The organism is Rossellomorea aquimaris (assembly GCF_001877785.1).
GTDB lineage: Bacteria > Bacillota > Bacilli > Bacillales > Bacillaceae_B > Rossellomorea > Rossellomorea aquimaris_A.
In genome coordinates this window covers 228603-329251 of the sequence record NZ_MINN01000128.1, presented here as the reverse complement: position 1 = coordinate 329251, position 100649 = coordinate 228603, and the positions used below count along the sequence as shown (strand labels likewise).

The window sequence follows — 100649 nt, the reverse complement described above, 5'->3', positions numbered from 1 at the left end:
TGAAAGCCACCTTTCAACAGTTCCTCATGCGAGGAACTGAGTTATCCGGTATTAGCCCCGGTTTCCCGGAGTTATCCCAGTCTTACAGGCAGGTTACCCACGTGTTACTCACCCGTCCGCCGCTGATCTCAGGGAGCAAGCTCCCATCAATCCGCTCGACTTGCATGTATTAGGCACGCCGCCAGCGTTCGTCCTGAGCCAGGATCAAACTCTCCGATAAAAGTTTGAATAGCTCTTTTTGCAACGATTCAATCGTTGCGGTAAATCTAGAATTAACGTTGACGTAATTGTCTTGTTTTGTTCAGTTTTCAAGGTTCAATTTTTTGCCTGCTTCGTTTGAAGCGACTTTTTAATCTTATCAAGTTATCAACCTGATGTCAACAACTTTTTTATTTTTTCATGTCGCCACTGACCGGACTCGTTTGTCGTTCAGCAGCGACATGTACTAATATATCAAGGTTCTTTATTGGAGTCAATAAGAAAATGATATTTCGCTATAATTTTTTTGGAGCCCGGTAATAACGGTGGTAAACACCTTTGCCTTTTGTTTCTACATCTACTATTTCAACGAAGCCTTTATCTGTTAAATATTCGATCAGCATACCCAGGTCAACTGAATAATGGCCCGCTTCTTCATGGTTAAGCAATTCCTGAAAGCTCCATTGTTCTTTCTGTTCAAGAATATTAATCAAATGCTCCGCTGCCACCTTGGTTCTCGAGTGGATCAGAAACTCACTGGCCAGGAATAGCAGCTCAAGCCTCTTATCGATTTCTTCTTCACTGGTGACAAGTTCTTCATACAACTTATATATTTCCGGTTCGATCTGCTTCACTTGATTCCATACCGTCACTTCCGGGTGAAATCCGTTTTCGATTACGGCAAGCCTGGCGAGATGGTGAAGGGAATGGACGATATGATTATAGGCGTCCAGATAGTGCTTTGATTCAAAAAACACTTTTCCATCCATATATCTGCGGATCAACTTGGCGAATTCCATACCCATTTTTATTTTTCTTCCGTAAAAAGGGAAATCCCTCAATTCAGTTTTGAGGTTTTGTACATATTCATTCCGGTCAAAAAGAATCTTCCCGTTAAACAGCCAATCGATTACTTTCCTGTTTGACCCGAGAAGGATCCATTCTTTTAACTTTTCCTCTGTAACGGTATGCAAGGCGGCCTTATGTTCCATGTAAGTGTAGTGTTTAACGAATACAGGCACCTCTGATTCTTTTACAATGAGAAATAAAACGATATCGAATGTATCAGTTACAGGACTGGATTTCTTGCTTTGTTCTATTAATAAGACACCCAATGTGTTTGGGTGGCTGGTACGTTCCTGGTATATCGGGCGCAAAATGTCTTCCATTAAAAACTCCTCCACATCAATCTTTGGTTGGTAACTATTTCGACATCGAAACAGGATTTCCTTCTCTTAATATAGTCATTTTTCGACAAATGGTTTTCCTGACCACTCACTCCATCAAATATGGTATAGTATTTTTCTAGGAGGGACAATCATGGCAAAGAATTATTCCAGTAAGATCAATAAAATCCGGACATTTGCATTAAGCTTGATTTTCATCGGATTTATCATTATGTATGTAGGTATTTATTTCAAACAGCATCCATGGGTCATGACCATTTTCATGATGCTCGGTTTCCTTGCAATTATCGGCAGTACAGTGGTTTATTTTTGGATCGGGATGTTATCGACAAAGGCCGTCCAGGTCCAATGCCCGAATTGCGGCAAGGTCACAAAAGTGCTCGGCCGGGTGGACATGTGCATGTACTGCAATGAACCGCTCACTTTGGACCCTAATTTAGAAGGCGAAGAATTTAACGAAGATTATAATAAAAAGAAATAACACCTAAAACAAGGACCTGCCGAATGGAGGTCTTTTTGTTTTGCCCGCTAAAGTAGATAAAATAAAAGAATGGTTCTCATGAGAACCATTCTCTTTAGTGAGTTTCTTTTGTAGAGCATTCCGTACAGGTACCGTAGATTTCCATACGGTGATTGTTGACTTTAAAACCTGTCACATGAGAAGCAAGCTGCTCTACTTCATCCAATCCCGGGTAGTGGAAGTCTACGATCTTACCGCATCCATCACAGATGACATGATAGTGATCTGTTGTGACAAAGTCGAAGCGGCTTGAAGCATCTCCGTATGTCAGTTCTTTCACCAGACCCACTTCCCTGAAGACCCGCAGGTTGTTATATACTGTGGCCACACTCATATTCGGGAATTTCCCTTCGAGTGCCTTATATATGTCATCAGCTGTCGGATGAGCCATTGAATCGATTAGAAACTCTAAAATCGCATGACGTTGAGGCGTGATACGGACTCCGGTTTCCTTCAATGTTGCAATTGCTTCTTTTAATTGTCCTTCTTCTAACATCGCCATGCACCTCTTTTCATAAGAATTATTATTTTATAATCTTTATAAATAGTGTACTAATCAGGACAGCCTTTTGTCAATCTTTCACCTTTTACTGATGTAAATTCTTTTCCTCTTCCCCTAGCTGTTGATTAATGTATCTGGCTGCCACGAATAAGAAATCGGAAAGTCGGTTCAAGTATGACAGCACTAACGGATTCACACCTTCCCCTATTCCGACGGCTTCGCGTTCTGCTCTTCTTACAATGGTGCGGGCTGTGTGCAGTGCCGCTCCTGCAGGATGACCGCCGGGCAGTATGAAGTTTTTCAACGGCGTAAGTGTTCCATCAAGAAAATCAATTTGTTCTTCAAGCTCCTTTATATCTGACTCCTCAAGCTTCCACTTCACTTCTTTCCCTGATGGTGTAGCAAGTTCAGCTCCCACATGAAAGAGGGCCGTCTGGATTTTGTGGAAGAAGCCTTCAAACTTTTCTTTCCCATCAAAGTACTCTGCTTTTAAATAGCTTAACCCGAGCCCGATCATTGAATTCGCTTCATCACAAGTTCCATATGCCTCTACACGCTGGTCTTTCTTTGATACACGCGAACCGTATACAAGTGAAGTTGTTCCCTTATCGCCTGATTTCGTATATATTTTCATCTTAATAACCCCTCTCTGTATCAATCACATTCAGCAGTTCATCACTCTTATTACTATAAGCTTTTAGATTCCTTTTAAAAATATCGAATGCTCTCGGCATATACATCTTTGTGATGCTCGATAGATGCGGTGTCACCGAAATGCCTTCTTCCTCCCAGAATGGATGATCTGCAGGCAGCGGCTCCTGCTCGAATACATCAAGGAAGATGTGGCCGATTTTCTTTGTTTTCACTGCATCGAGCAGCACGGATTCTTCAACCAGGTCACCCCTGCCGATATTGATGAACACCGCTGTATCCCTCATCTCATCAAAATGCTCCGATTTAAGAATATACTTTGTATCGTCCGTGCTCGGAAGTACCGCTACCAGATAGTCTGCGTGCGGAAGAAATTCTTTATAAGTCCTGAGTGTAAACATCTGATCAAAGTGTTCCACCATTTTACCGGTTGAATTCACCCCGGCTGTCTTCATGTTGAAGGCTTTTGCCAGTCTGGCGATTTCACTGCCGATTGCGCCTGCCCCCAAAACAAGCAGAGAGGCCCCGTTCAGTTCGGATGCAGGAAGCCGTCTGCTCCATATTCCCTCTTCCTCTTGCTTGAGTACAGACCCCAGCTGTTTGGCATGCTGAAGCATCAATCCTAATGTAAATTCAGCCATCGGTACCTTATGTATACCCCTTGCGTTTGTTAGCATGATGCCTTTTTTCCTGATTGCTTCAAAAGGCATTTTCTCCAGTCCCGCAGAAGTCACCATGATCCACTTCAGCCTCCGTGCCCGTTCTATATGCCGGTCGGTCAAATCCTCCCCCATCGTGACGATGATCTCCGCGTCCGGCAGTGCTTCTTCAGCTTCGCCGATCTTTTTAAAAAAAGTAAATTCAACATCAGGGAAGTGCTTCCGCAAATCGTTTACGAACTCTTCCTTCGGCTGAAACATAACTGTCACTTTCATCCTTTAACCTCCCATCCCTGTTGTAAAATAGTTTATCATAATTCGCAATCTTCAATAAAAGAAAAGCGCAGACGCTTTGTTAAGCCCCGACAAGCATTGAAGATAGATGTCATTGGTTGTACAGAAACACCTCGAATGGCCAGGCGCTGGAGCTGGCCTTTCTTACAATAAAAAAAGAGGACCGATCATAATCGGTCCTTACACGGATGAGACTGACTTATTTGAGGAGGTTGCCCTAATCTTACTATATGTCCCTTTCATTCAAGTGAATGGACAAAAGCCTCATCCTTTATAAAATAGGCTTAAAATTAGGCTTATGAAAGATTTTCTTCTATATATTTAAGCGCTTCCTCGACATGCCCCTTCACCCTGACTTTTCTCCATTCTTTTGCCAGGTTTCCTTTTTTATCGATAATGAAAGTGGAACGCTCGATCCCCATATATTCTTTACCGAAGTTTTTCTTCAGCTTCCAAACGCCGTATTCCTCAGCTGTTTTATGATCTTCATCCACCAGCAATAAAAATGGCAGACCATGTTTCTCAACGAACTTTTCATGCTTCTCAACCGGGTCCGGACTTACGCCGAGTATCACCGCATCGAGTTTATCAAAATTTTCATGCTGATCCCTGAAGTCACACGCTTCCGTGGTACACCCCGGGGTCATATCCTTTGGGTAAAAATAAAGCACTACATTTTTACCCCTGTAATCAGAGAGCTTCACTTTTTCACCATTACTTGCCGTCAATTCAAATTGGGGTGCTTTCTGTCCTGTTTCAACCGTCATTTCCTGATCCCTCCATTATTCTTGATTCTAACGTTAGCGTACCCAATGGGAGGGAAAAACTCAAATCATAAGGAATCACTTTTCATAATTCATAAATGATTTTACAACGAACGCAGCCGGAATCGTAAATCCGAGCCATGATTCAATTAGTGCGATACCCCTGCCGATGCCGACAGGGGTCACATCCCCGTAACCTACTGAAAATAAGGTAATTCCGCTGAAGTACATTGTCGTAAAGAAGTGATCAAAGAAGTCCCCTGAAACAGGCCGTCCATTTTCCACAAGGATTTGCACCCCTTCCAGTTCCAGCAGGGTAAACAGGAGTCCAAACCCGAGCATAATGGTCACATAGCACATGCCCAGAAAGAAAAAATGATGAAAGGATACATAGTGGACCTTCCACCTGGAAGGATAGAATAACGCTCTTAAACTCATGATCATACAGATCAGAATCATGAAAGCTATCAAATAGATCATCAAGATTCCCACTTTCAAAGCTTGTCTCTGTATATGTACGCTTTTGACATTGAATTCATTCCGGCTTCTTCTTTCCGGACTCCAAATCCAATTTGCTAAAAAGCTTCCGCCCATACTACAATAGAAAAGATAAGTTGACAGGAATAATCCAGGAGGTAATCCAATGAATTTTACTCAATCAGAAGCATTACATAAAGAAGCGCTCCAGCATATCGTAGGAGGGGTGAACAGCCCATCCCGCTCTTATAAGGCAGTGGGCGGAGGCTCCCCTGTTGCCATGGAAAGAGGAAAAGGCGCTAATTTCTGGGACGTGGACGGAAATAAATACATCGATTATCTTGCCGCATACGGGCCCATTATCACAGGGCATGCGCACCCACATATTACTGAAGCAATCAAGACAGCTGCAGAAAATGGGGTGCTCTACGGGACGCCTACTCGCCACGAAGTGAAGTTTGCGAAGATGATCAAAGAAGCGATGCCTTATATGGATAAGGTGCGTTTCGTCAACTCAGGTACAGAGGCTGTGATGACGACCATCCGTGTGGCCCGCGCGTATACGGGAAAAGATAAAATCATCAAATTCGCCGGCTGCTATCACGGTCATTCCGACCTGGTGCTGGTTGCAGCGGGTTCAGGCCCTTCAACGCTTGGGACTCCAGATTCTGCGGGGGTGCCTAAGAGCATCGCACAGGAAGTCATTACGGTCCCTTTCAATGATATTGAGCCGTTCAGGGAAGCCATGGAAAAATGGGGAGATCAAATAGCGGGGGTACTCGTTGAGCCGATCGTCGGGAATTTCGGCATTGTCGAACCGAAAGAAGGCTTCCTCGAACAGGTTAACGAAATCGCACACGACGCCGGCAGTCTCGTCATTTATGATGAAGTCATCACTGCATTCCGTTTTATGTACGGCGGCGCCCAGGATATGCTTAAGGTCCAGCCTGATCTTACGGCGCTTGGAAAAATCATCGGAGGAGGCCTGCCGATCGGTGCTTACGGCGGCAAGCTCGAAATCATGGAACAGGTAGCACCGCTGGGACCTGCATACCAGGCTGGTACGATGGCAGGAAATCCTGCTTCCATCCTATCAGGGATCGCCTGCCTTGAGGTCCTTAAACAAGATGGCGTTTATGAGAAGCTCGATGCACTTGGCGCGAAGCTAGAAGAAGGTATACTTGCCGCAGCTGAAAAACATAATACACCGATTTCAGTCAACCGACTGAAAGGTGCACTCACTCTTTATTTCACAAATGAAAAAGTTGAAAACTACGAGCAGGCCGAAGCCACAGACGGAGAAATGTTCGCCAAATTCTTCAAGCTCATGCTGAACCAGGGCATCAACCTCGCCCCATCCAAATACGAAGCCTGGTTCCTCACAACAGAGCACACCGAAGAAGATATAAAAGTAACATTAGAAGCAGTCGACAAAGCATTCTCACAACTATAGTATACTATTAAAAGGTCCCCCCTCCATATTTGGAGCGGGGGATTTTTAGTATATTAATTGAGATTTATTAAATATATTACTGCTGCCTTTTAATAATGAGAATGGATTGTAGCGGAATTTGACTCCTGCGGGTGATAGAGGAAGTGGTGGGACATGGCCAGCTCCGGCGGCTATAGCCCCTCGAGGTCATAAGCTTAAGAAGGCAAAGGATGCCTTCCCGGCCATTAAGCTTATACTTGTCGCGACAGGGCAAACCGCCTCCGTTTTTCTAACCCGCAGACGGAATGTTGGGGAGGATCAACTTGGTTTCGGTGCTGCGAGTTCGATAGTTTTTGGATAATCTTTTAATTCTGTCCGGTAATCTTTAAAAACCCGACTCATTCTTTCGTTTTCGGGCAGAAATCTTCGAAATCCGATCATTAATCTTCGAGTTTTACGAATAATTCCGTCACTTACCAATAATATCCCCAAATCCCGCAATCCCCCCTCCTCCTTACTTCCCTCGGAAAGCAAATGTCTGCAGCGGAAAGGAACGGTCTGCGTCTATTTTCACATCTTAATTATTTTCCTTCCATAGAAACTTACTATGTAAACCCTACCATTCCTCACACACTAATCATCCCGTTTAAACCCTGTCGAATAAGGTAATGAAATTGTATAAAACTATTTTCAATTGCCTATTGCTATTGCTTGAAAATGCCTGTATAGTACAGTATTGTTTATCAAAAGTCACTCAAGAAAGGACCTGTTTGCATGAAACTTGGTGCCCGCATCCTTAAAACGGGAATCGCGATCGTCATTGCATTGCTTGTTTCACAGATGTTAGGCATTCCATCTCCAGTATTCGCAGGGATTGCAGCAATATTTGCTGTTCAGCCGACCATATACCGCTCTTATTTAACTATTATCGAACAAATCCAGGCAAACCTGATTGGAGCCGGAATAGCCGTCATATTCGTTCTTTTATTCGGAAGCAATCCGCTTGTAGTCGGATTCGCTGCTATTGTAGCCATTGCCATCATACTTAAACTTAAACTGGAAAAAACGATCGGTCTAGCCTTGGTGACGATGATTGCCATCATGGAAGTCACCGATCAGGCATTCATCCAGTTTGCACTTATACGTTTTTCAACGATCATGATCGGGGTTTTCTCCTCGTTCCTCGTGAATCTGGTGTTCATCCCGCCTAAATACGAAACTAAGCTGTATCACAGAATTGCGGATTCAAGTGAAGAGATTTTGAAATGGATCAGATTGAGCATGAGGCATGCGACTGAATTCCATTTGCTCAAAAAAGACCTTGAACGGATGAAAGAAAAATTGATCAAGGTCGACCAGCTATATCTTCTTTATAAGGAAGAAAGGGATTATTTCAAGAAGAACACGATCTCTAAAAGCCGTAAGCTCGTTATATACAGGCAGATGATCTCGACGGCGAACAGAAGCTTCGATATCCTGAAGCGGATAAACCGCTATGAAAATGAAATCCTGCAATTGCCCGAGGAACTTAAGAACAGCATCAAAGGACAGCTCGACTGCCTCCTGACTTATCATGAACAGCTGCTGCTGAAATTCATCGGCAAGATGCATCCCCATACAGATTCTGAAGCCTATCAGGATGTATGTCTGCACCGAAAAGAGCTGCTGAAAAGGATGCTCACAGAAATTCAGAACAACAGTGAAAATGAAAATGTCCAGAACTTCCATATGCTTCATATCTTCTCGGCCATATTTCTTTATGATGAGCATCTTGAGCATCTCGAAAAGCTGATCACAAGCTTTCAGTCTTATCATACGGATGAAAACGAAGTGGAAATCCGTGAAGAAGAAGAATAAAAAAAGATCGTCCATCCCCACCGGGAGCGGACGATCTTTTTTATTAGTTCTTCATCTTCGGATCGAGTGCGTCACGCAGCCCGTCTCCCATCAGGTTGAAACCGAGCACCGTCAGCATAATGGCCAGGCCCGGGAAAATCATGGTCCACGGAGCCTGGAGCATGAACATGCGGGCATCCGCAAGCATTTTGCCCCATTCCGGAGTCGGTGCCTGCGCACCGAGACCAAGGAAGCCAAGAGCGGCAGCTTCAATGATGGCAGTGGCGATTGCCAGCGTACCCTGGACAATGATCGGAGCCATACTGTTAGGCAGCACATGGCTGAAAAGGATACGGCTGTCCTTCATACCGATGGCTTTGGCAGCCATCACGTATTCTTCCTGTTTTACACTCAGCACCCTTGAACGGATCAATCGCCCAAAGTTAGGGATATTGATAATCGCGATGGCGATAAGCGCATTTCGAAGAGAAGGCCCAAGAGCTGCAACTACTGCGATGGCAAGCAGGATGCTTGGGAACGCAAGCATGATATCGAAGATCCGGGAGATGATCGTATCCACCCATCTTCCGTAATAACCTGCGACGATCCCGAGCAGACTTCCGACTACCGCAGATCCAATAACCGCGAAGAAACCGACCGTTAATGAAATTCTCGCCCCATGGATGATCCTTGACAGGATATCCCGTCCGAAGTCGTCCGTTCCCAGCCAGTTCTCTGAAGAAGGGGCCTGCAGCCTTTTGGATAAATCCTGTTCATTGATTCCCTGCGGGGCAATGGCAGGGGCTGCGATGGCGAGTATGACGAAAAACAGTACGATACAAAACCCTGCCAGGGCAATTTTATTTTTTACAAAGCTCTTCCATGCCTCTTTCCAAGGAGACACCGTTGCCTCCTGGAGAGAAGGGTTCATCTCTTTTTGCGGTTCTGCTATTTCTGACATGAGAGTTCACCTCTTTCTTCTGTCGATGTTAGTTGTATTTGATACGCGGATCTACGGCCGCATACAATAAATCTACGATTAAGTTGATTGTTACGAAGATGGTGGCGACCACGAGAATGCCGGATTGGATCACCGGATAATCACGGTATCCGATCGCTTCATAAATATAGCGTCCGATGCCCGGCCATCCGAATATGGTCTCAGTCAGTATGGCACCGCCAAGCAGCAGTCCCATCTGCAGTCCAATGACAGTCAACACCGGGATGATGGCATTCTTCAGCGAGTGCTTGTACACAACCCAGAACATTTTCAATCCTTTTGCACGTGCTGTACGGATATAATCAGAACGCATGACTTCAAGCATGCTTGAACGTGTCATCCGCGCGATGATCGCCATTGGAATGGTGGCCAATGCGACTCCCGGAAGGATGAGATGCTTGATTACTTCTCCCATCTGCTTGAAATCACCCTGGATGAGGGTGTCAATCAGATAAAGGTTCGTAATCGAGTCAATAGGGTTCCGTATGTTTTCCCTGCCGGTTGTCGGAAGCCAGTCCAGCTGAATTCCGAATATCCACTGCTCCATCAAACCAAGCCAGAAAATAGGCAGGGATACTCCAATCAGGGCCAGGATCATAGCCGTATAGTCAAACCATGAATTCTGGAACCATGCACTGATGATCCCTGCATTCACCCCGATCACTACAGCAATGATGATCGCCACAAGGGCAAGTTCGAAAGTCGCAGCCAGATACGGCCAGATTTCCGAGGAAACTTCCACCTTGGTTCTGAGTGATTCCCCAAGGTCGCCTGTCAGCAGCCCCCCGAGGTAGTTGAAATACTGTACATACCATGGATTATCGAGTCCAAGCTGCAGCCTCAGTGCTTCTACCGCTTCCTTTGTGGCCTGCTGCCCTAGGATGACCTGCGCTGGATCCCCCGGTATCGCACGGATGATTAAAAATACTATCAGGGTCATCCCGAGTAAAACGGGAATCAATTGAAGCAGTCTTCGTATGGTGTATTGAAACATCTTGTTCACCTCTCTGAATGGAGATTCTATAATACTGTGAAGTTCGTTCATTTAATCTTGCCGGGCTCTGCCGTACTATGTATAAACGGGGGAGATGATATCTCCCCCGTCCTCCGATACTGATTATTGTTCGATATCAACTGCGCCTAACCAGTCGGAACCAGTCGGATGCGGCTTGAAGTTTTTGATTGCTGCACTTCCTGCAAGTAATGGCGTTGAGTGAGCAAGAGGTACCCACGGAGCATCTTCGTGAATGATTTCCTGGGCCTTTTTATAAAGCTCTTCACGTTTTGCCTGGTCGACTTCTGTCTGAGCATCGATCAGGATTTTATGAAGTTCATCGTTGCTGTAGTAAGAGTAGTTGTTGCTTCCGATATTGTCTTTATCAAGTAATACATAAAGGAAGTTATCAGCATCTCCATTGTCACCAGTCCAGCCTAGTAAGAATGCATCCGCTTCACCTTTGCTTGCTTTATCAAGGTATGTTGCCCACTCATAAGACACGATGTTGGCTTTAACTCCAACTTCAGCCAAGTCGGCTTGGATTGCTTCTGCTACTTTCTGTCCATCCGGCATATATGGACGAGGTACCGGCATTGCCCACAGGTCCATTTCAAACCCATCTTTCAATCCCGCTTCAGCAAGGAGTTCTTTTGCTTTTTCAGGGTTGTATTCATAACCTTCAATGTCATCATTGTAGCCTGCGATTACCGGAGGCATAGGGTTTTTCGCAACATCCGCTTTTCCTTCGAAGAAGGCATCAACGATCTCCTGCTTGTTGATCGCGTAGTTGATTGCCTGACGTACTTTAGGATCATCAAATGGCTCACGGGTGGATGTCAGACCTAAGTATCCAACATTCATTGATGGACGTTCGAATAGCTGTAATTGGTCATTGCCTTCTACCTGAGAGGCATCACTTGGATTCACACCATCTGCAAGGTCGATCTCACCTGAAATCAATGCATTCAGACGAGCCGAGTTTTCGGGAATTGATTTGAATACCACTTGATCTAGCTTAGGAAGATCTTTGTTCCAGTAGTCTTCATTCTTTTCAAGGACGATCTTGTCGTTTCGTTTCCACTCAACAAATTTGAATGGGCCTGTACCTGCGTCTGTCGGCGCTTCGCCAAGTTTGTCACCCAATTCATCAATCGCTTTAGGACTGACGATAGCGAATGGACTCATAGCGATATTCTTTAAGAATGGAGCCTGAGGACGCTTGAGAACGAATTCAACCGTCTTATCGTCTACAGCCTTCACTTCTTTGATTACATGTCCTTCATCATCTTTGAACCCTCCGAACATTGAGCTGTAATATGGGAATGTATCAGCGTTCCCATTCATCCAGCGCTCAAAGTTCTTCACTACTGCATCTGCATTAAAGTCGGTTCCGTCCTGGAACTTGACCCCTTCACGAAGTGTGAATGTATAAGTCAACCCATCGTCAGATACCTTCCATTCTTCTGCAAGACCAGGATTTGGTTCAGTATCCTGCTCACCGAATTTCACTAACGTTTCAAAAATATTCTTCGTTACTTTGAATGACTCTCCGTCTGTTACAGTACCCGGGTCAAGAGCTACTGAGTCTCCCCCGCGTCCGAAGATCAATACTTTCGGATCTCCGCTATCTTTACTGTCGCTGCCTTCTCCTGAAGAATCTTCAGAACCTCCGCATCCGTATAGTACGGATGATAGGACCAGAATAAGCAGCAATAAAACTGACCAGCCTTTTTTCTTCAATGAAATCCCCTCCTGAATAATGTTTATATACTTATGTGGCTTGCCGCCTAATAAAGATGGCAAGCTACATAATGCCCTGGTTGGTGTTCCTTGAATTCCGGCACCTTCTCTTTACATACTTCCGTTGCGAAAGGGCAGCGGGTATGGAAGGTGCATCCGCTAGGCGGATTGGAAGGACTCGGGATATCCCCCTGCAAAAGCTGTGTTTCCCTCTTGAAGTCCGGATCTGGTATCGGGACCGCCGAGAGAAGAGCCTGGGTGTAAGGATGCAGAGGCTTTTCATATAAGTTCTCACTATCACTGAGCTCTACCATTTTTCCTAAATACATGACTCCCACTCTATCACTTATATGCCTGACCACACCCAGATCATGCGCAATGAAGATATAGGTGAGTTCAAACTCTTTTTGCAAATCCTGCATCAGATTTAAAACCTGGGACTGGATCGAAACGTCTAATGCAGAGACAGGTTCATCCGCAATGATCAGCTTGGGCTTCGTCATGAGCGCACGGGCAATCCCGATCCGCTGTCTCTGCCCGCCGCTGAATTGGTGCGGATAACGTTTTGCGTGATAACTGCTCAGTCCGACGATATTCAAGAGCTCATGCACTCTTTCTTTTCTTTCCTTGGCAGATCCGATTCCGTGCACTTTAAGAGGCTCTTCCAAAATCTTTTCAACCGTATGTCTCGGATTCAAGGAAGCATACGGGTCCTGAAAGACCATTTGAATTTCCCTTCTGATCTTTCTCATCTCGGAGTTTGATAGAGTCGTAAGTTCCCTGTCTTCGAAAGTGACCTTGCCCTCGGACGGGTCGATCAGTCTCATCAGCATCCTGCCGGTGGTGGACTTACCGCATCCGCTTTCACCGACGATCCCGAGCGTCTCCCCTTTGTTTACGGTAAAAGACACACCGTCTACTGCTTTGACGGAGCTGACAGGCCGTCCAAGAATCCCGCCTGTTATCGGGAAATGTTTTTTAAGATTCTCAACCTTTAGCAATGGTTCCGTCATAAACTCCCTCCTCTGTTTCATCGAACAGGAAGCACCTTGTGCAATGTCCTGGTGTCGTTTCATATAGTTCCGGCGTCTCTACAAGACAGCGGTCGAATGCATAGTCGCAGCGCGCAGCAAATCGGCATCCCCGCTTGATCGAACCTGGCTTCGGAACATTCCCCTGGATCGAATGGAGCCGCTGCTGTTTCACCCGCATATCGGGTACGGACTGGATGAGCCCCTTTGTATAAGGATGCTGTGGATTTTTGAAGATTTCTTCCACCGTTCCTTCTTCAACCACTTTGCCTGAGTACATGACGACGATTCTTTCACACGTCTCTGCCACTACTCCCAGGTCATGGGTGATCAGCAGCACTGCCGTATTCAATTCCTTGTTCAGCCTCTTCATCAGCTTAAGGATCTGTGCCTGTATGGTCACATCAAGGGCAGTGGTAGGCTCATCGGCGATCAGCACTTTTGGATCGCAGATCATCGCCATGGCGATCATTACCCTTTGCCTCATTCCGCCGGATAACTGATGCGGATATTCCTTGATCAGTTCATCGGCACGCGGGAGACCGACCATTTTCATGATTTCGATTGCCTTTTCCCTCGCCGCTTTCTTTGTCGCTTTAGTATGTATGCGTATTGCTTCAGTCAATTGATCTCCTATTGTAAAAACAGGGTTCAGAGATGTCATCGGTTCCTGGAAGATCATCGCGATGTCATTCCCCCGGATATCCCTCATCCGTTTTTCAGATGCTTTTGTCAGATCTTCATCCCCGTAAAGGATCTTGCCGCCTGTAATTTTCCCCGGCGGACTGGGTACGAGTCCCATGATTGAAAGGGATGTGACACTTTTACCGCATCCGCTTTCTCCGACCACCCCCAGGATTTCACCTTCATTTACATGAAAACTAACGCCATCGACTGCAGGAACTTCTCCGTCATCGGTAAAAAAGGAGGTCCTTAGATCTTCTACAGTTAGTAAAGGACGTGCTTGATTCATTCAAATCCTCCCCTTGAAACAATTCTCTCTTTTCTCAATTGTGATACTTTTCTAAATTTTTATATGTTTCTTATTATACAAGATGTTACAAATGTTGCAATCTATTTTCAGAATTTTCTTCTATCCTGATTTATTCGTCTAAGTTTCCTAATCCATTTCAATATATGTCCAAAAACCCGATTCATTCCTCCCATAGTTTTTAGCAGAGTAAAGAAGATGGCGGTTCATTTATAGGAGATAATTGGCATTTCCATAGTAAGAATCGTGACTTTTTTCCCAACACAAAAAGCCCGCCCTTCACTGTATATTCCACAGTGAAGGACGGGCCTTCGATCATTGATCTAATTGTTGAACCTGGAACAGCTTATAATAATGTCCCTGTCTTTCCATCAGTTCCTGATGAGATCCCATCTCGGCGATTTCTCCATATTCCATATGGATGATCCTGTCGGCATGGGTGATGGTGGATAAACGATGCGCCACAATGAACGTGGTGCGATCTTTAGCCAGTTCTTCCAAGGCTTCCTGGATCAGGTGCTCACTCTCAAGATCGAGGGCAGATGTCGCTTCATCAAGGATAAGGATCGGAGGATTTTTCAAGAAAACCCTTGCGATGGCGACTCTCTGCTTCTGCCCGCCGGAAAGCTTCACTCCCCTTTCCCCCACTCGTGTCTCATACCCCTGAGGCAGTTTCATGATGAAATCATGTGCATTAGCCGCCTTTGCCGCCTTGATGACATCATCATCACTTGCTTCCGGGTTCCCAAACTTAATATTCATTTTCACAGATTCACTGAAAAGGATATTATCCTGAAGGACCATACCGATCTTATCCCTGAGTGACCTGACCTCAAACCTTTTGATATCAGTACCGTCCAGCCGGATTTCCCCTTTGGTCACATCGTAGAAGCGCGGGATCAAACTGACAAGGGAGGATTTCCCCCCTCCACTCATCCCGACAAGTGCTACGGTTTCCCCTGAGTGGATATCCAGGTTGAGGTTCCTCAGCACCTCTTCCTCCTCCGGGTCATATTGGAAAGATACATTCCTGAACTGAATATTCCCTTCTACATTCCGGCAAGGAATCGCTCCAGGCTCATCGTCCACATCATACTTTTCATCCATGAATTCAAATACCCTGTCCATGGATGCAATTGATTGTGTCAAAGTCGTCGATGAATTCACCAGCCTTCTCAGCGGATTATATAACCGATCGATGTAAGCAATGAAGGCAGCCATTGTCCCAATGGTCAAATCACCTTCGATTACCTGCAGACCAGCGTATCCGATGATGATCAGCGGAGAAATATCCGTAATGGTATTCACTACCGCAAAGGCTTTAGCATTCCAGCTTGTCTGTTTTAACGCTTTTGACAGGAAATTGCTGTTCTGTCCTTCGAATTGCTTCTGTTCGTAATCCTCCACTGCAAAGCTCTTGATAACGGACATCCCCTGTACCCGTTCATGCAAATGACTTTGCACCTCTGCAAGGGCCTGGGAGCGCTCCCTAGTCAGTCCGCGCAGCCTTCCGAAGAAATAACGCACTGAAAATGCGTAAAAAGGAAAGGCAATCAATGAAACCAGGGTCAATGTCACGTCCATAGTGAACATGATGGCAAGTGCAATAATGATGGTCGCTGCATCCAGCCAAAGATTCATCAATCCCGTAATGACAAAATTCTTTGTCTGCTCGACATCATTGATCACTCTTGATATCACTTCGCCCGCACGCGTATTGGAATAATATTTGAAGCTCAATTTCTGAATGTGCGAGAACAGTGTATCCCTTAAATCAAAAAGAATTTTATTTCCTGTCCATTGCGCAAAATATTGCCTGTAGTACTCGACCGGCGGCCTGACGATAAGGAACAGGCCAAGCATAACGCCCATGACCGTCAGTAGAGTACTTGTTTTTTCCTGAGTCGTTAAGGATCCATTGCCTACGATATCATCAATGACGTATTTAATGAGGATCGGGATCAAGAGTGGAATAGCGAACTTTATGATACCTATGATAAGTGTACCTATGATCTGCCAGCGGTATGGCTTAACAAATTGCAGGTAACGTTTGATACTATCCAAGTCAATGCTCCTTTCTGGATATATGCCTGTGTTTCGTTCTCTGAATTAAAGCCCAATGAAAAAGGGATGACCCGTAAGGAACACTACTTTCCTTTTCTCCAGTTGCCTGTGCAGGAAGAGAAAAGGAGGCTCCTTGCCGGGTCAGCCCTTCGTAAACTATACTGTTGTTCAGGTTGGTTACCCCCTATGTGTCAAATAGCGTTCATACCAGATGTCGATAAAGTCAGGTGCAAAAGGACCTTTCCTCTGCCGTATCCACCGTACAAGCTTGTCTACATTCCTCTTCAGGATGTGATCGATCACATCCGGGTAACCGTACAATTTTCGATGAGCCTCGTATTCATCCTCATCAAGCAACGTATATGTCATATCCGGAAACACTTTGATATCCAGATCATAATCAATGTACTTGATTGCTTCATGGTCGTATACGAATGGTGAACTTAAATTACAATAATAATAAATCCCGTCCTCACGGATCATACAAATAATGTTAAACCATAGTTCAGAATGAAAATAACAGATCGCCGGTTCACGCGTCATCCATGTTCTGCCGTCGGATTCCGTAACGAGTGTCCGGTCGTTTCCACCGATGATGATGTTATTCGTGCCTTTTAGTACTGTCGTCTCGTTCCATATCCGGTGAATGTTTCCATCGTGCTTATAACTATGTATTTGTACAGATCGCCCTTCTGTGGGAACAGCCATTGTATCCCCTTCTTTCCTAACAAATTCCATGTATATACGTGTCTATTCTATTATTATAACGTTTCCCAGTTAAATTTAAAACAAAAGGGCTGTCTTTAAAGAAATTCTCCTTTAAAGATGGCCCGTTTCAAGAAACTTGTATCAATTTTGTTTTGGTGAGTACAAGTACAATAATGATTATCCTTCTGTACACCGCAGTTGATTTCCGTGCAAGACTTCGCTTTCCGCGGGCGGTTGGTGAGCCTCCTCGTCGCGATGCTCCTGCGGGGTCTCACCTAACACGCTTTTCCCGCAGTAGTCTACGTCTTGCACTCCAATCAACTGCTGGAGAGCAGCCCCGGCCATTTATCCTCATAATTATAATAAAATTTTTGAAATTAATTATGTCGTGACTTCATTATATTCTTCCTGATATGAGCGGATGACGTCGTCGGTTTGTTCCTGGAAGATGCGGTGGATTTCTTTGAGTTCTCTCTTCTTTTGGAAGATCTCGGTTTTCAGTGATTGTACCTTTGTTAGTTCCTGCAATTCGATCAGATCATTTTCAAGTTTCTGGAACCTTTCTATTTCTGCCTGAAGAAACAACAGCTTATCCATTGTCGCCAACTGTTCGGATACTAATTGATTAAACCTTTGCTGCATCAACCTACCAATCCCTCCTAAAACAAGCTCTACTAAACATTCTCCCCCGCTCCGCCAATTCCTTTGACTACATCTGTCATAATCGCACCTCTTTTGTCGACTGCTTTGACACAAGGAAGAACTGGCCTTCAGCAACTAAAGCCGTCCCATCTATGTATAAAACGCAAAAAAGCACCCGCTGGGACAGCGGGTGCAGTCTGATCAAAGCCGATTAGCGTTGTTGACCAGAGTTTTGACCTTTTTTAGCTTGAGATTGAGCGTTTTGTTGACGCACCTCTTGAGCGTTTGTTTCAGAAGCGAACTCAGTACCGTATTGTTGCTGAGCAGCTCCAGCTTGAGCGTTTTGTTGTTTCACGTGTTGAACGCTAGTACCAGATTGAGTTTTGTTTGGTTGTTTTGCCATTGTAATCACCTCCACGCTAATTAAGATAACCAGGCGTGAGGGAGACTATCCAAAAAATATGCGGAAAAACATTCCATCGACCGACCTTTAAACAAGCAGTGAACGGCCCCCATCCACGATGATCGTTTGCCCCCTGATCATCGATGAATCATCTGAAACGAGGAATAGAACGGACTTCACAAGATCCTCGATTTCCACCATCCGTCCGGCAGGTGTATTTTTACGTGCATCCTCAAGGAGCTCTTCACGATTAGGGAAATGTTTGAGTGCATCCGTATCAATCGCCCCTCCGGAAACAGCATTGACGATGATGTTCTTTGGAGCAAGCTCTACAGCCAGGTAACGTGTCAGTGCTTCGACCGCTGCTTTCGAGACACCCACCGTCGTGTAATTATCAAGATAACGGATTGATCCCAATGAGCTGATGCTGACGATTTTCCCGCCTTTATCCATCAATTTCGCTGCTTCCTGGGCACAGAACAATAGAGCCTTGCTGTTGATGTTCATCGTCCAGTCCCAATGTGACTCTTCAAGCTCCATTACAGGTCTGAGGACTCCTGAGGCCGCGTTGCTGACCAGGACATCGAGACGCCCGAACTCTTCTTTGATCTGTTCGAACATCGCTTTGATTTTATCTACATCTCCGACATTCGCACGGACTACAAACGCTTTCTGTCCTAATTTCTCCACTTCTTCTGCTGTTTCCAGCGCTCCCTTTTTACTGCGTGCATAGTTTACGACGATATCGTATCCCTGCTGTGCCAGTTGAATGGCTATTTCTCTGCCGAGTCCCCTGCTGCTCCCTGTTACCAATGCTACTTTTTCACTCACTATAATCATCCTTTCAAATCATTTTCCATATGAAGCAAATGTTTTTTAAAGCATAATCAGCCTCCATTTATTGAAAACTAAGAGGGTTAACAAAAGAAAGGGAGGTCTGATCGTATGTATGTCGGACGGGATATGACGGAGCTGTCCATGCTCCCTAAAAGTGAATGGAAGAAAAGCGAACTTGCCTACTTCCATCACTCACTACAACAAATAGTACCCTATTTGAACACCGAAGGACAATCCATTCACCGGGAAATCGTTGAAGAGATTGAAAACAGGGGTGGGTTGAACCGCGGCGAAGCAGACTATACGCATGGAACGAAAACGATTTACGACTGAAGATTAAAACGGCCCGTCCCCCGATGCGCTTAGCATGCAGGACGGGCCATGGGTTTAATTTTTCAATAGTTGCGTTTCTTTCCATATTTTTTGATGAGAAACCGGGAATGCGTATTTTTCAAGTTCCTGTTCAGTTACGGCTATCAGCTCAGTCCCATTTAGTGCACTGCTTTCCACACTGCCTGCATATACTTCAATATCCCATATAATATGTGAAAATACATGCTGTATCTTGGTCGTGACGCCTGCTTTCAATGAAGCATCCACTTTATAATCAGCTTCCAGCCTTTCTTCAAGCTGTTTCCTGCCGCTCCTTGAAGTGCTCACCTCGAAATTCGGGAATTCCCAAAGGTTTGCAAGCAGGCCTGTTCCCGGTCGTTTATGGATGACAATCCGGTCATCTTCAGTGAAAATCACTGCGGCGGCCATATTAAGTTTGCGTGCGGCTTTCTTTTTTGATTTGACCGGAAGTTCTTCCTGCACACCCTCATCGAACGCACGGCAATGTTCACGTACCGGACACAGCAGGCAAGAAGGTGATGTCGGTGTACATATCAATGCTCCCAGTTCCATCAAAGCCTGGTTGAAATAAGAGGGATTTTCTTTTGAAATAAGGGCTCTTACGGCTTCTTCGAAGACTTTTCTTGATGATGGTTTTGCGATATCAAGCCAGATTGAAAGGATTCTTGAAAACACCCGCATGACGTTCCCGTCCACTGCAGGCTCCGGCTTGCCATATGCTATGCTGAGGATGGCTCCTGCCGTATAAGGACCGACTCCTTTCAATGAAGAGATCTCTTTAGGTGTATCCGGAACGATCCCTCCATATTGTTCATGCACTTCCTTCACAGCTGTTTGCAAATTCCTGACCCGTGAATAATACCCGAGTCCTTCCCACGCCTTCAGTACCTCATCTTCTTCTGCAAGGGCAAGCGCATCCAATGTAGGAAATTTTTCAAGAAATCGGTTAAAGTAGGGAATGACAGTATCCACTCTGGTCTGCTGAAGCATGATTTCCGACACCCACACTTTATATGGATCACGATCCTTTCTCCACGGCAGATCGCGCTGTTCTCTTGAAAACCAGGAGATTAAATCTTTTTGAAAATCCTCACGTTTAATGGTCTCTAAGTATGTTAACGGTTGTTCTTTCAATTTGTACCTCCAAAGATGTTAGATGTTACGGTGAATAGGGAATAAATAAATGTATTATGAACTTTTTTTCAGCCCGATGCATTTCATTTCTTTCAACCCGCCGCTGATGCAGTCATCCAGTAACCCAAATAATAAATGACCCCTGGACGTGCGCAAACGTCTGAGCGCATGAAAGTGTGCCTCTGTCGGTACAGTGAAAGTCTCAATGTATCGATAAGCGTCCGCATCTGATTTTTCCCAGCGGATATCCATTGCATCATACTGCGGCAGGGACTTCAGGATCTTTCTCATGATCTGCAGGTATTGTTGATGGAGATTTTGCTTGATTTCATATTCAAGATAAATTTGTAATGATTTTTTCATTTGAAATAAACTCCTTTTAACCATATCATGAAGGGCAGCGAAAACAAACGAATTCAGTCAAGGGAGGACTTTTTTTGGATACAGGTACTCATATCGTTATGGGGTTTGCCCTTGGAGGGTTGGCCACGCTTGACCCGGCAGTTGCCGAAAGCAGTGCCACTTCTGCGAGCGTCCTTATAGCTGCGGTCGTTGGTTCTCAGATCCCTGACATCGATACTGTGTTGAAACTGCGGAACAATGCCGTCTATATCCGGCATCACCGAGGAATCACACATAGTATCCCGGCTGTATTATTGTGGCCCCTCCTTATCGTCGGATGCATCTACCCTTTTTTTCCTGAAGCAAATCTGCTTCATTTATGGATTTGGACGTTTATTGCCGTTTTCCTGCATGTATTTGTCGACATATTCAACGCATACGGCACACAGGCCCTGAGGCCGATTTCCTCGAAATGGGTCGCTTTAGGTGTGATCAACACTTTTGACCTTCCAATTTTCATCATCCATGTCTTCGGACTTGGCCTTTGGGGGCTTGGTTTTCCGCCTGGAAGGACATTCCTTGTGATGTATATTGTCATTTTCGCCTATTATGTCCTCAGGTTCCAGGTTCAAAAAGCCGTTAAAAATGCTGTGAAAAGAAGAATACCCGAAGCCGAAAAGATCATCGTCTCCCCTACCATCCGCTTCTTCCAATGGAGGCTTGCGGTTGTGACGAAGGAAAAATATTATGTGGCGAGGGCCTTCAGGCGATCGATTACGATTTTTGACGAATTTAAGCGGATCCCTGTTCCGGATCTGCCGGTCATCACGGCTGCAAAAAAGGATAAAAACCTGGCAGCATTCTTGTCCTTCTCCCCTGTTTACCGGTGGGAAGTGGATGAATACGACGATCATTATGAAGTGCGCTTCATCGATCTCCGTTATCGCAATAACGGGCATTATCCGTTCGTAGCACTTGTACAGCTCGACAAAGACATGAATGTCGTCAGCTCTTATACCGGCTGGGTCTTCAGCGAGGAAAAACTCCGTAAGAAAGTCGACATCGACATATTGATTGATTAACACACCAAGGGACGTGCCTTATACAAAAAGGTACGCCCCTAAATCTCTAATGGATCATATCGCCGTCTTTGCCGGAATCATCAAGCAAGTGTTTATATTTCGGGTTCCTGGCAGCGAATTCATGAATACGGGCACCGTAGTTCGTAATCCATTGGCGTACCACCTTTTCCGTCATTTCTTTTCCTTGATATTCATAGCCTGCTTTGGCATAAGTCGTTTCAAAATCCTCCCATACAAGTTCAACCCAGGTTCTTGCCTTCTCATATGAAAGCTCCTTATTTTTTTCAAGTAACAATTCAGTGAGTTCGTGGAATGTAGACTCCATTTCATCTCCTCCTTTTCCATTAGTTTTTATGATAATGTACAGCGTTCAAACCATACTATTAGTACGTGGCCAAGCTTAGTGGAAGCCTTTGCTTTTTCACGGTGTGAAAGTATAAAACCTTTTAGGAGGCAGATTATGCGTAATAAAACAACAGGGTTCCCGAACATGAACAATAATAAGTTCGAAGGGGAGCCGAGAGCGAAAGCTGAGTATGCATCCAAAAGGGCCAATGGCACCATCAATACCCATCCTCAAGAACGCATGGCGTCTTCAGGAAAAAGAAAGCAAGACTCAATCTAACGAAGTTCACTTTTTTAGGGGGTAGTTACGATGGGAAACATGAAAAATAATTTCAACCGAAATAAGTACAGCAGTCCGTTTAACAAGGCATTCTATAATCCGAAGCATGCCCACTCGCAGGCAAATGGACAAACCACACAAACCCAGAACATGATTATTCTGGAAGCTGAAACACGTAAGCGTTCATAACCTGTCAAGACCCGTCACTCATCGCTTCAAGCGGCGGGGAACGGGTCTTGATTTTTTTATTTTTTGTCAGATTTCAGCAGGGAAATCGGCAGTGCCTCTTCCTTTCCATCTCCGCCCAAACGGTACCCCCATGCAAATACTCCGTTCAGATAGTCTATCTTAAAGAATACACCGGGATCCCCTTCAATTGGATAAATGCCGCCGGGTTCATAGTCTTCAGGATTCTTCAGATATGCTTGCGCCATGAGCGCTTTGCGTTCAAGTACTGCGAATTCATTGACGATTCCCAGCTGCTCTGCTTTTCTTGCTTTTTCTTTCAGGTTTGCGATTTCCTGCTGCAGTTCATGCTGCGACATTTCGCTGTATCTTCTTTCTTGCTGTTCCATGTTCTCATCACCTCTACTACTGATTAGTATAGATAAAATGATACAATAAGGAAAGTGGATAGGCTGAGTTGTTTAATCACGCAGGTAAATAGCCATCATAAGATTTCATCAATAAATCAGAATCAGAAAGGACGATCCATCATGAAAAAAGCGATCATTACAGGGGGCGGCACCGGTCTTGGGAAAGAACTGGGAAAGCTGCTGTCAAAGGACTATCATATCGTTCTGCTCGGGCGTACGAAAGAAAATCTTGAAGAAGCTGCCGGAGAAATAAGAAGGGCTGGCGGCGAAGTCTCCTATGCGGTTCTTGATGTACGTTCACCACGTGAAATTGAACAGGTTTGCTCCACAGAACTTCTTCAAGACGACCTTGGACTGTTGATACATAATGCAGGAGTCGGCTACTTTGGCCCATTTGCAAACACCGGTGATGATGAACTGGAGGCCATGTTTGAAACCAATGTCCTTGGCCCTATCCGTATAACTAAAGCACTTCTGTCACAATTGGTGGAGGGGGGAACGACTGTTATCAATGTCATCTCCACTGCCGGGCTGAGAGGAAAAAAGAATGAATCGCTTTATGTGGCAAGCAAGTTCGCACTAAGAGGATTTGGGGAGAGCCTTCAAAAGGAATATGAAGATTCGAGGCTGAGGGTCGTCAATGCCTATATGGGCGGGATGAATACCCCTTTCTGGGATGAAAGCGACCATATCAGCGACCGCTCCCGATTGCGCTCTCCGGTTGAAATTGCGGAAATCATCGTAGAAAAATACAAATTGAATGATGAAATCATCATCGAGTCAAAAAAGTGAACGTAAAAAAGTCGAGGGCCCCCTCGACTTTTCTTCCGTTTTTCCGATGCCTCTATTCCTCTTCTTTTAACACTTCCAGAAGGCGTTCTATCTTTTCAATCGCGAATCCTTTCCGGTACAAGGTCTGTTTCATTCTATGTTCATACTCATAGCCCTCATATTTGGATGACAGCCTTCTGTGAGCTTTCTGTCCCTGGTGATAAAGGGCATCCCACTGTTCGTCCGTATCGCGATCTGTATCGATTGTCTCCCAAACGATTTTCATCACTGCGCCGGGATAGCCTTTGCGCTGCAGGTTCTGTTCGATTTTCTGTTTGGCGATCATAAACGAATCTTTCCTGTACTTCTTCATGAGTTTCTCTGAAATGGCTGCTGCTTTGTCCACCTGCATTTCAAACGTAAAAGCATCGAGTGCCTCTTCAATATATGGATCATCGACACCTTTCCGGTATAATTCCCCTCTTATCCAGCCCGGGCCTTTGTCAGAAGTATTGATCTGGGTCCCTGTGAAAGCCTTCGCGAATTCTAAATCATCAATATACTTCATATCCTCTAGTTTATGGATGACTTCCCCGATAATGGCTCCATCTAACTCACTGTCCTTCAAATGATCGCGGATTTCTTTTTCTGTCCTCATTCTGTAGGACAAAAAGTGAATCGCCTTGTTCATTGCTTTTTTCACATCATCTTCATACTGTACTTCAGAAATTTCAAGCTCATCAACTTCCAGCCCTTTTCTCAGGCCGAATTTGGCTAGCACCACTTCATCAACGCTGAACGCATACTTGCCGTCTATAAATAAGTTATATCTTTCATCATTCTTCACTTGCTTCGTGATTTTCGTAATGACACCCATATTTTCCACCTCCTTCTTAATGTAACACATCCGAATATGTTTTTAATTCTGCAAATAGGTAAAATAATAACTATAACTGGAGGGATAATCATGAAAATTGCCATTACCGGAGGAACGGGGTTTGTCGGGCAGGCAGTGACCCGGGAGCTGCTGGACCACGATCATGAAGTTGTCATATTGACAAGGAGCCCTGAAAAATATAAAAAACGACGGGGAGTCACCTATGTGAAATGGCTGACAGACGACTCTCATCCACAGGATGAACTTGAAGGCACGGAAGTTTTCATTAATCTTGCGGGTGAATCGATCAACAGCGGCAGATGGACTGATGAACGGAAGAAGCGGATCATAAACAGCCGTATTACATCGACGCAGGAAGTCATCAATATCATGAAGAATCTGTCTCATCCGCCGGCATGTCTCATCAACGCAAGCGCAATCGGATTCTATCCTTCGTCTAAAGAAAACACATATACGGAAGCGTCTACTGAGAAAGCAGATGATTTCCTAGGAGAAACGGTTCAAATATGGGAAAACGAAGCTGCGAAAGCTGAAAAAGCAGGTTTCAGGGTCGTCTATACCCGATTTGGCATCATTCTCGGCGAAGAAGATGGCGCCCTTCCCCGGATGGCCCTTCCTTATAAATTATTTGCAGGGGGCACGGTTTTACCCGGCGACCAGTGGATGTCCTGGGTTCATATTGACGATGTTGCGAGGGCCATACGCTTTTCAGCAGAACACGGCGAGGTATCAGGCCCGGTAAATGTTACGGCCCCCACGCCGCATAGAATGAAAGAATTCGGGATCACTCTTGGAAGTGTATTAGGCAGACCCCACTGGATACCGGTCCCTCCATTTGCCCTGAAAATTGCAATGGGTGAAATGAGCCAGCTTGTATTGGAAGGTCAGAAAGTGCTGCCGGGCGTCCTTTCAGAGAACGGCTTTCAATTCGAATATCCCGAACTTGAAAGCGCACTTGTGAATATTTATCATTCGAAATAGGTATGCCCCCTTCTCTTCAAGGTAAAAATGATACTAAATCTTGAAAGAAGGGAAGTACATAGAATGGATAATAAACAGAAGAAAGACAAAAACAGGTCGAAACTGTCAAGTATGCAAGAAGTCAATTATTCAAAGGAATTCAAAAGAGCTGACCGTGCAGCGGGATTCAGCCCCAAACGTCATACGTAAGCAAATATTACCTAACTAAAAGTTCCCCTTTTGATAAAAAATAAAGGTACAAGTTCACTTCAACGTGATGCTTGTACTTTTGTTTTTTAACCTGACAAAAAGGGGATGTTTGTATTGGGCAGATCTCGAGGACATAAAAAACACGATAAAAACCAAAACAGCCTTCCACAGACGCCGGCTGCGTTAAAATCAGACGGTGTGGACGAAGAGTTCTCAAGAGAACTTGCCGATCAGGCTGATATGGAAGCACAAGCCCGCGCTAATGCAGCAAACCAGCGTGCACGTGTAAAGAAAAACCAATAGCAGCCCCTCACGGTTAAAATCAGTGGCGTGAGGATTTCAAAAGAAGCCGCCCGGGATTAATTCCGGGCGGCTTCATCCTTTCTATTCAAACGACGACCGCCTTCTTAGGCTGGCCTCCTTTTTTATGGAAGAAGTTCTGTTTCAAATAAGGAATCACCCAATGATCTGCGCCCCAGTAGTATGCTCCTTTTCCTGTAAAGAGCAGGATAACTGCGACAGTCAGAAGAATCGGATTCGTGCTCACTGTACCTGCCATGAGGAAGTTCAGATTCATGAATGCAGCCGCGACCAATGCCGGAATTGTCATCAGCCCGGTAATCAACCCTAAACCTGCAAGAACCTCTCCCCACGGAATAAGGATGTTGAACAACTCAACGTTCGGTACAGCAAATTCTTTGAGAAACTCTGCATACCAGCCCTGCACCGCCGGATTTTCTCCTGCGGCCTTGGCAATCGCCCCCTGCAGGAAGCCGCTTGCGTCAAATCCATCCTGTATCTTATGCCAGCCTGCTTCAAGCCATTTGATACCAAGCCAAATCCTGAACACTGTCCATACAACACTAACTTTTTCATTATGCCACCATTTCATGATGGTTCATCTCCTTGTGGTTTATTGTGAAATGTTTCACAATTACAAGTAAAAAAGAATTCATTTAATCAGCTGATCTTGCGATTTATTTGTGAAATGTTTCACATTTACTTTACACTTATAATATACTCCTTCCACATCCTGTATGCAATAGACATTGGCACAGTTCAAAAAGCTGTCAAAATTCTCACTTAAAAGGGGATGGGACTTTTCCAAATTTGGACATCATGCCTTTTGAAAAGTCCTTCATCTAGAGTAAAATTGACTCTGAAATCAAGTTAAGCTTACACTACCATATTCACAACCTCTTCCACCCACTCTGCCTGCTCATCTAATCCAAGCAATGCAGAGAGGCGGCTATGTACGCTCTTGAATTCCATCGCGATATTCTTCATCACTTCAAGAATTCCCTCTGGATCCCTTCTGGTGTTCCAACCTGCCAGTAGTTCCTGCTCCCTCTGATCTAAGGGAGACCTTTCCCCTTCATACTTCGACCAATCCCCAGGAGCATTCGGCTGTCTGCCGCTTACCATATTCCAGCCGGAGGCAACAGACCATCTCATCATATCCAGTGAGTGCAGGGCATAATAAAGTTCTCCCCTCATCACCCTCCTGTAGACTTCATGCATGTGGGCAAAGAATTTACTTCTCCACGATTCGAATTCTATCAGGGAAGGTTCATAATAAAGGTCTCTTGATTGTTCACTGACTGCAGTGACGATTCCATACGGATCATATTCTATCTGTGTTTCTTCTTTTAGATAGTGGGAAGGCCTCAAATCTTCTTGCTTATAGTAAAAAGCGTCCACCTTCACAAAGCTTTTATAGTGTGCTACCGTATGCATCGCCCATGGAAAATCCTCGTAAAATAAGACATCCCCCCATCGCTCTGCCCGTTCCTTTTTGTTTTTTCTGTATTCTTCATACATTTCATCGTTAACTACAATCCTTAAATCAAGATCGGAATAACGATCGTGATCGCCTCTAGCCATTGATCCGCCGTAGAAAAAGGCGAGTATATGTTTATCTTTTTCCAGGTCTTTTTTTATAGATTCCTTGATTTTGTCCCGTTCGCTGATTAATTTCAAATCTCTTTGTTCGTGATTCGTTTCTACACTCAATTTCTCGCCCCTCTCTTTCACTATATGGAAATTCTCCTCCCTGATCTCCTTTTTTTCAGAAACGAGCACAGCCTGAAATAATTTAAATAAGGATTGGATTTCTTCATCTTGATTGATTAACTGGATGCTTCTCTCGTACTCTTCTTCGTTTCTATAGCGGCTGATTTCCATCCACTTCGAAGGATCTTCCCTGCTTTTAAGATGAAGTGTATGGGAGTCTAAATGGCGGCTGTAGATTCCCCCCGCCTTTCCCTGAATTTCCAAGTACTCTGTTTCTTTATCCGGCTGGATATGATATTCATAGACTTTAATAAACATCTGTATAACTCCATCCTCTCCATACCAACTTACGCTTTTAGATATTAGTACTATCTGAATTTTACCACATATTACCTTCCTCTTTCTTTTCATTTCAGTTATTGTAAGAGTAATTACAATAGACTTGGATTGATATTGAATGATACAGAAAGATTTCGCATGGAGGATAGGACATGAAATCACATAATAAGCTTTGGAGGATGTGGAAGATCATTTCGCTTGCTGTGTCGATTGTCTTCAGGACGTACTGGTATAACCTGAGGGGAAAATCGGAAGCAGAGAAAGACGGATTGTGGGAAAGGATCGGGCATGAGTTTAAAACAACGCTGTTTGAGCTGAACGGGGTTCTGATCAAGGTAGGGCAGCTGATGAGTATACGAGAAGACTTGCTGCCCAAAAGCTTTGTCGATCAAATTAAAGATCTGGTGGACCATGTCCCGCCTTCTCCATGGGAAGAAATAGACAAGGTGCTGGAATCGGAGTGGAAGTCTCCTGTCAAGACGAAGCTGGAAACGATTGATAAGAGCGCAGTAGCTTCAGCTTCAATAGGAGAGGTGTATAAAGCCTGCCTTACAGACGGGACATCGGTGGCAGTTAAAGTTCAGCGTCCTGAAATTCCTTCACTGGTCAAGACCGACTTCAGATCGCTTTCCATTATTCTATGGTTTGTAAGACATTTCGCACCGATCCCAAAAGGATTTATCAATTTTAAGATGCTCTATAAAGAACTGAAACAGGTTATCAAACAAGAGCTTGATTTCTATAAAGAAATGAACACGGCTATTACGTTCAGACAAAGATTCAGTGAACACCCCGGTGTTAAAATCCCTAATGTCTATCCTGAGCTGTGTACAGATAAAGTACTGGTCATGGAATGGGTGGAGGGTGTGCGTCTTAACGACACTGTCCGGATTTCAGGTTTCGGCCTGGAAGGCGAAAAACTAGGTCAGCGTTTATTCCAGCTGTTCCTTCCGCAATGGCTTGAGGCCGGTACATTCCATGCAGACCCTCACGCAGGGAACATATTGATTCAGCCTGATGGAACCTTTGTTTTATTGGACTTCGGAATGGTCGGTGAGATCACGAAGCGCGACTCTGTTCATTTTCAACAACTGCTCGAAGGAATCTTGTTGAAAGACTACCATAAAGCAGCACAAGCTCTTTCACAATTAGGGTTCTTATTACCGGAAGCAGACCTTAAGAGCATTGAAAGACTGCTGGAGGAATTTGTATCGATCGACATGGAACAATTCAAACAGATGGATCTGATTTCTGTAAAAAAAGAGATGAACGATATGATGAAGACCCTGCCCATACAGGTCCCGACCCGCTTCATTTTCCTTGGCCGATCGTTTGCCACGGTAGAAGGGCTTGTTTATACCCTCTGCCCTGAAAAAGAAACACTGGATATCATGAAGCCTGCTTTTCTCAAATGGGTAAAAACCACTGATCGCAGCAAATGGGACCTGCTCCTTAAATGGATAGGATCTCAGCCTTTATTCCAGGGAATCCATAAAGTCCGTCAACTGATTGAAATTCCCGATCGATTGATTATACAAAAGGATGATCAGCAGATAAAGAATTTCCGTTTTACTCTTTACGAAAATCAAAAGAAACATGCTTTTATCCTCTTCGTCACAGGAATGATCTTTTTCAGCTATGGCTTTCAGGCAGATACAGAAATCCTTTGGCAAGGGGGCACAGCAGTTTCAGCAATTGGGCTGGCAGGTTATCTCATTACCGGTATGAAACAGAAAAAGTGGTTGAAGAAAATAAAAAATCGCAGCTGAATCGATAAAAAGCGTTACTTCTCCTGTTGTGAAGTAACGCTTTCTTTATTTGTACGAGCATTCCCAGCTCGTACAGACGATATTTCTGCCATTTTGTTTGGCTTTGTAAAGGGCTTCATCAGCATCGTGAAAAAGGGCCTCTCCTTTCTCTTCCACAGGATTGAACGCTGAAACCCCTATGGATACAGACAATTGGAGTTTCGTCTGATCCGGCAGAAGAAACCCTTGTTTAAATACTGCTTCCCTAACCCTGCCTGCAATTTCTTTTGCATGCTCTACCGTACATTTAGGAAGGAGAAGCGAAAATTCCTCTCCCCCATTCCGGGATAAAATGTCACCCGATCTCGTCAATCTGCTTAATAATTCCGCAAGTTGTTTTAATACTTCATCTCCCGCCTGATGGCCATAAGTATCATTGATCTGCTTGAAATGATCAACATCAATCAGGCATATTGCGCATGTTTCATTTTCCTCGATCGCTTCTTTGACAATGCGGTTATAATGGGCGTCAAACGAGCGGACATTATAGATGCCAGTAAGCGCATCCCGCTGGGCATTTTCTTTATATTGATAATAGCGTTCGCTCGTTTTTCTAATATAATCAACGAAATACAGCGTCAGATACCCCCCGATGAGTGTACTGACAATGTGAAACAAGGCATAATCCAGCACGGTGCTGTAATCATCAACGACGATATAAAGCGCAGCAGAGAAAATCAATTGACTGTAAAGGAGCAGAGCGGTCCACCTTTTCCAAGGTCCGCCTTTCATATACCTCACAATCAAGCCCGCTCCAACTGCAATGGCAGCTATCATATACAGCGCCACATAAGAAGAGAAGTTCACATCAATGAGGAAACGGCCTATGATGATGACGACAGCAGATATGATCGTCGGCAGGAAACCTCCATAAAACGCTACCAGAATGACCGGGATGTGCCTGAGATCAAGGATCGTGATATTGTTGACACCGATGCTGTAGTGCATAAGGATGACACCAAGTAAACCTGCCAGTATGCCATCGACTATTTTTATGTAGAATGGTGAGCTCATGGTCAGCCTGTTTTTTCTGAACAATTGATGCCACACAAAAGTAAACGACATTAAGAGCGAAATATTTATTACTAGATCACTAATCATATCTGGATCTTTCCTCACATTTTTATATAGGTAAATTATACCGCAATACCGTATGAGTTTTCACATTTTATTTAAATTCAACTCTAATTCCGCTTTTGATTTCCGTGCAAGACTACGCTTTCCGGGGGGGGGGGGACCCTTCATAATTCTTCTGCCGTAGTAAAAGGTTGATGTAGATATAGTTCCAAATCTATTTTACCTTTTTCATTTAAGAGTACACCTTCTGATAGAAGGAGGTGTTGTTGGTGATTGTATTGTCCCTCGTCTTTGAAGCCGATTTTTCCTTCGCTGTTGACTACCCGGTGCCAGGGGAGGTCATGTTTGCTGCTCATTGAATGAAGGATTCTTACCACTTGCCTGGCTCCTCTTGGACTTCCTGCGTATGCGGCTATCTGGCCGTAGGTCATGACTTTCCCGAAAGGAATGGATTTAATGATGGCTATGGCTTTTTCTGTGAAACGTTCCAAATGATTTTTACTCCTTCACAATTGATATGTTTAGTCTTCCTGATTATATGCAATAGTAATAGAGGATGAAAGAAAGAGGCAGGTAAAGTCTCTTTCCTACACTATTCTATACTTTTATATTAAACTAAACAGTAGCAAATTTGAGAGGACGTGATAAGTAATGACGATTAAATTAATTGCGCTTGATATGGATGGGACGCTTGTCAATCATGAGGGCGAGGTTTCCCCGGAAAATGAAAAAGCCATACAGAGGGCAAAAGAAAAGGGAATCCATGTGGTTTTGAGTACAGGGCGTTCTCTTCGTAATTGCAGGGATATTTCCGACCACCTTGGCCGTTCTTCCTATTTAATAACGGTGAATGGCGGGGAAATTTACGATCATGAATACAATCTGGTGGACAGTACCCATCTAGATACCGAACTTGTAAAAGCACTGTGGGGATTAAAGGAAAAACATGATGTATACTTCTGGTCATCGACCACACAAGGCATATTCAATACCCACAACCCTTTCGATCAGGAAATAGATGCTTATAATTGGCTGAAGTTCGGCTTCGATATCCAAGACGATGAAGTGCGTAAAGTGGTGATGGATGAATTGTTGAAAAATGAAGCACTCGAAATTACCAATTCCAGTCCGACGAATATTGAAATCAATCCCGCTGGCGTGAATAAAGCGGCTGCACTTGTAAAGGTATGTGAACGGCTGGACTTGTCCATGGAAGAAGTCATGGCGGTCGGTGACAGTATGAATGATATAGCCATGATTCGGGAATCAGGTTTTGGAGTGGCGATGGGAAATGCACAGGATGCAGTGAAGGAAGCCGCCGACTGGGTCACAGGCATCAATACTGATCACGGAGTCGCACAGGCAATCGACAAGGTTCTGGCTGCCGTCGAATTTAAATAACAAGCTCTTTTCTTCAAGCGTGCAAGCTGAAAATAAAAACGTGATCCCTTTGAAAATGGGATCACGCTTTTTTATTTCCAGTTTTACTTAACAGTGATTTCATCATTTTTAAGAGTGACCGTCACTTGTTTTACTTCTTCTTCCTCGAGAAGCAGATCGGCGATTTTATCCTCTACCTGCTCCTGGATTACCCGGCGCAATGGACGGGCTCCAAATTCAGGATGATAGCCCAGTTCGACCAGCTTATCCTTTGCTTCTTTTTCGAAATTTACTGTAATGCTTTGATCATTCAATTCTTGTTGAAGATCTGCTAGCATCAAATCAAGTATTTGAAGAAGCTCTTCTTTATGAAGTGACTGGAATTCAATGATACTGTCAAAACGATTCAGGAATTCCGGCTTGAAGTAAGAACCAAGTGATTGAAGGATATTCGTTTCCTTCACGGCATCCGTGCCGCCGGTTGCAAACCCTACGACAGCTTCCTTGACATTCGTCACACCTGCATTACTTGTCATGATGATGACAGTATCTTTGAAGCTCACGGTTCTTCCCTGGCTGTCTGTCAAACGGCCGTCTTCAAGGATCTGAAGGAACATATGCTGAACATCTGGATGAGCTTTCTCGATTTCGTCCAGCAGAATGATTGAATAAGGGTTCCTTCTTACTTTTTCAGTCAATTGGCCGGATTCTTCATGACCTACATAACCCGGAGGTGAACCGATCAGTTTGGATACGGAGTGTTTCTCCATATATTCACTCATGTCCAGTCGGAGCATACTGTCTTTGGACCCGAATAGTTCCTCAGCCAGCGTCTTCGTCAATTCTGTCTTACCGACGCCAGTCGGTCCCACGAATAAGAATGTACCGATCGGACGGTGCTTCGCCTTTAAGCCTGCCCGGCTGCGGCGGATCGCTTTCGCTACCTTTTTCACTGCCTCTGCCTGCCCGATTACTTTATTTGAAAGGTTCATTTCAAGCTCTTTCAATCGTTTTTTATCATCACTTTGAAGCTTTCCGACTGGAATGCCCGTCTTCGCTTCAATGATTGACTGGATCAAATCTGGTCCTACTGACGCTTTCTCCTTGGCATCACGGTTCCCGAGCTGCTTTTCAATTTCTTGTTCCCGGTCACGCAGTTTTGCTGCTTCTTCGTAACGCTCTTCCTTGGTAGCCTGCTCTTTCATTGCATGGATTTCTTCCAATTTCTGATGAAGTGCAGATGTATCTTTCCCTTCTGACTGAAGGTTCATTTTAGCACCCGCTTCGTCCATCAAGTCGATCGCTTTATCCGGAAGGAAACGATCTTGGATGTAGCGGTGAGACAATTTCACGCATGCCTCAATCGTTTCATCTGAATATTTGACTCCATGATATTCCTCATATTTACTTCGCAGTCCCTTCAGGATGTCGATGGACTGTTCGGGAGTCGGTTCATTTACCATTACAGGCTGGAATCGGCGTTCAAGAGCCGCGTCTTTTTCAATTTGACGGTATTCCTTGAGTGTTGTCGCACCGATTACCTGAAGCTCGCCCCGGGCAAGTGCAGGTTTTAAAATATTGCCTGCATCCATGGAACCTTCCGCAGACCCCGCTCCGACCAGCTGATGGATTTCATCGATGAATAACATGACATTCTTGCGGTTTTGGAGTTCGCTGATGATGGCTTTCAATCGTTCTTCAAACGACCCGCGGACTCCGGTACCGGCAGTCAGTGAAGCTACGTCCATAACATATACTTCTTTGTTTAACAGCTTGGCCGGTACATCCCCGCCAACGATTTTCAATGCCAGCCCTTCTGCGATTGCTGTTTTACCGACACCCGGCTCACCGATGAGTACAGGGTTGTTCTTATTACGGCGGTTCAGGATTTCAATGACACGCTCTACTTCTTTATCCCTTCCGATGACAGGATCGATCAGACCCGCCTTCGCTGCATGGGTTACGTTGCGGCCGAATTGATCAAGAATACCGCCGCCATTACCGCCGGTTTCCGTTTTTAGCTCCTGTTGATTTGATCCGAAAGCGTGCGGCTGGGCTCCCCCCATGCTCATGCCTTTGAACAATTCATCAAACGGAAAACCGCCATGTAAGCCGGAAGGAGTTTTTGATTGCTGTTGTTGGAAGCATTCCATACACATCTGCATTCTTGTCTTATGGTTGTTGACTCTTTTGTACACTTCAACTGTTGCCTGGTTCTGATGACATACTTGACATTTCATACAGTATTACCTCCTATTGGTTTCCTTTTTATATAGTTAACATTTGATTCATTTGGTTGAAGGTCAGGATGTCGTTGCTTGACTTTGACTTTCTTTGACCTTATGACTATATTATAATTTGACCTTTTTTGACTTTCAAGATTTTTGTTTACGGAAATTTTTAGTCGAAACTTTTGATTCTATGTAAAAACATAAAAGCTGGCTTAAAGTTCGGCCAGCTTCCCCCCTGTTTAATACCACAAATCACATTCATCATATTCGTAGTCAACTTTGTACGAATTATTTATGGATGTTTTTTGTTTGGATTTGATGTTTTCATTTTTACTATTTTCTTTACTGTCATTGTTTTGAACCTGAATATTCTTTGATTTATTTTTACGACGTACTGCTGCTCCATCAATCAGTTTCATAAGATCCATGCCCTGGACCAGGTTCAATAGGTTCATCGGGATGAGGTTCCCTGTCCCTCCATTCCCCTGAAGCATAGAGCTGAAGCCATTCATCAGCGACTTCGCGTCAAGTTCTTTACCAGTCGTCAATTGGCTGAGCTGCTGCTTAAAAACATCATTGTTGAGAACGCCGTTCATCAGTTGCTGAAGCGCATCTGTATTAAGTGAATCGCCCTTCAAAAATGCTGCCGCTTTATCTTTCAGTGGCTCCATTCCCTTAAGGTTCTCCGGCATGATGGATTCAAGGTGAGTTTTTAGAGAATCGGAATGATCCTTCAGTTCTTTATTCAGTTCATTCTCTTTAATCGCGGATGTCATCATTTCAAGTGCCGACTCGATGGATAATTGCCCGTCTTCTTTCTTGACTTGTTCCTGAATGAGTTTATAGAGTTCTTCTATCATATTTTTATTATCCATGTATATTCCTCCTTTCTATTACTATGAGTATATAGAAAGCGGCTGTGCAAACCGCTTTCCATCATTCATCTGAAATTAAAATAGTGCGCTGATAGCTAGGATGAGCAGTAGAGCAATCCCGATAATTAATGCTGCGATCGGGGCAACACCTAATGTGATGAGGAAGGCCACTACTAGCAAGACTAGAAGAAGCTTAAAGAAATCAAACTCTTCTGCAGCAGCATGGTGAGCTGGACCTTTTGGCATGAATATCCACCTCCTTGTTCATTTCTTTAATATACTATGGTTGTCCTTGCGTTAGCGTTTGTTATACATAACTAGTATCTATTAAAATGGGTGAATGGATTAGTAGGGTGCCATTGGAATAAATTGAACGGGGAATTAATAGGATTGTGGTAGTTTAAGTTCTAAACCCGTTTTTGATTTCCGTGCAAGACTTCTGTTTCCGCGGGTAGCCCGTGCCTCTCTTATTGGAAGGAATTGTCCAGATGCAGGGCTTATGCCACCCTCCTCCGGGCAAAGCCATTACGCATTTCTTTTAGGAGTCTACGTCTTGCACTCCAATCAACCGCTAGAAAGAGCAAAAACAAATTGTTATTAAACAAATTAAAAACCCGGACTACTTTGCTGATTAAAATGCAAGTAGTCCGGGTTTTACTTATACTAAAACACTTTTGTCCCAGCCTTTATTTCAAATTTTTCTTAATCAGACGATTTCTCGATCCCAGTGACGATGGGCTGCAATCGCTTCAATGAAATCAGAAGTAAATGTGTCCATCCTCTCTCCAGTCACTACTCCTGAACATTGTCCAATGCCGATGTCTTTCAATAAAGTAACCCCTTCATGGGTCGCCCCGATAGGCTTGAAGTGTACAAAGGCTTCTTTTACAAAATAGGAAGTGTCCTGCTTGAACTTCTTATCGAGCTCTTTTCCGCCGGCAACGTAGATACTGTCGAACAGAACGGAGTCGCATGTCAGGAAGGTATGATCCACTTCGAGTTCTTCCCCTTCACCGCTTTTAACCACTCCCAATTTGCTGCTGATGATTTCGGGCTGCAGGCCTTCTTCTTTCAATTCTTTCAGCGCTTTAGTGACTTCACTGCCGCTGAAGCCGCTCGAAACAATGACTCCAACCTTGCGTGTATGAGGTCTCTTAACCGTATTCTCCTGACTCAGCGCAGGAGAAGATTTCGTTACTGTCGAGCCCGGCCCTTCTGGAACCTTGGCTCCGATTGCTTCTGCAAATCCTTTTGCCATCTCAAGACTAACATGTGCGAACATATCGACAACCTGCTGCTGAACGGATTTGCTCATGACTTTACCGAGTTCAAAGCTGAAGGCGTCTATGATGTGTTCTTTCTCGGCTTCACTCATGCTGTTCCAGAACAAGGTTGCCTGGGAGAAATGATCTTTGAAACTTTCACTTCTTCTACGTACTTTGCGGCCTTCCATCTTTTCCTGATAATGGGTATAGCCGCCTTCCTCTTCACTTGCCGGTGCCGGCGTGTTTTGGGCGAGTGAGTTCTTATGGTAGCTCACCTGGCCTTTATTGATCGTATGTCGTGAATAGCCGTCCCGCTGATTATTATGGAAAGGACAGACTGGGCGGTTGATCGGCAGTTCATGGAAGTTCGGTCCGCCAAGACGTATTAGCTGGGTATCTGTATACGAGAACAGACGCCCCTGCAGTAAGGGATCATTTGAAAAATCAATTCCCGGAACGACTGATCCTGGATGGAAAGCTGCCTGCTCCGTTTCTGCAAATACATTATCCACATTTCTGTTCAATGTCATCTTCCCGATGATTTTAACCGGTACTTCTTCTTCCGGCCAAAGCTTCGTCGGATCCAGTACATCGAAGTCGAAATTGAATTCGTCTTCCTCCTTGATCAGCTGCACTCCGAGTTCATATTCAGGATAATCCCCATTCTCAATTGATTCATACAGGTCACGGCGGTGAAAATCGGGATCCTTCCCATTGATTTTTTGTGCTTCATCCCATACGAGTGAATGAGTTCCGAGAACCGGTTTCCAATGGAATTTGACGAAGTGGGCTTTTCCTTCTTCATTTACGAATCGGAAAGTGTGAACCCCGAATCCTTCCATCATGCGAAAGCTGCGGGGAATTGCCCGGTCCGACATGGCCCACATGACCATATGGGCAGACTCCTGATTATTGGCGATAAAGTCCCAGAATGTATCGTGTGCTGTTGCTGCCTGGGGCATTTCATTGTGCGGCTCCGGTTTGACGGCATGGACAAGGTCCGGGAACTTGATCGCATCCTGGATGAAGAAGACAGGAATATTATTTCCCACCAAGTCATAATTCCCTTCTTCCGTATAGAATTTCGTCGCGAATCCGCGGGCATCCCTTACCGTCTCGGCGGATCCCCTGTTTCCTGCTACCGTTGAGAAGCGGACGAATACAGGTGTTTTCCTGGAAGGATCCTGTAAAAATCCAGCTTTCGTATATTCCTTCATTGATTCATAGACTTCGAACTCACCATGCGCTGCGAAGCCCCTTGCATGGACGATCCGCTCTGGAATGCGTTCATGGTCGAAATGAGTCATCTTTTCACGGAAATGGAAATCTTCCATTAACGTAGGACCGCGTTCTCCGGCTTTCAGCGAAAACTCATCCTCTGACACCTTTACTCCCTGATTGGTCGTCAGATGCTTTCCGCTGTCATCGACGCGAAACTCTTCAAGCTGTTCATTTTTACTGTTGCCGTTCACTTTGCTTTTATTCTCGTAACTCATTCCCTCATTCCTCTCTTTAACTATGTAAAATGCTATGGTCATTCTTTACCCCAAGCCTTCCGGTCTAAACATTTTTTGGCATGATTGGTGTGTTATGTTACTGCCTTCTTTTATGATGCAAAAACCGCTTAGGTATCCGCTCCTGTGAATGAATTCATGGTATAATCTAAAAAACAAATATTCCAACAATTAGGAGTGACATTCATGACCCAAGATAATAACTGCCCCTTCTGCCACCCGCATGAAGATCCCGGCCAAAACATCATATTTGAAAATGACACATGCTATTTCCTTCAGCATAATCACCAGCAGGATGTTCTGGAAGGATGCGGCGTCATTGTTCCCAAGAAGCACAAGCAGGATGCTTTCTCCCTGACAAGGGAGGAATGGAATGATACATATGAACTTCTGCAAAAAGCTAAAACGTATCTTGATGAGAGATTTGAAGCAGACGGGTACACCCTCGGATGGAATGCAGGAAAAGTCTCAAATCAATTCATTTTTCACAGCCACTTTCACATCATACCCCGTTACAATGATGAGCCTCTTGCTGGTAAAGGACTCCGATACTGGCTCAAACAGCCTGAAAACAAACGCCCAAACAGATAAAACGAAGGTCCGTCCCTCCTGCATTATGCAGGCCAGGACGAGCCTTCTCTTTTTATCCGGAAACAAAAACTGGAAGAAACACCTTTACAACCGTAACATTGTTCTGCTATAGTTCATATAAAGTAACGTAACAATGTTTTGTTACAAAAGGAATTGAGGTGATTGTTCCTTGGATGACGATCTGATATCGAAAAAAGAAGTGTTGGAACTGACTGGGATTTCTTATGGTCAGCTCTACCGCTGGAAACGGAAACAGGTCATTCCTGAAGAGTGGTTTATTAAGAAATCCAGTTTCACAGGTCAGGAAACTTACTTTCCAAGAGAAAAAATGCTGGCACGGATAAAAAAGGTGAAAGAACTGAAAGATACCCACTCCCTGGATGAACTGTCAGATTTCTTTTCACCAAATGCAGCGAAGATTGAACTATCACTGGATGCATTGAAGCTGCAAAAGATTCTTCGACCAGAAACGATTTCATTCTGCACCCCCCTTGTAAAAGACGGTAATGGATTAGAGTTCCCCGAAATTTTGAATATGTTCATCCTTGAAAAAGTGCAGAGCCGCTTGGATCAAGATGACTTAAAAACCCTCTTTCTTTTTTTGCAGAAAGATTTTGATGCATTTATCAGTCCTTCATTTGAACTCAGGGGACTTAAGAAACAAGAAAACGTCATTTGGCTGTTAGTTCCGCTGCAGGCCGGCATTTTGACAGACCAGTCAGCCGAGACGATCGTGAAGCTTGATTTACTCCAGATGGTTGAAGAATTAAAAATCATTTTAACGAATGAAATAAATTGATAAACAGGAGGAATAAAGTATGAGTACGGTTGAGAAAAAGGAATTGCACGATTTAAAAATCAGCGGATCGGGTTCGTCGGGCGGCGGTAAGTTCAACTCTGTAAGAATCAGCGGAAGCGGAACCATTCAAGGCGATATCGAGTGCAGAGACCTTAAGATATCAGGATCCGGAAAAATAAACGGGCACATCACCTCTGAAGAGTTTAAGTGCAGCGGATCTTCGAAGATCGAGGGAAATATCCAGGCAAGGGATATTTCCATAAGTGGGAGCACGAAAATCGAAGGTTCTGTCACGGCAGCGAAAATGTCAGTGAGCGGATCAAGCGGGATTTCTGAGAATTTAACCTGTAAAGAATTCATTTCGAGCGGTTCAACTAACATAGAAGGTAAGGTCCACGGCGGCGAACTTAGGTCCCACGGTGCGCTGAGAGTGGAGAAAGAATGTGAGGTGGAGAAGTTCACCTCACGGGGCGGTGTGAAAATCAATAGTCTTCTCAGTGCCGATAAAATCGATATTAAAATAAGCCATGAATCGTTCATCAAGGAGATCGGCGGCGAAATCATTGAGGTGAAAAACGAACATACCGCTAAACTGATCAAGCAGGTAGTGAATTTTTTCATGCAGCGTGACGATTACCTTCGATCCGATTTAATAGAAGGAGACGAAATCTACCTAGAAAACACCAGGGCGAAGCTGGTAAGGGGAAAAAATATTGTGATCGGGGAAAACTGTGAAATCGACTCCGTCGAATACTCCGGCACCATTGACATAAAAGACGGCAGCAAAGTCGGCAAGACAATCAAAAACTAATTAAATCCGGTGAAGTTAGAAAGCAAATGCCCTTCCCTTATTGTCAGGGAACGGGCATTTTTTTAATTAAATATGGTTTTGGTAACGCCGGCATTATTAAGAGACGGTTTCACTAACGCGTCTTCCTGATTCACCTTCAGCAGAGTACTCAAACTTTCATCCACACAGGTAGAAATCGAAGACAGATACTGCTGCAGCCGAACAAGATAATCATTCATTTCCCGTTTATCTTTAAGGACATTTGTAATGATCTCCAGCGGATCCTCGCTATTCAGTAAGTAGACCAACTTCTTTTCCTTCAGGAATTCCAGATTGACCTCTTCCTGTCCCGGCAAATAATCATGGATAAAAATCGGTATCCGTTTATTCAGTACTTCCGTTATCGTCACTCCGCCGGGCTTTGTAATGATGGCATCGACTGAATCATAAATGGCATTCAGCTCTTCACGATCCTCGATATACATTAACGGGATGATATTCGGTATTCCCGATAGTTGATCGAATAACTCCCTGTTGTGCCCGCAAAGGACAGTATATTTAAAATGTTCTGTCCCTGAAGGATTCATCATAAATTCATTCAGGACACATAATCCGTTATTCCCGCCTGCAACCAGGAGATGTTTTCTGCCTGATACTGCTGTTTTTGACTTCACTGGCTTCCCATCTTTATAGATATTGGAAACAGGCACACCTGTGTTAAAAATACGGTCTGACGATATTGAATACTGTCCGATCAATTCATCCTTTGCTTCACTGCTTGGCACCATATGATAATCTATATTCTTTTTATCCCACACTCCATTGATGAAGAAATCGGTGTAGACATTCACTGTTTTCGGTACGAAGGAAGGTGATTTTTTCTTCAGCTTCCCAAGAATCCTGGACGGAAATGAATGTGTACAGATGATATGGGATGGGCTTTCTTCTTCCAATAATTTTTTCAGCTTCATTTCGAAATAGATTGAGAACACGGAAAAGCTCTTCAACATACCTGTATATTCTTCGCTCATCATCAACTGCGCATAAAACCTTTTATAACTTTCCGGGAAAGCCTTGATCCACTTCAAATAGAATCCTGAGACTGCATTTTCGAGCCACTGATTTGAGAAAGACAGGAAATCAACTATCTTCACTTCCGCGTCCGGATGTTTATCTTTTATCTTCTGCTGCATGACTTCTGCGACTTTGACATGTCCAGTAGGTACACTGAACATGGATAATAGGATGATTTTCAAATCTTTCCCCTCCCTTTCCTTTTCTTTCTTATATACCGGATTAAAGTTGTCACGATAAAAATGACAAGGAGTCCCACCCCTAAATAAGGAACGTAATTTGGATTAATCGGGAACGTACTTCCGAGCCCCCACCCCAGAAGGATGTATGACATGCTCCAAAGAAGCGATCCCGCCCCGGTGATAACCGAATATTTCAGTATGTTCAGCGAAAATATCCCGGACAAATAAGGAACAGCCTGGCGCAGACCGGGCAAAAAAAAACCGATGATCAGCGTCTTCTGCGAATTCTTAGTGAACTGCTCCTCAAATTTAACTGCCTTATCTTCAGTCAGGCCAACCCATTTCCCATACTTATTGATGATGGGATATCCGACAAATTTCCCTGCATAGTATCCTGCCAGCATTCCGGCAAACGTTCCCAGGAATGCAAACAGGATGCCCCATGACATTGACAGTTGGCCGTGGGCAGCCAAAACCCCGACCAAGAACAGCAGGGATTCTTCTGGAGAAGGAATTCCCACTATGCCAAAGAATAAAAACAGAAAAATAATGAAATAACTGTATTCTTGTATATAATGAATGATTTGTTCACTGCCCATTCCAATACCCCTTCAACTACAATGCATCGTCAAGAGAAATGAACCGGATGTTCCTCTCCAGTGCATCTTCAATAAATGCATCCAAGCATTCTAACATATATTTTGGCGCATCCTCATCGGCACCAAGCGTCGCTCCATTGTCATGAAGCACATACACCGCCCCTTCAGAATCCGCATGGTTCAAGCGGCGGCTCAGATTATCCCTGCACTCCTTCACTTTCCAATCCTTGAAAATATGTGACCAAATGATAATGCGGTATCTTTTGGCGAAAAGCAAAGAAGATACGTTAAGGTGTCCCCAGGGCGGACGATATAGATATGTCTCTTCCCCGGTTATACCTCTTATTACTTCATTTGACTTCTCCAATTGCTTCTTTAACCCCCATGGAGTCAGGAACCAGCTGGAGATATGTCTGTAATGGTGCAGACCCAAAGAATGTCCCTCATCCGCCATCCTTTTGATCAGTCCGGGATTCTGAACTGCATGCTCACCTACAACAAAGAACGTGGCTTTGATCCCATGTTTTTTGAGCATGTCCAGGAGCGCACTCGTATGCGATGGGTGCGGCCCATCATCAAATGTCAGTGCAATCGTCCTGTCACGCGGGACCCTTCTGATGATTTTAAGATTCATCAACCTTATGACTATCGTACTTATTATGGAATAAACAAAAAAAGTAACTATGATAAAAACCAATATCAATAAACCGGTCAATGTATAATTACACTCCCAGTGTCGAATTTAATTACGGAACCGGGCATCCTTTATCTGCCCTTTGTCATCATATAACGCTTTTATGATATTATCAATGTTCCTTACCCTTTTTCCTCAAGAGCCAACCCTGTATTCCAAACGAAAGTTTTGCCAGCTCCAGCGTATTTATCCACTGTTCAAGTATCTTCTGATCCATCCTCTTCCTTAGTTGGAAAAACCACTTCCCTATTCTGAATCTTCTGTTATATTAATAGGTATATAGTACAAACTTATCAACCACGATGGAGGACTTTATGACTCGTCTTACCGATCACTTAATCGTCATCTCTTTTGACTGTTTATCTGCACTGGATTATCCCAAACTTAAGGATCTCCCTCACTTCAAAGAACTGCTTTCCACGGGATCACTGTGTAAAAATGTCGAATCGATTTATCCGACCGTCACCTATCCGTGTCATGCTACGATTGTTACCGGCAATTTTCCGAACCGGCACGGCATCATTAATAATACCTTCATTCAGCCGGGCAGGGTGTCTCCGGACTGGTATTGGCACCGCCGTCATGTAAAGGGAACAACCCTTTATGATGAAGCAAAGAAAGCAGGCTTGAAGACTGCTGCCCTTTTGTGGCCTGTCACTGCAAAAGCGGATATCGATTACAATATGCCCGAGATTTTCGCCAACCGCCCCTGGCATAATCAAATCCTGGTTTCCTTGTTCAACGGAACGCCTTTTTATCAGTTGGATATGAACCGCCGGTTCGGTCATATCAGAAAAGGGCTTAATCAACCTGAACTTGATGATTTTGTCCTCGAATCGACTGTTGCGACCATTAAAGACAAGAAGCCGGATCTGCTTCTTGTCCATTTTACAGACCTTGATACACAGAGGCATTACCATGGATTTTCATCTCAGGAAGCAGATGCCGCCATCCGCCGCCATGATCATCGTCTTGGAAAAATAATCGGTGCACTCAAAGAATCCGGAATCTATCATAACTCTACTGTCATTGCGCTTGGTGATCACAGCGCACTTGATGAAACAAAGGCCATTCAACTAAATAGTTTGTTTAAGGATGAAGGGTTCATCACCCTGGACTCCAAAGGAAGGGTAATCGACTGGAAAGCTTATTGTAAAGGCTGCGACGGTTCTGCCTATGTTTATATAAAAGACCCCTCCATTAAAGACGAGATGAAACATCTACTATATGAACTGCATGGGTCCTCTTCTAATGGGATTCAGCAAATATACACAGGTGAAGAAGCAGGGGCAATGGGCGCCGATCCGTCGTGTGCATTCATGCTGGAAGCTGAGGTCGGCTATTACTTCAAAGATGTTCTGGAAGGAGACTTGATCCATCACATCACGACTGAAGATGTGCAAGAAAAACGGTATACTTGGGGCTCGCATGGCTACTCTCCCAAAAAAGAAAATTATCATACGATTTTTATGGCATGGGGAAAAGGGATTGTTCCTCATAAAGAACTGCCCGGTATGCACCTTGTTGACGAAGGCCCCACATTTGCAAGGCTTTTGGGGCTCGAGCTTGGAAGTACGGACGGGAAAGTACTTCAAGAACTTATAGATGAATAAAGATTAATAAAACGAATATGTTCCCGGGGAGGAATAGTTTATGAAGCGATTTTCCAAGGAAGAAAACAGCTGGATCTTTTATGACTGGGCCAATTCCGCCTATTCAATCATTATTTCAACGGCGGTTTTCCCATTATTCTATAAGGCCGCTGCAACAAATGCCGGCGTGAGCCCTTCAGATTCGACTGCTTATCTGGGTTATACCGTCGCCATCGCCACAATCATTCTCGCCATGCTGAGTCCGATCCTCGGGACGATTGCCGATTACCAGGGGTATAAAAAGAAGTTCTTTACGTTCTTTTTTGCCCTCGGGATCATCTTCACGGCGTCACTTGCCTTTATTCCCAGCGACCAATGGCTTCTGCTTCTCATCTTCTACACCGTTGCAGCGATAGGTTCGGCAGGGTCAAACGTTTTCTACGACGCTTTCCTGACAGATGTAACGACTGAAGAGCGTATGAACAAAATCTCCTCACGTGGGTTCGGTTTCGGTTATATCGGGAGTACCATTCCATTCATCATCAGCATTGCAATCATTGTGCTTTCGCAAAATGGCATCATTCCGCTTTCAACCACCTTTGCCAGTAAAATCGCATTCATTATTACCGCTGTCTGGTGGGGGCTGTTTTCAATCCCCCTTATAAAAAATGTCCATCAGCGTTATTTCATTGAACGTGAACAAAAGCCTGTCTCGAACAGTTTCAGGCGTTTGGGCAAGACATTGAAAGAAATCAGGCAGTACCGCGCCCTGTTCCTGTTTCTTCTTGCCTACTTCTTTTATATCGATGGAGTCGGAACAATCATTACAATGTCAACAGCTTATGGAACCGACCTTGGCATTACGGCGACAAATCTTCTGATCATCCTGTTTGTGACGCAGGTGGTTGCAGGTCCCTTCGCCATTTTATATGGACGCCTTGCAGAACGTTTTACAGGTAAAAAGATGCTTTATGTCGGGATCTGCGTTTATATCATTGTATGCATTTATGCATACTTCCTTGAGACAACCTTGGATTTCTGGATTCTCGCGATGCTTGTTGCTTCTTCACAGGGCGGGATCCAGGCGCTCAGCCGCGCATACTTTGCCAAGTTGATTCCAAAGAAAAATTCCAATGAGTTTTTTGGATTCTATAATATTTTCGGAAAGTTTGCATCCATCCTCGGCCCCCTCCTTGTCGGTATAACCGCACAGGTTACAGGTGATTCAAGCAGCGGTGTGTTCAGCCTTGTCATTCTGTTCATCATCGGTTTGACCATCCTTGCTTTTGTACCGGAACCAAAGGCTGGGGAAGCAGACAAACCGGCGGTATTATAAATAAAAGCACCTACAGTCCCGTTTGTCGGACAGCAGGTGCTTTTCATTTTTTTAAAAAGTATGGGCCATATCTTTTGCTCGCGCAATTCCGTCTGCTTTGATTTCATCTGCTTTGTCAGGCATGGCTGCATGCCCTTCAATGAAGAATCCCTGGAACGACGGTACCCCGAAGAATTGCATGATGATATGCAGGTAGCGGTGACCCATTTCCATGGAGGCAGCGGGACCTTCGGAATAGATACCTCCGCGAGCCTGGATGTGAAGGGCTTTTTTATCGGTCAAAAGCCCGACCGGCCCTTCGGCAGTATATTTGAAGCTTTTCCCTGCAACCGCCACCGAATCGATGTATGCCTTCATGAGCGGAGGGAAGGAGAAATTCCATAGAGGTGTGACAAATACATATTTATCAGCTTTTACAAATTGATCGGAAAGTTCGTTCAAACGCTGGACTTTTTGTTTTTCATCCGGGGACAATTCTTCAAACCCTTTTCCGGACTGCAATTTCCCCCATCCGCTGAAAACATCTGCATCGATATGGGGGATATGCTCCTTGTATAAGTCTATATGTACCACTTCATGATCCGGATTCGCTTCTTTATATGTGTCTATGAATGCTTTTGCTGCCGCCATGCTGTAGGACAAGGTATCATCATGTGGATGAGCGGTGATATACAATACTTTAGTCATATTAACCCTTCCTTATCATCATTTATTTTCGTCTTAATATTTTGTGGATAAATTGATATTCTATTCTATATAAAAAAGATGCTGCCACTTAAGACAGCATCTTTTCTTACTCTTCTTCTGCAGCCGCTCCAAACGGGTTGGCTCCGATGTTTTTTCTCATTTCTTCGGTCAATTCGAATGGTTCGTTTTCTGTTGGTGCGCCGCTGGCCATGTGGCTGCTTCCATCGTAGTGATATGGTTTGTTTTCCATCACTCAACACCTCCGTAAATTGTATGTATAGTGTGTCCCTGCCGATCGATTCCATCCTTCCGTGACATAAGTACCTTCAGTGCCCCGGAATGTTCAAAGAGTAAGTGACTTTATAACTATACTATGGATATAGTTATAATTCATTATTCCTAAAGAAAAATCCTTTAATTTTCTTGGAATATATATTTAGATTGGAAAATCGGGTGGAAATGACCCATAAGTGTAATAAGGAAGTAATCAGGCAGCAAAGAAAATTCGACATTAGCACGATAAACTTAATAGAGGCACAATTACCGGAATAGCGGCACAATTATCCTGATATCGGCACAAGTATTAAAAGTACCGGTCTTCACTGCTAGTTGGAGGTTGATTTTTTTTTATAAAAGGTGAATGGGGTCGATCAAACAAACGAGAAAATTCACTAATTAAAGTTAAAATCTGCTAATGTTGAGCAGCCGTTACTCTGCGAAAGCATCCACCAGTGATATAACCATTATAAATTCACAGACAGCAAAAAGCCCGAACACTCATTTGAATTCTTCTCTAAAAGAGTTCGAAATGATTGTCCGGATTTTCCAAACTGATTTATGCACAGCTCCCTTGATTAACTTTTGAAGCTGATCATCCCTGCTCCATACTCCCCTCAATACTATTGAACAGGACGCGATAATAGTCCATTTACATACATGTCTTGGTTAAAAATGATGGTTATGTTGTTTTTTAGAATAGAACCTTTGCCGTTTACGTTTGGTGATCAGTTCTTCCAGCGTTCCCGCCCCGCAGATGACACCGAGGATAATGAACACCAGGCCAAGTAAATGGTAGGAAGTGATTTTTTCGCCCAAAAACAACGCAGCCCCCACCAAGGAGAAAAAGGTGTTGAGATTAAGGAATATTGACGTCTCGGCCGCACCGAGCTTTCCGATTGAATGATTGTAGAGCATGTGCCCGAGTGCTGTTGCGAGCATCGCGGAAGCCAGGAACAGCACCCAGATCCCAATCGAGGCTTCATCCAGTTGAGAAATTTCCCCCGGCTCTGTTATCAACCCAATGATGAATAAAATCACTGAACCGAATACAAGCATATATCCAGTTAAAAGCCGCGGATCCAATGTCTTGGCAGCCCGGCTGATGATGATGAAGCTGAGTGCCTGTGAAAAAATCGAAATGAATACCATGGCATCCCCGCTGTTCAGATTACCGAGCCCTTCGCCGCCCGACAGCACGATGATCGATACGCCGATCCCGCCAAGGAGGAAGCCAATCACTTTTATGACGGTCGGCCGGTTCCTTAGAATAACCGAAGCCAGGAGTGCCGTCAGCAGCGGCCCCGTTCCCAGAATGAGTCCGCCATTGGTGGAAGTGGTCTGTGTAAGACCAACTGATAGAAAATAATGGTGGCTTACGACATTAAGCAGCCCTCCGCCAATGATGAAGAAGCTCTCCCGTCTGGTCGGTTTTCTTATTTTTTTCATGATCGCCAAGATGATAAATACGGTGACTCCTGCCGTGAAAATCCGCAGGGAAGTAATGGTTACCGGAGAGAATTCCGTCACCAGGGTTTTCAGTGCGGGGACATTGAACCCCCACATCATCATTATGAACACCAACACCAAGTAAGTCTGCCACTTTTTCACTATTCTCAAGACCTTTTCAATAAAATTTTGCAGTGTCAGTCACCGCTGCATTTCATACCATCATAGCACCCCTTATTCTTCTTTACTACGGTGAATCACGAAATTTCTTGAAGATAATTACATATAAACCCTCCTATCCTGTTCTTGCTTCCAGCAGATTAATTGTAAGCAGTATTAATTCCAGGTGCTGCTAATATCTCTGGTAATTATGTGCTATAGTAAAGAGCGAAAGGAGCGATTGACAATGAATAAACAAGAATTACCGCCTAAAACATGCAGCATCGAGCGTCTCGTTACGAACGAGGCAGATGTGGAGCTGGTGCTTCAAGGTAAAAAAACAGCAACGCGCCGCAACGGACGTTATGCCGATGAAGGCGAAATCATGGAGCTTAAAGGGGAAAAATACATAGTGGATAAAGTTTATTCCCAGGCACTTGGTGAATTGACAGACGAACATGCCAAGCAGGAAGGCTTTCAAACCGTGGAAGAATATAAAGAAACCATCCTCTCTTACCACCCCGGTATGCCTTGGCATCCAAAAATGCGTGTATGGGTGCATGAATTCAGTCCTGTGAACAAATAGGCCAGAGAGAATGGACTTAGTGTATCGTATTATCATCTATGTACACGTTCTGAGCGTGGTGGCGTCCATCGGGCCATTTTTTATTTTGCTCCCGATGATCAAAAAGCTTAAGGGCGCATCAGGAGAAGAATTGAATCCATATTTGGACACCTTCCGTTTCACCGTGCGTCTGTCAAAACATGCCGGACATGTGCTCGTCGGTTCGGGCGTCTTATTGGTGCTGATGGGGCCGTGGACATGGGGCACCCCATGGATATTGATGACCCTATTTATCATGTTTTGCTCGCTGTTCTTCCTGGCCAGGGCTTTTTCCCCGACGCTAAAGAGATTTAATGACCCTCGTGAGGAACGCGGACCTTTGACCGCAAAGTTGAAGCGGACCATTTGGACCTACCTCGTCCTCCTTCTTGCCATGCTGTGGTTCATGGTCGTTAAGCCGTCATTATGGTGATTGGCGTTTGAAAAGCTGCAAAAGGCGATGCCGCCCGGGAATCATTCCAGGCGGCCTCGCCTTTATCATTTCTCAATTGTCAGTAACTTCTCACTTTAACCGTCTTTATCTTGAAAATAAAATAATAATACTTATACACTATGATCATGCTCAGGATGACCTTGACGATTAATTTATCCGTCATGAAAAACGTCAGCAAAATCATCACATCGGAAAACACCATGAGAAAGGCCTTTTGACGGAATGTCATCGAACGATTCTGCACAAATCCTTCTAAATGCTTTTTATATACACCCGTCCCTTTGAACCAGACTTCAAAACGCCTCGACCCTTTCACAAAAAAATAAGAAGCCAGTAATAAGAACGGTGTGGTCGGGATGAGCGGCAGCACGACCCCAATGATGCCAAGTCCCATGAAAATAAATCCGAGTGCAATGAAGATGACTTTCTGAATGTCCCTCATACCACCCTCTCCCCTTTCCGAACAAGTTTCTCCTTTTATTGTATGTATCTCAAAGCCCTATCACAAGTGACAATTATTCAACATAATAAAAGGCCCGTCCCCTCTGCGGAAGAACAGTGGTAGACGGACCAAGATTATTCTCCATTTTTGGAATTCAGCATTTTCATGAAATAGGCGGATGGCAGCAGGAGTCCGATCGCTGCCTCGATAAGGGCGAAGAATCGCAGATGCCCAACCGGCAGATAGTCACCATAGCCGACTGATAGAATCGTTACCCCGCTGAAGTATAAATAGTTGGTGAAACGATGCGGGACGGCCTCGCCATCCGGCAGGCTGTATTTCAATACGGTTCCATTTGCCCCCAGACCATAATATAGAACTGCAAAAGCAACCGTGATGCCTGCGAGTACAAAAAACAGTTTATAGAACATCTTCTTACTGAAATAACTGTATTTGAATTCTTTATTCTTAAAGAAATAGAGTAAGTTTATAAATATAAACAGGATGGCTCCCAGTACGAGTATATTGGCCAAAACAAATTGTCCTCCTTAAGTTAATAGTACTACTTGTTTAACCACTTCCCTGCTTACTAAAACACCTTATTTTATACACGATGAAACGGCTGACCTTCTATCTTTCTACTTTTATGTTAAAATGAATAAGTTATGTTTTTTTGATAGATTTCAACTTAAGAGGAGGAACCATGATGGATTTTCTATTTCCACTGGGACTTGCCATATCTTCAGGTGCCATCATTGCGCTGTTGAAGATCATAGCCATCGATATCATCCTGTCGGGGGATAATGCCGTCGTCATCGCGATGGCTACGAGAAGCCTGCCAAAGGAACTTCAGAATAAAGCCATTTTCTGGGGCACTGCAGGTGCGGTGGTACTGCGGATTCTGTTCGCTGCGATTATTGTTTACTTATTAAAAATTCCATATGTCCATTTGATTGGGGGCATTTTGCTTCTGTGGATTGCTTATAAGGTATTGGTAGAGGAAGACGGGGACGCCGATATCAAGGCGCATACGGGACTCAGACAAGCAATCGGGACCATCATCCTGGCCGATGCCGTCATGAGCCTTGATAATGTGATGGCCGTTGCAGGTGCTGCACATGGTCATATCGGCATGATTGCTCTCGGGGTTTTCATTTCGATCCCTATCATGATATTCGGTTCCAAACTGATTGTAAAAGTCCTTGAGAAGTACCGCTGGATCGCCTATATCGGAGCAGGGATCCTCGCGTATACTGCAGGTGAGATGATTGTAAGTGACCATCAATTTATGAATCTTTTGAACTTCCATGAAGGTCCGTTCACCTACCTCATTACCATTGGCCTCACTGCTGCGGTCCTGTTGATCGGTTTCATCGTGAACAAGAGAGCATCAGAAGATAAACAGGAACAGAGAGTACATCAAGTTAATTAAAAAATATTAAAAGATGCCGTCGATTCAGGGACGGCATCTTTTCTTTATGTACTGAGCCCGCTGTTTGGTTATTTCACCATCTTCCGGACCAGTTCTTTATTCCTCTGTTTGAATACCTCATTGTGAGAAGAAACCATCGCCCTTTCTTCCGCTTCAGGCTGGATGAATGTCTTCGCCTTATTAACTGCATTCGCTGCATCCTGGAAAGCACCCGCGATCAAATTGACTTTCCCTTCATGCATCAGGATATCCCCCGCAGCATATAGACCGTCTACCGAAGACTCGCTGACAGAGTTGCCCTCAATATAAAAATCATTTGCCATCTTAATATCCAGGCTGCTGTTCTTCAACAGTGACGAATCGATTTCATATCCATGATTGATGATTACTTCATCGATTTCAAGATACGAAACCCCGCCTGTCAGGTGATTCGTCAGCTGAACCCTTTCGATGCGTTCGTGATCATCCCCGGCCATCAGTTTAGTGATGGAAGTGTTGAAGATACAGGCTGCTGTGCTGTTCATCAATTGGGCACACTGAGCTTCATGACCGTTCAGGGCTTCTTTGCGGTAGGTGACATACACTTTTTTCGCAATCGGCTCCAATTCATTTGCCCAATCGACTGCAGAGTTGCCTCCTCCTGAAATCACCACCGTCTTGTCTTTGAAGCTCTTCAGCGACTTCACTGTATAATGGAGATTGGAAATCTCGAACCGCTCCGCTCCCTCGATATCAAGCTTTTGAGGGTTGATGATGCCGCTTCCCACTGCTACAATCACAGCCCTGGAGAAATGTTTCCTGCCCGATGCCCCCTCCAGAATGAACAGGCCATCCTCACTCTGCATGATGCTCTCAACTTTCTCATTCAGGACGACTTCGGGATCGAAGGTCAATCCCTGCTGCACTAGCTGCTTGATCAATTCAGCTCCAGGTGTAGGGGTCAGTCCCCCTACATCCCAAATCATTTTCTCTGGATATACATGTACCTTTCCGCCCAGCATCGGCTGATACTCAATGATTTTCGTCTTCATTTCCCTAAGCCCGCTGTAAAAAGCAGAGTAAAGTCCAGCCGGACCTCCTCCGATAATCGTAACATCAAATAAATCCTGCTCTTTCATTTCCGTCCACTCCCCGTAATCAATCACTATTGATTATCATTCTCAATTACATACTACCTCTTTTTCTTCTAAGATACAACAATCATTCTATTGACATAAGGAAAAAAGAATTATAGTATGGTAATGTTCGAGAATGAGAATCGTTATCATTCAATCCACTATAAATGGAGGGCTCAACATGGTTCGCCTATATACAAATGAAATCAACATTGGCTATGGTGACCAACTGATTGTCAAGGATCTCAGCGTTCAAATACCTGATAAAAAAGTCACTACAATCATCGGATCAAACGGCTGTGGAAAATCGACTTTATTGAAAGCGATTACCCGCATCATCTCCCATCAATCCGGCAATGTCCTGTTGGATGGCGAAGATATTTCTAAAGGAAATACGAAGGAACTGGCAAAAAAAATGGCGATCCTGCCCCAGACTCCCGAAAGCGCAAGCGGTTTGACGGTCGGCGAATTGGTTTCCTATGGACGCTTCCCTCATCAAAAAGGTATGGGACGCCTGTCCAAAAAAGATTACGAGGTCATCAATTGGGCACTTGATGTAACGGGTATCACGGATTTCAAATACAGACAAGTAGACACTCTATCCGGCGGCCAGCGGCAGCGGGTATGGATTGCGATGGCCCTGGCACAAGAAACGGACATCATCTTTCTTGACGAACCGACTACATATCTGGACATGGCCCACCAGCTCGAAGTACTGGAGCTTCTGCAGAAATTGAATGCCGAACAGGAGCGTACCATCGTCATGGTGCTTCATGACTTGAATCAAGCCGCACGCTTTGCCGACTATATCGTCGCCATGAAAGAAGGAGAAATCGTAAAGGCCGGGGATTGTGAAGAAGTCATCACCCATGAAGTTTTGAAAAAAGTGTTTAATATTGACGCTGCAATCGGCAGAGACCCTCGAACAAATAAGCCAATGTGTATCACATACAACTTACTCAAAGGAGAAGATCGACATGAAAAAATGGATGCTTCCGCTTACGCTGCTGTTGGTGCTATTAGTTAGTGCCTGCGGCAATGGCACATCATCGGAAAAAGAAGAAGGTAAAGATAAAAAAGACAATAAAAACGAAACAATCACATACGAATCAGAAAACGGACCGGTTGAAGTCCCTGCAGATCCGAAGCGTGTCGTCGTCCTTTCCTCTTTTGCAGGAAATGTAATGGCTCTTGATGTGAACCTTGTCGGTGTCGACTCCTGGTCGAAGTTGAACCCGCGCTGGGAAGATGATTTAAAGGATGTTGAAGAAGTCACGGATGAAAGCCTGGAGAAAATCATTGAGCTTAATCCTGATCTTATCATCGGCCTGTCCAATATCAAAAATGTTGATAAACTAAACGAAATCGCCCCTACTGTCACATTTACATATGGAAAAGCAGACTACCTCACACAGCACATCGAAATTGGTAAACTATTAAATAAAGAAAAAGAAGCCAAAGCCTGGGTGGATGACTTCAAGAAGCGTGCCCAAACAGCAGGCGATGACATCAAAGCGAAAATCGGTGAAGATACGACCGTTTCAGTCATTGAAAGCTTCAATAAGCAGCTTTACGTTTACGGGAATAACTGGGGACGCGGTACAGAGATCCTTTATCAGGAAATGGATCTGAAAATGCCTGAAAAAGTAAAAGAAGAAGCGCTGAAGCCGGGATACTTTGCCCTATCAACGGAAGTCCTTCCTGAATTTGCCGGAGATTACGTGATTCTGAGTAAAGACCCGAAAGCGGATAATTCCTTCATGGACACAGAGACTTATAAAAACATCCCTGCCGTGAAGAACAACCATGTATTTGAAGTGAATATGATGGAATTCTATTTCAACGATCCACTTACCCTTGATTATCAGCTCGACTTCTTCAAGGAAAAATTCTTAAGCAATTAATCTTTTCAAAGAGGAATTCTTAACATAAGGATTCCTCTTCCTTTATACTCCAAAAAGAGATGATGATGTATAATGAGCACTTCCAAACAGAGATATATTCCATTTATCACAAAATTAATAGCTTCATTGGTGATCTTTTCAGCCTGTTTCCTCATTTCGGTGGTGTTCGGTGCAGCAGATACTACGATAAAAGACGTTTGGTCTGCCCTCTTTTCTTTCGGCGAAAATGAAAAAAGGACCATCCTTCAGGAAATCCGGTTTCCCCGTGCAGCGGCTGCCATCTTTGTCGGTGCAGCCCTTTCCGTTTCAGGTGCCATCATGCAGGGAATGACACGAAATCCGCTTGCAGACCCGGGTCTATTGGGACTGACAGCCGGGGCGAATGCGGCGCTGGCCGTCACCCTTGCCTTCATGCCTTCTGTTCAATCCTTCGGGATCATGATCGCCTGTTTTATCGGTGCCGGTGCCGGGGCCCTCATGGTGTTCGGGATCAGTTCCTTGAAAAGAGGCGGATTCTCCCCCCTTCGGATTGTATTGGCAGGAGCAGCCGTGTCTGCTTTCTTGTTCGCAATAGCTGAAGGTACCGGCCTGTTCTTCAAGCTTTCAAAAGATGTATCGATGTGGACGGCGGGAGGATTGATCGGAACTACATGGGGACAGCTGCAGATGATTGGCCCGTTCATAGGGGCAGGAATCCTTATTTCAATTATCCTGTCGAGACAGCTTACCATTCTCAGCCTGAATGAAGAAGTTGCCGTGGGATTGGGACAGCGGACCGCTTTTATTAAAACGATCCTTTTTATCGTCATTATTTTATTGGCAGGGGCGGCTGTTGCACTTGTGGGGAACATGGTGTTCATCGGACTGATGGTCCCTCACATCGTACGCGTGATCACGGGTACGGACTACCGGTTCATCATCCCTGTCTCCACCCTGCTCGGAGCATCATTCCTGCTGCTGGCAGATACGCTGGGGCGCACCATTAATGCCCCTTATGAAACCCCTGTGGCTGCGATCGTTGCGATAATGGGACTGCCTTTCTTTCTGTTCATCGTCCATAAAGGAGGGAAAGGTTTCTGATGATACATCCTGATTTAATCAAAAAACAAAGACTGCTCCTTATGATGCTTTCTGTCTTGATACTTTTAACGGCCTTTATCAGTATCGGATTGGGTTATTCATCGGTATCCTATGACCGTCTGCTCCCTACCCTGTTTGGAAATGGAAGCTTCAAAGAAGAATTCATCCTGTTTTCAATCAGGCTGCCAAGGATCATCATTACCGTCCTGGCGGGGATGGCCCTGGCCTTATCCGGTTCGATCCTGCAGGGAATCACCCGTAACGACCTGGCAGACCCGGGCATCATCGGCATCAATTCAGGAGCGGGAGTATCGATTGCTGTATTCTTTCTATTTTTCCCGATCGATGCCGCTTCCTTTGCCTATCTGCTGCCGATTGTTGCTTTTGCGGGAGCCCTGCTCACAGCATGCTTGATCTACTTGTTTTCTTACAGTAAACGAAACGGCATCCAGCCTGTACGCCTTGTGCTGGTCGGCGTCGGTTTCTCGATGGCCTTCTCGGGACTGATGATCATCCTGATTTCAGCCGCTGAGCGTCAGAAAGTCGACTTCATTGCCAAATGGCTTGCAGGAAGCATCTGGGGTACCGACTGGCCGTTTATTTGGGCAATCGTCCCTTGGCTTGTCGTCCTCATCCCGTTGACACTTTATAAATCCCAGATGTTGAATCTGCTCGGGTTGAGTGAACCTGTCTCAATCGGTGTCGGGATCTCCGTAAACCGGGAACGGTTCCTTATGCTGATTGCAGCCGTGGCTTTGGCCGCTTCTGCAGTATCGGTGACCGGCGGAATTGCTTTTATCGGCTTGATGGCCCCGCATATGGCAAAAGCTTTGGTCGGCCCCCGCAGCCAGATGTTCATCCCCGTTGCCATTCTCCTGGGGGGCTGGCTCTTGATGCTTGCCGATACCATCGGCAGGAACATCCTGGAGCCGGACGGTATCCCTGCCGGCATCATGATTGCATTAATTGGAGCGCCTTATTTTATGTATTTATTGTTGAAGAAATAGAATGATTGTTAGTAAGACTTTTCCGCTGGCGGCCGTGCCAGCGTTTTTTTATTTCATGCAATTTCATCTCCCCCCTTGTTCAACAAATTGGACATGAAAACATAGCAGCACAAATATAGTAGTAACAACTACTGAAAGGAGTTGTTAGAATGTTATCTTCAATTGCAGACCGAGTTTCAAGGGTGGTACAGCGTTATCTGCCGGATGCTTTTGTCATTGCAGTCCTCCTTACTTTATTTGTTTTCATCGTTGGATTCGCTATGAATCCCCAGGAACCGATCACTCTTTTTAAATCATTCGGGGACGGTTTTTGGGTATATCTTGCTTTCACTATGCAGATGGTACTCCTGTTATTAACGGGAATGGTCCTGGCAGCTGTCCCTGTAGTCAAGAGGGGACTTGAATCAATCGCCGGCCTCGCCAATACTCCTGCGAAAGCTTATGTACTTACATTTGTTGTCTCAGCTTTAGCTTATTATATTAACTGGGGGCTTGCCGTTGTCGTCGGAGCAATTTTCGTCAGGGAAGTGGGAAAAAGGAACCAGCAGGCACATTTCCCTCTGTTAGTCGCCGCTGCCTACTCTCCAACCGTTCTTTACACTGCGGGCTTATCAAGCTCCATCGGATTGACCGTCGCAACTAAAGACCATTTCCTGGCTGACGTAATGGGAATCATACCTACTTCACAAACCATCTTTCATCCTTCCACCCTTATCATTTTTGCAGTTTTATTCATTACCATGCCTATTGTCATTTGTCTGATGGCACCAAAAAGTAATATAAAACCTTACCAAGTAAAAGAATTCACCTCTCAAAAAGAAGCGCCTTTGCAAAAAGCTGATACACCTGCCTTGAGGTTGGAGCAAACCCCGATATTGGGCATTGTCACCGGTGCGGTCGGGTTGATTTATGTAGTCAATGAATTCATCAATGGAAAAGATTTAGACCTGAATATTATTAATCTATTATTTCTTTCACTCGGTCTCATTATGCATCGTTCTCTCGGCCAGTATGGAAATGCATTTAAGGAAGCAGTGGGTTCAACTTCCCCGATTATTTTGCAGTTCCCTTTCTATGCGGGCATCATAGCCGTGCTGTCTAGTTCAGGACTGGGTCAGGCAATCATCGATGGAATGGCCTCGATTGCTACTAAAGATACCTTCGATGTATTCACCTATTGGTCGGCGGGGATTGTAAACATTCTTGCTCCATCCGGCGGAGGACAATGGGCTCTGCAGGGACCCCTTCAAGTTCCAGCGGGAATAAAACTGGGAGTGGACCCGGCCATGATCGCCATGGCTGTAGGATGGGGCGATGCATGGACCAACCTTATTCAGCCTTTCTGGGCCCTGCCGATCCTGAGCATCGTCGGCCTTCATATCAGACACATCATGGGTTATTGCTTCTTACTTGCGATATGGGTGGGCCTGGTCACAACCATTCTATTATTCTTCTTGTATTAAACAAAAGGCTGCATCCAGAATACCTAACGGGTTCGCATTTCAAATACAAAAACTAAATGAACACACCAATTAGCAGTCCTATTCCTAACTGAATGAGACTGCTTCTTTTTGTTGATATATAGGAGTTGATTAAATTAACGGTAAATCCGCCCTGAATTTCGAGCCCTTTTTAACATGAGGGTCATAAGTTTTTGTCAGCTTAAATACGCATACTAATCGATTTACCAATTGGTGTGCTACAAATGATTTTTCACTAGCGGGGGGTGGGTGTTGAGGTTTGAGAGTCAGAAAAAAAAGAAACTGACATTTTTTCATCCTTCATTGTGAGCATCCACGGATGTTTTAATAAGGGGAGTTTTTGCCGTTATCCTGCAGAATAGTGCTAGGCTCGGGGGATATAAGGGAAGTTTTTCCCGTTAAGGCGAGGTATGATGGCCCACTTTCATGCATTTGGAGTAAATAGGGGGAACTTTTCCCCCTATTTACTCCATATTTCGTGCTTATTCCTCAATAAGAGAAATCTCTTCCCTTATTGAGGAAGTTTATTTTATGTATATTATTGTATACTCTGAATCCCTAACCACTACTTATCTTGTAATAAAAAATGCTTGGAGAATCTGTCTCCAAGCATTTTTCTAATCTGATTTTTTTGCCAAGTGCGAATTACGTGAGGAAAAGCAATGTTAATTCATGTTTTGTCCTTCAAAACAGAATCCCTTACGGAATACCGGTGCCGCCTTTTATTTTATCTGACAGATGCCTGAGGCTCACGGCCTTTGTCTATCCTCTCAGGCTCTTCATCTTTCACTGTCTTCTTACTCCAGTAAGTAGCGATGATCGGCCCGGAAATGTTATGCCAGACTGCAGCTATGACGCTGGGGAGTGCTGCAAGCGGTCCGAAATGGGCGGTGGCAAGCGCCACGCCGAGACCTGAGTTCTGCATCCCCACCTCAATTGAAATGGCACGGCGTTTACTTTCATCCAATTTCATCATGACTCCTGTACCATACCCTAGCGCCAGCCCAAGGATATTATGAAGAATCACGGCTGAGAATACCAGCATTCCCGACGTGGCGATATTCCCAACGTTTGCGGAAACAACGGCCGATACAATGATGATGATCGCTGCCACAGAAATTAACGGAATGACATTCAAGCTTTTTTCCACCGTACCCGGGAAAGTCTTTTTAAGAACCAATCCAAGCGTAATCGGAATGATGATAACCTGCACGATTGACAGGAACATCGCGAAAGGATCGACCGGTAGCCACTGACCTGCCAGTGCCAATAAAATAAGCGGGGTGGCAAGCGGCGCCAGCAATGTGGAGAGAGAAGTCATCGCAACCGACAAGGCCAGATTCCCTTTTGCCAGATACACCATGACATTGGAGGCTGTCCCGCCCGGCACGGATCCCAGCAGCACCAGGCCTGCTGCAAGTTCATTCGGAAGTCCCAGCACATACGCGATCGCGAAAGCACCGAGCGGCATGATGATGAACTGGGCAAGGACCCCGGTGATGACCGGAAGCGGTTTTTGAATGACCAGCTTGAAATCAACAGGCTTTAGTGTCAGTCCCATTCCGAACATGACAACACCGAGAAGGATCGTGATATAGCTTCCCAATGGTAAAAAGGGCTCGGGGATCAAATACGCGACAGCCGCAGCAAGGATGACCCAGACGGCGAAGTACTTTCCAGCAAGGCTGCTGATGGTTTCTAATAGTTTCATTTTTCTTCCCCCTTCACTTTCTGGATCAATTTATTTGGATTTAAGAGTCCCGAGGGATCAAGGGCATCCTTTATGCTCTTCATCACCTGCAGCGACCCTCCATGTTCCTTTTGCTGGTATTTCATTTTGCCGGACCCGACCCCGTGTTCACCCGTGCAGGTCCCGTTTCTCTCAAGGGCATATTCCACAATCAGTTCATTGAACACTTCAGCTTTTTTAACTTCTTCCCTGTCGGTTAAATCGAGCATCACAAGTGCATGATAATTCCCGTCACCGACATGCCCGAGGATTCCCCCGGTCAGTTTCAGCTCATCCAGTTTTTCGCGTGCAGCCCTGATGGCACCGGATAATTCGGATATGGGTACACATACATCGGTGACCATCATTTTCTTCCCGGGATTTCCGTGGATATAAGCATAGGCGAGGTTATGTCTTGCATCCCACAGCCTATTCCGGGCCGCCTGGTCTTCCTCGAAATGAATCTCCTCGCATCCATGATCCGAAACGATGTCCTCCATGAAGGCCACATCCTGTTTCAGCCCTGCTTCATTTCCGTGAAACTCGAGAAACAAGGTCGGCTTCTCTATGTAATCTGTTTCGCTGAACAGATTCACCTGCCTCATCGATGCTTCATCGACAAGCTCCACCCTGGCAACCGGTATCCCTGCCTGCAGAATCGATACAACTGCCTCTACCGCATTATCAATATGCGGGAAAGATGCCCTTGCAGCAAGGATATGTTCAGGTATGCCATATACTTTCAATGTCAATTCTGTAAAGCATCCAAGGGTCCCTTCAGACCCCACAAATAAATGGTTCAGGTTATAGCCTGAGGAGGATTTCTGAGCCAGATTGCCCGTGTGAATGATCTCCCCTGAAGCAAGCACCACTTCCAGGTCTCTGACCTGATCTCTCATCACACCATATTTCACCGATGTCGTCCCGCTCGCATTCGTTGCGGCCATTCCCCCAAGCGTTGCATCCGCCCCGGGATCAACCGAGAAAAACAACCCGTATTTCTTTAATTCTTTATTCAGCTGCGAACGAGTCACGCCAGGCTGGACCTTGACGAGGAAATCCTTTTCCCTTATTTCAAGGATTTTGTTCATTTGTGAAAAATCAATGCTGAGTCCTTTTTCATAAGGGATCACGTGCCCCTCAAGGCTTGTCCCCAACCCGAATGGAATGATGGGAGTATCATAAGACCCTGCCAATTTGACAATCCTGCTTACTTCTTCAGCACTCTCGGGGAACACGACAATATCAGGAGAGAACGGATGATGATAGGATTCATCCTTTCCGTGTTGTTCCAGAACTGTTGCATTTGTAGTCACTTGGTGACGCTCAAGAACTTCTTTCAGCTCTTGAAGCAGCCCTTTTTCTTTTACTGTCATCCAACTCTCCTCCTTAGGCAAAATGTATAATGTAAGCAATTATACATAATTATCTGAATTTTTCAATAGAACTGAAGTCATTTTTATATTTTTCAAAATCATTAACGTTTAGGAAAACCCATAAAGGGAAACAAGACATTAATTCATCTATAAAAGGAGGAACCAAAGTTGAATACAATAAAGATTGAACTGGAATACTCCCCGGAGTCGCTGTCTGCAGATGAAGCAAAAGATCAAATAATGAAATCCCTGGAAGATTCCGGGTTAAAGGTTGTTTCTTTCGATGCAGGCGGGGATACGGATTCGTCTGTTAATAAGATGCATTCTTCCCTGCCGAATCAGCCTGACTTCGCCGAGCCGGATGTCAATTCCACTGGTGCCGGCGGAATGGTATCACCGGACTCGAGCGGGTATCCGAATAAAGATTGAATAAGCAAAGGACAAGGGATACCCTTGTCCTTTTCTCCGTAATTATTGTTTCATCGCTTCGTCGATGAATCCAGTCAGCCTGCGCTTGTATTCTTCTTCCTCATCCAAAAAGCCCTGTGTGTGGCCTGCTCCTGGAATGATCCACAGCTCTTTCATGCCTGCTGCATTCTCATAGAGGCGCTGGGCCATTTCCGAAGGCACCATTTCATCCTTGTCACCATGAATGATAAAGAGCGGCAGGTCATCCTTCTTTTTCTTCACTTGATTCAGTGCCGATGCTTCATCAAATGAGTATCCTGCCTTTCTTTCTGTGACCTTGCTTGTGATGTCAATCAGCGGGAAAGACGGCAGATTGTATAGATGCTTCAGCTGATGGGCCATTTCTTCCTTCACTGATGTGTATCCGCTGTCCGCAATGATTCCCTTTACTTGATCCGGGAGATCTTCACCGCTGGTCATCAGCACGGTCGATGCTCCCATCGAAAAGCCGTGAAGGAAAATGGTCTTTTCATTCTTCTCTTCAATGAGATAGTCAATCCATTTTCTCATATCATTCCTGTCATCCCATCCCATGCCGATATATTCCCCGTCACTCTTTCCATGACCGCGGGCGTCAGGCTTCAATATGTCGTATCCTTTCTCATAGTAATACCTTGTCACTTCCGGAAGCTGTTCATTACTTCCTTTATAGCCGTGGGCCAAAATCACTGTCTTACCGATCGGGGCATCATTTTTCAAGTAAACGGCACTAAGGGTGAGACCATCATCACTTTCTATTTCAACTTCTTCGAAATCCTGACTTTCTGTCCAGCTTGTGAGTTCCTGGAGCCGCGCCTGTTCTTCTTCAAGTGCACTGACAGCTTTGACTGCTTCCTCAGTACCATACAACTTGATTGCTTCATCACTCCGGTTGATAGCGAGGTTATAAAAATAATTCGCAGCACCGAAAAGTACAATCATAGTAATGACGATCAGCCAACAAACAGTATAGCCGATGCGTTTTATCATATTGGATTCTCCTTCAATGCTAAAATGATATACTCTATAAATTCATACCCCCGTATTTTTCGCTGAAAACCTGTCAGTTTGAGGAAATAAAGAGTTTGGGACAAAACCTTAAAGACATGGTCTTAAGGAGAACATTTTAGAGTGAACTCTAAACAACGCTAATGATTTCCGTGCAAGACTTCGCTTTCCGCGGGTAGCCCGTGAGCCTCCCTCGGAACTAAAGCTCCTGCGGGGTCTCACTTGTCTAGCTGCAGGGCTTAGAGGCACATGTCATAAGTCAAACCGTCCAAGAAGGCAAAGAGCGCCTTCCAGGCCGATTCGTCTTATGCCACACGCCTCTGAGCGAAGCCCTTCCGCTTTTCTAATAAGCTACTCTTCCCGCAGGAGTCTTCGTCTTGCACTCCAATCAACCGCTGGAAAAAGCTAAATCCTAAATGGTCATTGAACAAATAAAAAAACGAAACTCATTCGCGACATCGCTAGCAGATTAGTTCGCGTTTCACCTAGACTAAATCGCCTTTGTCCCTGTCTCTTCTGTGCTGCTTAAAGCATTTGTTACTGACCAAGAGCTAAAGGGCTAGTGTTTGATTCGGCAGATGTACTATTTCTACTGTCCAGACTTTAATGGCCGACTTTGCTCTTTTCAGTTTCTTTTTTTGCTCATCTGTGCTGATGTTTGGGTTTGCGAACCAATAATATTTTTGCACCTTAAAGGAGTTTTTTTATACCATGCTAAAAGTTTTTTTGAAACCTTGGCCTGGCCTAGGGTAATAAGAAAAGCGCCAGTTGACTCTTGGCGCTTTTCATGGACACATTATTTTTTCTCTAGTTCTTTTAGTCTCCTTTCAGAGTTTGCCTGCATTCAATCATGCACTGATTGCTGCACCGAGCGAACCGGCAGCAATGGAAAAAGCGAATATCAAACCGGTTTACACGTGTCATTTCTCTTTTTTTAGTCTTTGTTATACTTACTATACTTTAATATCAACCTCTTCTTTCCACCGATCGACGCATGCCTTATTGAGGAATCCTTTTTTCCCGGCATAAATCCTGATCACATCCTTGATTTCTTCTGCTAAGTATTTTTCGCCGCGATTGTTGGCAAGTGAAGGGTAACCGGACCCCCGCTGCAGATAATCGGATGATGCGACGCTGTACCAAATTTCTTCATTCAAGGGCTCGCCCCCGATGAAAATATCACGGATCTTTTTCCCATCATGTATGATTTCGGCCCCCGACACATGCAGCTTTCCGACGAACCTGCCCCTGAAGCCCGGCCCTTTGCCGTCATTCAGGCAAGTACCTGCATCCAGTGATTGTTCAAGAGCCTCCTTCAAATCTTTACCCCGTACCTCGAAAGAAGTCGGATTCAAGGGAGATGGACATACCTCGATCAGTTTCTTATTCGAAACATACTGATAGATCCCTGCATTGACGATCCCGCTGTTCATCAGGCCGATATCGCATTTCAGCATATCCCTGACCCCGTCCGCGATTAAGTTTGTGAGAGGATTTTCTTCAAGTACATCATGCCAAAGAGGTGTTTCAATCCTGTACAGCGGCTCGCTCAATACCTCTATTGCTTTTTCTTTATTTCTCTTTAGAATGGAAAGAATCCCTTCATCGCTCTGCGCTTCTTTTGTCGATGTATTTTGAGAATGCAAGAGTTCCACGCCTCGATCACTGACTTCAATTTCGAGGACGCCGATGTGTTCCCCGTAACAGCCCGCACTGTTCATGATTGTTCCGTTCACCACTTTTGCCTGTGGATAGAGTTTATGATCGTGGGCAGACAATATGACATCGACACCCTCCAATTCTTCAACAAGCTCATCATCCGCAAAGGTCCCCAGGTGATTGAGGAGGATGCATAAATCATAGTCCCCGTCATGCCTTGCCACTTCATTTTTTATTGCATGTTTATAATCGGTCATATGTACTCCCAATCCATCACTGAACACCTCCATGTCAGGGGATGAACCCGTGATGAGGATGCGTAAACCATTTTTCTCGAGAATGGTACTGGATACTACCCCATTGATCTTTGCCCGGCAGCTTTTCAGAAGATTATTACTGATGAAAGGAACCGGACTATTCGATGCCATGTACTCAAGTGTATCGATTCCGTTGAACATCTCATTGTTTCCGATTGTCAACGCGTCATAACCGGCATAGTCCAGGAGCTCAAGTGCAGCCATCCCCCTTGTCCCCTGCAGTTCGATGCTTTTAAAGTCTGCAAAGTCTCCTCCATCGAGGATCAATGTATTGTCGTCCTTGTAGTGCTTGATCAGTGATACAGCTTTAGAGAAAGATTCAAAGTGACTGTGCAGATCATTTGTATGAATGATTTTCAGTTTCATAATTACCCCCGTTTAGATCTTTTTTCAGAAAACTCCCTACCTTTATGGTAATTGAAATAACGAAGGTGTAAAGGATTATTTTGGTAAAACAAAAAGAGCTTCCTCTCAAGCGGACCTTGGAATAAAACTCTTTATGATTCATTCTGCTGTTCGGTCAGTTCTGTGTATACGACTAGTCTTTCCACATAATTGTGGATGTCCCTGTCAAAATAGCCGGTGCAGGTAATGAGATTCAGCATCCGTTTATCGGTTGGTCCGAAGATTTTCCGGAGCGGAGCGTCATCTTTTTGATAGGCTATTTTGTCTTTCACCTTAAACGTCAGCTGCTTCCCGTCTTCATCATACAGATGAATGGTATCCCCTATTTCCAATTCCTTCAATCTGAAAAAGACAGCCGGGGCCTTTTCATTATCCACATGACCTGCCAGAACAGCGTTACCTGCTTCTCCGGGGTGGGCACCCGGTTCAAACCATGCGACATCTTTTCCGTTTTCCGGCAGTTCCATATTCCCTTGTTCATCGAGACCGAAATCTTTCACCGGTGCTTCGAGGTCAATGGCAGGGATGGACAGGGTGGATGGTGTAATACCTGATTCCACATTGGCCGGGGCACTTGGCCGTTCATTGCCGGCTGCGGTCACGGCCTGTTGGACTGGTTGTTCGGCATTTACTGCTGTTTCTTTATTTCCCTTTGACATTTGAGGCTCTTCGGCAGAACAAGCTGCCAGAAGAGCCGTCAAAAGGATGAATAATAGAGGTTTCATTATTTTACAAGCTTCCTGCGTGCAGCGAATACCAGCGCCGCTCCTCCCAAGACTGCAGAGGCAAGAGCAATCGGAAGAGCAGCAGAAGAGGATTCCTCAGCAGTTCCTCCCATTCCTGTTTCAGGCATGCTTCCAGGCATCAGGGTGTAGTCTTTCAGCACAAGGACTTCCAATTGATCAGCTGTATTGATGGCAAATACGCTGTATACCGTATTTTCTTCCAGCATGGTTCCGGAAAGGTCCAGTACCTGTTCACCCTCTGGGGTTCTGATTTCAAGGTCATACGTACCTGGATCAAGTTCCTGGTAATCCGTAATGGCTTTGAACTCAGCACCGCTGAATAATGCGTCCCCGCCGATCGGTCCTACATCAACCACAGGTGCATCAGGTGAAAGGTGGCCAACACGGACTTTCGTCATCCCTTCCGTGACTTCCATTGAGTCTTGTGCAACAACAAGTTCCAGGTTATCCACTGTATTGGCAGCGGCAACTGTGTAAGCCATCCCTTCTTCAACAGTAAGGGACTGGGAAATGACTGGATCTTCGCTGCCCATTGTTCCTGCCGCATAGATCTCTACCTTATGTTCCCCTGCAGGCAGGTTCATGTATTCTGTTGCCGCTTTGAACTCGGCTCCTTCAACAACCGCTTTACCGTCCACATAAACATCTACAGCCGGTGCATCAGGCGAAGCATGGATGATGCGCACCATCGCATCATTCCCGGCAGCGAACGCGCCTCCAGTAAACGTAAGCATGAGAATGGCAGTCACAAAAATCGAGAAAATTTTCTTCATTCATTTCACTCCTTCTGTTTTGTTCAAGTTTTGTATTAAACTTGTAAATATAATGTACAATTATTAAACAGAATGTACAACTATTAAACTGCCAATTCAGCACATTCAGGAGCATCTGCCGGGAGAACCCTTTCATATCAAAGGTTTATCATAAAAACATCGTTTCTAAAGAAATGACAATTCTTTTACATATTTATGGCTGGCTATGTTTCTATAATAAAAAAAGCCCCTCTTCAGTAATCGAAGAGAGACCCTTTACCTTATTTTACTTCCTGTGATTCTTTTTCTGCATTCTGGACTTCTTCCCTGTCATCTTCACCGGTGTCCTGTCCAGCCGCACTCTCTCTTTCCCCTGTCTGGGAAATGACGGGCTGGTATGGTCTTTCAGGTTTTCTGTCCGCATAAGAACGGAGTAATTGACCCACATCGATCCCGGTCATTTCCTTCAAAGGCTCCTGCATATCGAGCATCGTTTTAGTGATGCTCCGGCCGAATGACGGTACTCCCTGCCCGTTTCCGGAATCTATGATTTTAACAGAATCGATGTTGTTTAACGGCTGTGCAATCTTCTCTGCAAAGACTGGCAGCATTTCAATCAGTTTTTCCGTTATGATGACGTCACCGTGTTTTTCCATTGCTTCAGCAAGCAGTTTACGTGATTCTGCTTCTGCCTTACCTCGCTGTCTGATGACATCTGCTTCGGCAGATCCTTCTTCACGGCGGATCTTCGCTTTCGCTTCCCCGTCGATTTCCGCTTTGCGGGCTTCCGCTTCCGCTTTACGGGTCGTTTCATAATATTCGGCGTCGGCTTTAGTCTGGCGGACTTTAGATTCTTCCGCTTCAAGTTTGACCGCTCGCTCGCGCTCAAGGAACTGAAGAGTCAATTCTTCTTCTTTTACCTCTTTGGACAGCTTCGCTTTTTCCAGCTCATAAGATTGTTCTGATTTCGCGCGGGCACGTTCTGTCTCTTCTTTGAATGCCGCATCTTTGATGTCTTTTTCCTTCTTCGATTCAGCGATGGAGATTTGACGCTTATATTCTTCTTCCTTCGCTTCCTGATCGGTCTGGGCGCGGTGAATCCGTGTTTCGCGCTCAGTGTTCGCCTCGGCGATTTCAGCCTGCTTGCGCACTTCCGCAATTCGCGGGCGTCCCAGGTTCTTCAGGTATCCATTTTCTTCATCCGCATCTCGGATATCAGTCAAGCCCAAGGAAGTGATTTTGAAGCCCATCAGGTCCAGCTGCTTCTGTGCGATTTCCGACACATCGGCGTTGAACTTCTCCCGATTGCTGTTGATATCCTCCACGGTCATCTTTGATAAGATGGCACGCAGATTACTTCCTAAAACCTCAATGATTTCATCTTCGATTTCTTTTTGGTCTTTACCAAGGAATTGTTCTGCATAGTTGGCAATTCCATTTAACGTATCGGCAACCTTGACCATCGCGACTGCATCCGCCACGATCGGCACCCCTCCGTTCGTGTACACACGCGGAGTCGACAGTTTCAATTGGAAAGATGTCAGATTAACAGGCGTACTTGTTTGGAATCGTCTCAGACGATATCCTCCCCCCCTGATAATCTTCATGGAACGTCCTTCCTGATCGGTGAAAATATTTGTTTCTTTCTCAGGATCCCCGAGTTTCGGTCCCGTGATGATCAATGCCTGGTTTGACTTGGCCGTGCGGTAACGGAATCGCATCCAGAAATAATACCCGATTCCCACAATGGCCGCTATGATCAATACCGGAATAAGGAACATCAAAATACCAATGACAGTTAATGAACCCATTCTTACCTACCCCCTGTTTATTTTTCTGCGGAAGTTTCCGCGTTTTAATAGGTTATATGACTATCTACGGGACAGCTGCCCGGAAGGTTTCATAAAAATGGGAATTTATCAAATTATCTACTATTTTTCGACGGAATCAGAGATGCAGGTATGACGATTACAATAATTTAAAAAAGTTCACAATTGTCCGTTGGTGAAGGGGATGAAAGATGCCGAAAGTGATACCGGAAACTGAAGAGGAGATAAGATTGATCAACTCAGTTGTTCTAAGGTATATCGGAGGGTCGGCATTTGAATAAATATGGTATAGGTTTGAACAGCTTTTGTTCCTCCCTTTATTAATGGCATAAATAAAACTCTTCAATGAATGCTTTTTCTTTTTGCTCCCTATTTCTTCGACAATAAATAGAAAAGAAACCTTTCCCGAGGTAAGAGAAAGGTTTCAAGATTATTGGATCGGAGCTCCCGGAGGGATATATGCAGGCGGAACTTTCAACCAGCCGCGTTCCTTCATTTTTGTCTTCAGTTCCAAGCCCAATACGGATTTCTCCGACTGGAATCTCATCCACATCAAACCGATGTCATTCCTGATACTTTGACTGTTGTTCGTTGCACACATCACGATGTTGGTGGCAATCTTTGCAGAAATCAGATTGGCGATTTCAGAATCGGTTGCCTTCACTCCCAAGGGGATGCTGTCAGGGTTTGAAACAGGTTTCGATTCAGAAGTATCGGAAAGGGGAATCCCTTCTTTCAGCATGAACTCTTCAATCGTCTGCATCTGGTGCAGGGCGAGCTTTTTTGTATCTTTCAGGATATGTTGCAAATCCTTATCGGTCGTGGTATTCATGGCGGCCTCCAGAATCGGCACTTCTTCTGCTATGGCCGTGTAATAAAGCCAGCAGCCCATGGCTTCCCCGATATGAGGCCGGGGCTTCGGCTCATCATCGAACCGGGTTTTAAGATAATCAAACAATGCTTCCAGCGTATTAGGCACGGGAAATCACCTCATCGGAATAGTTATTATCGATTTTAAGATAACCACAATATGGGAAATTATTCATTTACAAAGATACAAATATCCCTGGGAAAATTCACAGCTCTTCGGATTTCAAATTCCCTTTCACCTTATCTTCATAATAGGTCACCAGCTCCGGATAATCCGCCATTTCATTTTTTCCTTTTTCATTAAGCTGATAGACGCCCCTTTGGACTCGGTCGAACCATTTATAATAATTCTTCTGCAGGATGGAAGGGGTTTTATCGCCTGTCCCGATTTCTTTCAATGCTTTCGGGGACAGCGGTCCGTGTTTATCGAGGCAGCAGGCGATGTGGATGCAGCTCTCTTTATAGGCAGTCATGATTTTTGTCTTGTTGCTGCCGCCGGTATTATAATCAGCGCTCCTGCCTTCGATTTCTTTTATTAGTGCATTCCGTTTCCGCTTGCTGTAGGTCATGACCTTCTTGCGGTCGAACGGCTGTGGATGCGCCGTAAATTCAATCTTCGGCCTTTTCGTCAAGGAAACAGTAATCAAGCCCAATTCCAGCCTTTTTACCAGGTGGCAAATGTCATTCCACCTTTTCGAACGGGTCCGCTTCGGTTTTGGGATAGCAATATAGACAAGCTCAGTCAACCGCTGGCGTTTTGCGGCCTGTATCAATAAATCGACTGTCAAGGAAAGCTTCAACTCTACGATGATGAGTTCTTCCCCTTTTACCGCCGTCAGGTCGCAGTCGTTCACTTCCCCGTTCACTTTATACCCGAGTTTAGTGAAATGCTTCTGGATGGGCTGATAGAGGTCGGCTTCTTTTCTTTTTTTCTCTGTCATATGTAAAACCTTCTTCACGGATAATCTGTTTATTAAAAGTATAGAGCATTTGAGGCGGTTTGTAAGGGGGGAGTTATAGATTAATAGGTGGACGAATTTTGCGGATGGTCCGCCTCTCTTAATTAGAATGATGATTCCCGTCCGGCGTGTTGGTTGTGTCGGTGAGTGAGCAGGCGGTCGGGTCGGGTCGGGCTGGCATTATTTAGAATCATTCTTATAAGATCATATAATTCAAAATAGGATCGTATTTTTTGTCGAATGGATCATAAATCATCAAATAGGATCGTATTTTTCCAAACAGGATCATATTTCCCCAAATCGGAGCATAACGACACGATCAGTGGCCATATTTCTTCGCTAAAAGCCAAAACAGACTTCCCCAAAAGGAAAAGCCTGCTTTTTTCTTCGTTTCGCAATCCATTTCTCACATAAAACTATAGTTTTTCATGCAAAACGACCTTCCTGCATACTAGTCGTTTCACATAGATACTGCAGTCGGAACAGGTCACATCCATAACCGCTAATTCAACCTAATAATAACTTAAACTCTCATTACATCTCGCTCTATTTATTCCGCAGCTTCTCAACCTCATCCGCCACAAATTGAACGGAAGTGCCGATTACGACCTGGATGGAGTTTGTGCCTACGATATTGATTCCCGGTACTCCGGTTGCTTTGATCCGCTGCTGGTCGACCCTATCCATGTCCTTTACTTCGACGCGGAGGCGTGTGACGCAGTTGTCGACGGATGTGACATTTTCATCACCGCCAAGGCCGGCATAGATTTCAGAAGCCATGGCAGAGAAACGGTCACCTCCTGCTACGGGGTTGGTGATCGCACCTTCTTCTGTGTCTTCTTCACGTCCCGGCGTCATCAGATTGAATTTTGCAATCAGGAAACGGAACAGGAAGTAATAAATAAGGGCGAACACGATTCCCTGGACGAGGAGCATATACGGCATATTCGCCAGCGGGAGCCTCGAACTCAGAACAAAGTCAACGAATCCCGCACTGAAACCGAATCCTGCCGTCCATTGGAAGAATGACGCAATGGCAAGCGATAAACCGGTCAATACGGCATGCGCAACGTATAAAGCTGGAGCTACGAACATAAACGCGAATTCAAGAGGTTCTGTTACCCCTGTAAAGAAGGAAGCAAAACCAGCCGCCAGCATAAGGGAGGCAACCTGCTTCTTCTTGGCAGGCTTTGCCGCATGATACATGGCAAGTGCCGCCGCCGGCAAACCGAACATCATGACCGGGAAGAATCCGGCCTGGTACATTCCGGTTACACCCTTCTCGCCCTTGCCGGACCAGAAGTTGCCGATATCGTTGATTCCCGCCACATCGAACCAGAATACCGAATTCAATGCGTGGTGCAGTCCGGTCGGGATCAGCAGTCGGTTGAAGAATCCATAGAGTCCTGCTCCCGTGAAGCTCAAGGCACTGATCTCTTTACCGAATGAAACAAGTGCTGTATAGATGACAGGCCATACGAACAGCATGATACCTGAAACAACAAGCATCGCAACGGCAGACATAATCGGAACCAGCCGCTTCCCGCTGAAGAAGGCAAGTGCATCCGGCAGCTTCACATGACTGAAACGGTTGTACATACCAGCCGCTACGAGCCCTGAAAGAATTCCTACGAATTGATTTCCAATCTTGGCGAATGCAGGATTGACACTTTCCGCATCCATCCCTTCCAGCATCGCAACGGAACCTGGTGAAAGCAGTGTTGTGATGACAAGATAAGCGACCAGCCCGCTTAATGCAGCGGACCCATCTTTAGCTTTCGCCATTCCCAAGGCCACACCCACCGCAAACAATACGGCCATATTATCGATGATCGATGAGCCGGCCTTAATCAGGAAAGCGGCAACCGGACTGTCGGCACCCCAACCTGTCGGGTCGATCCAATATCCGATCCCCATCAGAATTGCTGCTGCCGGAAGAACGGCAACCGGAAGCATCAATGAACGCCCGATTCTTTGTAAATACTTCATCATTTTGTTTTTCCCCCTATCTAGTGAGTTCTCTGTTGATTCTAAAGCCATCCTCCAATTGATAGTCTTGACACCACTTCCTGTCTTTCTGGATGCTGGACGTTTTGTCCGGATTTGGACAATACTCCCCTAGTAGAAACTATTCACTCTTGGACCAGTTTAGAATCATATGTAAAGACGTTTGAAAACCCTTTCATCTATTTTCCCTTTAAAGAACCCGGGAGAAAAGAGACTTATGGCTTAGTAGAATAGTAATAGAAAATTATGGTAGTGACAAGTGTTTTCTGTAAAAAATAAATAAACCTCCAGAATGGTATCCCTGGAGGTCTATTCTAGAATTATATTATGGCAGTTCACTCGTACCCATCAAGAAACGGTCGCATTCACGTGCAGCTCCGCGCCCTTCGTTGATCGCCCAGACGATCAGGCTTTGACCGCGGCGCATGTCTCCTGCTGCAAAAACGCCTTCTACATTGGTTGTGTACTTATCGTACTCGGCATCGACAGTCGTGTTACTTTTTGTTTCGATTTCAAGTTCCTTCAACAGACCCTGCTCAGGACCGCTGAAGCCGATTGCAAGCAGAACAAGATCTGCCGGCCATACTTTTTCCGTGCCCGGAAGCTCTTCTCTGATACGGTTTCCGTTCTCATCAATTTTCAAGGATACGTTCACTGTATGGACTTCTTTGATATGACCGTTTTCATCCCCGACAAATTTCTTCGTCATGACGGCATAGGCACGCGGATCATGACCGAATACTTCTTCCGCTTCCTTCTGTCCATACTCAACACGATGGACAATCGGATATTGCGGCCACGGGTTCCCAACTTCATCGCGGATCGCCCCTTTTTTTGCATAGATATCGAACTGTGTCAGGCTTTTGCAGTTATGTCTGATAGAAGTTGCGAGGCAGTCTGTGCCCGTGTCCCCGCCTCCGATGACAATCACATTTTTCCCTGCTGCAGACAGGTATTCCCCATCAGCAAAATTGGAATCCAGCAGGCTCTTGGTGTTTGCATGAAGGAAGTCCATTGCATAGTGGACGCCCTTTAAATTTCTTCCTTCTACTTCTAAGTTCCGGTGGACTGTGGCCCCTCCGCAAAGGATGACGGCATCGAACTCACTCTTTAATTCAGAAGCGGAAATATCTTTCCCCACTTCTGTATTCGTTACAAATTTGATGCCCTCTTTTTCAAGGATATCCACACGACGCTTCACGACAGAGTATGGAAGCTTCATTTCCGGAATGCCATAAGTCAGTAGACCTCCCACACGGTCATTCCGTTCGAATACGGTTACCAGGTGACCTGCTTTGTTCAGCTGTGCGGCGGCGGCCAATCCTGCAGGACCGGAACCTACCACTGCCACCCTTTTTCCCGTACGGATCTCTGGAGGCTGCGGCACAACCCATCCTTCTTCGAAACCTTTCTCGATGATGGACCTTTCCACCGTGCGGATTGCGACAGGAGGTTCATTGATGCCGAGGACGCATGCCCCTTCGCAGGGAGCCGGGCAGGCAAAGCCCGTGAACTCCGGGAAGTTGTTCATTTCGTGCTCCCTTTTCAATGCTTCCTTCCACTGTCCTTGATACACCAGGTCATTCCATTCTGGAATCAGATGATAAACAGGGCACCCAGTGGTGACACCTGCAAGCTCCATGCCGGACTGACAGGTAGGGACGCCGCAGTCCATGCAGCGTGCCCCCTGCTTCCTGACCTCCTCTTCTGAAAGAGGGAGAGTATAATCATCCCAGTCCTTCGTACGGTCTGCAGGTTTCCTTTCATCCAGCGTTTGTCTCTTGTATTCCATGAAACCAGTCGGTTTTCCCATCCATATCCCCCTCCTATATATCTATTAAAATAAAATTCAACTTTGAGAATTGTCCAGCTCCAGCGCCTAGCCCCTCGAGACGTTTCGGTCCGTCCGATGAAGTCATAGAGCAGACTTCACCGGTCAGCCCTCCAACGCTTGTCGGGGCTGGGCAAGGCGCTTCCGCTTTTCTTTTTGTCCAGCTGCAGTGCCTAGCCCCTCGAGACGTTTCGGTCCGCCTGATGAAGTCATAGAGCAGACTTCACCGGTCAGCCCTCCAACGCTTGTCGGGGCTGGGCAAGGCGCTTCCGCTTTTCTTTTTGTCCAGCTGCAGCGCCTAGCCCCTCGAGACGTTTCGGTCCGCCCGATGAAGTCATAGAGCAGACTTCACCGGTCAGTCCTCCAACGCTTGTCGGGGCTGGGGCAAGGCGCTTCCGCTTTTCTTTTTGTCCAGCTGCAGGGCTTAGAGGCACATGTCATAAGTCAAGTTGGCCAGGAAGGCAAAGAACGCCCTCATGGCCAATCCGCCTTATGCCACCCGCCTCTGTGCAAAGCCCTTCCGCATTTCTTATTTTACTGCCTCTAATTTTTTTGTACTTTCTTCAAATGCAGTCATTTCAGCATCGAATTTCTCCAGGCCGCTGTCTTCCAGCTCTGATATTCTCTCTTTCATCTTCAGATACGATTTCGGTATCACACGTACGAATTTGGATACATAGGCATCCCAATTATCCAGTATTTTCTTTCCATTCGCACTGTTTGTATAATCAACATAGTTCTGGATCATGTCGTATACTTCTTTTGTTTCTTCAGGGTCGAATAACGGCTGCAGGAGGACAAGCTCCTTATTACAGCGGGAACCAAATGAACCGTCCTCATCGAGGATATATGCGGTCCCTCCTGACATACCTGCCGCAAAATTCCGTCCCGTTTTGCCAAGAATGACGACTTTTCCGCCTGTCATGTATTCGCACCCGTGATCCCCGACACCTTCTACCACGACGTTGGCGCCGCTGTTCCTTACACAGAATCGCTCTCCGGCAATTCCGTAGATATAGGCTTCACCGGCAGATGCACCGTAGAATGATACATTCCCGATGATCGTGTTGCGTTCAGGGATAAAAGTTGAAGTCTGATCAGGATGAACAATGATTTTACCGCCGGATAATCCTTTTCCTACGAAGTCATTTGCATCCCCGACAAGTCTCAGCGTCAATCCTTTAGGGATATATGCTCCGAAACTCTGTCCTGCCGAACCTGTAAATTTCAGGCGGATGGTGTCTTCAGGCAGTCCTTCAGCACCGTAGCGCTTCGTTATCTCGCTTCCGAGCATCGTCCCCGTCACCCGGTTGATGTTCCGGATAGCGGTCGAGACTTCAACCGGTTCTTTATCTTCAATCGCTTTCCGGCATCGCGGAATCAGCTCTTGATAATCAAATGTCTTTTCCAGTTCATGATCTTGTTTTCTGACAGCATATCTGCTGACTTTCTCAGGTACATCCGGCTGATACAGGAGAGCTGAGAGGTCAAGTCCTTTTGCTTTCCAGTGGTCGATCGCTTCATTGGCTAGGAGCACATCGGTTCTTCCGATCATTTCATTGATCGTTCTGAAACCAAGCTCCGCCATCAGCTCTCTCGCTTCCTGTGCGACGAATCGCATGAAGTTTGCCACATGCTCCGGGTCCCCCATATATTTCTTGCGAAGCTCAGGATCCTGTGTCGCAATTCCGACTGGACATGTATTCATATGGCACACACGCATCATGACGCAGCCAAGAACGACCAGAGGTGCAGTCGAGAAGCCGAATTCTTCCGCTCCCAACAGGGAAGCTACGACCACGTCACGGCCGGTCATCATTTTCCCGTCGGTTTCAACGACAATCCGATCACGCAGGCGGTTCAGAAGCAGGGTCTGGTGGGCCTCGGCAAGACCGATTTCCCAAGGCAGACCTGTATGCTTTAAGCTCGTTCTCGGAGCGGCGCCTGTTCCTCCGTCGTATCCTGAAATCAGTACGACATCGGCACGGCCTTTTGCCACACCTGCAGCAATGGTTCCTACACCAACGGCCGATACTAGTTTCACGCTGATCCGTGCCTGAGGATTGGCGTTTTTCAAGTTGTGGATCAGTTCGGCAAGATCCTCGATTGAATAGATATCATGGTGAGGCGGCGGAGAAATAAGCTCGACACCCGGCGTGGATCCGCGTACTTCTGCGACCCATGGATATACTTTCTTCCCTGGAAGATGTCCGCCTTCACCAGGCTTCGCTCCCTGTGCCACCTTGATTTGAATTTCATCTGCGTTGACAAGATAATGGCTTGTCACCCCGAAACGACCGGAGGCCACCTGCTTGATGGAGCTGCGTCTGAGGTCGCCATTTTCATCCCGTGTGAAACGGTTTGGATGCTCTCCGCCTTCTCCGGAGTTGCTCCGTCCGCCGATGCGGTTCATTGCGATTGCAAGGGCCTCATGGGCTTCCTGGCTGATCGAACCGAATGACATCGCACCGGTCTTGAATCTCCTGCAGATCTCTTCCACCGATTCGACTTCCTCGATCGGTACCGGCTGTCTCTTCTTAAAGGAAAGAAGGCCCCGGAGTGACTGCAGGTTCTGCTTCTCATCTGTCAGCATAGTCGAATATTTCTTGAACGTTTCATAATTGTTCGTTCTGCATGCATGCTGAAGCGTATGGATTGTAGCTGGGTTATATTGATGATCTTCTCCATTTTTGCGGTATTGGAATTCATCACCGGACTCCAACTTACGATTGTAGTCTTTTCTCTCTACAAATGCCTTGCGGTGTCTCATCAGTACTTCTTTTTCAATGATATCGAGCTTGATTCCGCCCAATCTTGAAGCGGTGCGGGTAAAGTATTTATCAATGACTTCATTATGGATCCCGATTGCTTCAAATATCTGGGCACCGCGGTAACTTTGGATCGTGGAGATGCCCATTTTAGAGAGGACCTTCATGACGCCGTCCGTTGCAGCCTTCACATAAGTTTTGACTGCTTCCCTGTATGTCCTTTGCTGCAGCTCCCCTTTATTAACAAGGTCGCGGAGTGACTCATATGCAAGATATGGAGTGATGGCTTCCGCTCCGTAACCGAGTAAAGTGGCAAAATGATGGACCTCACGCGGCTCACCTGATTCAACCAGCAGACTGACCTTAGTCCGGGAACGTTGACGGATCAGGTGCTGATGCAGACCCGATACGGCAAGCAGAGCCGGTATGGCGGCACGCTCTTTTGACACCCCTCTGTCGGATAAAATCAAAAGGGTTGCTCCGTCTTTGATCGCAAGGTCGGCTCTGGCAAATAGTTTATCCAGAGCACCTTCAAGCTGATCCTCTTCCTCTGTTACGTTAAACAAAGTCGTTAGAGTGACAGTCTTGAAGCCTTCTTCATTTTGGTAGCGAAGTCTTTCAAGTTCTTCCTGTGTAAGGACAGGCGTGTCCAGACGGATATGCCTGCAGCTTTCAGGACCCGGATCGACAAGATTTCCTTCCGCCCCGATCGTCGTACCGACAGATGTGACGATCTGTTCACGTATCGCATCGATCGGCGGATTAGTTACCTGTGCAAACAGCTGCTTGAAATAGTTATAAAGAAGCTGCGGCTTTTTCGACAGCACGGCAAGAGGGGAATCGTAGCCCATTGAACCGACCGGGTCTTTCCCGTCCGTTACCATCGGTTTGATGATTTTATTGATTTCTTCTGTGGTATAACCGAATGCCTGCTGCTGAGCGAGTACTTCTTCAGATGTGAAGATTTCAGAACCATATGGAGCTTCAGGCAAATCTTTCAGTTCTATTTTATAGTTGTTCAGCCAGTGTCTGTAAGGCTGTTCGTTTGCCACTCTGAGCTTGATTTCCTCATCAGGAATCATTCTTCCTTTTTCCAAGTCGACGAGAAGCATTTTTCCCGGCTGAAGACGATCTTTGTAGACGATATCATCAGCAAAGATATCGAGCGCACCGACTTCCGATCCAAGGACAATCATGCCATTCTTCGTTACATAATATCTTGCAGGTCTCAGACCGTTACGGTCAAGGCATGCCCCGATTTGTTTACCGTCCGTAAACACAAGTGCGGCCGGTCCGTCCCACGGCTCCATCAGGCAGCTATGATATTCATAAAAATCCTTTTTCTTTGGATGAATCGTATCATCATTCTCCCAAGGTTCCGGTACCATCATCATCGCCGTATGGGCAAGTGATCTTCCAGACAAATGAAGGAACTCAAATGCATTATCGAACATGGATGAGTCACTGCCAGTCTCATCGATGACCGGAAGGATTTTCTCCAGATCTTCTTCACTGAAAGCAGAAGAATGGCACAGCTGTTCACGTGCTCTCATCCAGTTGACGTTACCTCTTAATGTATTGAATTCTCCATTATGGATGGTATATCGGTTAGGGTGTGATCGCTGCCAGCTTGGAAATGTATTCGTACTGAAGCGGGAATGCACCAGGGCCAGTGCGGATTGGAACTCAGGGTGATTGAGGTCGATGTAAAAGGAATCCAGCTGTTCAGGGATGAGCATCCCTTTGTATACAATGGTTGTGGAAGATAAGCTGCACAAGTATACATCTCTTAATTCCTCAATCTGCGATGTTTCCTTCTCGATTCGTTTTCGGATGACATACAATTTTCTTTCAAAATCCATCCGTGTCTTCATATCATCGGAAGCGCCGATGAACACCTGCCGGATGAACGGCTTTGACTTTGAAGCAACTTTACCAACAAAGGAATCATTGATTGGTACAGGTCTCCATCCGAGTGTCTTCTGTCCTTCTTCTTCGATGATCCGTTCGAATAATTCTTTACTCTGCATCCGTGAATCATACTCTTCAGGGAGGAAGACCATCCCCACTCCGTATTCACCTTCACCAGGCAAATGGATATCTTCTTTTTCACATTGTTTCTTGAAGAATCTGTGTGGAATCTGAGTCAGGATACCTGCTCCGTCACCGGTGCTGGTATCGGCGGATTGCCCTCCCCGGTGTTCAAGATTACAAAGGATATTGATGGCGTTTTGCACGATATTATGAGATTTCCTGCCATCTATATTGGCGATCATCCCAATACCGCAAGCTTCATGTTCATGCGCCGGATCATACAATCCCTGCGCTGAAGGAAGATTATTTTTCATTCACAACGTCCCCCTCTACTGGATTACTATTATTGAAAGATAATATTATCTTTTAATCGAATTTTCTTAATTTTTGTTAGTATATCATGAAATTTAGAAAAAACGAAAAATTTAGTCAATGATTCGAAGCCTTTTAAACACTTAAGTTAAAGAATATTAAGGCGGAAATCACAAGGAGAATTGTCTATTTTACTAAATTTTCAAAAACTTTAAAACCTTGTTATTTCAATAAAGAAATCGTTTACAAAATCTTGGCGCATAAGAATACATAGTTATAAATGTTTTTGAATTTTTATGTGGATTTTTCATTGAAAAAAATTTTTTTGAGGGTGAGATTATACGGGTTGGTTTTACGTATTTTTGTAGTGGTCATAGTTTGGTTCACTCAACTTTATATAACCGGTTTAGCTCTTGAGCAAACCTGGCAAAAAAAATAACCCCGGTTAATTCGAGGTTAGTTTTCTGAAATTGATTTGACTGTGACATTTTCCGGGAAATATTGACTGCTTTTCGACAACACGTTGCAATCAGTTGCTTCCCACCAGTCCTTTTTTCCCAGCCACTATGCCCTTGACTGCTTTAACCGCTTCATCAATTGTATCCACCTTCAGGATGATTTTCTGCTCATCACTGTACTTTTCTGCAGAGTGCTTGTATCTGGGATCATAATAGTAGGTCAGCAGCAATTCCAATACCGTTTCATAGTTTCGTGTTTTCAATTCTTCTTCAATCTGATTGGCGGTCGGGCTGTGGATCCGGCGTTTGATCTGACTGAAAGACTTTACAAATTCTTCGTGATGTTCATGAAGTCTGTATTCCTTCATGATATGCCCGACTCTTTCCTCAATCGGCAGTTCAATGAAGATATGTGTGGCTTGTTCTTTTTTATTCAATATAAAAGAAGGAAGGAGTACTTTCCCAACCCGTTTGCTTTCCGCTTCAAAAAGGACGAGCGGGTGATGTTCTAGCCGCTTCACTTCATTCACTAAAAGAGAATCAAATGTTTTCTGATTGTGGGGAGTCAGTCCAAGCCCGCCGAAAACAGAGCCTCGGTGATTCGCCAGCCTCTCCAGGTCGAGTACCGGAAATCCCTCTTGTGCCAGTCTGTGAAGGATCTCTGTTTTCCCTGTGCCGGTTCCTCCGTTCAGGACAAACGCTTCCTGTGTCAATTCAATCGACTCCAGCTGATCCAAAACCCAATGACGGTATGTACGTATCCCTCCTTTTATCCTGTACGTCTCAATCCCCATCAAATCAAGGAATGTGGCAGCGGATTTGCTTCTCATGCCTCCCCGCCAGCAGTAGACCACTTTCTTCCCGGGGAGTTCTTTGAATTTTTTTATGAAATCAGGAAGCTTTGCGGAGAAAAGTTCAAGTCCTCTGTCTGTTGCCGCCTCTTTGCTCACTTGCTTATAAAGCGTCCCAACTTCCGCTCTTTCCTTGTCATCAAAGACGGGGATATTAAAGCTGCCTGGGATCGTCATTTCTTCATACTCAGAAGGTGAACGGACATCGACCAATACATAGTCATTGGAATGATCAGAAAGCAATTCGTTTATTGAAATCTCTTTAAACAATATGTTTCACCTCTATTTCCTTCATTCATCAGTATGGTCAATATGAAGGAATTTAATATGGCTTTATCTATAATAGTAAACCATTCAGGTGTGATTATCTACGGATACAAAAAACCCTCACTGCATAGAGTGAAGGTTTTCAGATCAAGCAAGGGCATCCGAATCGGCGATGATGGTGACTTTTGGATGTTTTTTCAGGATTGAAGCGGGGAAGTTTTCGGTTACGTCATTTTCGATGAGCTTCTGCATGGCTTCCCGTTTTGATTCTCCTGATACGAGCAGAAGGATTTCTTTGCTTTTCATGATGCTTGAGATGCCCATCGTGATGGCCTGCCGGGGCACTTCCACAAGCGAATCAAAATAGCGGGCATTTGCTTCCCTAGTTGACTCAGTCAGATTCACGATGTGTGTACCTGATTGAAAGGAAGTCCCGGGTTCATTGAAACCGATATGCCCGTTCTCCCCAATGCCGAGGATCTGAAGGTCAATGCCGCCGGCTTCTTCGATCATGTTTTCATAACGGCGGCATTCCTCCGCAGCATCATCTGCCATCCCGGATGGAATATGCGTTTGAGAGAGCGGGATATCAATATGAGAAAAGAGATTCGAACACATATATTGATAATAGCTGTTCGGATCTTCCTTTGTCAGTCCGATATATTCGTCTAGATTGAACGTATTGACGCATTTATAGGAGGTCCCGTTTGTAAAATGATCCTCGATAAGTTCACCATACAGCCCTTTTGGTGTTCCACCTGTGGCAAGTCCAAGCGTCAAACAGCCGGAACTCCTGACTTTTTTGATCACGTGCTGAGCCGCTCTTTCACTCATCTGCTTATAGTCGGATACTTCAATGATTTTCACTTGGTACCGCCTCCCCTCATATAGGCTGTTTTCCCTTTACAGATCGTCATTAAAACGTCCATGTGCTCATCCAGTATCACGAGGTCGGCATCCTTGCCGGCAGCGATGCTTCCTTTCCTGTCGAACACACCCAGCTGTCTGGCGGGATTCTCGGAGGTGATCCTGATGGCTTCCTCCATTGAACATCCAGTGAACTTCTGGATATTTTGAAAGGCAGACTTCATTTCCAGTACACTCCCCGCCAGCGTATCTTCATCTAAAAGTGCCATGCCGTCCTTCACGGTCACCATCTGTCCGCCAAGATCGTATCTTCCGTTCTTCAGGCATTTGGCGCGCATGGAGTCTGTGATAAGTATCATCCGTTCTTCAGTGATTTGCTGAAAGGCGATTTCCACGGCTTCGGGTCTGACGTGGATGCCGTCCGCAATCAGTTCCACCATCAATTCCCTGCGGTTGAAGGCTGCACCTACTATTCCCGGTTCACGGTGATGCAAGCCGGTCATTTGATTGAAAAGATGCGTGACATGACTGACTCCACTTTCGATGGCCCGGCCCATTTCATCATATCCCGCAGCGGAATGGCCTGCTGAAGCGACGACCCCATTTTTCTTTAAATGCCGGATCACTGTATGTTCTTCATCCATTTCGGGGGCAATCGTCACCAGCTTAATGTGATTTCGGGAAGCCTGCTGCCAGCTGTCAAACATCTCGACAGACGGCTTTGCAATATGATGCAGCGGCTGGGCACCTGCTTTCCCGCTGTTAATGAACGGTCCCTCCAGATGGATGCCGAGAATTTCCGCCTTTCCCCTCTCCTGTCCTGCTTCGATATACTCTCCCGTCTTGATCAACGCTTTTTCGATCTTCTCTTTCGACTCTGTCATTGTCGTTGCAAGAAAACTTGTCGTCCCTTCCTGCGGAAGTGCCCTCGTCATCGTTTCAAGCGCTTCTATGCTGGCATCCATCGTGTCCGCACCTTTGACGCCGTGGATATGGACATCGATCATACCCGGGATTACTGAAACATTACCAGGGATTGAGATCTCTCTGTACTCCCCGTTATTTTGTAAACGATCCATCTCTCCGATTTCAGTGATTGTTTCACCTTCTATTTTAATAAATCCATTTTTCATGATGCCATTTTCGGCATATATTCGCAGATTTTTAATAATGCAGTTATCAGGGCTGCTCATATTTCATTCCCCTTCCGAGTAAACTTTATCTGTTGTGAATGTATCATTTCAGGTCATAGTTGTCTATACCAATTTAATTTTAGACTAAAAATAGACATAAAATCCAGGAATATATTCACAGCCCACTTCATACTGGTATAGACATCATATTGATTCAGATGGTAAGATATGTTTGATTATGAACGAAAGTATGAATCAGGATACGTTAAACACTATACTTCTCAGGACGGTGACAATGATATTGGTCAATAAAAAGTCTCCTTTACCTCTGTATTACCAAATTGAAGAACATATAAAAGGGATGATTGACTCCGGTGTCCTCAAACCCGGGGACGTGCTTCCTTCTGAAAGAGAACTTGCTGAACAATTCACTATCAGCCGGATGACCGTCCGCCAGGCGATCACCAACCTAGTCAATAAAAATTTCTTGTACCGGAAAAAAGGGAGCGGTACTTATGTTTCACAGCATAAATTCGAACAATCCCTGCATGGCTTGACCTCATTCAGTGAGGACATGAGAAGACGCGGGCTTGAACCCGGCAATAAATTAATCCATTTTGAACTCTCGAGTCCGACCGATGATCTGGTTCATCATTTCAGCTTGAAGGAAGATGACCTTGTTTATAAAATTAAACGGATCCGTCTTGCAAGCAATGAACCGATGGCCATCGAGACGACCTATATCCCTGTAAAACTGATTCCGGGCCTGAGTCAGGAAATTCTGTCTCACTCCCTATATCAATATGTGGAGGAAGAAATCGGATTAAAGCTCGGCCACGCCTCTCAATCGATCGAGGCTGCAGCTGCGACCGAAGATGACGCCAAACACCTGAAGCTGGAAAAAGGAGAACCGGTTTTATTCATCCAGCGCGAAACATACCTTGAAGGCGGCTCTCCATTTGAACTGGTAAAGTCCACTTACCGGGGGGATAAATACAAATACAAGATGGATATCGAAAGACTGAGATAAAAAAACTCACCAGGGGCTGATAAGCCCGGGGTGAGTTTTTTGTCTATTATTCTTAAAAACTTGTTCTTTTCTTTCGATAAATGGTATAGACATCTATACTAATAGTTGATATGATACTTTGTAAGCGAATTCATTATTAGTTATTACATTTTTATTAAAAAGGGGAGAATTTTATGCGGAAGGAAGAAAGATTGGCCCAGGAAATTACCGGGCTTCTTGGCGGACCTGATAATATCGCCTCATTGGAATCATGTATGACGCGGCTTCGCGTCAAACCGATCGATGAGGGCAGGGTCGACTTAGCAGGCATCAAAAAAATAGACGGGGTGCTTGGGGTAGTCGAAGCAGAAACGATTCAGATCATATTGGGACCGGGAATTGTCACCAAGGTCGCAGCTGAAGTTTCAGCGATGACAGGAAAGTCTGTTTCATCAGTGGACGAGGAAGATGAGGACTTTTCATTCGAAGGACTCGCCGATCGTACAAAAGCAGATTTAAAGAAAAAGAACGCCACGCCATTCAAATTATTTTTACGTAAAATAGCCAGTATCTTTATTCCGCTGATTCCGGCTATCGTTGCTTCCGGGCTGATTGCAGGGCTCACAAACGTCATCGTTCGATCGGGTGTTAATCCTGAATCGACACTGATTGAGATCCTTAACTTGATCGGATGGGGTCTATTTGGTTACCTTGGTGTATTCGTCGGTATTAATACCGCGAAAGAATTTGGTGGTTCTCCTGCCCTTGGCGGTGCAGCCGGCATCCTCATCATCAACCCTGGTCTTGCCAATATCACATTATTTGGGGAAGATCTTGTACCTGGACGCGGCGGTTTAATCGGCGTCATGCTTGCTGCCGTTTTCATCGCATTCCTTGAGAAGAGAATCCGTAAAGTAGTTCCTTCAGCAGTGGATATCATCATTACTCCGACGCTGTCACTACTGATTACCGGATTCGCCACTCTAGTCATCCTCCAGCCTGTCGGAGGTTTCATTTCAGATTTAATCACAAAAGGTTTACTCGGACTGATCGACATGGGCGGTTTCTTTGCGGGACTGATCCTTGCAGGTACATTCCTTCCTCTTGTTGTGACCGGACTTCACCAGGGCTTGACTCCGGTGCATATGGAATTGATCAATACAATCGGAAATGACCCGCTCCTTCCGATCCTTGCCATGGGTGGTGCCGGTCAGGTTGGTGCAGCATTTGCGATTTACTTCAAAACAAAGAACCAGCGATTGAGAAAAGTAATCAAAGGCGGACTTCCAGTTGGAATCCTTGGTATCGGCGAACCGCTGATCTTCGGAGTCACGCTGCCGCTTGGGCGTCCATTCATCACGGCTTGTCTCGGTGCTGCCGTCGGGGGTGCTTTCCAGGCTGTCTTTAAAACGGCAACCATTGCAATCGGTGTATCAGGTATCCCTCTTGCCTTCCTGATGGAAGACGGGCAGATCCTTCTGTATCTTGCAGGTGTCCTGATCGCGTACGTATTCGGATTCCTCTTCACATGGATGTTCGGATTCAAAGATGAAATGGCAAAGGATATTTAAGTAGAATCATACTTTAGTAAAGAAGGAGGGTCTTCCTCCTTCTTTACGTTTTTTCATGTAAGCTCTTTTCGCATACTTTGTTGCTTTACACACAAGAAAATACCGGAACTTGCGTATTTTCTGATCTTTGTCCACCTGTCGTTTAAAGTTGAATTCGAAAAGAGCACGTCCACAAGCAATATTCAGGCTGCTAGCCAATTTACGAAAAGTACCAATCTTTTAGAAAACAGCCTTCATGTAAGGAGTGGAAAACATGCTGGGAATCTCAATTTATCTTAAAGAAGAAAACAGGGAAAAGAATGCGGAATGGATCAGGAAGACCTCCTCTTATGGATTTAAGTCCATCTTTACCTCCCTTCATATTCCTGAAGATAATCCGGAAACCTATAAAGACCTGCTTCAGGAGCTCGGCAGCCTTGCCCGTACATATAATATGGAACTGATGGCCGACGTGTCGCCGAAGTCACTCGGCCATTTGGGGATTGACGGAGATAGAGTCCCGCTGCTTCTCGATTGGGGACTGGCCGGGATCAGGGTTGATTATGGCTTTTCCCCGGATGAAATCGTGAATCTTTCAAAACAGCTGAAGATCGGGATCAATGCGAGCACCGTATCTGATGCTGAACTTGACAGTCTGATTGAAAAAGGATTAAATGTGGAAAACGTCGAGGCCTGGCATAATTTCTATCCCCGTCCCGAAACGGGGCTGGACCTTGATTTTTTAATAGAGCGAAACGTCATGCTGAGTTCCAGGGGTATTACGACGATGGCGTTCATACCGGGCGACGATACGCTTCGCGGCCCGATATTCGAAGGGCTGCCCACACTTGAACAGCACCGGAGGCTCTCCCCCGCTCTTGCAGCGGCACAATTAAAGTACTCGGGTTATACAGATAAAATACTGATCGGGGACCCTTCCTCGAAAGAAGAAACGCTCAAGACACTGAACATCATCGATAAAGGTGTCATCCCTTTAACTGTAGAATTACTTACAGATAAGGATTACTCTCACCTCCTTGAAGGGGTGCATACGAACCGGATGGATCCTGCAAGGGACGTCATAAGGTCAGTGGAATCACGGTCATATGCCGGAAACGGAAAAACCATCGAACCGTGCAGCACGGTTGAGCGCAGAGTGGGAACGGTGACGGTCGATAATGAATTATACGGCAGATATTCCGGTGAACTTCAGATCATGAAACGGGACCTGCCGAAAGATGATAAAGTCAATGTCATCGCAAGGGTCGTGTACGAAGACCTCCCCCTCATCCATGAAATAAAAGCGGGAGGCAAATTTCAATTACTAGCGAGGGATACAAAATGAACTTAACGAAATTGAACACAGAACAGCAAAACCCAAAAACATTGAACATCGATTTGATGGACACTGAAGAAATCGTTACAGTCATCAATCAGGAAGATCTCCTCGTTCCAAACGCGATTGCAAAGGAAATCCCTTCAATCAGCGAAGTAGTGGACAAGATTGTACAAGCCTTCAATAAAGGAGGACGCCTGATCTATACTGGCGCGGGTACGTCCGGCCGCCTGGGGATACTTGACGCCTCAGAATGCCCGCCTACATATGGAACGGATCCCGGGATGGTAATCGGCATCATCGCAGGGGGAAAAGAAGCGACCACTGAAGCGATCGAAGGCGCAGAAGATGACGGCGATCAGGGAAAACAGGATCTTATTGATATCGGCTTGACCGGGAACGATGTCGTAGTCGGGATTGCCGCAAGCGGACGCACCCCTTATACCATCGGTGCTTTGGAATACGCCAACGAAATCGGGGCGGTATCCGTATCGATCGTCTGCAGCAAGGACTCCGAGATGGAGAAAATCTCAGCTTACACGATTGCTCCGATCGTCGGCCCGGAAGTAGTGACCGGATCCACACGCATGAAGGCCGGCACTGCCCAGAAGCTTGTGTTGAATATGCTGACCACTGCCTCCATGATCAAAATCGGAAAAGTCTACGGGAACCTCATGGTCGATGTCCAGATGACCAATGAAAAACTCCGCAAACGTGCAGAAAACATCGTCAAGACCGCAACCGGCGCTTCAGATGAAGAAGCACGTGCTGCCCTTGCCGAACAAAACAACCATACGAAAGCCGCAATCCTGCAGATCATGACGGGGCTTAGAGGCAAAGGGGTACTCGAACTCCTGAAAAAGCATGACGGGCATTTACGCGATGCCGTTGCCGCTTTTCATTCTTCCAAATAATCCATAAGAAACGGGACGGACTTATTTTATAAGGCTCGTCCTTTCTTTCATATCTTTATTAAAGGCGGTATATCCATGATTTCAACTTCATTAAAAAAACAATTCATCGAAGTGGTCGGTGAAGACCACTACAGGGAAAGTTCTGCAGAAAGACTCGTCTATTCCTATGTTGCAACGCCAAATTTCCAATCGATGCCGGATGCCGTCATCGTCCCCCGCACAACACAGGAAGTTTCGGAAATTGTGAAACTATGCAATGAGCATCGCGTGCCGATCGTCCCAAGAGGTTCAGGTACGAACTTATGTGCAGGCACGTGTCCGACAGAAGGCGGTCTCGTTCTTCTGTTCACCCATATGAACAGGATTCTGGAGGTGGATGAAGAGAATCTGACAGTCACCGTGCAGCCGGGAGTGGTTACTCTGGATCTGATCAATGAGGTCGAAGCACGGGGTCTCTTTTATCCCCCGGACCCAAGTTCTATGAAAATATCAACGATAGGCGGCAACATCAATGAAAATTCAGGAGGTCTAAGAGGATTGAAGTATGGCGTCACCCGCGATTATGTCCTTGCTTTGGAAGCGGTCCTTCCTAATGGTGATATCGTGCGGACGGGCGGGAAACTTGCAAAAGACGTTGCCGGATATGATTTGACCCGTCTCTTTGTCGGATCCGAAGGAACTCTGTGTGTCATAACGGAAGCAACGCTGAAACTTGTACCGATGCCGGAAACGAAACAGACGATGCTCGCACTCTATCAAGATATTGAAGCAGCTGCAAAGAGTGTTTCAAACATCATCTCGAACCGGATCATCCCTGCCACCCTCGAATTTCTCGATCAGCCTACATTGGAAGTTGTCGAGGATTTTGCAAATATAGGGCTTCCCACTGACGTGAAGGCAGTACTCCTGATTGAACAGGATGGCCCCCGTGAAGTGGTAGAACGGGATATGAAACGAATGGAAGAGGTGTGCCTGGAGAACCAGGCAGTATCTGTCCAATTGGCAGCGACAGAAGTGGAGGCAGAGGCTCTCCGCACTGCCCGCCGTTCTGCCCTGTCGGCGCTCGCCCGCCTGAAGCCGACGACCATTCTGGAAGATGCAACGGTTCCCCGTTCGGAAATCGCCAAAATGGTTAAAGCGATCAATGAAATCGCCGAACGTCATGATGTGAAAATCTGTACATTCGGCCATGCAGGTGACGGCAACCTCCACCCTACCGTGGCCACCGATGCCAGGGATCATGATGAAGTGGAGCGAGTCGAGGCGGCATTTGAGGAAATCTTTGCCCATGCCATAGAACTCGGCGGCACCATCACCGGCGAACACGGAGTCGGGATGATGAAAGCACCCTATCTGGAGTGGAAGCTTGGACCAGAAGGAATCGGGGCGATGAAAATGATCAAGCAGTCATTCGACCCGAATAATATAATGAACCCGAATAAAGTATTTGCGAAAGAATCAAGAAAACGAGTGGTGATTTCAAGATGACGACAACCAGGGAAAGACAACAGATACAGCAGGAATTCAAGGATCGCATTGATCAGGACGAGCTCCTGAACTGCATGAGATGCGGTTTCTGCCTCCCCTCCTGCCCCACCTATATCGAATCGGGCTTCAAGGAATCCCATTCCCCCCGCGGCCGCATCGCCCTGATGAAGGCAGTGGTCGACGGGGTCATCGAACCGGATGAAGACGTGGAAAGATCACTTGACCTCTGCCTCGGGTGCAGGGCATGCGAGCCGGTCTGCCCCTCAGGCGTGAACTACGGCCATCTTTTAGAGGAAGCACGCGATATCATCAACCAGAACAAAAAGCATTCCCTTCCCGTACGTGTTCTTCGGAAGACGGTTTTCGAAGGGTTATTCCCTCACCCGGGAAGGATGAGGATGGTGACCCACCTTCTTGGAATCTATCAGCGGTCGGGACTGCAGAAGGCCGCCCACGCCACAGGGGTCATGAAGTTGTTCCCTGAAAGCATGGCTGTGATGGAACGGGTCCTCCCAAAGGTTCCAAGATTGAAAGAAATGAAGAACCGGCCGTCTTCCCTGCCGTCAATAGGTGAGAAGAAGAAAAAGGTCGCTTTCTTCTCCGGGTGCTTGATGGATACGATGTTCCTGGAAACAAATAACGCGACGACAAGGCTTCTGCAGCTTGCCGGATGCGAGATCGCCATCCCTGACACTCAGACGTGCTGCGGTGCCCTTCACGGCCACAGCGGCGAGAAAGATGCCGCCAAACAATTAGCAAGAAGGAATATCGAGGCATTTGAAGAAGCCGGCATTGATTATATCATCACCAATGCCGGCGGGTGCGGTGCCTTCCTCGTCGACTATGACCATCTGTTGAAGGACGACCCAGAATGGAAAGACCGAGCCGTACAGTTTAAAAGTAAGATCAAGGACATCTCTTCTATTTTAGTAGAGCTTGAGTTTCATAAAAAAGTGAAACTGCGTTCTGAGGGGGGACGGATCACCTACCAGGATTCCTGCCACCTCCGTAACGTACAGCGGACATTCATGGAGCCCCGCATCCTCCTTCAATCAATAGAAGGGGCCGAATACAAAGAGATGATGCAGGCCGATCACTGCTGCGGTTCTGCCGGTATCTACAATATCGTCGAATCCGAAATGTCCATGAAGATCCTCGATCACAAAATGGAAAACGCAGCTGCCACGGGTGCAGTCACGATCGTCACTGCAAATCCCGGCTGCCTCCTCCAGATGAAGCTCGGGATCGAGCGGGAAGGACTTTCTGAGAAGATGCGGGCTGTTCATATTGTGGATTATTTGTTGGAGTCAGTTGTGGAGTGAGATTTGGTTGGGGGTGCCAGGCACAGATACGGGGTATTGTGCCTGGCTCAACTCAAGCGTTTTGTGCCTGGCTCAAATCAGAGATTTTGTTCCTGGCACAATTCAAGGGTTCTGTACCTGGTACAAACATACCTATGTGGTACCTGGTACGCCCCCACAAACTCACACTGCTTTTTCACCTGCATATTTCTTCGTCGTCATTTCAATCGCTTCACTCATGATACTCACCATCTCCCTAAGTTCCTCTTCATTCGCTGCAAGCGGCGGCATGAAGACGATCGTATCCCCGATCGGGCGAGTCAGCATGCCGAGTTCCCTCATTTTCAGGGTGGTATGATATCCGACTCTGTCTTCCCACTCGAAAGGTTTTTTTGACTCCTTATCAATCACCAATTCGATACCGCAGATCATCCCGAGCTGCCGGATATCCCCTACGTGTGGATGCTGTTTCAACGGCTTCAGCAGATTTTCAATTATTGATATTTTCTCCTGTGTCTTCTCTATCAGATTTTCTCTCTTATAGATTTCAAGATTGGCAAGTGCAGCTGCGCATCCAAGCTGATTTCCTGTGTAGGAATGGCCGTGGAAGAATGTTTTTAAAGAATTATAGTCGTCGTAAAATGCTTCATAGATTTCTTCCGTCGTCAGTGTCGCTGCGATTGGCAGATATCCGCCCGTAATCCCTTTTGCAACCGTCATGATATCAGGCTGGACGCCTTCATGCTCTACGGCGAACATTTTTCCGGTGCGGCCAAACCCTGTCGCCACCTCGTCGACGATCAGAAGGATATTGTATTTCCTGCAAAGATCTTCGACTCCTTTAAAATACCCTTTTGGCATGATATTCATCCCGCCGGCTCCCTGTATCAGCGATTCGACGGTCATTCCGGCAATTTCGTGGTGATATTCTCTGAGGATCTCCTCCAGCTCCTGAAGGCACCGATCGCGGATTTCATCTGCATCATCCAGGTCGGGATGGTGGTAGACATCAGGAAACGGGGCAACCAGGGAATGGAACATGAGAGATTTATAGACGCGGTGAAAGATATCCACTTTCCCCACGCTGATGGCCCCTACCGTATCCCCATGATAGGCATTTTTAAGTGTGATGAATTTCTGCTTCTCTGGCCTTCCGATGTTCTGCCAATATTGATACGCCATTTTAATCGCGATTTCCACCGATGTTGCACCGCTGTCTGAATAGAACACCCGCTTCAGCTTTTCGGGAGAAAGGTCGATCAGCTTTTCTGCCAGCAGGATCGACGGAATATTGGAAGCACCAAGCAATGTCGAGTGGGCGATTTTATCCAGCTGTTCCTTGATGGCATGATTGATTTCTTCATTCCGGTGACCATGGACATTCAGCCATAGAGATGAGTATCCATCGAGATACTCTTTTCCGTGGATATCACGGAGGTATACCCCCTCCCCGCTTTCAATCACCAGTGGATCTGCATCATAGTCCTTCATTTGAGTAAACGGGAGCCAAAGATACTGGCTGCTTTTTTCAATAAGCTTTTCTTGATTCATGCTGCATTGCCTCCTCTAAAATATTCATGTTCCAGTGTTCAAGGATTTCTCCGACGTCCAGTTTTTCTATTTCCCGGCCTGTTATGTATGGAAAGGTGCCTATGATGGGAACACCTGATAATTTCTGAAGCATTCTTCTATTGTCTTCTTCGATCTCCGTCAGCTCATCGGATGTCACCCGGTTGAGGACGATCCCGGCGATTTTGATGTTTCTCTGTTTCAGCGCCATTACCGACAGGACCGTGTGATTGATCGTTCCAAGACCCGCCCTTGCCACCAGGATGACTGGCAGCGACAGTCGGTCGATCAGGTCGATCATCGTTTCTTCCTCATTCAACGGGACGATCAATCCGCCTGCCCCTTCCACAAACACGAGTTCATGAGAGTTTAGTAGTTTCTCTGTTTGATCAACAATCGGCTGAGATTCAATTTTCACGCCTTCCAACGCTGCTGCCAGGTGAGGAGAACTTGGTATTTTCAAAAGATATGTATTGGTTTCAGGTCCAAATTCCCTGCCTGCGAAACGTTCATAAAATACGGTGTCCGGTGCAGTCAGCTTCTCCCCTTCCCATTCAGCTCCGCTTTGGACAGGCTTGTAAGGGAACGTGTCGGATCCCCGCTCAAGATAATGGCGGGTCAACACAGCTGTGATCATTGTCTTGCCAATTTCAGTATCGGTGCCTGTGACAAAAAAACCACCCACTTAATTTCCTCCTTTTTATCTATGTTAACCATATTTACTTTTTAGTTAACATATTTGATAATAAGTATCATATCACATTATGAGGAAGGATAGTATGAAGATGAGTAAAACGAAAGAAATAGTATTATGCGGCCTCTTTGCCGCCCTGATGGCGGTCGGGGCGAATATCTCACCGTTTCTGGTGATCGGCGGGGTCCCCGTCACGCTTCAGTTGATGTTTGCGATTCTTGCCGGAGGGATGCTGGGGAGCAGGACAGGCGCAAAAGCGATGACGGTTTACTTGGCACTCGGCCTGGCCGGGGCTCCTGTTTTTGCCCAGTTTAAAGGTGGTCCTTCCAGTTTATTGAGCCCCACATTCGGATTCGTTCTGTCTTTTATCGCTGTCGCTTTTGCAGTCGGTATGGTGCTGGAAAGAAAGAGGAACATCTTTGGATATACTACAGGGGGGATACTTGCGTTGGTGTTGAATTACATAATCGGTACGAATTTTATGTATGTCGCCCTTTCATTCTGGGCGGAGGCGCCAAGCGGCTTCAGCTATACCGTCGCCTGGGGATGGATGGCGGTCTACCTGCCTTTGGACCTGGGGGTCACAGCTGTATCCATGGTAATCCTGCAGAGATTGTATAAAGCGGTCCCCTCCGTGAATCCACAGTATGTTTCCAAGTAGTACTTTCGATTTTTCGAAAACAGAAAAAAACCAGCAGCTGTTTTTTCAAAATCATCTGCTGGATTCAATATGCGAGCCCATAAACCAAAAAACGCTCATACACATTATGTTCATACTCCCCGGAAAGATTGATTTCATTACGAAGTTCGAACAGTGAATGGTTCTCCAGATAATGAACATAATCGTCCGAGCTGTAGTAGAGGACGATTTCGATGTCACGGGGAGAAAATTCCAATGAGAATAGGATGTTGTTGATGATTTTCATAAAAATCTGCACAGAAAACGGGTTGAAGAAATAGAAGACGTTATCACCCGGGTGGATCTCATACTCTTCGGCCAGGCAGCAATGAAATTCTATCGCACTTCTTCTGCCCTTCTGCTTTCTAAAAAAGTTCTCCCGGTTCTCGATGGCCTCAAGATGAAACTCTTCATTCATCTCGATTCCGATGACGGTCGATCCAAATAAATAATGCGTAAAAAAATTGAGACGGCCCTTGCCACACCCGAAATCCACAACGCGGTCAGTCTTCTTCAACTCGTACACCTGGAACAACTCCTGAAGCGCCCCATATGGAGTGGGTTCATAGCGGTGATAATGAATCGCCCTCGGCATCCCCATCTGATCCTTCCCCGTTTTGATATTCAGCAGTTCGTCAAAATAATTTTCTTTCATATACATCTCCTCGTCATCGTCCGTCCACACCGCGTTAGCGTGGACGGACCTTTACTTTTTAATCGGTTTAAGAATGGTCCGCTGCATCGGGACTCCTCCCATGGAGACGATTCGTTCGATGAATGAATATGGGCGATCGTCTATCTTAAAATGGCCGTTACCTTGATAGTGAACTTCTTTCCCCTGATTTTCAAGTTCCAGCTTGATTGCTTCAATATGTTCCTTCTCCTTGAAGAAACGTTCTTCAAAATCTATTTGGATATATCCTTTCCCATACCCCATCAGCCAATTGAAAAGAGCGAGCATCGCTGCTCCAATCACGAAGATCAGGATGATTCCCATCATAGTATCTCCTCCTAAAATACTTTTGTTTGATAATTTTTCGCAAATTATTTATATAAAATTTTTTTATGCTTATCATCCAGTAGTTGATTGTAGTGCAAGACGAAGACTCCTGCGGGAAGAGTAGCTGATGTGAGACTTGTCTAGCTGCGGGGTTTAGAGGCACATGTCATAAGTCAAATCGGCCAAGAAGGCAAAGAGCGCCTTCGTGGCCGATTCGCCTTATGCCAACCGCCTCTTTTCAAAGCCCCTCCGCTTTTCTTCCCGCAGGCTTGCCGAGGAGGCTCACGGGCTACCCGCGGAAAGCGAAGTCTTGTACGGAAATCAACTGCGGCGTTTAGTAGACCTTTCCTCTTTATACGAAACAAAACGGAAATAGTTTCAAGAGGCAACGTATCCGCCAATCAAATGATGTGAATCCTCAGACAACTTATGCTATTTTAAAGAAGTCAATGAATTCAAGTAAGGAGCGATGTTCAATGAGGGATAAAGAAGCAATCAAACAGGAAATATTGGATGCCTATGAATTCAGGCATGCCACCAAGCAATTCGATCCAGATAAAAAGGTAGCCGATGATGATTTTCAATTCATCATGGAAACCGGCCGGCTTTCTCCAAGTTCTTTCGGTTTTGAGCCATGGAGATTCCTGGTCATCGAGGATGCGGGTCTCCGTGAAAAAATCAAGAACACGGCGTGGGGGGCTTACGGGAAACTGCCGGATGCCAGCCATTTTGTAGTCGTACTGGCCCGTACAAAGCTTGATACGAAGTATGATTCAGAATATCTGCGCAATCATTTCCAAAACACAAAGAGCATGCCTGAAGATCATATGAGCAAATATCTCGAAAAAATCGAGCAGTTCCAGAAAGTTGATTTCGACCTTCTGGACGGAGAGCGCCCGATGCTTGACTGGGCAGGGAAACAGACTTATATCGCCCTGGGGAACATGATGACGGCAGCCGCTCAGATCGGAGTGGACTCATGTCCGATCGAAGGCTTTGATGTTGATAAAATGAATGCGCTGCTCGAAGAAGAAGGATTGCTGGAAGACGGTCACTTCAGCATTTCAGTCATGTGTGCCTTCGGATACCGTGTAAACGATCCGGCACCGAAGACGCGCAGACCATTCGAGGATATTGTGAAATTCATATAAGGCAAAAAGGAATCCAGCTTTCACGGCTGGATTCCTTTTTTGTCTTTTATAAATGTCACTTCACCAAATTCCAAAAAGACGGTTGTTCCCCTGTTCAATTCACTTTTCACCTGAATCTTGCCCCTCATGGAATTGACGATGATACTTGCAGCCATGATGCCGAGACCCGTCCCTTCATCTTTTGTCGTGTAAAATGGTTCACCGAATCGATGAACCTGCTCGGCGGTCATTCCAGATCCTGTATCGGCAATGGAGATGACCAGATTATCAGCCTGTGTCATTCCTATAAGGAGCACACCGCCGGAAGGCATGGACTCGATGGAGTTTTTCATGATATTCATCATGCATTGCTTGAATTTCCGAGTCTGGCCTTCAATGTATATGTCCGGCAATAACTTGTATTTGATGGATACACCGTGATTGGCGGCAATCGGCTTCATCATATGAATTAATCCACTTATCAGTTCCTTTACGTCGATATGCTCTATTTTATCAGGGGTTGTGTTGGCAAATGTTAAATACTCGTCGATCACATGTGACGCCTGATCGATTCCTTCCAACGAAAGATCGAGGAATCTTTGTTGACTGTTTTGATCTTGTTCATTGCGCATCAGCTGGAGAAAGCCTTTTGAGGACGTTAATGGATTACTTACCTCATGAGAAATGGTGGCTGCCAATTGTCCGACTGCCTGCAGTTTTTCCTGCTGTATGAATAAATTTCTAGCTTTCATCACCTTGCGCAGCATTTCAGCTATAAGGATAGCAAAGACCATCGAGGCCAGCGGTATGAGGACGATGCCAATTTGTTCAACCATCACTAATTCTGTACCGTACAAGTAGCCGACTATTATGTTATAGACCGACATCAGTAAACAGAGGCCGGCAGAGTAAATCAATTTATGTTTTTTCTTTGCACGATAAAAACCTTTTGACAGCTTTGCTAAAATTAAAAATGCACTAAAATAATTCAGTGCGACAAGGAGGATCAATTCATCCCCTATAAGGATCAGTCTGATAACAATGATGATGACCATGAGTACAAATGACACCAGTGGTCCGAAATACAGACTCGCCAAGAAGAACGGGACCCGCCTTAAATCGATATAGACTCCGGATGCAAGTTTGGAACCGAACATCACACATAATATAATCGTAACGCTTGAGATGAGGATGACAAATAATCTGGATGGAACTTTCTTTTTGACATCATAATAAACTGCGATGATCAATAGACCTGATAGAATAAAAAAAGAATTCAATAATAAGTTCGTCAATATAGAATCCTGCACATCCTCCACCCCTATTCTTTAATTTAATGTGAGGTTCTCAGATGTGCGATCACAGTGCGATACTTCTGTTTTATCCACCTTTCTTAGCTCGGTGGATGCAGAACTTCCTCCAATCAGTGCACCTTTATCATTAAATAAAGGGTGACAGGACACATCATACGTATATAAACCGTCAGACATTGGAAACTCGATGATTTTCCTGATCGGTCTGCCCTCAGCAATCACTTTCCTTTTCAGTTCCATCAACTGCCTGTTACCCGGATTATCCTCCAAATCCACATCGTTCATTCCGATCACTGAAACGGCATCAAAATTAGGATGGGGATTGAAAATCCAGGTGTATTCCAGGTTAAGATTGAAGTGTGCCACTATCATTGGGGCATCCTGCAAAGCAAAGTAAAAAGGACTGTCCTCCAGTTCAAAGATAGACACATGAAAGTTCAGCAAATCAGCCAGATCTTCTGCCGTTGCCGGACTCGGGATCCTGACACCGCTCTCAATTTTGGAATAATAAGACCTGTCTATGTGAACCAGATTAGCGATTTCTTCTTGACTGTATCCTTTTATTTTTCTTAACTTTTCAAGCCATATTCTTTTCCTTTGACCCATTGGCAACCCTCCCGTCAAAAAACCCTTCTAGTTCTATTATACTGACAACCGAAACAAAATCTATGTGCCTATTTTGGCACGTTTACCAAATTAAGATGAAAGTAACAAAGCTCTTCATAATATAGGAATTATCAGTATGTTATTGGAAGTCGATTTTCTTTTTTTATCCATTATCATCATAAAAAATCCAAATAAAAAAGGTATACCTGAAATACAGGTTTACCTTTTAAACCAGTCCGCTCCCTCATCCATATGAACAAACGGAATATCTGTATCTACCTCACCTGTTATTTTGGTAAGCATTATATCTTCGCCATTCAGCCACTTATCAAAATCAAACACGGCCGGTTCCCGGTCGCCGCCCAGGGCAAACCATGCTTTCATCTCCCTGGGCAGATATGCGGATGTATGAATCGTGCCCGCCCAGCTGCCGTAAAGGTCTGAAAAGACTCCGCGATCACTGCCGTTCATGAGCCGGAAAGCCTCTTCTGCATTTCCAGGCTTCTCCTCTCCCATCACGGCCAGGCGCCTTTTAGAATCGACTAGATGATTCCTGTTTTCTTCTTTCATTATTTCGAAATGGTTGGTACACATAGTAGACTGCCTGACTTCGACGCCGCGCGGAGAGGTCTCAACGATGTAAGTCTGACCGCTCTTATCATACACAACATAACTGAACGAATGCCGATGAGGGATTTCCTTCAGGAGATCCACCGCTTCATCCACTGAAGCCGCCGACTCAAGTATAAGCCTGCCGATCATGCAGCAAATGAACCCGTCGCCGGGATTCTTCCGGTGCATGAAATTATAGCCGACAGCCAAGCCCTTCTCATTCATGCCATCCATCCGTCCCGTCACCCGCTGGCTGGGTCCGATCATGGCATATCCTGTATCCGTCGGCTGGTAAAAAACATAGCGCCCTTCGTATGTCTTTGGATGATAATCATAATTCCTGACCATATAGTCTTGGCCAGTCAGAATCGAACAGCCGGAACGAACGTAATCGACCCTGTAGCCGCCGAACTCCTGAAGGACCTTTTCCGTTGGCCACTCCAGTGCTTCCTCGAGGCCGAGCAGTTCGTCCCAGATGCCGGGGGCAAATCGCGTGATGACTTCCTTTGTTTCATTCACATCGATTGAAAAACGAGGCTTTCTCACCTTCCACTGATTTTCACGGTTTTTGACCGTAATGGAGTCCTTGATGCGTTCTCCCTGCATGTACCCGAAATCATAATGATTTCCCCTGAATTGTATGATGTCGCTATGTATGGTTTTCATTACAGTCCCTCTTTTTAAAGCATTTCCTTTTAGGATAATCGAAAGCATTTGAGAAATAAAGATTGGTGCCTGGCTCAAAGATGTGAGTTGAGCCAGGCACCATGATTATGCTTCCCTCGAAAAAGAATCTTTCGTGAACAGAATGATGCTTAAACAGGTAAGGAAAGCCACTGCAGTCACGAGGATTCCGACGAGGAATCCAAGGGTGGCCATGAATGTGTCGTCTCCGGGAAACTGGGGGACATAAGAGACGATTTGATAATAAAAAAAGACGGCCATACATAAATAGAAGCTGCTGCCGGTCACGGCAATCTTCACGCGTTCCCCCTTTTTCCAGCTGCCTGCTGAAGCGAGCGATTTCCATACAAGGATGCTGACGATGACTGCAAGCATCATGATCACCAAGTGAAAATACGGGATCATTAAGTACGAAAGGCCGATCAAAATCAAGCCAGTCATGCCGAACAAGAATAGATTGATACCGAATAAAAATAATCCCGCGAGCCACGGATTGGCAAACCATGAATATTTCTTCAAAGAGTGAATCCATTTCATTTGATAGCGATTGCCTTTTTTCCCAGCCATCATCCATGCGATGACTCCGAGAATGAGAAGCAAGAGTGTCAGTGTCAATTTTTATATCTCCTTCTTCTGCGTATATTTAGCCGTATACCTTTTTCAGAAAATCCTCTTCACTGATGATTTCTACTTTCTTCCCATCGTTGATCAGCTTTTCGGCTTTCATTATTTTTGAAGACTTTTTACCTTTTATCATGACATCTTCATAGTTTCCAAGGATGATATAATGGGTTTTCGCTGTCACACTGTTCTGCGGCTGTCCTCCACACCCGGCAGCCATCTTTGCTGCTTCTGCTCTTGAAAAATATTTAAGTTCACCGGTAAATACGATGTTTTTTCCGTAAAAATCATGGTTAGGGTCTGCATCTTTTGAGGCTTGAAACTCTCTCATATCGAGTTTTTTCGGGAATTTCTTTACTAGGGAAGAACGATAGGTGCCTTCGGATATTTCTCCGGGTGTGATTCTAGTCTTATTGTAAAGAGAATCAAAGTCTGTAACCTCATACTCTTCTGCCAGCTTCAGCATGATATGCGCACATGCTTCGGCATCATCTGCAGCATGGTGATGATTCTCTAATTCTATTCCAAAGTGGGTACACACTGAAGAAAGCTTGTATGCAGGTAGACCAGTGACCATTTTCCTCGACATCTGATAGGTGCATAGAAATTGATTGTATACCGGCTTTACACCATAGCGGGCAAGATTATCACGAAGGGCATAGCCATCAAAGGATAGATTATGTGCAACCATCAACTTATTTTCTATTTTTTCTTTAATTGAATGATAGAATGCATCAAACGTCTGCGCACCTTCCACATCCTGGGGGGTGATTCCATGGATATTGATATTAAACCCATCAAAACTCTCTTCTGGATCAATTAATTCATAAAGCGAATCCACTATTTTCCCATTTTCCACAAACACCATGCCGACTGAACAGATACTGTGCCTCGAACGATTAGCAGTCTCAAAATCAAAAGCGATAAAATCCCTCATATCAAGCCACCCTTTCTTTTGAAGCGATTTTAGCAGGGATATGTATATACAACAATATTAAGCGTTAGAAATTTATTAAGCTTTCTAATTTTGATTTTACTATAACCCTCTCCCTCTTACCATAAAGCCCACTTCCCATTCAATAAATTGAAGCCCATATTCTTGTAGTTATTGATTTACAAACTAAAACCACTGAATGAGTTACTCTAACAATTTATTCCCCTTAAAAATTTCACAGAAATAAGGGGAGCAATTCCCCTTATTTAAGAAAAAGCACAAAAAACTGTTAAAATAAGCGGAGAAATTTCCCTTATTCTCTTAAAAAAATTCGAAAAAGAATCATTATGCTGGGCTTAAGCGGAAAAATTCCGCTTATTTAGCCTAATTCCAATTCTATGCCACAGCTTAACAGGAAAAATTCCGCTTA

At 45.3% G+C, this 100649-nt stretch carries 97 protein-coding genes, 1 rRNA gene and 1 pseudogene; 35 read left to right on the top strand and 64 right to left on the bottom strand.

Annotated elements, in window-relative coordinates:
* Nucleotides 1-220: ribosomal RNA gene (locus tag BHE18_RS23465) — 16S ribosomal RNA — on the bottom strand; the annotation flags it as partial.
* 274 nt (nucleotides 221-494) lie between these two features.
* Complete coding sequence (locus BHE18_RS20080) at nucleotides 495-1367, bottom strand: nucleotidyltransferase-like protein (RefSeq protein WP_071620265.1); 873 nt, start codon at nucleotides 1365-1367, stop codon at nucleotides 495-497.
* 151 nt (nucleotides 1368-1518) lie between these two features.
* Here BHE18_RS20080 and BHE18_RS20075 point away from each other — a divergent pair, with 151 nt between their 5' ends.
* The gene (locus tag BHE18_RS20075; RefSeq protein ID WP_071620264.1) at nucleotides 1519-1866 is read left to right on the top strand and encodes a YgzB family protein; all 348 of its coding nucleotides are present in this window, start codon (nucleotides 1519-1521) and stop codon (nucleotides 1864-1866) included.
* A 94-nt stretch (nucleotides 1867-1960) separates the two neighbouring features.
* Here the strand turns inward: BHE18_RS20075 and perR are convergent, their stop codons facing one another.
* From perR to BHE18_RS20045, 5 genes are all read right to left on the bottom strand, one after another.
* Nucleotides 1961-2401: a peroxide-responsive transcriptional repressor PerR gene (gene perR, locus BHE18_RS20070; protein ID WP_098151171.1), complete on the bottom strand. Its 441-nt coding sequence runs from the start codon at nucleotides 2399-2401 to the stop codon at nucleotides 1961-1963.
* 91 nt (nucleotides 2402-2492) lie between these two features.
* Entirely contained in the window at nucleotides 2493-3041 is a 549-nt protein-coding gene (locus BHE18_RS20065; RefSeq protein ID WP_071620263.1) for a cob(I)yrinic acid a,c-diamide adenosyltransferase, read from the bottom strand.
* A gap of 1 nt (nucleotide 3042) precedes the next feature.
* Nucleotides 3043-3993 carry a D-2-hydroxyacid dehydrogenase gene (locus BHE18_RS20060; protein WP_071620262.1) on the bottom strand — a complete coding sequence of 317 codons (951 nt, stop codon included), beginning with the start codon at nucleotides 3991-3993 and terminating at the stop codon, nucleotides 3043-3045.
* A gap of 314 nt (nucleotides 3994-4307) precedes the next feature.
* Complete coding sequence (gene bcp / locus BHE18_RS20050; protein WP_071620260.1) at nucleotides 4308-4778, bottom strand: thioredoxin-dependent thiol peroxidase; 471 nt, start codon at nucleotides 4776-4778, stop codon at nucleotides 4308-4310.
* Between the two features lie 75 nt (nucleotides 4779-4853).
* Complete coding sequence (locus tag BHE18_RS20045; RefSeq protein ID WP_071620290.1) at nucleotides 4854-5255, bottom strand: ion channel; 402 nt, start codon at nucleotides 5253-5255, stop codon at nucleotides 4854-4856.
* Nucleotides 5256-5418: 163 nt separating this feature from the next.
* Here BHE18_RS20045 and BHE18_RS20040 point away from each other — a divergent pair, with 163 nt between their 5' ends.
* Both BHE18_RS20040 and BHE18_RS20030 read left to right on the top strand, forming a co-directional pair.
* Nucleotides 5419-6705 carry a glutamate-1-semialdehyde 2,1-aminomutase gene (locus BHE18_RS20040; RefSeq protein ID WP_071620259.1) on the top strand — a complete coding sequence of 429 codons (1287 nt, stop codon included), beginning with the start codon at nucleotides 5419-5421 and terminating at the stop codon, nucleotides 6703-6705.
* A gap of 753 nt (nucleotides 6706-7458) precedes the next feature.
* On the top strand, nucleotides 7459-8541 hold the full coding sequence (locus tag BHE18_RS20030; RefSeq protein WP_071620257.1) for an FUSC family protein: 1083 nt from the start codon (nucleotides 7459-7461) through the stop codon (nucleotides 8539-8541).
* 43 nt (nucleotides 8542-8584) lie between these two features.
* On the opposite strand, the gene BHE18_RS20025 is transcribed toward BHE18_RS20030, so the two are convergent.
* The 11 genes and pseudogenes from BHE18_RS20025 to fabL all read right to left on the bottom strand — a co-directional run bounded on the left by BHE18_RS20025 (nucleotide 8585) and on the right by fabL (nucleotide 18927).
* A complete protein-coding gene (locus BHE18_RS20025) occupies nucleotides 8585-9451 on the bottom strand; it encodes an ABC transporter permease (RefSeq protein WP_440480403.1) in 867 nt (288 codons plus the stop codon).
* 58 nt (nucleotides 9452-9509) lie between these two features.
* Nucleotides 9510-10514 carry an ABC transporter permease gene (locus tag BHE18_RS20020; RefSeq protein ID WP_071620255.1) on the bottom strand — a complete coding sequence of 335 codons (1005 nt, stop codon included), beginning with the start codon at nucleotides 10512-10514 and terminating at the stop codon, nucleotides 9510-9512.
* Nucleotides 10515-10637: 123 nt separating this feature from the next.
* Nucleotides 10638-12257: an ABC transporter substrate-binding protein gene (locus BHE18_RS20015; RefSeq protein ID WP_071620254.1), complete on the bottom strand. Its 1620-nt coding sequence runs from the start codon at nucleotides 12255-12257 to the stop codon at nucleotides 10638-10640.
* 47 nt (nucleotides 12258-12304) lie between these two features.
* Nucleotides 12305-13270 (bottom strand): ABC transporter ATP-binding protein, encoded by a 966-nt coding sequence (locus tag BHE18_RS20010; RefSeq protein ID WP_071620253.1) that lies wholly within the window; start codon nucleotides 13268-13270, stop codon nucleotides 12305-12307.
* Nucleotides 13245-14261 (bottom strand): ABC transporter ATP-binding protein, encoded by a 1017-nt coding sequence (locus tag BHE18_RS20005; protein WP_071620252.1) that lies wholly within the window; start codon nucleotides 14259-14261, stop codon nucleotides 13245-13247. The genes BHE18_RS20010 and BHE18_RS20005 overlap by 26 nt, the downstream gene beginning before the upstream one ends.
* 333 nt (nucleotides 14262-14594) lie before the next feature.
* Entirely contained in the window at nucleotides 14595-16343 is a 1749-nt protein-coding gene (locus BHE18_RS20000) for an ABC transporter ATP-binding protein (RefSeq protein ID WP_071620251.1), read from the bottom strand.
* 177 nt (nucleotides 16344-16520) lie between these two features.
* Entirely contained in the window at nucleotides 16521-17051 is a 531-nt protein-coding gene (gene ntdP, locus BHE18_RS19995) for a nucleoside tri-diphosphate phosphatase (RefSeq protein ID WP_032086309.1), read from the bottom strand.
* Between the two features lie 127 nt (nucleotides 17052-17178).
* A pseudogene (locus BHE18_RS23890) lies at nucleotides 17179-17372 on the bottom strand (hypothetical protein).
* Between the two features lie 60 nt (nucleotides 17373-17432).
* The gene (locus BHE18_RS19985) at nucleotides 17433-17693 is read right to left on the bottom strand and encodes a YgaB family protein (protein WP_071620289.1); all 261 of its coding nucleotides are present in this window, start codon (nucleotides 17691-17693) and stop codon (nucleotides 17433-17435) included.
* Nucleotides 17694-17904: 211 nt separating this feature from the next.
* Nucleotides 17905-18096 (bottom strand): gamma-type small acid-soluble spore protein, encoded by a 192-nt coding sequence (locus tag BHE18_RS19980; protein ID WP_032086307.1) that lies wholly within the window; start codon nucleotides 18094-18096, stop codon nucleotides 17905-17907.
* Nucleotides 18097-18183: 87 nt separating this feature from the next.
* Nucleotides 18184-18927, bottom strand: coding sequence for an enoyl-[acyl-carrier-protein] reductase FabL (gene fabL, locus BHE18_RS19975; RefSeq protein WP_071620250.1), 744 nt, complete (start codon nucleotides 18925-18927; stop codon nucleotides 18184-18186).
* A gap of 114 nt (nucleotides 18928-19041) precedes the next feature.
* On the opposite strand from fabL, the gene BHE18_RS19970 reads away from it, so the two are divergent.
* On the top strand, nucleotides 19042-19266 hold the full coding sequence (locus tag BHE18_RS19970; RefSeq protein WP_032086305.1) for a hypothetical protein: 225 nt from the start codon (nucleotides 19042-19044) through the stop codon (nucleotides 19264-19266).
* 54 nt (nucleotides 19267-19320) lie between these two features.
* On the opposite strand, the gene mutY is transcribed toward BHE18_RS19970, so the two are convergent.
* Both mutY and BHE18_RS19960 read right to left on the bottom strand, forming a co-directional pair.
* Complete coding sequence (gene mutY / locus BHE18_RS19965) at nucleotides 19321-20421, bottom strand: A/G-specific adenine glycosylase (RefSeq protein WP_083573904.1); 1101 nt, start codon at nucleotides 20419-20421, stop codon at nucleotides 19321-19323.
* Between the two features lie 54 nt (nucleotides 20422-20475).
* Nucleotides 20476-20784 (bottom strand): hypothetical protein, encoded by a 309-nt coding sequence (locus tag BHE18_RS19960; protein ID WP_071620249.1) that lies wholly within the window; start codon nucleotides 20782-20784, stop codon nucleotides 20476-20478.
* A gap of 74 nt (nucleotides 20785-20858) precedes the next feature.
* Between BHE18_RS19960 and BHE18_RS19955 the strand changes: the two genes are divergently transcribed.
* Nucleotides 20859-21845, top strand: coding sequence for a metal-dependent hydrolase (locus BHE18_RS19955; protein WP_071620248.1), 987 nt, complete (start codon nucleotides 20859-20861; stop codon nucleotides 21843-21845).
* 46 nt (nucleotides 21846-21891) lie between these two features.
* Here BHE18_RS19955 and BHE18_RS19950 read toward each other — a convergent pair whose 3' ends face one another.
* Nucleotides 21892-22170 (bottom strand): YfhJ family protein, encoded by a 279-nt coding sequence (locus BHE18_RS19950; protein ID WP_071620247.1) that lies wholly within the window; start codon nucleotides 22168-22170, stop codon nucleotides 21892-21894.
* Nucleotides 22171-22305: 135 nt separating this feature from the next.
* Here BHE18_RS19950 and BHE18_RS19945 point away from each other — a divergent pair, with 135 nt between their 5' ends.
* The gene (locus BHE18_RS19945) at nucleotides 22306-22470 is read left to right on the top strand and encodes a small, acid-soluble spore protein K (RefSeq protein WP_032086301.1); all 165 of its coding nucleotides are present in this window, start codon (nucleotides 22306-22308) and stop codon (nucleotides 22468-22470) included.
* A gap of 30 nt (nucleotides 22471-22500) precedes the next feature.
* Nucleotides 22501-22659, top strand: coding sequence for a YpzG family protein (locus BHE18_RS19940; protein ID WP_071620246.1), 159 nt, complete (start codon nucleotides 22501-22503; stop codon nucleotides 22657-22659).
* Between the two features lie 56 nt (nucleotides 22660-22715).
* Here the strand turns inward: BHE18_RS19940 and BHE18_RS19935 are convergent, their stop codons facing one another.
* Nucleotides 22716-23045 (bottom strand): YfhH family protein, encoded by a 330-nt coding sequence (locus tag BHE18_RS19935; protein WP_071620245.1) that lies wholly within the window; start codon nucleotides 23043-23045, stop codon nucleotides 22716-22718.
* 141 nt (nucleotides 23046-23186) lie between these two features.
* Between BHE18_RS19935 and BHE18_RS19930 the strand changes: the two genes are divergently transcribed.
* The gene (locus tag BHE18_RS19930) at nucleotides 23187-23858 is read left to right on the top strand and encodes an SDR family NAD(P)-dependent oxidoreductase (RefSeq protein WP_071620244.1); all 672 of its coding nucleotides are present in this window, start codon (nucleotides 23187-23189) and stop codon (nucleotides 23856-23858) included.
* Between the two features lie 52 nt (nucleotides 23859-23910).
* Here the strand turns inward: BHE18_RS19930 and recX are convergent, their stop codons facing one another.
* Nucleotides 23911-24714, bottom strand: coding sequence for a recombination regulator RecX (recX, locus tag BHE18_RS19925; protein ID WP_071620243.1), 804 nt, complete (start codon nucleotides 24712-24714; stop codon nucleotides 23911-23913).
* A 90-nt stretch (nucleotides 24715-24804) separates the two neighbouring features.
* On the opposite strand from recX, the gene BHE18_RS19920 reads away from it, so the two are divergent.
* The 3 genes from BHE18_RS19920 (at nucleotide 24805) to BHE18_RS19910 (ending at nucleotide 26208) form a co-directional block, all read left to right on the top strand.
* Nucleotides 24805-25716, top strand: coding sequence for a TIGR01777 family oxidoreductase (locus tag BHE18_RS19920; protein ID WP_071620242.1), 912 nt, complete (start codon nucleotides 24805-24807; stop codon nucleotides 25714-25716).
* Nucleotides 25717-25779: 63 nt separating this feature from the next.
* Nucleotides 25780-25905 (top strand): YfhE family protein, encoded by a 126-nt coding sequence (locus tag BHE18_RS19915; RefSeq protein ID WP_071620241.1) that lies wholly within the window; start codon nucleotides 25780-25782, stop codon nucleotides 25903-25905.
* A 114-nt stretch (nucleotides 25906-26019) separates the two neighbouring features.
* Nucleotides 26020-26208 (top strand): YfhD family protein, encoded by a 189-nt coding sequence (locus BHE18_RS19910; RefSeq protein WP_032086296.1) that lies wholly within the window; start codon nucleotides 26020-26022, stop codon nucleotides 26206-26208.
* A gap of 85 nt (nucleotides 26209-26293) precedes the next feature.
* Here BHE18_RS19910 and BHE18_RS19905 read toward each other — a convergent pair whose 3' ends face one another.
* Both BHE18_RS19905 and BHE18_RS19900 read right to left on the bottom strand, forming a co-directional pair.
* Nucleotides 26294-26797, bottom strand: a complete 504-nt coding sequence (locus BHE18_RS19905; protein WP_071620240.1) for a DoxX family protein — start codon at nucleotides 26795-26797, stop codon at nucleotides 26294-26296.
* Nucleotides 26798-27081: 284 nt separating this feature from the next.
* Complete coding sequence (locus BHE18_RS19900; protein ID WP_235860387.1) at nucleotides 27082-28236, bottom strand: nucleotidyltransferase domain-containing protein; 1155 nt, start codon at nucleotides 28234-28236, stop codon at nucleotides 27082-27084.
* Between the two features lie 173 nt (nucleotides 28237-28409).
* On the opposite strand from BHE18_RS19900, the gene BHE18_RS19895 reads away from it, so the two are divergent.
* On the top strand, nucleotides 28410-30026 hold the full coding sequence (locus tag BHE18_RS19895) for an ABC1 kinase family protein (protein WP_071620239.1): 1617 nt from the start codon (nucleotides 28410-28412) through the stop codon (nucleotides 30024-30026).
* Between the two features lie 45 nt (nucleotides 30027-30071).
* Here BHE18_RS19895 and BHE18_RS19890 read toward each other — a convergent pair whose 3' ends face one another.
* Entirely contained in the window at nucleotides 30072-31079 is a 1008-nt protein-coding gene (locus BHE18_RS19890) for a GGDEF domain-containing protein (RefSeq protein ID WP_171910758.1), read from the bottom strand.
* Nucleotides 31080-31306: 227 nt separating this feature from the next.
* Nucleotides 31307-31633, bottom strand: coding sequence for an MGMT family protein (locus BHE18_RS19885; RefSeq protein WP_071620237.1), 327 nt, complete (start codon nucleotides 31631-31633; stop codon nucleotides 31307-31309).
* Between the two features lie 160 nt (nucleotides 31634-31793).
* Here BHE18_RS19885 and BHE18_RS19880 point away from each other — a divergent pair, with 160 nt between their 5' ends.
* Entirely contained in the window at nucleotides 31794-32543 is a 750-nt protein-coding gene (locus BHE18_RS19880) for a Cof-type HAD-IIB family hydrolase (protein WP_071620236.1), read from the top strand.
* Between the two features lie 83 nt (nucleotides 32544-32626).
* Here the strand turns inward: BHE18_RS19880 and BHE18_RS19875 are convergent, their stop codons facing one another.
* The 4 genes from BHE18_RS19875 to BHE18_RS19865 all read right to left on the bottom strand — a co-directional run bounded on the left by BHE18_RS19875 (nucleotide 32627) and on the right by BHE18_RS19865 (nucleotide 38389).
* Complete coding sequence (locus tag BHE18_RS19875) at nucleotides 32627-34762, bottom strand: ATP-dependent Clp protease ATP-binding subunit (protein ID WP_071620235.1); 2136 nt, start codon at nucleotides 34760-34762, stop codon at nucleotides 32627-32629.
* A gap of 230 nt (nucleotides 34763-34992) precedes the next feature.
* Nucleotides 34993-35628, bottom strand: coding sequence for a hypothetical protein (locus BHE18_RS19870; RefSeq protein ID WP_071620234.1), 636 nt, complete (start codon nucleotides 35626-35628; stop codon nucleotides 34993-34995).
* A 75-nt stretch (nucleotides 35629-35703) separates the two neighbouring features.
* Nucleotides 35704-35874 carry a hypothetical protein gene (locus tag BHE18_RS23350; RefSeq protein WP_171910757.1) on the bottom strand — a complete coding sequence of 57 codons (171 nt, stop codon included), beginning with the start codon at nucleotides 35872-35874 and terminating at the stop codon, nucleotides 35704-35706.
* Between the two features lie 460 nt (nucleotides 35875-36334).
* Nucleotides 36335-38389, bottom strand: a complete 2055-nt coding sequence (locus tag BHE18_RS19865; protein WP_071620233.1) for a catalase — start codon at nucleotides 38387-38389, stop codon at nucleotides 36335-36337.
* Nucleotides 38390-38593: 204 nt separating this feature from the next.
* Between BHE18_RS19865 and BHE18_RS19860 the strand changes: the two genes are divergently transcribed.
* From BHE18_RS19860 to BHE18_RS19850, 3 genes are all read left to right on the top strand, one after another.
* Nucleotides 38594-38998 (top strand): HIT family protein, encoded by a 405-nt coding sequence (locus tag BHE18_RS19860; RefSeq protein ID WP_071620232.1) that lies wholly within the window; start codon nucleotides 38594-38596, stop codon nucleotides 38996-38998.
* Nucleotides 38999-39167: 169 nt separating this feature from the next.
* Entirely contained in the window at nucleotides 39168-39797 is a 630-nt protein-coding gene (locus BHE18_RS19855; RefSeq protein ID WP_071620231.1) for a DUF4004 family protein, read from the top strand.
* A 19-nt stretch (nucleotides 39798-39816) separates the two neighbouring features.
* Nucleotides 39817-40608, top strand: a complete 792-nt coding sequence (locus tag BHE18_RS19850; RefSeq protein ID WP_071620230.1) for a polymer-forming cytoskeletal protein — start codon at nucleotides 39817-39819, stop codon at nucleotides 40606-40608.
* A gap of 62 nt (nucleotides 40609-40670) precedes the next feature.
* Here BHE18_RS19850 and BHE18_RS19845 read toward each other — a convergent pair whose 3' ends face one another.
* From BHE18_RS19845 to BHE18_RS19835, 3 genes are read right to left on the bottom strand one after another with little or no spacing between them, the layout of a single operon-like run.
* The gene (locus tag BHE18_RS19845; protein ID WP_071620229.1) at nucleotides 40671-41843 is read right to left on the bottom strand and encodes an MGDG synthase family glycosyltransferase; all 1173 of its coding nucleotides are present in this window, start codon (nucleotides 41841-41843) and stop codon (nucleotides 40671-40673) included.
* Nucleotides 41840-42442, bottom strand: coding sequence for a DedA family protein (locus BHE18_RS19840; RefSeq protein ID WP_071620228.1), 603 nt, complete (start codon nucleotides 42440-42442; stop codon nucleotides 41840-41842). Before BHE18_RS19840 ends, BHE18_RS19845 begins: the two co-directional genes overlap by 4 nt.
* Nucleotides 42443-42458: 16 nt before the next feature.
* Nucleotides 42459-43076, bottom strand: a complete 618-nt coding sequence (locus BHE18_RS19835) for a polysaccharide deacetylase family protein (RefSeq protein WP_141771943.1) — start codon at nucleotides 43074-43076, stop codon at nucleotides 42459-42461.
* 374 nt (nucleotides 43077-43450) lie between these two features.
* Here BHE18_RS19835 and BHE18_RS19830 point away from each other — a divergent pair, with 374 nt between their 5' ends.
* Nucleotides 43451-44749, top strand: a complete 1299-nt coding sequence (locus BHE18_RS19830; RefSeq protein ID WP_071620227.1) for an alkaline phosphatase family protein — start codon at nucleotides 43451-43453, stop codon at nucleotides 44747-44749.
* A 40-nt stretch (nucleotides 44750-44789) separates the two neighbouring features.
* Nucleotides 44790-46064: an MFS transporter gene (locus tag BHE18_RS19825; RefSeq protein WP_071620226.1), complete on the top strand. Its 1275-nt coding sequence runs from the start codon at nucleotides 44790-44792 to the stop codon at nucleotides 46062-46064.
* A gap of 51 nt (nucleotides 46065-46115) precedes the next feature.
* Here BHE18_RS19825 and BHE18_RS19820 read toward each other — a convergent pair whose 3' ends face one another.
* The 3 genes from BHE18_RS19820 to BHE18_RS19815 form a co-directional block, all read right to left on the bottom strand.
* Nucleotides 46116-46751: an FMN-dependent NADH-azoreductase gene (locus BHE18_RS19820; RefSeq protein ID WP_071620225.1), complete on the bottom strand. Its 636-nt coding sequence runs from the start codon at nucleotides 46749-46751 to the stop codon at nucleotides 46116-46118.
* Between the two features lie 106 nt (nucleotides 46752-46857).
* Nucleotides 46858-47001, bottom strand: coding sequence for a hypothetical protein (locus BHE18_RS23345; RefSeq protein ID WP_171910756.1), 144 nt, complete (start codon nucleotides 46999-47001; stop codon nucleotides 46858-46860).
* A 695-nt stretch (nucleotides 47002-47696) separates the two neighbouring features.
* The gene (locus tag BHE18_RS19815) at nucleotides 47697-48614 is read right to left on the bottom strand and encodes a DMT family transporter (RefSeq protein WP_268876474.1); all 918 of its coding nucleotides are present in this window, start codon (nucleotides 48612-48614) and stop codon (nucleotides 47697-47699) included.
* A 268-nt stretch (nucleotides 48615-48882) separates the two neighbouring features.
* On the opposite strand from BHE18_RS19815, the gene BHE18_RS19810 reads away from it, so the two are divergent.
* A complete protein-coding gene (locus tag BHE18_RS19810) occupies nucleotides 48883-49221 on the top strand; it encodes an ASCH domain-containing protein (protein WP_071620223.1) in 339 nt (112 codons plus the stop codon).
* A gap of 10 nt (nucleotides 49222-49231) precedes the next feature.
* The gene (locus tag BHE18_RS19805; protein ID WP_071620222.1) at nucleotides 49232-49672 is read left to right on the top strand and encodes a hypothetical protein; all 441 of its coding nucleotides are present in this window, start codon (nucleotides 49232-49234) and stop codon (nucleotides 49670-49672) included.
* 79 nt (nucleotides 49673-49751) lie between these two features.
* On the opposite strand, the gene BHE18_RS19800 is transcribed toward BHE18_RS19805, so the two are convergent.
* The gene (locus BHE18_RS19800) at nucleotides 49752-50135 is read right to left on the bottom strand and encodes a YbaN family protein (RefSeq protein ID WP_071620221.1); all 384 of its coding nucleotides are present in this window, start codon (nucleotides 50133-50135) and stop codon (nucleotides 49752-49754) included.
* A 134-nt stretch (nucleotides 50136-50269) separates the two neighbouring features.
* Nucleotides 50270-50668 (bottom strand): potassium channel family protein, encoded by a 399-nt coding sequence (locus BHE18_RS19795; RefSeq protein ID WP_071620220.1) that lies wholly within the window; start codon nucleotides 50666-50668, stop codon nucleotides 50270-50272.
* A gap of 173 nt (nucleotides 50669-50841) precedes the next feature.
* Between BHE18_RS19795 and BHE18_RS19790 the strand changes: the two genes are divergently transcribed.
* The gene (locus tag BHE18_RS19790; protein WP_071620219.1) at nucleotides 50842-51567 is read left to right on the top strand and encodes a TerC family protein; all 726 of its coding nucleotides are present in this window, start codon (nucleotides 50842-50844) and stop codon (nucleotides 51565-51567) included.
* Nucleotides 51568-51635: 68 nt separating this feature from the next.
* Here the strand turns inward: BHE18_RS19790 and BHE18_RS19785 are convergent, their stop codons facing one another.
* Entirely contained in the window at nucleotides 51636-52685 is a 1050-nt protein-coding gene (locus BHE18_RS19785) for an NAD(P)/FAD-dependent oxidoreductase (RefSeq protein ID WP_071620218.1), read from the bottom strand.
* 178 nt (nucleotides 52686-52863) lie between these two features.
* Between BHE18_RS19785 and BHE18_RS19780 the strand changes: the two genes are divergently transcribed.
* The 5 genes from BHE18_RS19780 to BHE18_RS19760 all read left to right on the top strand — a co-directional run bounded on the left by BHE18_RS19780 (nucleotide 52864) and on the right by BHE18_RS19760 (nucleotide 58136).
* Nucleotides 52864-53709, top strand: coding sequence for an ABC transporter ATP-binding protein (locus tag BHE18_RS19780; protein WP_071620217.1), 846 nt, complete (start codon nucleotides 52864-52866; stop codon nucleotides 53707-53709).
* Nucleotides 53660-54586 (top strand): iron-hydroxamate ABC transporter substrate-binding protein, encoded by a 927-nt coding sequence (locus tag BHE18_RS19775; protein ID WP_071620216.1) that lies wholly within the window; start codon nucleotides 53660-53662, stop codon nucleotides 54584-54586. Before BHE18_RS19780 ends, BHE18_RS19775 begins: the two co-directional genes overlap by 50 nt.
* A 72-nt stretch (nucleotides 54587-54658) precedes the next feature.
* The gene (locus BHE18_RS19770; RefSeq protein WP_071620215.1) at nucleotides 54659-55666 is read left to right on the top strand and encodes a FecCD family ABC transporter permease; all 1008 of its coding nucleotides are present in this window, start codon (nucleotides 54659-54661) and stop codon (nucleotides 55664-55666) included.
* Nucleotides 55666-56673, top strand: a complete 1008-nt coding sequence (locus tag BHE18_RS19765; protein WP_071620214.1) for a FecCD family ABC transporter permease — start codon at nucleotides 55666-55668, stop codon at nucleotides 56671-56673. Before BHE18_RS19770 ends, BHE18_RS19765 begins: the two co-directional genes overlap by 1 nt.
* Before the next feature lie 149 nt (nucleotides 56674-56822).
* Nucleotides 56823-58136, top strand: a complete 1314-nt coding sequence (locus BHE18_RS19760; protein WP_071620213.1) for a short-chain fatty acid transporter — start codon at nucleotides 56823-56825, stop codon at nucleotides 58134-58136.
* A 745-nt stretch (nucleotides 58137-58881) separates the two neighbouring features.
* Here BHE18_RS19760 and BHE18_RS19755 read toward each other — a convergent pair.
* Nucleotides 58882-59865, bottom strand: coding sequence for a bile acid:sodium symporter family protein (locus BHE18_RS19755; protein ID WP_071620212.1), 984 nt, complete (start codon nucleotides 59863-59865; stop codon nucleotides 58882-58884).
* The gene (locus BHE18_RS19750) at nucleotides 59862-61259 is read right to left on the bottom strand and encodes an FAD-binding oxidoreductase (protein ID WP_071620211.1); all 1398 of its coding nucleotides are present in this window, start codon (nucleotides 61257-61259) and stop codon (nucleotides 59862-59864) included. The genes BHE18_RS19755 and BHE18_RS19750 overlap by 4 nt, the downstream gene beginning before the upstream one ends.
* Nucleotides 61260-61427: 168 nt before the next feature.
* Here BHE18_RS19750 and BHE18_RS19745 point away from each other — a divergent pair, with 168 nt between their 5' ends.
* A complete protein-coding gene (locus tag BHE18_RS19745; RefSeq protein WP_071620210.1) occupies nucleotides 61428-61688 on the top strand; it encodes a hypothetical protein in 261 nt (86 codons plus the stop codon).
* Nucleotides 61689-61730: 42 nt separating this feature from the next.
* Here BHE18_RS19745 and BHE18_RS19740 read toward each other — a convergent pair whose 3' ends face one another.
* From BHE18_RS19740 to nagA, 13 genes are all read right to left on the bottom strand, one after another.
* Nucleotides 61731-62696 carry an alpha/beta hydrolase gene (locus tag BHE18_RS19740; RefSeq protein WP_071620209.1) on the bottom strand — a complete coding sequence of 322 codons (966 nt, stop codon included), beginning with the start codon at nucleotides 62694-62696 and terminating at the stop codon, nucleotides 61731-61733.
* A 971-nt stretch (nucleotides 62697-63667) separates the two neighbouring features.
* Nucleotides 63668-65056 carry a bifunctional metallophosphatase/5'-nucleotidase gene (locus tag BHE18_RS19735; protein WP_071620208.1) on the bottom strand — a complete coding sequence of 463 codons (1389 nt, stop codon included), beginning with the start codon at nucleotides 65054-65056 and terminating at the stop codon, nucleotides 63668-63670.
* Nucleotides 65057-65187: 131 nt separating this feature from the next.
* Nucleotides 65188-65820, bottom strand: coding sequence for a class F sortase (locus BHE18_RS19730; RefSeq protein WP_071620207.1), 633 nt, complete (start codon nucleotides 65818-65820; stop codon nucleotides 65188-65190).
* Complete coding sequence (locus BHE18_RS19725; RefSeq protein WP_071620206.1) at nucleotides 65820-66614, bottom strand: DUF4397 domain-containing protein; 795 nt, start codon at nucleotides 66612-66614, stop codon at nucleotides 65820-65822. Before BHE18_RS19725 ends, BHE18_RS19730 begins: the two co-directional genes overlap by 1 nt.
* A 260-nt stretch (nucleotides 66615-66874) precedes the next feature.
* On the bottom strand, nucleotides 66875-68404 hold the full coding sequence (locus BHE18_RS19720; RefSeq protein WP_071620205.1) for a flotillin family protein: 1530 nt from the start codon (nucleotides 68402-68404) through the stop codon (nucleotides 66875-66877).
* A gap of 448 nt (nucleotides 68405-68852) precedes the next feature.
* On the bottom strand, nucleotides 68853-69401 hold the full coding sequence (locus BHE18_RS19715; protein ID WP_071620204.1) for a DUF3231 family protein: 549 nt from the start codon (nucleotides 69399-69401) through the stop codon (nucleotides 68853-68855).
* A gap of 97 nt (nucleotides 69402-69498) precedes the next feature.
* The gene (locus BHE18_RS19710) at nucleotides 69499-70233 is read right to left on the bottom strand and encodes a DUF2161 domain-containing phosphodiesterase (RefSeq protein WP_071620203.1); all 735 of its coding nucleotides are present in this window, start codon (nucleotides 70231-70233) and stop codon (nucleotides 69499-69501) included.
* 564 nt (nucleotides 70234-70797) lie between these two features.
* Nucleotides 70798-72243 (bottom strand): N-acetylglucosamine-specific PTS transporter subunit IIBC, encoded by a 1446-nt coding sequence (nagE, locus tag BHE18_RS19705; RefSeq protein WP_071620202.1) that lies wholly within the window; start codon nucleotides 72241-72243, stop codon nucleotides 70798-70800.
* A gap of 340 nt (nucleotides 72244-72583) precedes the next feature.
* Nucleotides 72584-74071, bottom strand: a complete 1488-nt coding sequence (locus BHE18_RS19700) for a glutamate synthase subunit beta (protein WP_071620201.1) — start codon at nucleotides 74069-74071, stop codon at nucleotides 72584-72586.
* Between the two features lie 547 nt (nucleotides 74072-74618).
* Nucleotides 74619-79205, bottom strand: coding sequence for a glutamate synthase large subunit (gene gltB / locus BHE18_RS19695; protein WP_071620200.1), 4587 nt, complete (start codon nucleotides 79203-79205; stop codon nucleotides 74619-74621).
* A gap of 527 nt (nucleotides 79206-79732) precedes the next feature.
* Complete coding sequence (gene mnmH, locus BHE18_RS19690; RefSeq protein WP_071620199.1) at nucleotides 79733-80782, bottom strand: tRNA 2-selenouridine(34) synthase MnmH; 1050 nt, start codon at nucleotides 80780-80782, stop codon at nucleotides 79733-79735.
* Between the two features lie 144 nt (nucleotides 80783-80926).
* Nucleotides 80927-81646 carry a glucosamine-6-phosphate deaminase gene (gene nagB, locus BHE18_RS19685; RefSeq protein ID WP_071620198.1) on the bottom strand — a complete coding sequence of 240 codons (720 nt, stop codon included), beginning with the start codon at nucleotides 81644-81646 and terminating at the stop codon, nucleotides 80927-80929.
* Nucleotides 81643-82839, bottom strand: coding sequence for an N-acetylglucosamine-6-phosphate deacetylase (gene nagA, locus BHE18_RS19680; RefSeq protein WP_071620197.1), 1197 nt, complete (start codon nucleotides 82837-82839; stop codon nucleotides 81643-81645). The genes nagB and nagA overlap by 4 nt, the downstream gene beginning before the upstream one ends.
* A gap of 235 nt (nucleotides 82840-83074) precedes the next feature.
* Here nagA and BHE18_RS19675 point away from each other — a divergent pair, with 235 nt between their 5' ends.
* The 6 genes from BHE18_RS19675 to BHE18_RS19650 all read left to right on the top strand — a co-directional run bounded on the left by BHE18_RS19675 (nucleotide 83075) and on the right by BHE18_RS19650 (nucleotide 90398).
* A complete protein-coding gene (locus BHE18_RS19675) occupies nucleotides 83075-83809 on the top strand; it encodes a GntR family transcriptional regulator (protein WP_328585902.1) in 735 nt (244 codons plus the stop codon).
* A gap of 173 nt (nucleotides 83810-83982) precedes the next feature.
* Nucleotides 83983-85359, top strand: coding sequence for a PTS transporter subunit EIIC (locus BHE18_RS19670; RefSeq protein ID WP_071620196.1), 1377 nt, complete (start codon nucleotides 83983-83985; stop codon nucleotides 85357-85359).
* 253 nt (nucleotides 85360-85612) lie between these two features.
* A complete protein-coding gene (locus BHE18_RS19665) occupies nucleotides 85613-86683 on the top strand; it encodes a DUF871 domain-containing protein (RefSeq protein WP_071620195.1) in 1071 nt (356 codons plus the stop codon).
* On the top strand, nucleotides 86680-87588 hold the full coding sequence (gene murQ / locus BHE18_RS19660) for an N-acetylmuramic acid 6-phosphate etherase (RefSeq protein WP_071620194.1): 909 nt from the start codon (nucleotides 86680-86682) through the stop codon (nucleotides 87586-87588). The genes BHE18_RS19665 and murQ overlap by 4 nt, the downstream gene beginning before the upstream one ends.
* 75 nt (nucleotides 87589-87663) lie before the next feature.
* Nucleotides 87664-89076 (top strand): glycolate oxidase subunit GlcD, encoded by a 1413-nt coding sequence (glcD, locus tag BHE18_RS19655; protein ID WP_071620193.1) that lies wholly within the window; start codon nucleotides 87664-87666, stop codon nucleotides 89074-89076.
* A complete protein-coding gene (locus tag BHE18_RS19650; RefSeq protein WP_071620192.1) occupies nucleotides 89073-90398 on the top strand; it encodes a (Fe-S)-binding protein in 1326 nt (441 codons plus the stop codon). The genes glcD and BHE18_RS19650 overlap by 4 nt, the downstream gene beginning before the upstream one ends.
* Before the next feature lie 162 nt (nucleotides 90399-90560).
* On the opposite strand, the gene bioA is transcribed toward BHE18_RS19650, so the two are convergent.
* Both bioA and bioD read right to left on the bottom strand, forming a co-directional pair.
* Nucleotides 90561-91928 (bottom strand): adenosylmethionine--8-amino-7-oxononanoate transaminase, encoded by a 1368-nt coding sequence (gene bioA, locus BHE18_RS19645; RefSeq protein WP_071620191.1) that lies wholly within the window; start codon nucleotides 91926-91928, stop codon nucleotides 90561-90563.
* Nucleotides 91906-92631 carry a dethiobiotin synthase gene (gene bioD, locus BHE18_RS19640; protein ID WP_071620190.1) on the bottom strand — a complete coding sequence of 242 codons (726 nt, stop codon included), beginning with the start codon at nucleotides 92629-92631 and terminating at the stop codon, nucleotides 91906-91908. The genes bioA and bioD overlap by 23 nt, the downstream gene beginning before the upstream one ends.
* A gap of 94 nt (nucleotides 92632-92725) precedes the next feature.
* On the opposite strand from bioD, the gene BHE18_RS19635 reads away from it, so the two are divergent.
* Nucleotides 92726-93301, top strand: a complete 576-nt coding sequence (locus tag BHE18_RS19635; RefSeq protein WP_071620189.1) for a biotin transporter BioY — start codon at nucleotides 92726-92728, stop codon at nucleotides 93299-93301.
* A gap of 64 nt (nucleotides 93302-93365) precedes the next feature.
* Here the strand turns inward: BHE18_RS19635 and BHE18_RS19630 are convergent, their stop codons facing one another.
* On the bottom strand, nucleotides 93366-93974 hold the full coding sequence (locus BHE18_RS19630) for a methyltransferase (protein ID WP_071620188.1): 609 nt from the start codon (nucleotides 93972-93974) through the stop codon (nucleotides 93366-93368).
* A gap of 51 nt (nucleotides 93975-94025) precedes the next feature.
* Nucleotides 94026-94319: a hypothetical protein gene (locus BHE18_RS19625; protein WP_235860386.1), complete on the bottom strand. Its 294-nt coding sequence runs from the start codon at nucleotides 94317-94319 to the stop codon at nucleotides 94026-94028.
* Nucleotides 94320-94795: 476 nt separating this feature from the next.
* Here BHE18_RS19625 and BHE18_RS19620 point away from each other — a divergent pair, with 476 nt between their 5' ends.
* Complete coding sequence (locus tag BHE18_RS19620; protein ID WP_071620187.1) at nucleotides 94796-95470, top strand: NAD(P)H-dependent oxidoreductase; 675 nt, start codon at nucleotides 94796-94798, stop codon at nucleotides 95468-95470.
* A 20-nt stretch (nucleotides 95471-95490) separates the two neighbouring features.
* On the opposite strand, the gene BHE18_RS19615 is transcribed toward BHE18_RS19620, so the two are convergent.
* From BHE18_RS19615 to BHE18_RS19595, 5 genes are all read right to left on the bottom strand, one after another.
* Nucleotides 95491-96759 (bottom strand): ATP-binding protein, encoded by a 1269-nt coding sequence (locus BHE18_RS19615; protein ID WP_071620186.1) that lies wholly within the window; start codon nucleotides 96757-96759, stop codon nucleotides 95491-95493.
* Between the two features lie 18 nt (nucleotides 96760-96777).
* Nucleotides 96778-97368 (bottom strand): helix-turn-helix domain-containing protein, encoded by a 591-nt coding sequence (locus BHE18_RS19610; protein WP_071620185.1) that lies wholly within the window; start codon nucleotides 97366-97368, stop codon nucleotides 96778-96780.
* A gap of 219 nt (nucleotides 97369-97587) precedes the next feature.
* Nucleotides 97588-98646 (bottom strand): C45 family autoproteolytic acyltransferase/hydolase, encoded by a 1059-nt coding sequence (locus BHE18_RS19605; protein WP_071620184.1) that lies wholly within the window; start codon nucleotides 98644-98646, stop codon nucleotides 97588-97590.
* 105 nt (nucleotides 98647-98751) lie between these two features.
* Nucleotides 98752-99279: a hypothetical protein gene (locus tag BHE18_RS19600; RefSeq protein ID WP_083573901.1), complete on the bottom strand. Its 528-nt coding sequence runs from the start codon at nucleotides 99277-99279 to the stop codon at nucleotides 98752-98754.
* Nucleotides 99280-99307: 28 nt separating this feature from the next.
* On the bottom strand, nucleotides 99308-100222 hold the full coding sequence (locus BHE18_RS19595; RefSeq protein ID WP_071620183.1) for an exonuclease domain-containing protein: 915 nt from the start codon (nucleotides 100220-100222) through the stop codon (nucleotides 99308-99310).
* Between the last annotated feature and the right edge of the window lie 427 nt (nucleotides 100223-100649).

Excerpts from the sequence above, each read along its gene's own strand:
- BHE18_RS20080 (WP_071620265.1), bottom strand. The coding sequence starts at position 1,367 with ATGGAAGACATTTTGCGCCCGATATACCAGGAACGTACCAGCCACCCA.
- BHE18_RS20075 (WP_071620264.1), top strand. The coding sequence starts at position 1,519 with ATGGCAAAGAATTATTCCAGTAAGATCAATAAAATCCGGACATTTGCA.
- perR (WP_098151171.1), bottom strand. The coding sequence starts at position 2,401 with ATGTTAGAAGAAGGACAATTAAAAGAAGCAATTGCAACATTGAAGGAA.
- BHE18_RS20065 (WP_071620263.1), bottom strand. The coding sequence starts at position 3,041 with ATGAAAATATATACGAAATCAGGCGATAAGGGAACAACTTCACTTGTA.
- BHE18_RS20060 (WP_071620262.1), bottom strand. The coding sequence starts at position 3,993 with ATGAAAGTGACAGTTATGTTTCAGCCGAAGGAAGAGTTCGTAAACGAT.
- bcp (WP_071620260.1), bottom strand. The coding sequence starts at position 4,778 with ATGACGGTTGAAACAGGACAGAAAGCACCCCAATTTGAATTGACGGCA.
- BHE18_RS20045 (WP_071620290.1), bottom strand. The coding sequence starts at position 5,255 with ATGATCTATTTGATAGCTTTCATGATTCTGATCTGTATGATCATGAGT.
- BHE18_RS20040 (WP_071620259.1), top strand. The coding sequence starts at position 5,419 with ATGAATTTTACTCAATCAGAAGCATTACATAAAGAAGCGCTCCAGCAT.
- BHE18_RS20030 (WP_071620257.1), top strand. The coding sequence starts at position 7,459 with ATGAAACTTGGTGCCCGCATCCTTAAAACGGGAATCGCGATCGTCATT.
- BHE18_RS20025 (WP_440480403.1), bottom strand. The coding sequence starts at position 9,451 with ATGAACCCTTCTCTCCAGGAGGCAACGGTGTCTCCTTGGAAAGAGGCA.
- BHE18_RS20020 (WP_071620255.1), bottom strand. The coding sequence starts at position 10,514 with ATGTTTCAATACACCATACGAAGACTGCTTCAATTGATTCCCGTTTTA.
- BHE18_RS20010 (WP_071620253.1), bottom strand. The coding sequence starts at position 13,270 with ATGACGGAACCATTGCTAAAGGTTGAGAATCTTAAAAAACATTTCCCG.
- BHE18_RS20005 (WP_071620252.1), bottom strand. The coding sequence starts at position 14,261 with ATGAATCAAGCACGTCCTTTACTAACTGTAGAAGATCTAAGGACCTCC.
- ntdP (WP_032086309.1), bottom strand. The coding sequence starts at position 17,051 with ATGGCTGTTCCCACAGAAGGGCGATCTGTACAAATACATAGTTATAAG.
- BHE18_RS19985 (WP_071620289.1), bottom strand. The coding sequence starts at position 17,693 with ATGCAGCAAAGGTTTAATCAATTAGTATCCGAACAGTTGGCGACAATG.
- BHE18_RS19980 (WP_032086307.1), bottom strand. The coding sequence starts at position 18,096 with ATGGCAAAACAACCAAACAAAACTCAATCTGGTACTAGCGTTCAACAC.
- BHE18_RS19970 (WP_032086305.1), top strand. The coding sequence starts at position 19,042 with ATGTATGTCGGACGGGATATGACGGAGCTGTCCATGCTCCCTAAAAGT.
- BHE18_RS19960 (WP_071620249.1), bottom strand. The coding sequence starts at position 20,784 with ATGAAAAAATCATTACAAATTTATCTTGAATATGAAATCAAGCAAAAT.
- BHE18_RS19950 (WP_071620247.1), bottom strand. The coding sequence starts at position 22,170 with ATGGAGTCTACATTCCACGAACTCACTGAATTGTTACTTGAAAAAAAT.
- BHE18_RS19945 (WP_032086301.1), top strand. The coding sequence starts at position 22,306 with ATGCGTAATAAAACAACAGGGTTCCCGAACATGAACAATAATAAGTTC.
- BHE18_RS19940 (WP_071620246.1), top strand. The coding sequence starts at position 22,501 with ATGGGAAACATGAAAAATAATTTCAACCGAAATAAGTACAGCAGTCCG.
- BHE18_RS19935 (WP_071620245.1), bottom strand. The coding sequence starts at position 23,045 with ATGGAACAGCAAGAAAGAAGATACAGCGAAATGTCGCAGCATGAACTG.
- BHE18_RS19930 (WP_071620244.1), top strand. The coding sequence starts at position 23,187 with ATGAAAAAAGCGATCATTACAGGGGGCGGCACCGGTCTTGGGAAAGAA.
- recX (WP_071620243.1), bottom strand. The coding sequence starts at position 24,714 with ATGGGTGTCATTACGAAAATCACGAAGCAAGTGAAGAATGATGAAAGA.
- BHE18_RS19920 (WP_071620242.1), top strand. The coding sequence starts at position 24,805 with ATGAAAATTGCCATTACCGGAGGAACGGGGTTTGTCGGGCAGGCAGTG.
- BHE18_RS19915 (WP_071620241.1), top strand. The coding sequence starts at position 25,780 with ATGGATAATAAACAGAAGAAAGACAAAAACAGGTCGAAACTGTCAAGT.
- BHE18_RS19905 (WP_071620240.1), bottom strand. The coding sequence starts at position 26,797 with ATGAAATGGTGGCATAATGAAAAAGTTAGTGTTGTATGGACAGTGTTC.
- BHE18_RS19900 (WP_235860387.1), bottom strand. The coding sequence starts at position 28,236 with ATGTTTATTAAAGTCTATGAATATCATATCCAGCCGGATAAAGAAACA.
- BHE18_RS19895 (WP_071620239.1), top strand. The coding sequence starts at position 28,410 with ATGAAATCACATAATAAGCTTTGGAGGATGTGGAAGATCATTTCGCTT.
- BHE18_RS19890 (WP_171910758.1), bottom strand. The coding sequence starts at position 31,079 with ATGAGCTCACCATTCTACATAAAAATAGTCGATGGCATACTGGCAGGT.
- BHE18_RS19880 (WP_071620236.1), top strand. The coding sequence starts at position 31,794 with ATGACGATTAAATTAATTGCGCTTGATATGGATGGGACGCTTGTCAAT.
- BHE18_RS19875 (WP_071620235.1), bottom strand. The coding sequence starts at position 34,762 with ATGAAATGTCAAGTATGTCATCAGAACCAGGCAACAGTTGAAGTGTAC.
- BHE18_RS19870 (WP_071620234.1), bottom strand. The coding sequence starts at position 35,628 with ATGGATAATAAAAATATGATAGAAGAACTCTATAAACTCATTCAGGAA.
- BHE18_RS23350 (WP_171910757.1), bottom strand. The coding sequence starts at position 35,874 with ATGCCAAAAGGTCCAGCTCACCATGCTGCTGCAGAAGAGTTTGATTTC.
- BHE18_RS19865 (WP_071620233.1), bottom strand. The coding sequence starts at position 38,389 with ATGAGTTACGAGAATAAAAGCAAAGTGAACGGCAACAGTAAAAATGAA.
- BHE18_RS19860 (WP_071620232.1), top strand. The coding sequence starts at position 38,594 with ATGACCCAAGATAATAACTGCCCCTTCTGCCACCCGCATGAAGATCCC.
- BHE18_RS19850 (WP_071620230.1), top strand. The coding sequence starts at position 39,817 with ATGAGTACGGTTGAGAAAAAGGAATTGCACGATTTAAAAATCAGCGGA.
- BHE18_RS19840 (WP_071620228.1), bottom strand. The coding sequence starts at position 42,442 with ATGGGCAGTGAACAAATCATTCATTATATACAAGAATACAGTTATTTC.
- BHE18_RS19835 (WP_141771943.1), bottom strand. The coding sequence starts at position 43,076 with ATGAATCTTAAAATCATCAGAAGGGTCCCGCGTGACAGGACGATTGCA.
- BHE18_RS19830 (WP_071620227.1), top strand. The coding sequence starts at position 43,451 with ATGACTCGTCTTACCGATCACTTAATCGTCATCTCTTTTGACTGTTTA.
- BHE18_RS19825 (WP_071620226.1), top strand. The coding sequence starts at position 44,790 with ATGAAGCGATTTTCCAAGGAAGAAAACAGCTGGATCTTTTATGACTGG.
- BHE18_RS19820 (WP_071620225.1), bottom strand. The coding sequence starts at position 46,751 with ATGACTAAAGTATTGTATATCACCGCTCATCCACATGATGATACCTTG.
- BHE18_RS23345 (WP_171910756.1), bottom strand. The coding sequence starts at position 47,001 with ATGGAAAACAAACCATATCACTACGATGGAAGCAGCCACATGGCCAGC.
- BHE18_RS19810 (WP_071620223.1), top strand. The coding sequence starts at position 48,883 with ATGAATAAACAAGAATTACCGCCTAAAACATGCAGCATCGAGCGTCTC.
- BHE18_RS19805 (WP_071620222.1), top strand. The coding sequence starts at position 49,232 with ATGGACTTAGTGTATCGTATTATCATCTATGTACACGTTCTGAGCGTG.
- BHE18_RS19800 (WP_071620221.1), bottom strand. The coding sequence starts at position 50,135 with ATGAGGGACATTCAGAAAGTCATCTTCATTGCACTCGGATTTATTTTC.
- BHE18_RS19790 (WP_071620219.1), top strand. The coding sequence starts at position 50,842 with ATGGATTTTCTATTTCCACTGGGACTTGCCATATCTTCAGGTGCCATC.
- BHE18_RS19785 (WP_071620218.1), bottom strand. The coding sequence starts at position 52,685 with ATGAAAGAGCAGGATTTATTTGATGTTACGATTATCGGAGGAGGTCCG.
- BHE18_RS19780 (WP_071620217.1), top strand. The coding sequence starts at position 52,864 with ATGGTTCGCCTATATACAAATGAAATCAACATTGGCTATGGTGACCAA.
- BHE18_RS19775 (WP_071620216.1), top strand. The coding sequence starts at position 53,660 with ATGAAAAAATGGATGCTTCCGCTTACGCTGCTGTTGGTGCTATTAGTT.
- BHE18_RS19770 (WP_071620215.1), top strand. The coding sequence starts at position 54,659 with ATGAGCACTTCCAAACAGAGATATATTCCATTTATCACAAAATTAATA.
- BHE18_RS19765 (WP_071620214.1), top strand. The coding sequence starts at position 55,666 with ATGATACATCCTGATTTAATCAAAAAACAAAGACTGCTCCTTATGATG.
- BHE18_RS19760 (WP_071620213.1), top strand. The coding sequence starts at position 56,823 with ATGTTATCTTCAATTGCAGACCGAGTTTCAAGGGTGGTACAGCGTTAT.
- BHE18_RS19755 (WP_071620212.1), bottom strand. The coding sequence starts at position 59,865 with ATGAAACTATTAGAAACCATCAGCAGCCTTGCTGGAAAGTACTTCGCC.
- BHE18_RS19750 (WP_071620211.1), bottom strand. The coding sequence starts at position 61,259 with ATGACAGTAAAAGAAAAAGGGCTGCTTCAAGAGCTGAAAGAAGTTCTT.
- BHE18_RS19740 (WP_071620209.1), bottom strand. The coding sequence starts at position 62,696 with ATGATAAAACGCATCGGCTATACTGTTTGTTGGCTGATCGTCATTACT.
- BHE18_RS19735 (WP_071620208.1), bottom strand. The coding sequence starts at position 65,056 with ATGAAACTGAAAATCATTCATACAAATGATCTGCACAGTCACTTTGAA.
- BHE18_RS19730 (WP_071620207.1), bottom strand. The coding sequence starts at position 65,820 with ATGAAACCTCTATTATTCATCCTTTTGACGGCTCTTCTGGCAGCTTGT.
- BHE18_RS19725 (WP_071620206.1), bottom strand. The coding sequence starts at position 66,614 with ATGAAGAAAATTTTCTCGATTTTTGTGACTGCCATTCTCATGCTTACG.
- BHE18_RS19720 (WP_071620205.1), bottom strand. The coding sequence starts at position 68,404 with ATGGGTTCATTAACTGTCATTGGTATTTTGATGTTCCTTATTCCGGTA.
- BHE18_RS19710 (WP_071620203.1), bottom strand. The coding sequence starts at position 70,233 with ATGACAGAGAAAAAAAGAAAAGAAGCCGACCTCTATCAGCCCATCCAG.
- nagE (WP_071620202.1), bottom strand. The coding sequence starts at position 72,243 with ATGATGAAGTATTTACAAAGAATCGGGCGTTCATTGATGCTTCCGGTT.
- BHE18_RS19700 (WP_071620201.1), bottom strand. The coding sequence starts at position 74,071 with ATGGGAAAACCGACTGGTTTCATGGAATACAAGAGACAAACGCTGGAT.
- gltB (WP_071620200.1), bottom strand. The coding sequence starts at position 79,205 with ATGAAAAATAATCTTCCTTCAGCGCAGGGATTGTATGATCCGGCGCAT.
- nagA (WP_071620197.1), bottom strand. The coding sequence starts at position 82,839 with ATGAGCAGCCCTGATAACTGCATTATTAAAAATCTGCGAATATATGCC.
- BHE18_RS19675 (WP_328585902.1), top strand. The coding sequence starts at position 83,075 with ATGATATTGGTCAATAAAAAGTCTCCTTTACCTCTGTATTACCAAATT.
- BHE18_RS19670 (WP_071620196.1), top strand. The coding sequence starts at position 83,983 with ATGCGGAAGGAAGAAAGATTGGCCCAGGAAATTACCGGGCTTCTTGGC.
- BHE18_RS19665 (WP_071620195.1), top strand. The coding sequence starts at position 85,613 with ATGCTGGGAATCTCAATTTATCTTAAAGAAGAAAACAGGGAAAAGAAT.
- murQ (WP_071620194.1), top strand. The coding sequence starts at position 86,680 with ATGAACTTAACGAAATTGAACACAGAACAGCAAAACCCAAAAACATTG.
- glcD (WP_071620193.1), top strand. The coding sequence starts at position 87,664 with ATGATTTCAACTTCATTAAAAAAACAATTCATCGAAGTGGTCGGTGAA.
- BHE18_RS19650 (WP_071620192.1), top strand. The coding sequence starts at position 89,073 with ATGACGACAACCAGGGAAAGACAACAGATACAGCAGGAATTCAAGGAT.
- bioA (WP_071620191.1), bottom strand. The coding sequence starts at position 91,928 with ATGAATCAAGAAAAGCTTATTGAAAAAAGCAGCCAGTATCTTTGGCTC.
- BHE18_RS19635 (WP_071620189.1), top strand. The coding sequence starts at position 92,726 with ATGAAGATGAGTAAAACGAAAGAAATAGTATTATGCGGCCTCTTTGCC.
- BHE18_RS19630 (WP_071620188.1), bottom strand. The coding sequence starts at position 93,974 with ATGAAAGAAAATTATTTTGACGAACTGCTGAATATCAAAACGGGGAAG.
- BHE18_RS19625 (WP_235860386.1), bottom strand. The coding sequence starts at position 94,319 with ATGATGGGAATCATCCTGATCTTCGTGATTGGAGCAGCGATGCTCGCT.
- BHE18_RS19620 (WP_071620187.1), top strand. The coding sequence starts at position 94,796 with ATGAGGGATAAAGAAGCAATCAAACAGGAAATATTGGATGCCTATGAA.
- BHE18_RS19610 (WP_071620185.1), bottom strand. The coding sequence starts at position 97,368 with ATGGGTCAAAGGAAAAGAATATGGCTTGAAAAGTTAAGAAAAATAAAA.
- BHE18_RS19605 (WP_071620184.1), bottom strand. The coding sequence starts at position 98,646 with ATGAAAACCATACATAGCGACATCATACAATTCAGGGGAAATCATTAT.
- BHE18_RS19595 (WP_071620183.1), bottom strand. The coding sequence starts at position 100,222 with ATGAGGGATTTTATCGCTTTTGATTTTGAGACTGCTAATCGTTCGAGG.